Annotated in this window: 113 protein-coding genes, 3 tRNA genes and 1 riboswitch (1 of these 117 running past the window's edge); of the genes, 55 read left to right on the top strand and 61 right to left on the bottom strand. The window is 71.3% G+C overall.

Features of this window, described 5'->3' with window-relative positions; genetic code table 11:
- Both AB0H64_RS30915 and AB0H64_RS30910 read right to left on the bottom strand, forming a co-directional pair.
- Window positions 1-2,439, bottom strand: partial view of a WD40 repeat domain-containing serine/threonine-protein kinase gene (locus AB0H64_RS30915; protein ID WP_357631700.1) — the 5' portion only. Its footprint begins 873 nt before the window's first position; 2,439 of the gene's 3,312 nt are visible here — the first part of the coding sequence; the start codon lies at window positions 2,437-2,439; the stop codon falls past the left edge of the window.
- A 92-nt stretch (window positions 2,440-2,531) separates the two neighbouring features.
- Window positions 2,532-3,023, bottom strand: coding sequence for a hypothetical protein (locus AB0H64_RS30910; protein ID WP_357631697.1), 492 nt, complete (start codon window positions 3,021-3,023; stop codon window positions 2,532-2,534).
- A gap of 114 nt (window positions 3,024-3,137) precedes the next feature.
- Between AB0H64_RS30910 and AB0H64_RS30905 the strand changes: the two genes are divergently transcribed.
- A complete protein-coding gene (locus AB0H64_RS30905; RefSeq protein ID WP_357631694.1) occupies window positions 3,138-3,794 on the top strand; it encodes an HNH endonuclease family protein in 657 nt (218 codons plus the stop codon).
- Window positions 3,795-3,812: 18 nt separating this feature from the next.
- Here the strand turns inward: AB0H64_RS30905 and AB0H64_RS30900 are convergent, their stop codons facing one another.
- A complete protein-coding gene (locus AB0H64_RS30900; RefSeq protein ID WP_357631692.1) occupies window positions 3,813-4,031 on the bottom strand; it encodes a hypothetical protein in 219 nt (72 codons plus the stop codon).
- An 87-nt stretch (window positions 4,032-4,118) separates the two neighbouring features.
- On the opposite strand from AB0H64_RS30900, the gene AB0H64_RS30895 reads away from it, so the two are divergent.
- Window positions 4,119-4,192 (top strand) — tRNA-Met (locus AB0H64_RS30895).
- A gap of 7 nt (window positions 4,193-4,199) precedes the next feature.
- On the opposite strand, the gene AB0H64_RS30890 is transcribed toward AB0H64_RS30895, so the two are convergent.
- Window positions 4,200-4,868 carry a hypothetical protein gene (locus tag AB0H64_RS30890; protein ID WP_357631689.1) on the bottom strand — a complete coding sequence of 223 codons (669 nt, stop codon included), beginning with the start codon at window positions 4,866-4,868 and terminating at the stop codon, window positions 4,200-4,202.
- A gap of 329 nt (window positions 4,869-5,197) precedes the next feature.
- Window positions 5,198-5,935, bottom strand: a complete 738-nt coding sequence (locus tag AB0H64_RS30885) for a TetR/AcrR family transcriptional regulator C-terminal domain-containing protein (protein ID WP_357631687.1) — start codon at window positions 5,933-5,935, stop codon at window positions 5,198-5,200.
- Window positions 5,936-6,042: 107 nt separating this feature from the next.
- Between AB0H64_RS30885 and AB0H64_RS30880 the strand changes: the two genes are divergently transcribed.
- From AB0H64_RS30880 to AB0H64_RS30865, 4 genes are read left to right on the top strand one after another with little or no spacing between them, the layout of a single operon-like run.
- On the top strand, window positions 6,043-7,203 hold the full coding sequence (locus AB0H64_RS30880) for an NAD(P)/FAD-dependent oxidoreductase (protein WP_357631685.1): 1,161 nt from the start codon (window positions 6,043-6,045) through the stop codon (window positions 7,201-7,203).
- Window positions 7,204-7,245: 42 nt separating this feature from the next.
- Window positions 7,246-7,872: a DUF4291 domain-containing protein gene (locus AB0H64_RS30875; protein WP_357631682.1), complete on the top strand. Its 627-nt coding sequence runs from the start codon at window positions 7,246-7,248 to the stop codon at window positions 7,870-7,872.
- A gap of 35 nt (window positions 7,873-7,907) precedes the next feature.
- Window positions 7,908-8,777, top strand: coding sequence for a DUF72 domain-containing protein (locus AB0H64_RS30870; protein ID WP_357631679.1), 870 nt, complete (start codon window positions 7,908-7,910; stop codon window positions 8,775-8,777).
- A 49-nt stretch (window positions 8,778-8,826) separates the two neighbouring features.
- Window positions 8,827-10,026, top strand: a complete 1,200-nt coding sequence (locus AB0H64_RS30865; protein ID WP_357631677.1) for a cytochrome P450 — start codon at window positions 8,827-8,829, stop codon at window positions 10,024-10,026.
- Window positions 10,027-10,057: 31 nt separating this feature from the next.
- On the opposite strand, the gene AB0H64_RS30860 is transcribed toward AB0H64_RS30865, so the two are convergent.
- On the bottom strand, window positions 10,058-10,549 hold the full coding sequence (locus AB0H64_RS30860; RefSeq protein WP_357631674.1) for a hypothetical protein: 492 nt from the start codon (window positions 10,547-10,549) through the stop codon (window positions 10,058-10,060).
- A gap of 217 nt (window positions 10,550-10,766) precedes the next feature.
- Between AB0H64_RS30860 and AB0H64_RS30855 the strand changes: the two genes are divergently transcribed.
- A complete protein-coding gene (locus AB0H64_RS30855; RefSeq protein WP_357631671.1) occupies window positions 10,767-11,063 on the top strand; it encodes a hypothetical protein in 297 nt (98 codons plus the stop codon).
- Here AB0H64_RS30855 and AB0H64_RS30850 read toward each other — a convergent pair.
- Window positions 11,053-12,276, bottom strand: coding sequence for a hypothetical protein (locus AB0H64_RS30850; protein ID WP_357631668.1), 1,224 nt, complete (start codon window positions 12,274-12,276; stop codon window positions 11,053-11,055). The two genes, AB0H64_RS30855 and AB0H64_RS30850, sit on opposite strands and share 11 nt — an antisense overlap.
- A 6-nt stretch (window positions 12,277-12,282) precedes the next feature.
- Entirely contained in the window at window positions 12,283-12,606 is a 324-nt protein-coding gene (locus AB0H64_RS30845) for a hypothetical protein (protein ID WP_357631666.1), read from the bottom strand.
- Window positions 12,607-12,745: 139 nt separating this feature from the next.
- On the opposite strand from AB0H64_RS30845, the gene AB0H64_RS30840 reads away from it, so the two are divergent.
- From AB0H64_RS30840 to AB0H64_RS30820, 5 genes are all read left to right on the top strand, one after another.
- The gene (locus tag AB0H64_RS30840; RefSeq protein WP_357631663.1) at window positions 12,746-13,903 is read left to right on the top strand and encodes a sensor histidine kinase; all 1,158 of its coding nucleotides are present in this window, start codon (window positions 12,746-12,748) and stop codon (window positions 13,901-13,903) included.
- Window positions 13,894-14,535: a response regulator transcription factor gene (locus AB0H64_RS30835; RefSeq protein ID WP_357631660.1), complete on the top strand. Its 642-nt coding sequence runs from the start codon at window positions 13,894-13,896 to the stop codon at window positions 14,533-14,535. The genes AB0H64_RS30840 and AB0H64_RS30835 overlap by 10 nt, the downstream gene beginning before the upstream one ends.
- Before the next feature lie 27 nt (window positions 14,536-14,562).
- Window positions 14,563-15,369 (top strand): MBL fold metallo-hydrolase, encoded by an 807-nt coding sequence (locus AB0H64_RS30830; protein WP_357631658.1) that lies wholly within the window; start codon window positions 14,563-14,565, stop codon window positions 15,367-15,369.
- Window positions 15,370-15,447: 78 nt separating this feature from the next.
- Window positions 15,448-16,074 (top strand): PadR family transcriptional regulator, encoded by a 627-nt coding sequence (locus AB0H64_RS30825; protein ID WP_357631655.1) that lies wholly within the window; start codon window positions 15,448-15,450, stop codon window positions 16,072-16,074.
- Window positions 16,052-16,180 (top strand): hypothetical protein, encoded by a 129-nt coding sequence (locus tag AB0H64_RS30820; RefSeq protein ID WP_357631652.1) that lies wholly within the window; start codon window positions 16,052-16,054, stop codon window positions 16,178-16,180. Before AB0H64_RS30825 ends, AB0H64_RS30820 begins: the two co-directional genes overlap by 23 nt.
- A gap of 31 nt (window positions 16,181-16,211) precedes the next feature.
- On the opposite strand, the gene AB0H64_RS30815 is transcribed toward AB0H64_RS30820, so the two are convergent.
- Window positions 16,212-17,678: an ATP-binding protein gene (locus AB0H64_RS30815; RefSeq protein WP_357631650.1), complete on the bottom strand. Its 1,467-nt coding sequence runs from the start codon at window positions 17,676-17,678 to the stop codon at window positions 16,212-16,214.
- Complete coding sequence (locus AB0H64_RS30810) at window positions 17,675-18,346, bottom strand: response regulator transcription factor (protein WP_357631648.1); 672 nt, start codon at window positions 18,344-18,346, stop codon at window positions 17,675-17,677. The genes AB0H64_RS30815 and AB0H64_RS30810 overlap by 4 nt, the downstream gene beginning before the upstream one ends.
- A 136-nt stretch (window positions 18,347-18,482) precedes the next feature.
- On the opposite strand from AB0H64_RS30810, the gene AB0H64_RS30805 reads away from it, so the two are divergent.
- Window positions 18,483-19,031 (top strand): hypothetical protein, encoded by a 549-nt coding sequence (locus tag AB0H64_RS30805; protein ID WP_357631645.1) that lies wholly within the window; start codon window positions 18,483-18,485, stop codon window positions 19,029-19,031.
- Window positions 19,032-19,039: 8 nt separating this feature from the next.
- Here AB0H64_RS30805 and AB0H64_RS30800 read toward each other — a convergent pair whose 3' ends face one another.
- Both AB0H64_RS30800 and AB0H64_RS30795 read right to left on the bottom strand, forming a co-directional pair.
- The gene (locus tag AB0H64_RS30800) at window positions 19,040-20,128 is read right to left on the bottom strand and encodes a hypothetical protein (RefSeq protein WP_357631643.1); all 1,089 of its coding nucleotides are present in this window, start codon (window positions 20,126-20,128) and stop codon (window positions 19,040-19,042) included.
- Between the two features lie 106 nt (window positions 20,129-20,234).
- Window positions 20,235-20,750 (bottom strand): hypothetical protein, encoded by a 516-nt coding sequence (locus AB0H64_RS30795; protein WP_357631640.1) that lies wholly within the window; start codon window positions 20,748-20,750, stop codon window positions 20,235-20,237.
- A 184-nt stretch (window positions 20,751-20,934) separates the two neighbouring features.
- Here AB0H64_RS30795 and AB0H64_RS30790 point away from each other — a divergent pair, with 184 nt between their 5' ends.
- Both AB0H64_RS30790 and AB0H64_RS30785 read left to right on the top strand, forming a co-directional pair.
- Window positions 20,935-21,471: a peptidylprolyl isomerase gene (locus AB0H64_RS30790; protein WP_357631637.1), complete on the top strand. Its 537-nt coding sequence runs from the start codon at window positions 20,935-20,937 to the stop codon at window positions 21,469-21,471.
- 89 nt (window positions 21,472-21,560) lie between these two features.
- Window positions 21,561-22,421, top strand: coding sequence for a rhomboid family intramembrane serine protease (locus tag AB0H64_RS30785; RefSeq protein ID WP_357631635.1), 861 nt, complete (start codon window positions 21,561-21,563; stop codon window positions 22,419-22,421).
- 50 nt (window positions 22,422-22,471) lie between these two features.
- On the opposite strand, the gene AB0H64_RS30780 is transcribed toward AB0H64_RS30785, so the two are convergent.
- Window positions 22,472-22,720, bottom strand: coding sequence for a cell division protein CrgA (locus AB0H64_RS30780; RefSeq protein ID WP_310707638.1), 249 nt, complete (start codon window positions 22,718-22,720; stop codon window positions 22,472-22,474).
- Between the two features lie 172 nt (window positions 22,721-22,892).
- Here AB0H64_RS30780 and AB0H64_RS30775 point away from each other — a divergent pair, with 172 nt between their 5' ends.
- From AB0H64_RS30775 to AB0H64_RS30765, 3 genes are read left to right on the top strand one after another with little or no spacing between them, the layout of a single operon-like run.
- Window positions 22,893-23,537, top strand: a complete 645-nt coding sequence (locus AB0H64_RS30775) for a class E sortase (RefSeq protein WP_357631631.1) — start codon at window positions 22,893-22,895, stop codon at window positions 23,535-23,537.
- Between the two features lie 4 nt (window positions 23,538-23,541).
- The gene (locus tag AB0H64_RS30770; RefSeq protein ID WP_310707636.1) at window positions 23,542-23,700 is read left to right on the top strand and encodes a hypothetical protein; all 159 of its coding nucleotides are present in this window, start codon (window positions 23,542-23,544) and stop codon (window positions 23,698-23,700) included.
- Window positions 23,697-24,269 carry a gamma-glutamyl-gamma-aminobutyrate hydrolase family protein gene (locus tag AB0H64_RS30765; protein ID WP_357631629.1) on the top strand — a complete coding sequence of 191 codons (573 nt, stop codon included), beginning with the start codon at window positions 23,697-23,699 and terminating at the stop codon, window positions 24,267-24,269. Before AB0H64_RS30770 ends, AB0H64_RS30765 begins: the two co-directional genes overlap by 4 nt.
- Window positions 24,270-24,532: 263 nt before the next feature.
- Here AB0H64_RS30765 and pknB read toward each other — a convergent pair whose 3' ends face one another.
- From pknB to AB0H64_RS30730, 7 genes are all read right to left on the bottom strand, one after another.
- On the bottom strand, window positions 24,533-26,395 hold the full coding sequence (gene pknB / locus AB0H64_RS30760) for a Stk1 family PASTA domain-containing Ser/Thr kinase (protein ID WP_357631627.1): 1,863 nt from the start codon (window positions 26,393-26,395) through the stop codon (window positions 24,533-24,535).
- 83 nt (window positions 26,396-26,478) lie between these two features.
- The gene (locus tag AB0H64_RS30755) at window positions 26,479-27,918 is read right to left on the bottom strand and encodes a serine/threonine-protein kinase (RefSeq protein WP_357631625.1); all 1,440 of its coding nucleotides are present in this window, start codon (window positions 27,916-27,918) and stop codon (window positions 26,479-26,481) included.
- A gap of 21 nt (window positions 27,919-27,939) precedes the next feature.
- Window positions 27,940-29,403 carry a penicillin-binding protein 2 gene (locus AB0H64_RS30750; RefSeq protein ID WP_357631622.1) on the bottom strand — a complete coding sequence of 488 codons (1,464 nt, stop codon included), beginning with the start codon at window positions 29,401-29,403 and terminating at the stop codon, window positions 27,940-27,942.
- A complete protein-coding gene (locus AB0H64_RS30745; RefSeq protein ID WP_357631619.1) occupies window positions 29,400-30,794 on the bottom strand; it encodes an FtsW/RodA/SpoVE family cell cycle protein in 1,395 nt (464 codons plus the stop codon). Before AB0H64_RS30745 ends, AB0H64_RS30750 begins: the two co-directional genes overlap by 4 nt.
- On the bottom strand, window positions 30,795-32,129 hold the full coding sequence (locus AB0H64_RS30740; protein ID WP_357631617.1) for a Stp1/IreP family PP2C-type Ser/Thr phosphatase: 1,335 nt from the start codon (window positions 32,127-32,129) through the stop codon (window positions 30,795-30,797).
- On the bottom strand, window positions 32,126-32,596 hold the full coding sequence (locus AB0H64_RS30735) for an FHA domain-containing protein (RefSeq protein ID WP_310707629.1): 471 nt from the start codon (window positions 32,594-32,596) through the stop codon (window positions 32,126-32,128). Before AB0H64_RS30735 ends, AB0H64_RS30740 begins: the two co-directional genes overlap by 4 nt.
- A gap of 17 nt (window positions 32,597-32,613) precedes the next feature.
- Window positions 32,614-33,354: a DUF3662 and FHA domain-containing protein gene (locus tag AB0H64_RS30730; RefSeq protein WP_310707628.1), complete on the bottom strand. Its 741-nt coding sequence runs from the start codon at window positions 33,352-33,354 to the stop codon at window positions 32,614-32,616.
- A 199-nt stretch (window positions 33,355-33,553) separates the two neighbouring features.
- Between AB0H64_RS30730 and AB0H64_RS30725 the strand changes: the two genes are divergently transcribed.
- A tRNA-Leu gene (locus AB0H64_RS30725) sits at window positions 33,554-33,636 on the top strand.
- A 295-nt stretch (window positions 33,637-33,931) separates the two neighbouring features.
- Here AB0H64_RS30725 and AB0H64_RS30720 read toward each other — a convergent pair.
- Together AB0H64_RS30720 and AB0H64_RS30715 are read right to left on the bottom strand one after the other, a co-directional pair.
- Window positions 33,932-34,987: a hemolysin family protein gene (locus AB0H64_RS30720; RefSeq protein WP_357631614.1), complete on the bottom strand. Its 1,056-nt coding sequence runs from the start codon at window positions 34,985-34,987 to the stop codon at window positions 33,932-33,934.
- Window positions 34,984-36,360, bottom strand: coding sequence for a hemolysin family protein (locus AB0H64_RS30715; RefSeq protein ID WP_357631611.1), 1,377 nt, complete (start codon window positions 36,358-36,360; stop codon window positions 34,984-34,986). The genes AB0H64_RS30720 and AB0H64_RS30715 overlap by 4 nt, the downstream gene beginning before the upstream one ends.
- A gap of 238 nt (window positions 36,361-36,598) precedes the next feature.
- On the opposite strand from AB0H64_RS30715, the gene AB0H64_RS30710 reads away from it, so the two are divergent.
- Window positions 36,599-37,942, top strand: a complete 1,344-nt coding sequence (locus AB0H64_RS30710; protein ID WP_357631609.1) for an LCP family protein — start codon at window positions 36,599-36,601, stop codon at window positions 37,940-37,942.
- Window positions 37,943-37,986: 44 nt separating this feature from the next.
- On the opposite strand, the gene AB0H64_RS30705 is transcribed toward AB0H64_RS30710, so the two are convergent.
- Window positions 37,987-38,646, bottom strand: a complete 660-nt coding sequence (locus tag AB0H64_RS30705) for a GPP34 family phosphoprotein (protein WP_357631606.1) — start codon at window positions 38,644-38,646, stop codon at window positions 37,987-37,989.
- Between the two features lie 23 nt (window positions 38,647-38,669).
- On the opposite strand from AB0H64_RS30705, the gene AB0H64_RS30700 reads away from it, so the two are divergent.
- The 6 genes from AB0H64_RS30700 to AB0H64_RS30675 all read left to right on the top strand — a co-directional run bounded on the left by AB0H64_RS30700 (window position 38,670) and on the right by AB0H64_RS30675 (window position 42,831).
- Window positions 38,670-39,275 carry a transcriptional regulator gene (locus AB0H64_RS30700; RefSeq protein ID WP_357631603.1) on the top strand — a complete coding sequence of 202 codons (606 nt, stop codon included), beginning with the start codon at window positions 38,670-38,672 and terminating at the stop codon, window positions 39,273-39,275.
- A 62-nt stretch (window positions 39,276-39,337) separates the two neighbouring features.
- Window positions 39,338-40,216 carry a DNA-formamidopyrimidine glycosylase family protein gene (locus AB0H64_RS30695; RefSeq protein WP_357631600.1) on the top strand — a complete coding sequence of 293 codons (879 nt, stop codon included), beginning with the start codon at window positions 39,338-39,340 and terminating at the stop codon, window positions 40,214-40,216.
- Between the two features lie 49 nt (window positions 40,217-40,265).
- Complete coding sequence (locus AB0H64_RS30690; protein ID WP_357631598.1) at window positions 40,266-40,679, top strand: helix-turn-helix domain-containing protein; 414 nt, start codon at window positions 40,266-40,268, stop codon at window positions 40,677-40,679.
- Window positions 40,676-40,999, top strand: coding sequence for a rhodanese-like domain-containing protein (locus tag AB0H64_RS30685; RefSeq protein ID WP_310707619.1), 324 nt, complete (start codon window positions 40,676-40,678; stop codon window positions 40,997-40,999). Before AB0H64_RS30690 ends, AB0H64_RS30685 begins: the two co-directional genes overlap by 4 nt.
- A gap of 55 nt (window positions 41,000-41,054) precedes the next feature.
- A complete protein-coding gene (locus tag AB0H64_RS30680; RefSeq protein WP_357631596.1) occupies window positions 41,055-41,285 on the top strand; it encodes a hypothetical protein in 231 nt (76 codons plus the stop codon).
- A gap of 99 nt (window positions 41,286-41,384) precedes the next feature.
- A riboswitch (TPP riboswitch) is annotated at window positions 41,385-41,497 on the top strand.
- Window positions 41,488-42,831, top strand: a complete 1,344-nt coding sequence (locus AB0H64_RS30675) for a cytosine permease (RefSeq protein WP_357631593.1) — start codon at window positions 41,488-41,490, stop codon at window positions 42,829-42,831. It overlaps the preceding riboswitch by 10 nt.
- A 10-nt stretch (window positions 42,832-42,841) precedes the next feature.
- On the opposite strand, the gene AB0H64_RS30670 is transcribed toward AB0H64_RS30675, so the two are convergent.
- The gene (locus AB0H64_RS30670; RefSeq protein ID WP_357631590.1) at window positions 42,842-43,402 is read right to left on the bottom strand and encodes a methylated-DNA--[protein]-cysteine S-methyltransferase; all 561 of its coding nucleotides are present in this window, start codon (window positions 43,400-43,402) and stop codon (window positions 42,842-42,844) included.
- Window positions 43,403-43,495: 93 nt separating this feature from the next.
- On the opposite strand from AB0H64_RS30670, the gene AB0H64_RS30665 reads away from it, so the two are divergent.
- Window positions 43,496-45,364 (top strand): ATP-binding protein, encoded by a 1,869-nt coding sequence (locus AB0H64_RS30665; protein WP_357631587.1) that lies wholly within the window; start codon window positions 43,496-43,498, stop codon window positions 45,362-45,364.
- A gap of 143 nt (window positions 45,365-45,507) precedes the next feature.
- A complete protein-coding gene (locus tag AB0H64_RS30660) occupies window positions 45,508-45,951 on the top strand; it encodes an ATP-binding protein (RefSeq protein ID WP_357631584.1) in 444 nt (147 codons plus the stop codon).
- 42 nt (window positions 45,952-45,993) lie between these two features.
- Here AB0H64_RS30660 and AB0H64_RS30655 read toward each other — a convergent pair whose 3' ends face one another.
- The 3 genes from AB0H64_RS30655 to AB0H64_RS30645 are packed head-to-tail and all read right to left on the bottom strand — an operon-like array spanning window position 45,994 to window position 47,105.
- Window positions 45,994-46,641: a membrane protein insertase YidC gene (locus AB0H64_RS30655; RefSeq protein WP_357631581.1), complete on the bottom strand. Its 648-nt coding sequence runs from the start codon at window positions 46,639-46,641 to the stop codon at window positions 45,994-45,996.
- Between the two features lie 50 nt (window positions 46,642-46,691).
- Window positions 46,692-46,913: a DUF6412 domain-containing protein gene (locus AB0H64_RS30650; protein WP_357631579.1), complete on the bottom strand. Its 222-nt coding sequence runs from the start codon at window positions 46,911-46,913 to the stop codon at window positions 46,692-46,694.
- 21 nt (window positions 46,914-46,934) lie between these two features.
- Entirely contained in the window at window positions 46,935-47,105 is a 171-nt protein-coding gene (locus tag AB0H64_RS30645; RefSeq protein ID WP_357631576.1) for a hypothetical protein, read from the bottom strand.
- Window positions 47,106-47,199: 94 nt separating this feature from the next.
- On the opposite strand from AB0H64_RS30645, the gene AB0H64_RS30640 reads away from it, so the two are divergent.
- Both AB0H64_RS30640 and AB0H64_RS30635 read left to right on the top strand, forming a co-directional pair.
- Entirely contained in the window at window positions 47,200-47,898 is a 699-nt protein-coding gene (locus AB0H64_RS30640) for a response regulator transcription factor (protein ID WP_357631573.1), read from the top strand.
- Window positions 47,899-48,011: 113 nt separating this feature from the next.
- Complete coding sequence (locus AB0H64_RS30635) at window positions 48,012-49,124, top strand: HAMP domain-containing sensor histidine kinase (RefSeq protein WP_357631571.1); 1,113 nt, start codon at window positions 48,012-48,014, stop codon at window positions 49,122-49,124.
- A 62-nt stretch (window positions 49,125-49,186) separates the two neighbouring features.
- Here the strand turns inward: AB0H64_RS30635 and AB0H64_RS30630 are convergent, their stop codons facing one another.
- The gene (locus AB0H64_RS30630; protein ID WP_357631568.1) at window positions 49,187-49,702 is read right to left on the bottom strand and encodes a hypothetical protein; all 516 of its coding nucleotides are present in this window, start codon (window positions 49,700-49,702) and stop codon (window positions 49,187-49,189) included.
- 118 nt (window positions 49,703-49,820) lie between these two features.
- Between AB0H64_RS30630 and AB0H64_RS30625 the strand changes: the two genes are divergently transcribed.
- Together AB0H64_RS30625 and AB0H64_RS30620 are read left to right on the top strand one after the other, a co-directional pair.
- Window positions 49,821-50,168 carry an STAS domain-containing protein gene (locus AB0H64_RS30625; RefSeq protein WP_253770003.1) on the top strand — a complete coding sequence of 116 codons (348 nt, stop codon included), beginning with the start codon at window positions 49,821-49,823 and terminating at the stop codon, window positions 50,166-50,168.
- A 499-nt stretch (window positions 50,169-50,667) separates the two neighbouring features.
- Window positions 50,668-51,393, top strand: a complete 726-nt coding sequence (locus AB0H64_RS30620; RefSeq protein ID WP_357631564.1) for a glycosyltransferase — start codon at window positions 50,668-50,670, stop codon at window positions 51,391-51,393.
- 296 nt (window positions 51,394-51,689) lie between these two features.
- On the opposite strand, the gene AB0H64_RS30615 is transcribed toward AB0H64_RS30620, so the two are convergent.
- Window positions 51,690-51,962 (bottom strand): hypothetical protein, encoded by a 273-nt coding sequence (locus AB0H64_RS30615; protein WP_357631561.1) that lies wholly within the window; start codon window positions 51,960-51,962, stop codon window positions 51,690-51,692.
- On the opposite strand from AB0H64_RS30615, the gene mptB reads away from it, so the two are divergent.
- The gene (gene mptB, locus AB0H64_RS30610) at window positions 51,922-53,964 is read left to right on the top strand and encodes a polyprenol phosphomannose-dependent alpha 1,6 mannosyltransferase MptB (RefSeq protein ID WP_357631557.1); all 2,043 of its coding nucleotides are present in this window, start codon (window positions 51,922-51,924) and stop codon (window positions 53,962-53,964) included. The two genes, AB0H64_RS30615 and mptB, sit on opposite strands and share 41 nt — an antisense overlap.
- On the opposite strand, the gene AB0H64_RS30605 is transcribed toward mptB, so the two are convergent.
- Window positions 53,846-56,512, bottom strand: coding sequence for a hypothetical protein (locus AB0H64_RS30605; protein ID WP_357631554.1), 2,667 nt, complete (start codon window positions 56,510-56,512; stop codon window positions 53,846-53,848). The two genes, mptB and AB0H64_RS30605, sit on opposite strands and share 119 nt — an antisense overlap.
- 263 nt (window positions 56,513-56,775) lie before the next feature.
- Here AB0H64_RS30605 and AB0H64_RS30600 point away from each other — a divergent pair, with 263 nt between their 5' ends.
- The 4 genes from AB0H64_RS30600 to serS all read left to right on the top strand — a co-directional run bounded on the left by AB0H64_RS30600 (window position 56,776) and on the right by serS (window position 60,703).
- Window positions 56,776-58,014, top strand: coding sequence for a glycosyltransferase 87 family protein (locus tag AB0H64_RS30600; RefSeq protein ID WP_357631551.1), 1,239 nt, complete (start codon window positions 56,776-56,778; stop codon window positions 58,012-58,014).
- A gap of 1 nt (window position 58,015) precedes the next feature.
- Window positions 58,016-58,444, top strand: a complete 429-nt coding sequence (locus tag AB0H64_RS30595) for a DUF4446 family protein (RefSeq protein ID WP_357631548.1) — start codon at window positions 58,016-58,018, stop codon at window positions 58,442-58,444.
- Between the two features lie 2 nt (window positions 58,445-58,446).
- Window positions 58,447-59,370, top strand: coding sequence for a prephenate dehydratase (gene pheA / locus AB0H64_RS30590; protein WP_357631545.1), 924 nt, complete (start codon window positions 58,447-58,449; stop codon window positions 59,368-59,370).
- A gap of 67 nt (window positions 59,371-59,437) precedes the next feature.
- Window positions 59,438-60,703 carry a serine--tRNA ligase gene (serS, locus tag AB0H64_RS30585; protein WP_357631542.1) on the top strand — a complete coding sequence of 422 codons (1,266 nt, stop codon included), beginning with the start codon at window positions 59,438-59,440 and terminating at the stop codon, window positions 60,701-60,703.
- A 182-nt stretch (window positions 60,704-60,885) separates the two neighbouring features.
- Here serS and AB0H64_RS30580 read toward each other — a convergent pair whose 3' ends face one another.
- Entirely contained in the window at window positions 60,886-61,089 is a 204-nt protein-coding gene (locus AB0H64_RS30580; protein WP_043619750.1) for a cold-shock protein, read from the bottom strand.
- A gap of 224 nt (window positions 61,090-61,313) precedes the next feature.
- Between AB0H64_RS30580 and AB0H64_RS30575 the strand changes: the two genes are divergently transcribed.
- The gene (locus AB0H64_RS30575) at window positions 61,314-62,141 is read left to right on the top strand and encodes an HAD family hydrolase (protein ID WP_357631540.1); all 828 of its coding nucleotides are present in this window, start codon (window positions 61,314-61,316) and stop codon (window positions 62,139-62,141) included.
- A gap of 40 nt (window positions 62,142-62,181) precedes the next feature.
- On the opposite strand, the gene AB0H64_RS30570 is transcribed toward AB0H64_RS30575, so the two are convergent.
- Both AB0H64_RS30570 and AB0H64_RS30565 read right to left on the bottom strand, forming a co-directional pair.
- On the bottom strand, window positions 62,182-62,694 hold the full coding sequence (locus AB0H64_RS30570; RefSeq protein ID WP_357631537.1) for a bacterial proteasome activator family protein: 513 nt from the start codon (window positions 62,692-62,694) through the stop codon (window positions 62,182-62,184).
- 5 nt (window positions 62,695-62,699) lie between these two features.
- Window positions 62,700-63,656 carry an NAD(P)H-quinone oxidoreductase gene (locus AB0H64_RS30565; RefSeq protein WP_357631535.1) on the bottom strand — a complete coding sequence of 319 codons (957 nt, stop codon included), beginning with the start codon at window positions 63,654-63,656 and terminating at the stop codon, window positions 62,700-62,702.
- Between the two features lie 113 nt (window positions 63,657-63,769).
- Here AB0H64_RS30565 and AB0H64_RS30560 point away from each other — a divergent pair, with 113 nt between their 5' ends.
- Window positions 63,770-66,154 carry an AAA family ATPase gene (locus tag AB0H64_RS30560; RefSeq protein ID WP_357631532.1) on the top strand — a complete coding sequence of 795 codons (2,385 nt, stop codon included), beginning with the start codon at window positions 63,770-63,772 and terminating at the stop codon, window positions 66,152-66,154.
- Window positions 66,155-66,201: 47 nt separating this feature from the next.
- Here the strand turns inward: AB0H64_RS30560 and AB0H64_RS30555 are convergent.
- Together AB0H64_RS30555 and AB0H64_RS30550 are read right to left on the bottom strand one after the other, a co-directional pair.
- A tRNA-Ser gene (locus AB0H64_RS30555) sits at window positions 66,202-66,288 on the bottom strand.
- Between the two features lie 58 nt (window positions 66,289-66,346).
- Complete coding sequence (locus AB0H64_RS30550) at window positions 66,347-67,192, bottom strand: NUDIX domain-containing protein (protein WP_357631529.1); 846 nt, start codon at window positions 67,190-67,192, stop codon at window positions 66,347-66,349.
- A 208-nt stretch (window positions 67,193-67,400) separates the two neighbouring features.
- On the opposite strand from AB0H64_RS30550, the gene AB0H64_RS30545 reads away from it, so the two are divergent.
- From AB0H64_RS30545 to AB0H64_RS30530, 4 genes are read left to right on the top strand one after another with little or no spacing between them, the layout of a single operon-like run.
- Entirely contained in the window at window positions 67,401-68,870 is a 1,470-nt protein-coding gene (locus AB0H64_RS30545; RefSeq protein ID WP_357631526.1) for a glycoside hydrolase 43 family protein, read from the top strand.
- Window positions 68,871-68,929: 59 nt separating this feature from the next.
- Window positions 68,930-69,448, top strand: coding sequence for a SigE family RNA polymerase sigma factor (locus AB0H64_RS30540; RefSeq protein ID WP_357631523.1), 519 nt, complete (start codon window positions 68,930-68,932; stop codon window positions 69,446-69,448).
- Window positions 69,445-70,563 carry a hypothetical protein gene (locus AB0H64_RS30535; RefSeq protein WP_357631520.1) on the top strand — a complete coding sequence of 373 codons (1,119 nt, stop codon included), beginning with the start codon at window positions 69,445-69,447 and terminating at the stop codon, window positions 70,561-70,563. Before AB0H64_RS30540 ends, AB0H64_RS30535 begins: the two co-directional genes overlap by 4 nt.
- Before the next feature lie 11 nt (window positions 70,564-70,574).
- Window positions 70,575-70,985 (top strand): hypothetical protein, encoded by a 411-nt coding sequence (locus AB0H64_RS30530; RefSeq protein WP_357631518.1) that lies wholly within the window; start codon window positions 70,575-70,577, stop codon window positions 70,983-70,985.
- Here the strand turns inward: AB0H64_RS30530 and AB0H64_RS30525 are convergent.
- Genes AB0H64_RS30525 through AB0H64_RS30510 form a run of 4 tightly spaced genes read right to left on the bottom strand, consistent with a single transcriptional unit; the run spans window position 70,966 to window position 74,414 of the window.
- Window positions 70,966-71,745: a M15 family metallopeptidase gene (locus AB0H64_RS30525; RefSeq protein ID WP_357631516.1), complete on the bottom strand. Its 780-nt coding sequence runs from the start codon at window positions 71,743-71,745 to the stop codon at window positions 70,966-70,968. The genes AB0H64_RS30530 and AB0H64_RS30525 overlap by 20 nt on opposite strands.
- 34 nt (window positions 71,746-71,779) lie before the next feature.
- Complete coding sequence (locus AB0H64_RS30520) at window positions 71,780-72,028, bottom strand: hypothetical protein (RefSeq protein WP_357631513.1); 249 nt, start codon at window positions 72,026-72,028, stop codon at window positions 71,780-71,782.
- Entirely contained in the window at window positions 72,025-72,540 is a 516-nt protein-coding gene (locus AB0H64_RS30515; RefSeq protein WP_357631511.1) for a hypothetical protein, read from the bottom strand. Before AB0H64_RS30515 ends, AB0H64_RS30520 begins: the two co-directional genes overlap by 4 nt.
- Window positions 72,537-74,414 (bottom strand): MDR family MFS transporter, encoded by a 1,878-nt coding sequence (locus AB0H64_RS30510; protein ID WP_357631509.1) that lies wholly within the window; start codon window positions 74,412-74,414, stop codon window positions 72,537-72,539. The genes AB0H64_RS30515 and AB0H64_RS30510 overlap by 4 nt, the downstream gene beginning before the upstream one ends.
- Before the next feature lie 126 nt (window positions 74,415-74,540).
- Between AB0H64_RS30510 and AB0H64_RS30505 the strand changes: the two genes are divergently transcribed.
- Complete coding sequence (locus AB0H64_RS30505) at window positions 74,541-75,155, top strand: TetR family transcriptional regulator (protein WP_357631507.1); 615 nt, start codon at window positions 74,541-74,543, stop codon at window positions 75,153-75,155.
- On the opposite strand, the gene AB0H64_RS30500 is transcribed toward AB0H64_RS30505, so the two are convergent.
- Window positions 75,152-75,514: a cupin domain-containing protein gene (locus AB0H64_RS30500; RefSeq protein WP_357631504.1), complete on the bottom strand. Its 363-nt coding sequence runs from the start codon at window positions 75,512-75,514 to the stop codon at window positions 75,152-75,154. The two genes, AB0H64_RS30505 and AB0H64_RS30500, sit on opposite strands and share 4 nt — an antisense overlap.
- 233 nt (window positions 75,515-75,747) lie before the next feature.
- On the opposite strand from AB0H64_RS30500, the gene AB0H64_RS30495 reads away from it, so the two are divergent.
- From AB0H64_RS30495 to AB0H64_RS30485, 3 genes are all read left to right on the top strand, one after another.
- Window positions 75,748-76,245: a hypothetical protein gene (locus AB0H64_RS30495; protein ID WP_357631501.1), complete on the top strand. Its 498-nt coding sequence runs from the start codon at window positions 75,748-75,750 to the stop codon at window positions 76,243-76,245.
- Window positions 76,246-76,422: 177 nt separating this feature from the next.
- Window positions 76,423-76,800 carry a hypothetical protein gene (locus tag AB0H64_RS30490; RefSeq protein ID WP_357631499.1) on the top strand — a complete coding sequence of 126 codons (378 nt, stop codon included), beginning with the start codon at window positions 76,423-76,425 and terminating at the stop codon, window positions 76,798-76,800.
- On the top strand, window positions 76,797-77,816 hold the full coding sequence (locus AB0H64_RS30485) for a hypothetical protein (protein WP_357631497.1): 1,020 nt from the start codon (window positions 76,797-76,799) through the stop codon (window positions 77,814-77,816). The genes AB0H64_RS30490 and AB0H64_RS30485 overlap by 4 nt, the downstream gene beginning before the upstream one ends.
- Window positions 77,817-77,844: 28 nt before the next feature.
- Here AB0H64_RS30485 and AB0H64_RS30480 read toward each other — a convergent pair whose 3' ends face one another.
- Window positions 77,845-79,431, bottom strand: a complete 1,587-nt coding sequence (locus AB0H64_RS30480; RefSeq protein ID WP_357631494.1) for a serine/threonine-protein kinase — start codon at window positions 79,429-79,431, stop codon at window positions 77,845-77,847.
- Between the two features lie 102 nt (window positions 79,432-79,533).
- On the opposite strand from AB0H64_RS30480, the gene AB0H64_RS30475 reads away from it, so the two are divergent.
- Entirely contained in the window at window positions 79,534-80,127 is a 594-nt protein-coding gene (locus tag AB0H64_RS30475) for a hypothetical protein (RefSeq protein WP_357631492.1), read from the top strand.
- Window positions 80,128-80,136: 9 nt separating this feature from the next.
- Window positions 80,137-81,051: a hypothetical protein gene (locus AB0H64_RS30470; RefSeq protein WP_357631488.1), complete on the top strand. Its 915-nt coding sequence runs from the start codon at window positions 80,137-80,139 to the stop codon at window positions 81,049-81,051.
- A gap of 62 nt (window positions 81,052-81,113) precedes the next feature.
- On the opposite strand, the gene AB0H64_RS30465 is transcribed toward AB0H64_RS30470, so the two are convergent.
- From AB0H64_RS30465 to AB0H64_RS30440, 6 genes are all read right to left on the bottom strand, one after another.
- Window positions 81,114-82,127, bottom strand: a complete 1,014-nt coding sequence (locus tag AB0H64_RS30465; RefSeq protein WP_357631485.1) for an NAD(P)-dependent alcohol dehydrogenase — start codon at window positions 82,125-82,127, stop codon at window positions 81,114-81,116.
- Between the two features lie 106 nt (window positions 82,128-82,233).
- Window positions 82,234-83,406, bottom strand: coding sequence for an FAD-dependent monooxygenase (locus AB0H64_RS30460; protein WP_357631482.1), 1,173 nt, complete (start codon window positions 83,404-83,406; stop codon window positions 82,234-82,236).
- A gap of 61 nt (window positions 83,407-83,467) precedes the next feature.
- Window positions 83,468-86,560 (bottom strand): BTAD domain-containing putative transcriptional regulator, encoded by a 3,093-nt coding sequence (locus tag AB0H64_RS30455; protein ID WP_357631479.1) that lies wholly within the window; start codon window positions 86,558-86,560, stop codon window positions 83,468-83,470.
- A gap of 69 nt (window positions 86,561-86,629) precedes the next feature.
- Entirely contained in the window at window positions 86,630-87,565 is a 936-nt protein-coding gene (locus tag AB0H64_RS30450; RefSeq protein ID WP_357631476.1) for an alpha/beta hydrolase, read from the bottom strand.
- Between the two features lie 61 nt (window positions 87,566-87,626).
- Complete coding sequence (locus tag AB0H64_RS30445) at window positions 87,627-88,073, bottom strand: sigma-70 family RNA polymerase sigma factor (RefSeq protein ID WP_357631473.1); 447 nt, start codon at window positions 88,071-88,073, stop codon at window positions 87,627-87,629.
- A 38-nt stretch (window positions 88,074-88,111) separates the two neighbouring features.
- Window positions 88,112-88,576, bottom strand: coding sequence for a hypothetical protein (locus tag AB0H64_RS30440; protein ID WP_357631470.1), 465 nt, complete (start codon window positions 88,574-88,576; stop codon window positions 88,112-88,114).
- 72 nt (window positions 88,577-88,648) lie between these two features.
- Between AB0H64_RS30440 and AB0H64_RS30435 the strand changes: the two genes are divergently transcribed.
- Window positions 88,649-89,080 carry a hypothetical protein gene (locus AB0H64_RS30435; RefSeq protein WP_357631468.1) on the top strand — a complete coding sequence of 144 codons (432 nt, stop codon included), beginning with the start codon at window positions 88,649-88,651 and terminating at the stop codon, window positions 89,078-89,080.
- Here AB0H64_RS30435 and AB0H64_RS30430 read toward each other — a convergent pair.
- Window positions 89,068-90,927, bottom strand: coding sequence for an asparagine synthase-related protein (locus AB0H64_RS30430; protein WP_357631465.1), 1,860 nt, complete (start codon window positions 90,925-90,927; stop codon window positions 89,068-89,070). The genes AB0H64_RS30435 and AB0H64_RS30430 overlap by 13 nt on opposite strands.
- 237 nt (window positions 90,928-91,164) lie before the next feature.
- Window positions 91,165-91,833, bottom strand: coding sequence for a macro domain-containing protein (locus AB0H64_RS30425; RefSeq protein WP_357631462.1), 669 nt, complete (start codon window positions 91,831-91,833; stop codon window positions 91,165-91,167).
- A gap of 169 nt (window positions 91,834-92,002) precedes the next feature.
- Between AB0H64_RS30425 and AB0H64_RS30420 the strand changes: the two genes are divergently transcribed.
- Window positions 92,003-93,628, top strand: a complete 1,626-nt coding sequence (locus AB0H64_RS30420; protein WP_357631459.1) for an ADP-ribosyltransferase domain-containing protein — start codon at window positions 92,003-92,005, stop codon at window positions 93,626-93,628.
- Between the two features lie 40 nt (window positions 93,629-93,668).
- On the opposite strand, the gene AB0H64_RS30415 is transcribed toward AB0H64_RS30420, so the two are convergent.
- Both AB0H64_RS30415 and AB0H64_RS30410 read right to left on the bottom strand, forming a co-directional pair.
- On the bottom strand, window positions 93,669-94,604 hold the full coding sequence (locus tag AB0H64_RS30415; protein WP_357631456.1) for an alpha/beta fold hydrolase: 936 nt from the start codon (window positions 94,602-94,604) through the stop codon (window positions 93,669-93,671).
- 66 nt (window positions 94,605-94,670) lie between these two features.
- The gene (locus AB0H64_RS30410) at window positions 94,671-95,315 is read right to left on the bottom strand and encodes a hypothetical protein (RefSeq protein ID WP_357631453.1); all 645 of its coding nucleotides are present in this window, start codon (window positions 95,313-95,315) and stop codon (window positions 94,671-94,673) included.
- Window positions 95,316-95,584: 269 nt separating this feature from the next.
- On the opposite strand from AB0H64_RS30410, the gene AB0H64_RS30405 reads away from it, so the two are divergent.
- Window positions 95,585-96,223 carry a hypothetical protein gene (locus AB0H64_RS30405; protein WP_357631450.1) on the top strand — a complete coding sequence of 213 codons (639 nt, stop codon included), beginning with the start codon at window positions 95,585-95,587 and terminating at the stop codon, window positions 96,221-96,223.
- A gap of 120 nt (window positions 96,224-96,343) precedes the next feature.
- Here AB0H64_RS30405 and AB0H64_RS30400 read toward each other — a convergent pair whose 3' ends face one another.
- The 6 genes from AB0H64_RS30400 to AB0H64_RS30375 form a co-directional block, all read right to left on the bottom strand.
- Entirely contained in the window at window positions 96,344-96,952 is a 609-nt protein-coding gene (locus AB0H64_RS30400) for a hypothetical protein (RefSeq protein WP_357631448.1), read from the bottom strand.
- 87 nt (window positions 96,953-97,039) lie between these two features.
- Window positions 97,040-97,519 carry an AAA family ATPase gene (locus AB0H64_RS30395; RefSeq protein ID WP_357631445.1) on the bottom strand — a complete coding sequence of 160 codons (480 nt, stop codon included), beginning with the start codon at window positions 97,517-97,519 and terminating at the stop codon, window positions 97,040-97,042.
- Between the two features lie 88 nt (window positions 97,520-97,607).
- Window positions 97,608-98,552, bottom strand: coding sequence for an aminoglycoside phosphotransferase family protein (locus AB0H64_RS30390; RefSeq protein WP_357631442.1), 945 nt, complete (start codon window positions 98,550-98,552; stop codon window positions 97,608-97,610).
- 22 nt (window positions 98,553-98,574) lie between these two features.
- A complete protein-coding gene (locus tag AB0H64_RS30385) occupies window positions 98,575-98,745 on the bottom strand; it encodes a hypothetical protein (protein WP_357631439.1) in 171 nt (56 codons plus the stop codon).
- Window positions 98,746-99,120: 375 nt separating this feature from the next.
- Window positions 99,121-99,414, bottom strand: a complete 294-nt coding sequence (locus AB0H64_RS30380; RefSeq protein ID WP_357631436.1) for a hypothetical protein — start codon at window positions 99,412-99,414, stop codon at window positions 99,121-99,123.
- 12 nt (window positions 99,415-99,426) lie between these two features.
- Window positions 99,427-100,014, bottom strand: coding sequence for a TetR/AcrR family transcriptional regulator (locus tag AB0H64_RS30375; RefSeq protein WP_357631434.1), 588 nt, complete (start codon window positions 100,012-100,014; stop codon window positions 99,427-99,429).
- A gap of 807 nt (window positions 100,015-100,821) precedes the next feature.
- On the opposite strand from AB0H64_RS30375, the gene AB0H64_RS30370 reads away from it, so the two are divergent.
- Together AB0H64_RS30370 and AB0H64_RS30365 are read left to right on the top strand one after the other, a co-directional pair.
- Window positions 100,822-101,271 carry a tyrosine-type recombinase/integrase gene (locus AB0H64_RS30370; RefSeq protein WP_357631432.1) on the top strand — a complete coding sequence of 150 codons (450 nt, stop codon included), beginning with the start codon at window positions 100,822-100,824 and terminating at the stop codon, window positions 101,269-101,271.
- Between the two features lie 934 nt (window positions 101,272-102,205).
- Window positions 102,206-103,351 (top strand): hypothetical protein, encoded by a 1,146-nt coding sequence (locus tag AB0H64_RS30365; protein ID WP_357631430.1) that lies wholly within the window; start codon window positions 102,206-102,208, stop codon window positions 103,349-103,351.
- A gap of 413 nt (window positions 103,352-103,764) precedes the next feature.
- On the opposite strand, the gene AB0H64_RS30360 is transcribed toward AB0H64_RS30365, so the two are convergent.
- The 4 genes from AB0H64_RS30360 to AB0H64_RS30345 form a co-directional block, all read right to left on the bottom strand.
- A complete protein-coding gene (locus AB0H64_RS30360; protein WP_357631427.1) occupies window positions 103,765-103,953 on the bottom strand; it encodes a hypothetical protein in 189 nt (62 codons plus the stop codon).
- 616 nt (window positions 103,954-104,569) lie between these two features.
- Window positions 104,570-105,463 carry a recombinase family protein gene (locus tag AB0H64_RS30355; protein ID WP_357631425.1) on the bottom strand — a complete coding sequence of 298 codons (894 nt, stop codon included), beginning with the start codon at window positions 105,461-105,463 and terminating at the stop codon, window positions 104,570-104,572.
- Between the two features lie 244 nt (window positions 105,464-105,707).
- Window positions 105,708-106,841 carry a winged helix DNA-binding domain-containing protein gene (locus tag AB0H64_RS30350; protein ID WP_357631422.1) on the bottom strand — a complete coding sequence of 378 codons (1,134 nt, stop codon included), beginning with the start codon at window positions 106,839-106,841 and terminating at the stop codon, window positions 105,708-105,710.
- 77 nt (window positions 106,842-106,918) lie between these two features.
- Entirely contained in the window at window positions 106,919-108,049 is a 1,131-nt protein-coding gene (locus AB0H64_RS30345; RefSeq protein ID WP_357631418.1) for an epoxide hydrolase family protein, read from the bottom strand.
- A gap of 62 nt (window positions 108,050-108,111) precedes the next feature.
- On the opposite strand from AB0H64_RS30345, the gene AB0H64_RS30340 reads away from it, so the two are divergent.
- Complete coding sequence (locus tag AB0H64_RS30340; protein ID WP_357631416.1) at window positions 108,112-109,098, top strand: YafY family protein; 987 nt, start codon at window positions 108,112-108,114, stop codon at window positions 109,096-109,098.
- The last annotated feature ends 386 nt before the right edge of the window (window positions 109,099-109,484 follow it).

The raw sequence follows: 109,484 nt of genomic DNA, 5'->3' as shown, positions 1-109,484 counted from the left end.
GAGCGTGACCGGCCGGTCCTCGGCGAGGACGGCGGCGACGTGGCCGTCCGGGCTCAGCACCGTGTCCGTGCCGCGCTCTCCCACGGAGGACACCGGCTCCACGGGACGCAGGTCGAGTGCCAGGAGGCTGTCTTCGGCGAGCACCCACAGCGTGTGCCCGTCCTTGTCGGCGCGCACGTCCACCACGTCGCTGTCGGCCTTGTACTCCAGCACCTGCCGCCGGTCGGCCACCCGCCAGGCGAGCACCGTCCTGCCGGTGAAACCCGCCACGTGGCTGCCGTCGGGGCTGAAACGCAGCGCCGGCCGCGTCGTGATCGGCTGCCACTCTCCCTCCGCCCGCCGTTTCCCGCTCGCCACGTCGTACAGGCGAAGGGCGCCCTCCTTGTCGGCGCAGGCCCGCGTCGTGCCGTCCGGGCTGACCGCGCAGCCTTGTGCCGCCTGCTCGGAGCGCCGGTTCCGTACGACGTCCCAGAGATGGACGGTCTTCCGTCCGCTGAAGGAGTACACCAGGGTCGACTCCTGCTCGGTGAAGGAGAACGTGCCGATCCCGAGATACAGCTCGGGGTCACGCATCTCCTGGATCCGGCGTCCCGTCCGGGTGTCCCACACGGTCACGCTCTGGTCGGTGACCACCGCCAGCAACCTGCCGGTACGGTTCAGCGACGCGCTGTAGACCGTCACCTGCCGGAACTCCTGGGACGCCCAGCCGCCGATCCGCCTTCCGGTACGCGGATCGAGGAGGCGCACCCCGGACGGCCCGACCAGGGCCACGGCACCGCCGCCGCTCCCGATCGCCCGCGTCTCCTGAGGATCGGCCCAGGAGTCGTCGAACACCGCGACCTCCCGCTGCCACCTGGCCAGCGCCAGGCTGCCCCGCGTGTCGACGTCGTCGTGCAGCCGCCAGGCCGCCACGCTGAGCAGCATCGCCGCCACGGGGTCGGCGGACCGCATGCCGTTCGCCTCCAGCGCCACCCGCCGCGCCGTGGCCTCGTCACGTTGCCGCGCCGTCTCCTGGCCCTGCCGTACGGCCAGGCCGCCCGCCACCAGCGACACCACGAGCAGCGCCGCCAGCGCCGCGATGGTGAGCGCTCTGCGGCGTCCGCGCCTCCTCGTCAGCTCAGTGGCCGCCCGCAGGTAGTCGCGCTCGAGCGGGGTCAGCGTCACGTGGCGGCGGCCGGTCGCCGCCCAGGTGAGCGCCTGCTCCAACTGCGTGCCCTGCGGCAGGTCGGCGTCCTTCCTGCCGTGCTCGTCCCACCGCCTCGCCGCCGTGCTGATCCTCGTCAGTACGGCCAGCCCGTCCCGCTCCGCGTCTACCCAGAGCCGCAGCCTCGGCCAGGCCCGCAGGAGCGCCGGACGCGACAGCGCCACCGCCCCGTCCCGCTCGGCCACCACGTAGGAGAAGACTCGCAGGATCCGCGCGACGGCCGCCGCCTCCTGCTCCGTGCGCCCGTCGAACAGCTCGCCGAGCGCAGCCCACCGGCCGGTCTCCTGCCCGTCCTCCGTCACCGCGACGAGCCTGAGGAACACCGTCGCCGCGAGCTCGCGCTCCTCGGGCCCGAGTGTGCCGTAGGCGTCCTCGGCCAGCGTCCCCAGCGCAGGGTCCCCCTCGTGCGGTACGTGCAGGCCGCCGGCGGCGCGGCTGCCCTGCCGCAGAAGCCCGCGCGTGTCCGAGCCGTCGCCGCTGACCAGGGCGAGCAGCAGGTCACGGGCGGCAGGCCGCGCCGCGGGGTCCTTGTCCAGGGCCGCCTCGACCAGCGGGCGCAGCCGCGGCGGCATCGCCGTCAGGTCGGGATGCGAGGAGAGCACCCGGTGCAGCACGCTGCCCAGATTGTCGGCCCTGAACGGATCCTGCCCCGTGGCGGCGAACACCATGATCGCGCCCCACGCGAACACGTCGCCAGCCGTGCCCGCCCGCTGCCCGGTGAAGACCTCGGGCGCCATGTACGTGGGCGTCCCCGCCACCCCGCCGGTCGTCGACATGTCGATCAGACTGGCGACACCGAAGTCGATGACCCGTGGCCCGTCCGGTCCGAGCAGCACATTGTCCGGTTTCAGGTCACGGTGCACCACGCCCGCCTCGTGGATGGCGGTCAGCGCGGTGACGATCGCGGTGGCCAGGCGGTACAGGTCGTCGCCCGCGAAGATCTTCCCCGCGGAGCGCAGGCTGGGCCCGGGGACGTACTCGGAGACGATGTACGGCTTGTCGCCGGCCAGCTCGACGTCCAGCACGCGGGCCGTGCAGAACGAGGCGACACGCTGAGCCGCGGTCGCCTCGCGCTCCAGCCGGTCCCGGTCGGCGGCGTGCAGCACCTTCAGCGCGACCCGTCCGCCGTCCTCCCGATATGCGTCGTAGACCACGCCTTGGCCGCCGGCACCCAGCCGCCCGGCCAGCCAGTAGTCACCGATCCGCTGCGGATCCGAGCCGGTCAAGGGCTTCACGGACGGGTTAGACGCATCGCTTTCCGCCGAAGTTGCCCGTTCCGACCGTTGCCGCTTCGGTTGTGCGATCTGTCACCGACGAAGGCAGGCCGTCAGCACAGGAGGCCGCCGTTCTCCGGGGTCTCGCCGGAGGAGGCGGAGATGTCGATGCCGTATCCCGGGACACCGTCCATGCTGTGCCCTCCCAGCGAGAGGAAGGCCGTGGTCTCGCCGATCCGCTTGGTGTAGCAGACGTCCTGGGAGGACTCGTCACCGACGACGGGCCGCCATCCGTCCGTCCTGGCTGCGGTGTCGTAGAAGGAGGTGTACTCCTCGCGGGTCCCCGGGAACTCGTAGGACCTGCCCGCGTACGGGAACGGGTCGTCCGCGAAGCACCCGGCGTGGCGGTCCCGGACGACGGCGCCGTCCGGATGAGTGGTGAGGATCTTCTGCGCGGCCAGCACCGGGACGATGCCTGCCTCCGTGGCGCCGCACCCCGGACCGGTGGACGTCCCCAAGGTCGTGTACGCGAGCCCGCCCAGGAGAAGGGCCGTTCCGGCCGCTCCGGCGACGATTCTCCCGAACCGGGAGCGGCGGACCCTCATGTCCGGAGCCTATCCGGAACGATCAAGAAGTGCGTGGGCGGGAGACGCTCACCTCACTCTTTCGTGCGTCGAGTATCGCTGCCGCAGGCAACGGATCCCTGGTATGGGTGGAACATGATCTACTTGCGCCGGGCAGTCCAAGTCGCCGTACTCACCCTCGTGGCCCTGCCGATCGCCGCCGTCATCGCCACCCCGCCGGCGGCAGCCACCCCGCGTAAGCGATCGCAGGCCGAGGCCGGTGCGCTGGCCCGCGGCATGCTGGCCCACCTGAAGGTCGCCCGGCCGTTATCCCTCCGTGGCTACAGCCACCGGCGGTTCCAGCCGCGCTGGACCCACCACAGGGGCAGGTGCGACGTGCGTGAGGTGGTCCTGGCGCGCGACGGTCGCCGGGTGCGCAAGAACGCGGCCTGCCACCCGGTCAGGGGCGTCTGGTACAGCCCGTACGACGGGAAGCGGCTGAAGAGCGAGCGGCAGGTCGACGTCGACCACGTCGTGCCGCTCGCGTACGCCTGGCGCTCCGGGGCCCGCAGGTGGAGCGAGGCGCGGCGGCGGGCCTTCGCCAACGACCTCATCCGGCCGGAGCTCGTCACGGTCAGCCACTCGGCCAACATCGCCAAGGGCGGGCAGGGGCCGCAGAGCTGGCGGCCGCAGCGTCGCGCCTACTGGTGCCGCTACGCGACCTCGTGGATCACCGTGAAGCACCACTACCGGCTGTTCGTGACCCGGAGCGAGAAGGTGGCCCTGCTCAACATGCTCCGCACCTGCCGCTGACCCCGCGAACAGGCGCGGTCAGGCGGGCTCGCTGAGGCGGTTGCCGTAGTGGGCGAGCATGGTGGTCTGGGACGTCTCAGGAGCCAGGCGGCCGAGCAGCGGTGGGATGCGCCAGTTCGCGGGGTTGCGCCTGGCCAGCCGGGACACCAGGGAGATGCGCGGGTAGCGGGCCTGCTCGTAGGCCCGTAGCCGTACCGCCGGATCGTCGCCGCCCTTGGCGAGCTCGCGCCCGAGCACCCACGCGTCCTAAGGAGCTACGGGAGCCCACCTCCTAAAACGGGTGGCTTTCGGAGGTTCGTTGCTGGGACAGTTGATCTCGCCAGCGCCTGCATAGCTCAGTCGGCGAGAGCGCCGCACTCATAATGCGGAGGTCCCAGGTTCGAGTCCTGGTGCAGGTACCGCCACTCACGACGGCCCGGAACTCCTATGGCCTTCGTCTGGATCCGCCGGCTCCACGACCGGTGCGATCTGCAGTGGTGTCGTGCCCCCGCCGGCGATCTCGCGCCCTTGACTCAGCGTGTGGTCAAGCTGCCTGGCCAGGAGCGGGAGGGTCGCCGGAGGCAGATACGCGTCAGCGCCGGCGTCGAGCAGTCGCCGGACCGGGCCGTAGTACTGAACTCCGAGTTCGTGGTCCTCGATCTCGGTGACGATGACGCGAGCTTTCGGGAACATCGATCGGAGCCCTCCGATCAACTGCGGGCTGCCTGGAGGGACCAGCAGCACATCGGTCGTCGCGGGAGCCGCATGCATGTCGAGCACTACGTAGTCCGCTCCGAGCTGGGTGGACAGCGCGACCCGAGCCGCGGTCGACAGCTCCATCGCGGTGGCCACGACCGTCACGCTCTCGTGGTCGACCGGTGCTTGCTTGTCGGCCTTGTCCGGCGCGTCGCGATCGACGATGGCGCCTTGGACCACGTCAATGGTGCTGGAGATCGTCGCGATCGACGCGCCGTCACGCGTGAGGACCAGGCTCTCGCCAGGCTCGAGGGCGTCGATGAGGGCCACGACGTCTTCGGGAAGGCGGGTCACGTCGACTCGCTGCGTGGAGCGTGGGGCACGTTTGCGGATCATCATGCCCGGGACACGCTCACGGCTGCGAGGGCATGCTGCTCCGGCGCCCAGCGAGAGGCCCATCCACGGTGACATGGCCGCCTGCCCCGAAGGTCCCGCTCAACCGGATGGTCACATGATCCCCTTCTGCTGCTGAGATCTTGTTGGATGCCGCCGCACGACCGTTGGTTCGAGACCGCGCCGGAGTTCCCTCGTCGTCTATGCCCACGTCCATGGGCGGCGACCGGCACGGGTCAGGGCGTCCTCCAAGCGGTGCTCAGCGTCGTCGCCGTCCCTGAGCGAGCATCCCCCGGCTCTCCGGAGCCGGGGGCATCCGCGTTCCACGGGGGACCTCAGCGGCGGAGGCGGGCGGCGATGCCGTCCAGGACGCACGCGAGGCCGGCGTCGAAGGTCGCGTCCGCGTCGATGTGGGTGGCGTCGTGGACCCAGCGGGCCAGCGTGGGGTAGCGGCCGGTGGCCAGCATCCGGGTGAGGTACGGCCCGGAGGCGACCTGCCACTGCCGCTCGTCCAGGCCCGTGTCCCGCTCGGCGCGCAGCTCGGCGACGTGGGTCCTGATCGCTCCGAACAGGTAGACGCGCACCGTCTCGACGGCGTGCGCCACCGTGTCGATGTGGTCGAAGCCGGGCGCGCCGTCCACGGCGGCCAATGACGCCTCCAGGTGGGCCAGCGCGTTGGGGCCGAGGCGCGGCCGTCCGCCGAGCAGGTCGGCGAACCAATCGTGCCGCAGGGCTGTCCGCCTCATGCCGTGGGCGAGGGACCGCAGGGCGCCGCGCCAGTCGTCGCCGGTGCGGGCGGGCCGTGGCATCTCGCCGTACACGGCGTCCACCATGAGGTCCAGCAGCTCGTCCTTGTTGGACAGGTAGCCGTACAGCCGCATCGGGCCCGCGTCGAGCGCGGCGGCGACCTTGCGCAGCGACACCGCCTCCAGCCCGTCGGCGTCGGCCAGCGCGATCGCGGCCCGCACGATCCCGTCCCTGCTCAGGGGGGTCGGGACGGGCCTGGTCGGCGGCTCGGGCCGCTCCCACACCAGCGTCGGCTCGCCCTCCCCGGCCTCTCGTCGCGCCGCCATCGCGCTTCCTCCCTTGCGCAGGCCTGTCCGTACGTGGTTAGGATACAGCACATCGATCGATACAGTGTATCGACGACATACGGCGTATCGCAGAGAGGAAATGACCCATGGGCGACCACCAGCGCATCGCCGTCATCGGAGCGGGTCCCGGCGGACTCACCCTGGCCCGCGTCCTGCGCGTCCACGGCATCGACGCCGTCGTGTACGAGCGCGAGCCGTCACGTGCCGCCCGCGGCCAGGGCGGCATGCTCGACCTGCACACGGAGAGCGGCCAACGGGCCATGCGGGAGGCCGGCCTGGAGGCGGAGTTCCGGGCCATCGCCCGCCGCGAGGGGCAGGACATGCGGCTGCTCGACCACACCGGCACCCTGCTCCTCCAGGAGGACACCCCCGACGACGCCCCGCTCGCCCGTCCCGAGGTCGACCGCGCCGACCTGCGCGACGTCCTGCTCGACTCGCTCCCGGAGCACGCCGTCGTGTGGGGACGCGCGTTCCGGCACGCCACCCCCCTGCCGGGGGGCGGCCACACCCTCCACTTCGCCGACGGCACCAGCGCCACCTGTGACCTGCTCGTGGGCGCGGACGGCGCCGGCTCCCGGGTACGGCCGCTGCTGACCGACGCCCAGCCGTTCCACACCGGCGTGAACACGGTGGAGCTGGGCATCCCCGACATCGATCGCACCCACCCCGAGCTCGCCGCCATGGTCGGACGCGGCACCTACTGGGCCATCGGCCCGGACAAGTCCCTGTCTGCCCAGCGCAACGGCGACGGCCGCGTCCGTGTCTACCTCTCCCTGTGCACGCCCGCCGACTGGCTGGCCACCTGCGGAATCCCCTTCGACGACCCCGCGCGCACCCGCGCCGCCCTGGAGGAGCTGCTCGCCGGCTGGGCGCCGCAGCACCTCGCCCTCATCCGGGCCTGCGACGACACCGTCATCCCGCGTCCGATGACCATGCTGCCCATCGGCCTGACCTGGCCCACCACCCCCGGTGTCACGCTCGTCGGCGACGCGGCCCACCTGATGCGGTCGGCCGGCGAGGGCGCGAACATGGCCATGCTCGACGCGACCCTGCTCGCCCTGGCCCTGGCCGCCGACCCGGACGACCAGGCCGCCGCCGTCGCCCGCTACGAGAAGGAGATGTTCGAGCGCACCGCCGCCGCCGCACGGGAGGGCCAGAGGATCATGGAGATGATGTGGTCGCCGGACGGCGTCCAGCGCATACTCCGCTTCTTCCAGGGCCACAAAGAGGTCCCCGCGGACGCGTAATCCGGTTGCCGGGCAGGTGGGCGGTTCTGCACCATCACCAGGATGAACGTCCCGTACCGGCAGATCCGTGCCGCCTTCACCGACGAGTCCATCACCGTCTACCAGGCCTACGACCCCGCCATCGCCGATCCGGCCGTCGCCGCGCAGCGCTTCGTGCCCCCGTTCAAGCGCGAGCGGATGACCTGGATCAAGCCGTCCTTCCTGTGGATGATGTACCGCTGCGGCTGGGCCGCCAAGCCCGGCCAGACGAGGGTCCTCGCCGTCGACATCACGCGGGAGGGGTTCGCGTGGGCGCTGGAGCACGCCTGCCTGAGCCATCCCGAAGGCCACTCCGGCGGCCGTCCCGGCGGTGAGGCCGACGCGGCGGAGTGGAAGGCCCGGCTGCGCGCCAGCCCGGTCCGGATCCAGTGGGACCCCGAACGCGACCCGCACCACAACGCCCTGCCGTACCGGTCGATCCAGGTCGGCCTGTCCGGCGAGGCGGTCACCCGCTACGTCGACGAGTGGACCCTCGCGATCACCGACGTGACCGGCCGCGTTCACGACCTGCGGCGGGCCCTGCGCGACGGCCGGGACATCACAGACCTGCTGCCCGCGGAGCGCCCGTACCCCCTCCCCGCGGACCTCGCCCGCTCCATCGGCGCCACCCTCCAGACCGGCGTCGCCTGACATCCCCGCAGCCGCGGGCGGGTAGCGTCGTGGTCATGCGGCTTCATGTGGGATGCGCCATGTGGACTCACGCGCCGTGGCAGGGACGCTTCCTGCCGCACCCCCTGCCCCCCACCGAGCGCCTGCGGGCCTACGCCACCTGGTGCGACGCGGTGGAGGGCAACACCACCTTCTACGCCACGCCCGCGAGGAGCACGGTGGAGTCGTGGGCGGCGCAGACCGATCCCGGCTTCCGGTTCGTGGTCAAGTTGCCCAAGCCGATCACCCACGAGCGCCGCCTCACCGGCGCCGGCGAGGAGCTGCGGGCCTTCCTGGACGCGATCGAGCCGCTCGGGCCCCGCGCGCACGCCCTGTGGGTCCAGTTGCCCGGCTCGTTCGGCCCGAACGACCTCGGCACGCTCGCCGCGTTCCTCCAGCGGCTCCCCGAGGAGCACCGGTACGCCGTCGAGGTGCGGCACCGCGCGTTCTTCGAGGACGTACGGGCCGCCCGCGCGCTGGAGTCGGTGCTCGGCCGCATCGGCGCCGAGTGGATACCGTTCGACACCGTCGCGTTCTTCGACAGCCCGCCCACCAGCGACGCCGAGCGTGAGGCCTGGACGAGGAAGCCGCGCGTGCCCCGCCGCGCCACGGCCCTCACCGACCGTCCGATCGTCCGCTACCTCGGCCGGGACGACATCACCCGCACGGTCGAGGGCTGGCGGCCGTGGGTGGGCACGGTCGTGGAGTGGCTGCGTGAGGGCCGCTCGCCGACGGTCTTCGTCCACACCCCGGACAACGCCGAGGCGCTGTCCCTGGCCCGCCGCTTCCACGACGAGGTCCGCGCCCTGGTGCCCGAGCTGGAGCCGCTGCCCGAGCCCATGTCACCGTCCGACACCACCGGGACCGAGCCGCTGACTCTCTTCTGAGACCCCGCGATGTCACGATGGGTACGTGGACCCCGACGCCTTAGCGCGCTTGCAGCGTTTGCACCGGTTCTACCGGGACCCGTACCCCGTGTACGCCGAGGCCCGCCGTACGCCCGGCCTGACGTTCGTGCCCGACCTGGACGCCTGGCTGGTCAGCAGGCGTGAGGACGTCCGGGAGGTGCTGAGCAGGCCCGGACAGTTCTCGTCGTCGGGCGCGCTGCGGCCCGACGTCGTGCCCGGCGGGCGCGCCGTGTCGGAGATGGCCCAGGGGTACGGCGGGGCGCGGGCGGTGCTCACGGCCGACGGCGAGGCGCACCGGCGGCTGCGAAGGCCGCTCACCCGCGGCCTGTCCCCGGCGCGGGTCGCCGCCGCCCTGCCGTTCGTCACCGAACGGGCCGAGGCGCTCGTCGCCGGGTTCGCCGGCGCCGGCCGGGTGGAGTGGATGGACGCCTACGCCAGGCCGCTGCCCGCCGCCGTGATCGGCCACCTCATGGGTCTCGACCCGGCCGACACGCCGGGCGCCGTCCACGGCGGGCGCCAGGCGGAGGAGCTGGTGTTCGCCGGGCTGACGGAGGACGAGCAGGTCGAGGCGGCCAGGGACGTGGTGACCCTCCAGCGCCTCCTCGACGGCTACGCCCGCGCGCGCCGGACCGACCCGCGGGACGACCTGATCACCGAGATGGTCCGCGACCTGGCCCCCGGCTCCGGGGAGCTGACGCTCGACCAGCGCAAGGAGATCGTCTCCAACGTCCAGAACCTGCTGCTCGCCGGCCACCTCACCACCACCGCGCTGCTCGGCACGGTCGTGCTCGACCTGCTGCGCGACCGCCGCCAGTGGGAGCTGCTGTGCGAGCGGCCGGACCTCGTCCCGGCCGCCGTCGAGGAGGCGGTCAGGTTCGACGCGCCGGTCCAGGGCTTCCGCCGTACGGTCACCGAGGACGTGACGATCGGCGGGACGGAGCTGCACCGGGACGACGTGGTGTTCGTGTCGTTCGCCTCGGCGGGCCGCGACGCAGACCCGGACACCCACCCGGACACGTTCGACATCGCCCGCCCGGCCGCACGTCACCTGTCCTTCGGCCACGGCCCGCACGGCTGTCCGGGCTCCCACCTCGCCAGGGAGCAGGTCCGGATCACGCTGGAGCTCCTGGTCCGCGAGCTCCCGGGCCTGCGCCTGGCCCGCACCGACGTCACCATGGCCCCCACCCTCATCCACCGCTCCCCGGAGGCCCTTCACCTCACCTGGTGACCGGAGGACACGGCCGGGCCTGAAGAACGGGTCAGAAGAAGCGGCCGAGCCGGAACGGGCGTACCACCAGCGGCACGGTGAAGCGGCTGATCAGCCGCACCTTCCGGATGCGCGTGTGCTCGTCGATCGTGACCTTGACGCACCTGAGGTGCGCGAGGTGGTCGCCCGGGAAGGCGTAGTAGGAGATGCCGACGGAACGCCGGCCGAGCCCTCGGTCGGACAGGCCCAGCCCCACCTCGCGGTAGATCCGCCGCGAGCCCTTCAACGTGAACGCGGTGGACCCGATGAGCGCGTGGTCGGCCTTGACGGGGCAGTGGACGAAGACGCGCACGACGTCGTTCTGGCGCGGCCACGGCGGCAGTATCCGCAGGGACGTGCGTTTCTTCCAGTCGTCCGGCACGGGGCCGCGGACGGTGGCCGTGGAGACGGGCGGACGCGCGAGGGGCGGACGAGGGAGAGCGGTCGCGGTGGCCGGGCTCATCACGAGAACGGCGACGGCTCCCATTCCCGCGACGGAACGCATGGATTCCTCCCGACGGGCGTTCACGACCAGGCGATCACCTCATTATGTCGGGCGTTCGCGGTGGAAAAGCGAGCCACGCCGTACATCACTCCTGAACGGCGCCGCCGCCGAATTCCGGACCGAAATCCCGCGCCCCCGCATGGAAATCGAGCGCGTGATCAATATGTGATCGAGAAAGCGCTTGGTGGTGTTTGTAGTGTTTTAAGATCGCTGTCTTGTGAACCCGCCTGAGGACCAGCCCGAGCTGGACGTCGACGCGGCGTTCGCCCGCCTGACGGCCGGCGTGCGCCTGAAACCGCCGGGGCTGGGATGGCGGCTCCGGCTGGCCTTCGCCCCGGGCTCCCGGCTGCGGCGCCGGGTGCTGATCGTGGCGGTCTGCCTGGTCGTCCTGGCCGCGGGCGCCCTGACCCTGCAGGCCGTGGACCGCCCGGACCCGGTGCCGCCGCCACCGGACGACTCCACGCCCGTCCTGACCGCCCTGCCCGCCGTCGAGCGGGACGCGGTCAGTCGATGATGTGGTTCCATATCCTCCGTGCCGGGCTTCGCTGGGCGTCCCAGTCCTCCCGATAGTTCTCGTTGTAGCTGGTGTTCTTCAGCAAGTCGTACATCGCCTCCGCGGCGGCCCGCTCACCGATCCGGCGCTCCTCCGCCGCCGTGAGCGGAGCCCCGCCCGCCTCGGACCTCGCGGTTCTGGCGTCCGCGACGGCCTTGTCGTAGGCGGACTCGTAGGCGCCTTCGTACATGTCCGCCACGTCCCGGCCGCGGGCCCGCTCCAGCTCCTCGGAGAACCGGTACGCCTGGATGTTGCCCTGCGCCTCCTCGCGGATGGCCGCCTCGGTGTAGGCGTCGCGGCTCATCCCGGTCGGGTCGGGGGTGTGCCGGTGCCGGGCGTGGTTGACCTCGTGCACCAGCGTGGACGCCAGTTGCTCCGGGGTGTAGCCGTCGCGCAGGTAGATCTCGATGACGTTGTAGTCGCCGTCGTAGCGGCCGAGGATCGACTCGTTCTGCTCAGTGCCGCGCTGGTAGAGGATGGTCACGCCGTGCTCGCGCGCCCAGGCCAGCGCGGCGCGGCCCGACGGGGTCTCGCCGAGCACCCGCTCCACCTCGCGGCGCGCGTCGTCGTCCGTCTTCATCCACGAGGACGTCGTGCCGGCCAGATACGCCGCGACGCCGGTCAGCGTCACCGGTACGGCGCCGCTGCCCAGCAGGAGCTTCATGGCCACCCGGAGCGTTTGGGCGATCACCACGCCGATGTTCTTCCTGATCTCGGCGAGCATCGTACGGAAGGCGCGCCGGGTGACGTACACCCGCAACGTCAGCCAGAAGCCGCCGGCGGGGGTCGCGGCGACCGCCTTCGCGAACGCGACGAGCAGCATGGTCAGCATCCAGACGACCATGGCCTTCCACACGACCCTGAGGACCACCGTCAGCACCGTCCCCAGGGCCGCCAGCTCGGCCGCAGACGCGCCGTCCAGCAGCCGCTGCCGCGCTCCCTGCGCGGACTCCCACTTCTCCTTGTACGCGTCGACGTCGCGCCCCTCATTGGCCCGCAGGACCTCCTCGTGGGCGGCGTCGAGCTCGGCGGCCGCACCCCTCAGCCCGTCGGCCAGGTCCAGCAAGGCGAGCGCGCGCAGCAGGCGGTCGTCCTCGTCGGGATCAGGCCATGGCGAGTCGCCCTCGACCAGCTTGTGGACCGGCCTGAGCTGGGCCGGCAGCTCCCATCCCATGCCCGGTCAGCCTTCCGTGGCGGAGACGTGCCGGTCGCCGGTGAGGTGACGGGCCAGGTCCTCGTTGACCCGCGCGGCCCCGGCGTGGGTGCGGGCGGCCTCGCGGAGCCTGCGGGCATGCTCGCCGACCTCTCGCAGAGTCGTCTCGAAGGCCGTCGCGGCCCGCTCGGCGAAGACCGCGTACTCCGCGTCGAACTCGGCGCCGGGCTGCTCCCGGTCCACCGGCCGCGACCCGGAGACCGCGCCGACTGCCCGCCGCACGACCGGCTCCAGCCGGCCCTCCACGTCCTCCGTGTCCGCGCGTGCGGTCAGCAGAGACCGCTGGTCCACGCGCAAGATCCTGTCCATCCGCCCCCCTGAGCCGGTCCTGGTCTGCGAGAAGATCCTGCCACGTCCCGGTACGAAGGCGGGCAAAAAGGTCTACCTGGCACTACCGACTCCCGGTGCCGCGCGCGGATAGTGTCGCGGGATGCTCGTCAGGACCGCGCCGGAAGCCCTCGCCCAGCGGCCGATCCCCTTCCTGAGGTCGGCCTGGCCGTGGCGTTCGCTGGCCTACCTGCTGGCCGCGGTCGTGCCCGGCCTGCCCGTCATGGGCGTCGTGGCCGGGGTGGCGGTGACGTCCTCCCCGGCCGTCGCGGTCGCGGGCGTGGCGGTGGTCGCTCTGCTCACCCCCGTGGTCGCGCGCTACGAGCGGTGGCGGCTGCGGCTGGTGGACGACGTGCCGCTGCCCGTCACGCCCGGCGGGCCGCGCCGGGAGGCGACGCTGGGCGGGGTGACGGTGCTGGTGCTGTGGTGGATGGACGTGGTCATGGCGCTGTTCGCCACGGTCGGGGTCGTGCTGCTGATCCTGACGCCGGTCGTGCAGCCCACCGTCAGCGTCCCCGTCGGGCTCGCGGTCTCGGGCCTCGGGGTGCTCCTGGTGCCCGTCGCCGCGTACACGCTCACCGCCTGGGCCGGGGCGAGGGGCGCCATGACCCGGGCGATCCTCGCCCCGCAGGCCGCGGAGCTGAGCGAGGTGCTCCGGTCGCGGGCCCGGCTCGTGGACGCGTTCGAGACCGAGCGGCGCAGGATCGAGCGTGACCTGCATGACGGCGCCCAGCAGCGGCTGGTGGCGCTGACGATGAGCCTCGGCATCGCCCGGCTGGACCTGCCCGACGACACCCCGGCCGGACGGCTGGTGGCGCGGGCGCACGACGAGGCGAAGCAGGTGCTGGCCGAGCTGCGGGCGCTCATCCGGGACGTGCACTCCCAGGTGCTCACCGACCGGGGACTGCCCGCCGCCGTCCGCGACGTCGCCGGCCGCTCGCCCGTCCCGGTCGAGGTGGAGCTCACGCTGGAGGAACGGCTGCCCCCGGCCGTGGAGGTCACCGCGTACTACGTCGTCACGGAGGCCCTCACGAACGTCGCCCGGCACAGCGGCGCGAGCGCGGCCCGCGTCACCGGCGGCGCCGACGGCGGCACGCTGGTCGTGGAGATCCACGACGACGGCCGCGGCGGGGCCGACCCGGAGCGCGGCAGCGGCCTGACCGGCCTGGCCGACCGGCTCGCCGTCGTGAGTGGCAAGCTGTCTGTTTCCAGCCCGGCCGGCGGGCCGACCATGGTGCGAGTGGAGATCCCGTGCGCGTAGTGATAGCCGAGGACGCCGTCCTGCTCCGGGAGGGCCTGGCCGGCCTCCTCGAACGGTTCGGCCACACCGTGCTCGCCGCCGTCGGTGACGCGCCCTCCCTGATCGAGGCCGCCACCGAGCACCGGCCGGACGCCGTGGTCACCGACGTGCGCATGCCGCCCGGCTTCTCCGACGAGGGCCTGCGCGCCGCCCTGGAGCTGCGCCGGGCGCGCCCGGAGCTGGCCGTCCTCGTGCTCAGCCAGTACGTCGAGCAGACGTACGCCGCCGAGCTGCTCGACTCGGAGGGCGGTGCCGGCATCGGCTACCTGCTGAAGGACCGCGTCGGCGACGTGCGGGAGTTCGTGGACGCGCTCGACGGCGTGGCCGCCGGGGGCACGATCGTCGATCCCGAGGTGGTGCGCCAGCTCCTGCGGCGGCGCCGCGACCCGCTGCGGCGGCTCACGCCCCGCGAGCAGGAGGTGCTCGGGCTGATCGCCCAGGGCCGCTCCAACGCCTCGATCGCCCGCGAGCTGTTCGTCACGGAGGCGGCGGTGGCCAAGCACATCGCGGGCATCTTCACCAAGCTGGACCTGCCGCCGGCCGCCGACGGCCACCGCAGGGTGCTGGCGGTCCTCGCCTACCTCAGGGGCTGAGATGTTCTGGTCAGTAAGGTTTCGTCCATGAGAGAGCAATGGCGGGAGGTCGGCGACCGGGTGTACGTCCGGCGCCATCGGTCGTTCGACATGAATGTCGGGTTGGTGGTCGGCGATGGGCACTGCCTGGTGCTCGACACGCGGATGTCCCACCGCGAGGCGGCCGACCTGATCGAGGCGATCAGACGGATCACCGGCAGCCCGTGGACGGTCGTCAACAGCCACTCGCACTTCGACCACTACTTCGGCAACGCGCCGTTCGTGCCCGCCGAGATCTGGGGCCACGTGAGGTGCGCGGAGGAGATCGAGCGGTACGGGCCGGAGGAGCGCGCCAAAGTCGCCGGCCGGGTGCCGGAGGACAGGCGCGAGGAGGTGGAGGAGGTGGAGATCGTGCCGCCGGACCACACGTTCACCACCGCCGCGACGCTCGACATCGGCGGCCGGATCGTCCACCTGCGCCACTTCGGGCTCGGCCACAGCAGCAACGACATCGTCACGTACGTGCCCGACGCCGGGGTGGTGTTCGCCGGTGACCTGGTGGAGCAGGGGGCGCCCCCGGCGTTCGGCGACTCGTACCCGCTGGACTGGCCGGAGACGGCGGCCGCCATGCTGGCCGAGCTGCCCGGCGAGGTGATCGTGCCCGGTCACGGCGCGGTGGTGGACCGCGCGTTCGCCGAGGCGCAGGCGGCGGAGCTGGGGACGGTCGCCGCGCTGGCCCGGCGGGCGCACGTGGAGGGGCTGCGCGACCTGGTCAAGCAGTTCCCGTACCCCGAGGATGTCACCCGGCAGATCATCGAGCGCGCCTTCCTGCAGCTCGACGGCCACCTCGCCTGACGGGTCCGCCTCCGGCGGACCCTCGACAGCCCCGGCGGCCCCTTCTATAGTGCAAGTTGCACTATAGAAGGAGGCATCATGGCGCAGCGCCATGACCTGGCCGGGCTGACCGTGCTCGCCCTGCTGTCGGTACGTCCCAGCCACCCCTACGAGCTGCACCGCCTCATCGTGGACACGCACAAGGACTACGTGACCGGGCTGCCCAGGAGCCTGTACCACGCGGTCGAACGGCTGGCACGCGACGAGTTGATCGTCCCCGCCGCCACCGCGCGCGAGGGCCGCCGCCCCGAGCGGACCGTCTACGAGATCACCGGTGAGGGGCGGCAGGAGCTGGCCACGAGGCTGCGGCGTCTGCTGGAACGGCCCGACCCCGACCGCCGCGTCCTCGTCGCGGGGATCTCGCTGATCGGCGCGCTGCCGGTGCCCGAGGCACGGCGCGCGCTGCGCAACCGCGCCGCCGCGCTGGAGGCGGCGGTCGGCGGCCTCGACGCGCACCTGGCGGGCATGGCCGACAACGGCCTGCCGGAGGTGCTCGCGCTGGAGCTCGACTACCAGCGGGCCGTCCAGGCGGCCGAGCTGGCCTGGGTGCGGGGCGTGCTGGAGCGGCTGGAGAGCGGCGCACTCGACTGGCCGGACACGGTCAAGCGATCACTGATGGAGCGGGTATCCGAAGGAGGCGACCATGGACAAGAGGCTGATCACTGAGGTGTCGGGCGTGGTGGAGGCGCCGGTGGAGCGCGTGCGCGAGGTGCTGGCCCGGACGCTGCTGCCGGGGGACGCGCCGGGCTGCCCGGTCCACCTGTCTCCCTAGCACCGGCCCGTCCCACCAGGGCCGGCCCCGGTCACGTGCTCGCGGGGAGCGTGGCGCGGAAGCCGCCGTCGATCGCCACCAGCGTGCCGCCGTGCAGCCCCGCGATGTCACGGGCGATGGGCAGACCCAGGCCCGCGCCGCCGTCGTCCCTGGCCCGCGCCTCGTCCAGCCGGGTGAACCGGTCGAACACCGCCTCCCGGTGCTCCGGCGGGATCCCCGGCCCGTCGTCGAGCACCTCCAGCACCGCCACGCCGTCACCCGGCCGTACCCGGACCGTCACCGCCGTCTCGGCGTGCCGGCGCGCGTTGTCGAGCAGGTTCGTCACCAGCCGGGCGAGGTGGCCGCGCGAGCCGCGCACCACCACGTCCGGCTCGATGTCCACCACGACCCGCGGCTCCTTCTCCGGCCCGCGGCGCACCGACTCCTCGAACGCCACCTGCCCGAGGTCGAGCGAGGTGGTCCGCACCGGCTCACCGGCGTCCAGCCTGGCCAGCATGAGCAGGTCGCCGGCCAGCGCCTGGAGGCGCTCGACGTCCGCCAGCGCCTCACGCGTCAGCTCGCTGGGCGGGGCCAGCTCCAGCCGCGCCCGCAGCGTGGCGATGGGGCTGCGCAGCTCGTGCGCGGCGTCGGCGACGAACCGCTGGTGCGTCCCGACGGCCGTCTCCAGCCGGTCGAGCGTGCCGTTGACGGTCGTCGCCAGCGCCGCGATCTCGTCGCCCGAGCGCGGCACGGGAACGCGCTGGTGCAGGTCCCGGGCGGTGATGTCGGCCATCTTGGCGCGGATCGCGGCGACCGGCTTCAGCGCCCGGGTCACCGAGATCCACGTCATCGCCGCCACCACCCCCAGCAGTGCCGGAACACCGGGCAGCAGCGCGCCGTCGAGCGCCTGCAACGCCTCCTCGGCGCCGGCACGGGAGGCCCTGGCCAGCACCGTGGAGGTCCCGTCAACCGTGGCCACCTTCAGGGCCGCCACGGCGTACTGACCCGGCTGGGCCCACTGCGTGACGGCCACAGGCTCACCGGAGCCGCCGATGACCAGGACGTCCGGGTCACCCATCGGCCGAACCGCCTCGACCCCCTCCCCGGCCCCCTCACTGGGCTGCACGCCGGGCTTCACGTCGACCTCCACGCCGGGCTCCGCGTCGAGCGGGGCCGCGATCCCGACCTTCGTCGGCTCGGCCCGGACGGCCTTCACCCCGTTGATGAGCCGCGGCGCCGCCGCCACCGCCCGCCGCGCCGCCTCGGCGTCCGTGCTGGCCTCCAGACTGCCGCGCAACGTCACGACGAGTACGGCCGCGGCGACGCCCAGGGCGAGCGCCACCACCAGCGTCGCCGCCGCCGTGGCCCGCAGCCGTACCGACGACAGCCCGGCCGACAGACCCTCGGGCAGCCTCTTCCGCAGCCGGGTCACCAGCCCGGAGACCAGCCCGGCGACCTGCCGGGCCGGCAGCGCGGTCCGCAGCCGGTCCCGAGGGGTCCGCGTCAGGTCCGCGCTCATGTCGCCTCCAACCGGTAACCGGCGCCCCGCACCGTGATCAGCGACGACCGGCCGAACGGCTGGTCGATCTTGCGGCGCAGCGCGCTGACGTAGACCTCGACGATGTTCGGGTCGCCGTCGTAGGAGAAGTCCCACGCCTGCGCGAGCAGCTCGCTCTTGGAGACCACCTCGCCCGCCCGCCGCGCCAGCCCGTGCAGCACGGCGAACTCCTTCGGCGTCAGCGCGATCTCCACCTCGCCCCTGCGGCAGCGCAGCCCCGCCGGGTCGAGCACCAGGTCGCCGACCGTGATCGACACCGGCCGCTCCCTGCCGCCCCGCCGCACCAGGGCCCGCAGCCGCGCCAGCAGCACCACGTACGAGAACGGCTTGGACAGGTAGTCGTCGGCGCCGGTGTCGAGGGCCTCGGCCTCGTCGTAGACGCCGTCCTTGGCCGTGAGCATCATGATCGGCGTCCAGTTCCCGGCCTCGCGCAGCCGGGCGCAGACGGTGTAGCCGTTCATCCGGGGCAGCATCACGTCCAGGACGATCACGTCATAGGGGTTCTCGGTGGCCATCCACAGCCCGTCGCGGCCGTCGTGGGCCACGTCGACCGCGAAGCCCTCGCCCGACAACCCGTCCCGCACGAGACCGGCCAGCCGCCGCTCGTCCTCCACCAGTAAGACCCGCACGCCGATCAGAGTGCCGCACGGAGCCTAAAGCCAACCTGAAGATCATTTCGGCTGCGTTCAGGCTCGCTTCAGGTACGGCGGGCCAGTCTCGGACCGTCAGGTCGTGCCGAGCACCTTCCATGAAAGGAAGATGTCCATGTTGAAGAGACGTGTCGGGATCCTGGGCGCGGTGGGCGTCCTCGCCCTGTCGATCCTGAGCGGGTCGGCGCTCGCCGACGAGACCCCGTCGCCCTCGCCCGAGGGTGCGATCGTCTGCAGGACCAGCGACGGCGGGACCCTGAGCTTCGCCAAGGGCGTCAAGGCCGTCAAGGCCGTGAAGCTCGAGGACGGCAAGGTCCTGGTCTCCGAGGCCGAGCCGGGCGAGCCGGTCAAGCTCGCCCGGGTGAAGCCCACGGAGAGGGCCGGGGCGGAGAGGGTGACCGAAGCCCTCCCCGAGGGCGCGCCGCAGCTCCGCGTCAGGAAGGCCGAGCCCGGAGAGGAGGCGGAGATCCTGGGCCTCAAGGCGGGCGCCGTCCAGGAGGGCGCCGTCAAGGAGGACGAGCTCAAGAAGGGCGAGCTCAAGAGGAGCGAGCCCGAGGTGGTTGAGGCCGTGCCCGCCCTCCCGGCTGAGGGCCCCGACGGCGCGCCGCCCAAGGACGACAAGGGCGTCGCCTTCACGGTGGTCTGCGAGGCCGCGAAGGAGTAGCCGGTCGCTCAGGGGGTGAACGACGGGTGCGGGCCCAGCGCCCAGTACTCGAACAGCCCGTGTCCCACCAGGCCGTCGTACTCGAACCGGCCCACGGCGTCGACCAGGCCCCACATCCGGGCCGCGTCGGCCGGCAGCGTGTAGGTCACCCCCTGCACGACCGGCCCGGCGCCCTGGTACATGCCGTGCCGCCAGTCCGGTTCGAGGCCGTACCCGGTGCCGACCATGAGGTGGACCGGCAGGATCGGCGTGCAGCGCACGTCGAACGGCTTCCCTCCGGGCGGCGCGAAGGTGATCGTGGCCTCGACCACGTCGCGGGTGCCGGGCGCGTAGACGGGACGGTACTCGGGCCGGCCGAGGTACTCCTCCTCGCGGCCGTCCGACCACACCCGGGTGGCCTCCTCCAGCACCCGGCGCCCGCGCTCGTCCTCCTGGACGATGCAGAGGATGGCGTGGTCGTCGAACATCATCGGCGCGTACAGCCAGTAGAACGTCCCGGCGTTCTTGGCCTGGACGCCGGGCGGCTCGGGCTCGCCGACAGGCCGGATGCCCCAGGACCGGTCCCGGGTGCCCTGCCAGCGGTCGGGCGTGACCGGGATCTCCTCGGAGCCCACGCGGATGTGGCCGGTCCACCTCCCGGTCTGCGCGAGCCGTACCGAGTCGAACATGACCCGTTCCTGCCAGCGCAGGAAGTGCCGGGGCTCCAGTGTCGCCGGGATCGTCCCCTCCCAGGCGAGGTCGAAGGACAGGCCATGCTCGTTCGGCTCCAGCACGACGCGGAGCCGTTTGAGCCCTTCGAGGACCTCGACCCGGAACGGGCCGATCCCGGTGTCCATCCGGTCGGCGCCCAGCTCGCGGGAGGCGCGCACGACACGGTGCAGGTCGCGGCCGGCGTCACGGTGCCGCACGCAGGCGAACGCGTCGGTGACGCCCAGGTTGGGGTACTGGCCGAGGCCGATGATCAGCATCAGCTCGTCCGTGCCGGCGTGGCAGTTGAAGTAGTAGCGGTCGTAGAAGTTGCGGTCGGACGTGGTCACGTGCCGCATGACCTGGGCGGCCTGGTGGACGGGGTAGTCGTCGAGCGGTGACAGGCTCATGCCGCCGGTTCTAACAAGCGCTTGGTGAGCCGTCAACGCCGCTTCGCCGGTGCCGTGAAACGCGAAAGTGCGCCCCCTTGAGGTGGGGGCGCACTTTCGCGCTGGTTCACTGCATCTTGTGCGCTGCCTCGTCCGTCGTCTCGGTGACGGTGGACGCGGCGTTCTCCGTGGATTGGACGGTCTTGTCCGCCTTCTCGCTCACCCAACGCGACGCGTCGGACGCGGAGTCCTTCATCTGATCCGTCCACTGCTGCGCGTTACGGCGATAGGCCATGTAGCCCATCGCGCCCACGGCGACACCAGTGATCAGAATCATGATCGGCCAACGCCGCGATCTGGCGGGCGTCGGGTCGATCTTGCCGGCCGCCGCGGTCAGCATCGAGCTGACCTTGGGAGCGAACTCGTCCTCCACCCGATGAGCGGCGTCCTCCAGCCTCGGTGCCGCCCAGTAACGGGCGTCCTCGATGCGCTGGGCGGTGGCGAGCCTGGCCTGGTCGGCCATGATTCTGGCCTGATCGGCCATCACCTTGGCCTGGTCGGCCATCGGTGCAACACGCTGACCGGTCTCGACGGCCCGGGCCTTCATGCGGCCCATCCACGTGGCGGGAACCTCTATGACCACGCGGCGTCTTCTTAGTGTCAGGGACACGACAACCTCCCCTGTCGTTGGGGCCCCGAGCCTGACCTTCCCGGTAGAAGGCGGCTCAATCATGACGAGCCGTGGGAGGATGGCCCGGAGGCCTAACGGCCATAGCCAACAAAACACCACAGAACTAACCCTGTGCATAGAGGGGGGCAGCTGTCTCGTGGCTGAGAAGCTGATCGCAAACCTGCAGACCAATCACGGCGCCGTCAAGGTCGAACTCTTCCCGAACCAGGCGCCCAAGACCGTACGGAACTTCGTGGAGCTCGCCGAGGGCAGCCGCGAGTGGACCCACCCGGGCACCGGCGAGAAGAGCACCGGAAAGTACTACGACGGCACGATCTTCCACCGGGTGATCTCCGGCTTCATGATCCAGGGCGGTGACCCGCTCGGTCAGGGCGTCGGCGGCCCTGGCTACGAGTTCGACGACGAGATCCACCCGGACCTCTACTTCAACCGTCCCTACCTGCTGGCCATGGCCAACGCGGGCGTCCGCTTCGGCAAGGGCACCAACGGCTCGCAGTTCTTCATCACGGTCGTCCCGACGCCGCACCTCAACGGCCGGCACACCATCTTCGGCGAGGTCGTCGAGGGCCAGGACGTCGTCGACTCGATCGCCAAGACCCGCACGGGCCGCAACGACCGCCCGGTCGAGGACGTCGTGCTGGAGTCGGTGACGATCGAGCGCGTCCAGGGCTGAGCCTCACGGCTGGGTCCCGGGCCGGGACCGGGGGCCGAGGGGCGGCGTCGGCGCACGCGGCAGGGCCGGCGAGGCCGTAGGCTGCGGGCATGACCAGCCAGCCGCCCCTGCCCCCGGAGCAGCCCGCGGAGGCCGTGCCGACCTGCTACCGGCACCCCCAGCGGGAGACCTGGGTTCGCTGCCAACGCTGCGAACGCCCGATCTGCCCCGACTGCATGCGCGACGCCGCCGTGGGCTTCCAGTGCCCCGAATGCGTGGCCGAGGGCAGCAAGGGCATGCGCCAGGCGAGGTCCACGTTCGGCGGCGCGGTCGTCCGCACGCCGTACGTGACCTGGGCGCTCCTGGCGATCAACGTCGTGGTCTTCGGCATCCAGCAGCTCCCGAACGACCCGCTCGGCCTGCGGCTGGCCATGTGGCCCAACGGGGTGGCCCACCTCGGTGAGTACCACCGGCTGATCACCGCCGCGTTCGTCCACAGCGGGATCTTCCACATCCTGTTCAACTGCTGGGCGCTCTACATCATCGGCCCCAACCTGGAGCGCGCCTTCGGCCACACCCGCTACCTGGCCCTGTACCTGCTCAGCGCGCTCGGCGGCTCGGTGCTCGGCTACTGGATCGACCCGCTCAACCAGCCCACGGTCGGGGCCTCAGGGGCCATCTTCGGCCTGTTCGGCGCGGTGTTCGTGGTCGGCCGCAGGCTCAACCTGGACGTGCGCGGCATCGCACTGATCATCGGGCTCAACCTGGTGCTGACCTTCGTGATGTCCGGCATCAGCTGGACCGGCCACATCGGCGGACTGATCACCGGCTCGGCCCTCGCCGCCGCGATGGCCTACGCCCCCCGGAGCAACCGGGCCCTGTGGCAGGCGCTGGCGCTCGCGGGGGCGCTGGTCGTACTCGTGGCACTCGTCGCCGTACGGACCACTGCCATTCTCGGCACCGTGGGGTGAACGGCCGGTGACCCGGTGTCCCCAGGGTGTGGAAAAGACTGTGGAAAGATCTAACGCCAGCGGGTGGAGAGCACCACACCGAAGATGATGAAAACGAACCCGATCAGCAGGTTCCAGGCCTCGAGGTCCTTGATCAGGGGCGCCTGCTGCGGGGCCACGTAGTACGTGGCGATCCACAGGATGCCGATGATCCACGACGCCACCATCGTCGGCGCCAGCCAGCGAGGGCTGACCTTGACCTGCTGGGACTTCTGCGGCGGCGTGTAGACCGCCTTCTTGCGAGCCTTCGACTTGGGCACTGGATGACTCCTGCTGAGGGCCTGGGCTTCCGGATCGTCCACAGGCTCTTCGTTTAGCGTAGTTGAGACAGCGTAGCCGAGAGCGGCGAGCTTGGGACCGGCCCAGGATAGTCGCCACGCGCACGACATGGCGATCCCTCACGAATCGTAGCGGCGCGCCTACGCTGTGGGGGTGAGGGCCACGCTAAGGGCCGTGGGGGAGCTGTGCGTCACCGCGGGCCTCGTACTCCTGCTGTTCTGCGCCTACCTGCTCTGGGGCACGGGCGCCTACACCGACCGTGAGCAGCCGCTGCTGGAGCAGGAGCTGGCCCGCGAGCAGTCGGGCGGCGAGCAGCAGGGCGACGACGGCCGCCCGAAGCGGCTCAAGAAGATCAAGCTCGGTCACGCGGTGGCCCTGCTGCGCATGCCCAGGCTGGGCAACGACTACAAGTACGCGGTGATCGAGGGGGTGACGGTCGAGGACCTGCGCAAAGGCCCCGGCCACTACCCCGGCACCGCCCTGCCGGGCCAGAAGGGCAACTTCGTCGTCTCCGGCCACCGCACCACCTACGGCGCGCCGTTCAACCAGATCGACGAGCTGAAACGCGGCGACGAGATCGTCGTGGACGCCCGTGAGGCCCGCTACACCTACCGGGTGACCTACCACGAGGTCGTGCTGCCCACCGAGCTGGACGTCATCGCCCCGGTGCCCGGCAAGCCCGAGCGCAAGCCGTCCAAGGCGTTCATCACACTCACCACCTGCCACCCCGAGTACTCCGCCGCGCAGCGCTACATCGTGCACGGGGTGCTCGACCGCGTCGAGCTCAGGAAGGACTGATCACGTGTACGGCTGGATCTGGCGCAGGCTCCCCGGCCCCACGGCCGTCAAGGCACTGCTGGCCGCCGTGCTGGCCGGCATCGCGGTGGCCGTACTGTGGTACCGGGTGTTCCCGCTGCTCGAACCCCTGATGACGCTGGACGAGGTGACCGTTACGCAATGACCCGTGTGCTGGTGGTGGACAACCACGACAGCTTCGTCCACACCATCGTCCAGTACCTGCGGGAGCTGGGCGCCGCGTGTGACGTGCGCCCGCGCGACGAGGTGGCCGTGACCGACGCCGCCGGCTTCGACGGCGTCCTCATCAGCCCCGGTCCCGGCACTCCCGAGGCGGCGGGCGTCAGCGTGCCCCTGGTGCGCCGGGCCGCCGAGGAGGGCCGGCCGCTGCTCGGCGTCTGCCTCGGCCACCAGGCCATCGCCCACGCCTACGGCGCCACCGTCTCCCGCGCGCCGGAGATCGTCCACGGTCGCACCAGCGCGATCGCCCACGACGGCCGGGGCGTGTTCGCGTCGCTGCCCTCGCCGGTGCGGATGACCCGCTACCACTCGCTGGCCGTGCGCCCCGAGACGGTGCCCGACGAGCTCCAGGTGACCGCCCGCACCGGCGACGGCGTCATCATGGGCCTGCGCCACCGCGAGGCCCCGATCGAGGGCGTCCAGTTCCATCCCGAGTCGGTGCTGTCCGAGCACGGCCACCGGCTGCTCGCGAACTGGCTGAGCGCGATCGGCTAGCGTGACCGTGTAACGCGCGGCCCCGCCGCCACGACTCACAGATGAGCGTCCCCGCCGTTGCCCCCGAGCGGCGGGGGCGCTCTTTTGCTTCGCCCGCCTGCCGGGCACTCAGAGGCGCGTCCCCTCGACGCGCCCACCCACAGGCCGCTCCTGGCGGCTCTCAGGCGCCCGCAGGCCCGCCCGAAGCCGCCAGAAGCGGAGAAGCCGCCTCCCAGCCGGGAGGCGGCTCCTCAAGCGCTCTCAGCGTCACCCGCTCCGGTACGTCATCCGAAGCCGTCGTCGCCGGTCGGATCCTCGATCGTCGTCTGCTCGTCCGTCGGCTCCTCGGTGGGCAGCGTCGGATCGGGCTCCTGCGTGAACGTGGGCTGATCCGTGGGCACCGACTGGTCGGGCCCCTTGGAGACCACGATGGTGATGGTCGTGTTCGGCGACAGCTTGGCGTCGGGGCCGGGGTTCTGCGTGATGACCGTGTTCTCGGGCTGCTCGCTGAACTGCTTGTCGATCCTGACCTTGAAACCGGCCGACTCGAGCGCCGCCTTGGCCTCGTCGGCCGTCATGCCGGTGACGTTCGGAGGCGAGATCAGCTCCTTGGGCACGTACAGCGTGACGCTGCCGCCTTCCTCGACCTCTTCGCCCGCGGCGGGGTCGGTGGAGATGACCGTGCCCTGCTTCCTGGTGGACGACTTGGTCTTGATCGTGGCGGTCAGGCCGGCGTCCTTGAGGATCTGGCCGGCTTCCTCCCTGGTGAGCCCGATGAGCCCGTCGGGCACCTTCACCTTCTTCTTGCCCTTGGAGACGACGACCTTGACCGTCTCGCCCTTCTCGATCTCGGTGCCCGCCGCCGGATCGGTCTTGATGACCGTCTTCGGGTCGTAATCGTCGTTGAACTCGCGGACGACCTGGGGCTTCAGCCCGAGACCGTTCAGCTCGGCGACCGCGGCCTCCTCGGTCTGCGTCTCCAGCGAGGGAACCTTCAGCGCCTGAGTCTTGGGCCCGTCGTTGTTGCTGAGGAAGGCGTAGCCCACGCCGATGAACGCGCCGATGACGAGCAGCGGGACGAGGATCCACGCCGCCGTCTTCAGCGCGGTGTTGCCCCCGCCCCCGCCGCCGGCCCGCCGTCGGCCGCCGCCGCCGCCGCTCCTGCCGCCGCCACCCTCGTCGTACTCGTACGGTGGGACGGCGGTGGTGCGCTGCGTCGACGGGCCCGCGGCCTGCTGCGTCGAGGTCATCATGCGGGTCGTCGGCGCGTACGTGTTGTTCATGGCCACCGTCTGGGCGTCGACCGGCATGCCGGACATCGCCCGCTGGATGTCGGCCCGCATCTCGGTCGCGCTCTGGTAGCGATGCGCCGGGTCCTTGGCCATGGCCTTGAGCACGATCGCGTCGGCCCACTGCGGGATCTCCGGGTCGATCTGCGACGGCGGGATCGGCTCCTCGCGCACGTGCTGGTAGGCGATCGCGACGGGCGAGTCGCCGGTGAACGGCGGCTGGCCGGTCAGCAGCTCGTACAGCACGCAGCCGGTGGAGTAGATGTCGCTGCGCGCGTCGACGCGCTCACCGCGCGCCTGCTCGGGCGACAGGTACTGGGCGGTCCCTATCACCTGCGCGGTCTGCGTCATCGTCGCGGCCGAGTCGGCCATCGCGCGGGCGATGCCGAAGTCCATCACCTTGACGTCGCCCGCCCGGGTGATCATGACGTTGGCCGGCTTGATGTCGCGGTGCACGATGCCGCCGCGGTGGCTGTAGTCGAGCGCCCGCAGGATGCCGTCGACCAGCTCGACCGCCCGCTCGGGCAGCAGCCGCCGGTCGGCCCGGAGCAGGTCGCGCAGGGTGCGCCCGTCGACGTACTCCATCACGATGTAGGGCACGGGGGCGCCCTCGGAGACGTCCTCGCCGGTGTCGTAGACCGCGACGACGGCCGGGTGGTTCAGCGAAGCCGCGGACTGCGCCTCACGGCGGAAACGGGCCTGGAAGGTGTGATCGCGCGCCAGATCCGACCGGAGAGTCTTGATCGCGACAATGCGGTCCAGCCGGAGGTCTCGGGCACGATACACCTCAGCCATGCCGCCGCGCCCGACGACACCGTCGAGCTCGTAGCGACCTCCGAGTAGCCGAGGCTGAGTCATTTCCTGCACTGTCCCTTACCGTTCATCTTGGGTACCGCGGTCTGCGCGGAGCCGCCGGTGTCCATCATCGACCCCATGACGCGTCACGTCCCCTCCTTCGGCGGGTTTGTCGCCGACGGGTCAGGTGAAGCGCTCTGTGTCTGACTTGTCGGCGTCGTCGTGGGCTTTGAAGTCGGTGTGGGGGTCGGGGTACGGGTGGTCGGGGTGGGTCGGGGTGTCGGCTTCTGGGTAGGAGTCACCGACTTGTCAACGGTAGCCGACCGTGAGGGTACCGGCCGTTTGGACTTCGCCGTAATCGCGGGCGAGCGTCGCGTGCGCTTGGCCTTGGCCGTGCGGGTGTGCGTCGGCGTGGCCGAGCCGGCGCCGGACGGCTCCATGACGTCCGGCGGCCTCGTGGGCGCGTCGCGCTCGCCGAGCGTCATGGCGCCGAACCCGACCGCGGCCAGGCAGCCCGCCGCGGCGACGACGGCCAGCGCCCGCGCGCCGTTGCCCTTCCGCTGGGAGGGCCGCCGAGCCGGGCGCCGCGACACCGTGGCGGGCACGCCGCCGCCCATCAGGTCGTAGGTCGGGTCGTCGCTCTGCCCCGGCCCGCCCTGACCCAGCCCGCCCTGACCCGGCTGGGTCGGTCCCGGCCCGGTCTGCCCGGAGCCGCTCCGCTCGCGGACCCGGAAGCCGTCGGGGTCGGTGAGCATGCTGAGCTCCACGCTCGGCTCGTGCCCCACCAGCGAGTCGCGCAGCACGTACGCCCGGTCGGCCAGCTCCCGCGCGGAGCCGGGCCGGCGCGCCGGGTCCTTCGACAGCAGCGCCATGACCAGGTCGCGTACCGGTGCCGGCACGTCGACGCCGAGCGGCGGCGGCTGCTCGTTGAGGTGCTGGAGCGCGATCGCCACCTGGCTCTCGCCCCGGAACGGCGTGCGGCCCGCCAGGCACTCGTAGACGACGATGCCGAGGGAGTACAGGTCGGTGGCGGGCGTGAGCGGCAGGCCCTGCGCCTGCTCCGGGCTGACGTACTGGGCGGTGCCGAGCACGGTGCCGGTCTGCGTCACCGGCGCGGCCTCCAGCGCGCGGGCGATGCCGAAGTCGGTCACCTTGATGTGGCCGTCGGGCGTCACCAGCAGGTTGCCCGGCTTGACGTCGCGGTGCACGACCCCGGCGGCGTGGGCGGTGTGCAGCGCCTTGGCCGTCTGCTGGAGCACGTCCAGCGCCACCTCGGGGCCCAGGGCGCCGTTGCGGGTCAGGATGGCCGACAGCGGCTCGCCGTGGACCAGCTCCATCACGAGGTAGGCCAGGTCGTTCTGCTCGCCGTAGTCGAAGACCTGCGCGATGCCGGGATCGGCCAGCGCCGCGGTGATGCGCGCCTCGTTGCGGAACCGCTCGCGGAACGTGGGGTCGCTGTGGATGTGGCTGCGCAGCACCTTGACCGCCACCTCGCGGCCCAGCAGCTCGTCGCGGGCACGCCAGACCTCCCCCATACCGCCCATGGCGATGCGGGAGAGGAGGAGGTAGCGGTTACCGAGCCGCATGACCCGGCACGTTGCCGTCGATCAATTCTTCAGCACCGCCTCCATCACCTGCTTGGCGATCGGCGCGGCGGTGTGGCCGCCCGTCGCCTCGGCACCCACGTTGGCGGCGCCCGACTCGACGATGACCGCGACCGCGATCTGCGGATTGTCGGCCGGGGCGAACGAGATGAACCACGCGTGCGGGGGCTGGCCGTCGAGGGTCTCGGCGGTGCCGGTCTTGCCGGCCACCTGGACGCCCGGGATCTGCGCGAGGTTGGCGGTGCCGTTGTTCACGACGCTGACCATCATCTCGCGCAGCTTGCCCGCCGTCTCGGGGCTGACCGCCTCGCTCAGCTCGTCCCGCTGGGCGTCCTCGATCGTGTCGCCCTTGCTGTCAGTGATCTTGTTCACGAGGTACGGCTTCATGACCGTGCCGTTGTTGGCGATGCCCGCGGCGATCATGGCCATCTGCAGCGGCGTCATCCGGTTGCTGCGCTGCCCGATCGAGGCCATCGCCAGGGCCGCCTTGTCCTCTTCCTTGCCGAAGTCACTCTGGGCCACCGACATCGGCACGCCGATCTGCTCTCCCATGCCGAACTTCTCGGTCTGCTCCTTCATCTTGTCGTAGCCGAGCTCCATGCCGATGGAACCGAACGGCGTGTTGCAGGACTTCTCCAGCGCGAAGACCAGCGGGACCTTGCCGGCGCCGCAGGCGGCGCCGCCGTAGTTGGGCAGGCTGATGGTGGTGCCGGGCAGGGGCAGCCGCTGCGGCGCGTCCACGGTCGTGTCCGGCCCGCGCGAGGAGTCGTCCTCCAGGTACGCGGCGGCCGTGACCACCTTGAACGTGGAGCCGGGCGGGTAGGTCTGGTTGATGGTGCGGTTGAGCAGCGGCTGGCCCTTCTCCTTGGCCAGCTCGTCGTAGCGGGCGAACACCTTGCTCTTGTTGGTGCCGGACAGTTCGGCCGGGTCGTAGGTGGGCAGCGACACCATCGCGAGGATCGCACCGGTCTTCGGGTTGAGCGCCACCAGGGCGCCCCGCTTGCCGCTCGCGCGCAGCGCGTCGTAGGCCGCCTTCTGCGCCTTCGGGTTGATCGTCAGATCGACGTTGGCGCCCTTGGTGGGCTCGCCGGTGAACAGGTCGATGCTCCGCCGCAGCAGCAGGTCGGTGCTGGAGCCGTCGAGCAGCTTGTTCTCGGTGGACTCGATGGCATCCGCGCTCTCGGGCGAGAAGAAGCCCGTGACGTGCGCGTACAGCTTGCCGTCGGTGTACTGCCGGACGAAGCGGAACTCCTTGCTGTCGGTCTCGACCGACTGGGCGAGGATCTCCTTGCCGCCGGCCGTGATCCGCCCACGCTGCACCGCGTAGCGCGCGTAGAAGTTGCGCTTGTTGAACGCGTTCTCGGACAACCCGTCGGCGCGAACCGCCTGGAGGTAGTTCACGTTGAGCATGAGCAGCGCGAACATGGCCAGGCAGGCCACGGCGACGCGCTTCAGGGGGCTGTTCATCGCTGGAACACCTGCGTCATTCCTTCGTTCTGGATCGCCTGCGGGGGTGGCTTCCGCGCCGCGTCAGACGTGCGTACCAGGAGGGCGATGAGGATCCAGTTCGCCAGCAGGGCCGAGCCACCCTGTGACATGAACGGGGTGACCAGGCCCGTGAGCGGGATGAGGTTGGTCACGCCGCCGACGATGATGAAGACCTGCCAGGCCAGCAGGAACGACAGGCCCCCGGCCAGGAGTTTGGTGAACGGGTCGCGGGCCGCGAGCGAGGTGCGCAGGCCACGCTCGACCAGCAGCGCGTAGACCATGAGCACCGCCATCAGGCCGGTCAGGCCCAGTTCCTCGCCCGTGGCGGGGAAGATGAAGTCGGAGAAGGCCAGCGGGATGAGCTCCGGGTGGCCCTGGGCGAGCCCGGTGCCCATGATGCCGCCGTTGCTCATCGCGAACAGCCCCTGCATGAGCTGCTCGCTGCCGCCGACCGCGAAGAACAGCTTCGGGTCCTCGGGGTTGAGGAAGACCTGGAAGCGCTGCTGGACGTGGCTGAAGACCATGCCGGCGAGGATGGCGCCGCCTGCGAAGAGCAGGATGCCGATCAGCACCCAGGACGTGCGCTGGGTGGCGATGTAGAGCATGGCGATGAACGTGCCGAACAGCAGCAGCGAGGAGCCGAGGTCCTTCTGCATGACGAGCACGCCGAGGCTGATCCCCCAGATGATGAGGATCGGGCCGAGGTCACGGGCACGCGGGAGGTCGATGAAGAGCAGCCGCCGCCCGGCGAGCGCCAGCACGTCCCGCTTGGCCACCAGGTAGCCGGCGAAGAAGATGACCAGCGCGAGCTTGGCCAGCTCGGCGGGCTGGAGCTGACCGAGGCCGGGGATGCCGATCCAGATGCGGGCGCCGTTGATCTCCCGGCCGAGGAACGGGATCATCGGCGAGATCAGCAGGAACACCCCCAGAGCGCCCGCGGTGTAGGTCAGCCGCTGCAGGGCCCGGTGGTCGCGCAGGAAGATCAGCGTGAGGCTGAACAGCAGGATGCCGATGAAGGTCCACAGCAGCTGTGAGTTGGGCGAGGCCAGCTTGGCCGAGGGCAGGGTGGAGTCGGACACCGACAACCGGTAGATCATCACCAGGCCGAGACCGTTGATCAGGGTCACCAGCGGCAGGATCAGCGGGTCGGCCCACGGCGCCCACTTGGCCAGCACGAGATAGGCGGCCAGCATCAGCCCGCCCAGGCCCAGCCCGTACGTCAGCATGCCCGCCGGGACCTTGCCGTCGACGGCCAGGCCCACGTTGGCGTAGGCGAACATGACGATGCCGACGGCCAGCGCCAGCATGAGAAGCTGCGCCCCTCGGCGCTTGGCGGGCATGGGGACGGGGGAGGCGGCCATCTCGCTCATCTAGGGCTTCGTCCTCGTGGGGCTCGGAGATGCCTTCGTGGCGCTGGGGGACGCCTTGGCGCTGTCGGGGGACGGGGACGCGCTCGCGTCGGTTGCGGCCTTGTCCTTCGACCCGGTCTGGTCGTCGGCGAACCTCAGGCCGTTGATCTTTTTCAGGCCCTCGTCGACGCTGGCGACTTCGATGCCGTCCGCGATCAGCGCCTGGTCGGGGGCGGAGAGCCGGGACACGGGCTTTCCGGTGTACTTGGCCACCGAGAAGAACTGGATCGGGCCCACTTCCTGCTGGATGCCCTGGAAAACGACCACTTCGCCGCCCCTTGCTCCGACGAAGAACTGGTCCTGGGTCCACTGCCAGCCGAAGTAGCCGCCGACACCGGCGACCACCGCCCCGACGCCGAGCACGGAGACCAGCACGGGCCACACGCGACGACGGCCGCCCGACCGCCGGGTCGCCTGCGCGCCCGGCTCGTCGAACTCGTCGTCAGTGATCACCGGCTGGGGCGCGGTCACCGCGCTCGATCGCCCCGGGGAGGTCTCCTGCGGGCCGGGTCTCAGCCGGTCCATGCCGGCCGCGCCCACGACCGCGGCCTCGCCGGGCGCCTGCTGGTCGTCGGCGACCTCCAGCACGTCGGCCAGCACGCAGGTGATGTTGTCGGGCCCGCCGCCCCTGTTGGCCAGGTCGATGAGCTGCCGGACGACCTCTTCGGGGTCGTCGATGTTGGTCAGCGTGGCGTGCAGCGTCTCCGCGCTCACCACACCCGACAGCCCGTCGGAGCACAGCAGGTAGCGGTCGCCGAGCTGGGCCTCACGCAGCGTGAGGTCGGGATCGACCTCGCCGCTCCCGTCGAGTGCCCGCAGCAGGATCGAGCGCTGCGGGTGCGTCGCCGCCTCCTCGGGGGTGATGCGCCCGTCGTCGACCAGCTGCTGCACCAGCGTGTGGTCGTGGGTGATCTGGTAGAGCTCCCCGCGTCTGAGCAGGTAGGCGCGCGAGTCGCCGACGTGCACCAGGGCCACCTGGGTGCCGTGCCAGAGCATGGCGGTGAGCGTGGTGCCCATGCCCTTCAGGCTCGGGTCCCGCCCCACCATCTCGTGCAGTCTGCGGTTGGCGTCGCGTACTGCTGCCTCGATGGCGTTGAGCAGGTCACCGCCCTGCTGGGCCTCCTCCAGGGAGGCCATTGCGGCGATGGCGACGGAGCTCGCCACCTCGCCGTGTGCGTGCCCGCCCATGCCGTCGGCGACGGCCAGCAGGCGGCCGCTCGCGTACGCCGAGTCCTCGTTCCCTTCGCGGAGGAGGCCGACGTCCGAGCGGGCGGCGTAGCGGAGTGCGATGGTCATTTGCGCAATTCAATGACTGTCTTGCCGACGCGGATCGGAACACCGAGCGGCACCGGGGTCGGGCGGGTGACTTTTGAGCGGTCGAGGTACGTGCCGTTGGTCGAACCAAGATCTTCCACGATCCACTGACCGTCCTGAGGGAAGAGCCGGGCATGCCGGCTGGATGCGTAGTCGTCGGTGACTACCAGCGTGGCGTCGTTCGCCCGGCCGATGGTGATGGGCGTCTCCGTGAGGTTAATGGTGGTGCCCTGCAAGGGGCCACCGGTCACGACTAGCTGGCGTGGCTCGCCCTTCTTGCTCTTCGGCTTGGCCACCGGTTTGGCGGGTTTCGCGGTCTTACGCGGACCCGAGGGAGCCGTACGTGATCCGAACAAGTCAGTCCGGATCACGCCGACTGCGGCAATGACGAAAAACCACAGCACCGCCAGGAAGGCGAGCCGGATCAGCAGCAGCGTGAGCTCGGACATGGACCGTTTGTCTACCCTTAATCGCGCCGGAACACCAGAGTCGTGCGCCCCAACGTCACTCGCGTGCCGTTCTGGAGCTCGACTCTGCGTACCGGCTGGCCGTTGACGAAAGTGCCGTTGGTCGAACCCAGGTCGACCAGGAAGACCTGGGGACCCTCCACGCGGAGCTCCGCGTGGTGGCGTGAGACGCCGGGATCGACCAGGCGGAGATCGCAGTCGGTGCCCCTGCCGAGCAGGGTCACCGGAGTGGTGAGCTCGTAGGAGCGGTCACCCTGCGGGTCGTCCTGGGTGGAGACGAGCAGCCGGGGCCGCCCGCCGAACGCGTTGGGCCGGGAAGGGGGCAGGTCGCTGGCCGGCTGGCGGATCTCGTCCTGCTCCACCGTCGCGCCGCGGATGACGCCCGACCTGATGCGGAACAGACCCACAGCCAGGTCCGCCGCCGTCTCGAACCGCACCCGGACCGGTCCCACGAAGGAGTAGCCCTGCTCCTTGGCGTACTCCCTGGCGAGGTTGGCCAGCTCGTGGCTGATGCTGTCGGCGTAGACCTCAAGCCGCTCGCTGTCGGTCGTGGACAGCTCCACCACGAAGTCGTTGGGCACGAGTGTGCGACCCTGTGCGACGATCGCCGCACGCTCGTCCATCTCCCGCTGAACCGCGCTGGCGACCTCGACCGGCTGAAGGTCAGATTTGAACGCCCGCGCAAAGGCCCCCTCAACCAAGCCTTCGAGCCTTCGCTCGAAGCGCTGAAGGACTCCCACCGGGTACCTCCCTTCCTCCGTGCATATGATCGCGGCCTCCAGGCGCTCGCGCGCCCGGCTCCGCTCGTCCCACGTCACGGCGGTCCAGGCGCTTGGTCAGCCGTCGCGCCCAGCTCATCCGCTCCCGTGTCTTATGCGATCGTATCCGGGTTCAGTACCAGCGGCTGTTCCGTGCTACTGTTTCTCCGCACCCAACAAAGGGCGGGTGGCGGAACGGCAGACGCGCACGGTTCAGGTCCGTGTGTCCGCAAGGACGTGAGGGTTCAAATCCCTCCTCGCCCACTCAGGTTCGCCGATGAAATCGGCAGACCCACACTGACGAAGACAGGCCCCGGTTCGCAAGAGCCGGGGCTTTTTCTTTCCCAGGAACCTGACAGGTCGCGGCTGGCGCTCCCCCGGCGATGAGTGTGGGGCGGGCCGCTTGCAGATCGCCTTCGGACTGCTTTCGCCGGGTTCAGGGTGAGATTTCGCTCACAGCAGAGCATGGGCGCTCGGGTGAGGCGCGCGCCGGAGCCTGTCCCCGGAGCCCGTCCCCGGAGCGCGCGGCCGGCCCGTGTCCGGACCGGCCGCGGCGTTCTCAGCCGACGGCCATGGCGGGCGCGGCGGCTGCCGCGGGGGCGGCCAGGCCGGCGCGGGTGTCCAGCAGCTCCCCGATCAGGTCGGTGAGCGTCACCATGCCGATGACCTCGCCGCCCTGGTCCGTGACCAGCGCCAGGTGCGCGCGGGCGTCCTGGAGCGCCGTCACGGCCTCAGGGACCTGTGTGACGCACGCCAGCCGCGGCACGAGCCGCGCCAGCCCTTCGGCCGTGGCGTGGGGCTGCAGCAGCGCCTCACGCGCGTGCAGGACGCCCCTGATGTCGCCGGGCACGCCCACCAGCAGCCGCAGGTGGCCGCTGTCGCGCGCGGCCCGCCTGATGGCCTCCGCGCCGGCCTCCGGCGGCACCGTCACGGCGCGGCCGATGGGCACCATGAGCCGCTCGATGCCCTCGGCCTGGAGCCGCAGCGCCCGGGTGAGCAGGTCGTGCTCCTCCCGGTCGAGCAGCCCCATCCGGCCGGACTCGCCCACCAGCATGGCGAGCTGCCGTGGGGTGCGGGTCGTCGCCAGCTCGTCGCGGGGCCGCACGCCGAAGGCGCGCAGGATCAGGTTCGTCAGGCCGTTCAGCGTCGACAGCAGCGGGCGCGTCACGGTCACGAACGCGCGGAAGGGCAGCGTCAGCAGCATGGCGGCCCGCTCCGGCGCGGTCAGCGCCCACGACTTGGGCGCCATCTCGCCGATCACCATGTGCAGGAACGTGACCAGCGCCAGCGCGATGGTCAGCGCGATCGGCATCCGCAGCGACTCGGGCACGCCGAGAGCCGCGAAGACCGGCTCCAGGAAGTGCTCGATCGCGGGCTCGGTGACCTGGCCGAGGCCGAGCGTGCAGAGCGTGATGCCGAGCTGCGCTCCGGCCAGCATCATCGACAGCTGGCGGCCGCCGCCCACCGCCGACCTGGCGGCGAAGCGGACCAGCCGGTTGCCGCCGCTCGCCGCCTCCTCCAGGCGGTGGCGCCGCGCGGAGACGAAGGCGAACTCCGCGGCCACGAAGACCGCGTTCAGCGCCAGCAGCACGAGGCTGAGCAGGATCATCGTCATCGGGCGGCCTCCGTCTGCAGCACCGGCGACAGGCGCACCAGTCCGGGCACCCGGCGGTCGAGCGCGACGACGGTGAGCTCGGCGAGCCGCTCCCGGCCGTCGTCCTCGGCGAACAGGTCGGGCTCGGCCGTGAGGGGCACGACCACCTGGTCGCCCGCCTCCGCCATGCGGCCCAGCCTGGCCAGGATGAGACCGGCGAGGGTGTCGTAGTCGTCGCTCTCCGGCAGGGCCACGCCGGTGGCCCGCTCGACCTCGTCGAGCCGCAGGCTGCCGGGCACGTCCCAGCCGCCGTCCGGGCGACGCACGGCGCCGGCCGGCTCGGGGTCGTTCTCGTCGACCAGCTCGCCGACCAGCTCCTCGGCCAGATCCTCGATGGTGATGACGCCGGCCAGGCCGCCGTACTCGTCGATGACGCAGACGATGTCGTCCTTGCCGGCCCGCATCTGCTCGATCACGGCCGGCAGCGGCAGCGAGTCGGGCACCAGGCGGGCCGGTCTGGTGATGTCGCCGACCGTCCCGCCCCCTGCCGTGCCGTCCGCCCCGACGTCGAGGCCGGAGGCCAGCAGCTCGCGCACGCCCGTCACGCCGGCCACGTCGCCGTCGGCGCCCAGCACCGGGTAGCGGGAGTGGCCGCGGTCGCGCATGACCTGGACGAGGTCGGAGAGCGGCTGTGAGTCGCGCAGCGCGACCACCCGCGGGCGCGGCACCATGATCTCCTCGGCGATGCGGTCCCCGAACTCCAGGGCCCGCTCCAGCAGCTCCGACAGCCGCGGCGGCAGCTCCCCGGCCTGCGTCGACTCGGCGATGATCCGCGACAGCTCCTCGGGCGTCGCGCCGTGCTCCACCTCCTCGACCGGCTCGATGCCGACGCGCCGCAGCACGCCGGTGGCCGCCGAGTCGAACAGGCGGACCACCGGGCCGACCACGGTGAGGTAGGTCAGCGTCGACCCGGCCAGGAACTTGGCCACCGGCTCCGGCCGGGCGATGCCGAGGTTCTTGGGCGCGAGCTCGCCGAGGACCATCTGCACGATGGTCGCGACGACCACGCCGGCCGCCACCGAGAGCCCGGTGACGGCCGCGTCGGGCAGACCGGAGCCGTCCAGCCAGGGCCGTACGATCGTGGCGATCGCCGGCTCGGCCAGGAAGCCGACCAGCAGCGCCGTCACCGTGATGCCGAGCTGGGCGCCGGAGAGCATGAAGGAGAGGCGGGAGGTCACCTGGAGTGCCTTGTCCGCGGCCTTGTCACCGGCCGCGGCCTGCTCGCGCAGGGCGGACCGGTCGGCCGCCACGAAGGCGAACTCCTGGGCGACGAAGTATCCGGTCGCCGCGGTGAGAAGGAGGAGGGCCAGCAGGCCCAGATAGGCGCTCACCATGGTGAGCTCTCAGAGGAACCCGTGCACCCGCACGGGCTGCTACTCCAAGGGTCCGGAGCGGACACGATCTTCCCTTCGATAGAGGTCGTCCATAACCGTAACGATCCGGCTCTCCACTATGTTTCCAGCGTGACTCTCCGCTGGTTCCGCGTACTTTTCCATGGGAAAAACCGGGCGGGGAGTCTTCACTGGCGTGGGTACGACGTAGCGTTTACGGCAGCCGAAGGAAGTAGGGGACGTGTCTGAGGACGACCGGACGCGGGCCATGCGCTCGCCGGGCGACGGCCGCCCACTGCCTTCCAAGAACGACGGGCCTTCCAGGAACGACGCGCCTGCCAGGAACGACGGGGGCCTCCTGTCCGGAGGCGCGCCCGCCCACCAGCGGCCCTCCGCGCCGGGGCCGGAGTCGGCGCCCACACACATGCTCCCCAACGCCTCCGGGCCCGCCTCGCCCTCCGGCGACGCCGGTGACGCCCCCCGTGCGGCCTCCCGCGTGTACGGCAGGCAGCGCTCGGGCAACGCGCCCGTCAGACCGCTCGGGCGGCGGGACGAACCCCCTGGCCCCGGCGGTCCCTCGGGACCGTCCGGACCGTCCGGCCCCTCGCGGTCGCGTTCGCCGAGGCGGCTGCCGTCGTGGCCCACCATCGCGAAGATCGTGGCGGCCGTGGTGGCCGTGCTGCTGGTCGCCGCCGTGGGGCTGTTCTTCTGGATCGACTCGCGGCTGGCCGGCATCGACGGCGTCCTCGACGACTACGAGGGCCGCCCGGCCGACACCCCGGGCACCAACTGGCTGCTCGTCGGCTCCGACAGCCGCAAGGGCCTGTCGGCGGCGCAGCGCCGCAAGCTCGCCACCGGCCGCGCGGCCGGGCAGCGCACCGACTCGATGATGCTGCTGCACATCCCCGAGGGCAGCGACAAGCCGACGCTGGTCAGCCTGCCCCGCGACTCGGCCGTCACCATCCCCGGCAGGGGCCGCAACAAGCTCAACGCCGCCTACGCGTTCGGCGGCCCGAAGCTGCTGGCCCAGACTGTCGAGACCGTCACCGGCGTGCGAGTCGACCATTACATGGAGATCGGCTTCGCCGGGTTCGTGGGCATCGTCGACGCGATCGGCGGTGTCGAGATCGACGTACGGGCCGCCGTGAACGACCCCAAGGCCGGGCTCAAGCTGAAGAAGGGCAAGCAGGTGCTCAGCGGCAGCCAGGCTCTCGGCTACGTGCGCACCCGCAAGGGCGGCGCGCTGCCCGACTTCGAGCGGACCAAGCGGCAGCGGCAGTTCCTCGGCGCGGTGGTCAAGAAGGCCGCCGGGCCCGGTGTCCTGCTCAACCCCTTCACCTCGATCCCGCTGGCCATGAGCGCCACGGACGCGGTCACGGTCGACTCCTCCACGGGCGCGCTCGACATGCTCTCGCTGGGGCTGGCGATGGGCGACAGCCCGGTCACGACCGTGGTGCCGTTCGGCGGCAACGAGATCGCGGGCGGCGGCTCGGCGATCAAGTGGGACCGGACCCGCGCGCTGGCGCTGTTCGACGCGCTCAAGAACGACAGGCCGGTCCCGCAGGAGATCCTCGACGCCGGCTGACCGGCCCGCCCCGGCCCGGCCCCGCGAGGGCGGGGCCGGGGCGCTCAGCCGGTGGCGGCGCTGGTCGAGGCCGCGACGGCGGCAGACGTGACCGCGACCGTCATGGCCGCGTTGATCGCCGCGATGGTCTTGGCCACGGCGTCGGCCGCCCACGCCCCCTCGGCGATCTCCTTGACGCGCTCCTTGCTCGCCCCCGGGAACGCCTTGCGGTCGATCTTGGCGGCGTGCAGGAGCGCGATGAGCACCGCGGTGCGCGCGTCGGGGTCGGCGCCGCCCAGCGCGCTCGCGACCCGCTCCCTGACGTCCGCCTCGACGGAGCCGTCGGCCTCCGGCCAGCGCGTCGTCGGGAAGATCCCCAGGACCTTGCCGCGCTGCTCGGTCAGCACGCCGGTCTCGGCGAGCCGGGTCAGCAGCCGCGGGCGGGGCTTGCCGGACATGAGCTTCTGCACCCACCAGACGGGCTTGCGCTCCCTGCCCTCCGCCGCGATGCGGGCCAGTGCTCCGTCCAGCTCCGCGTCGCCGAGCGGAGTGGGGTCCTTGACGGTCACTGTCTTGTCCGACAGCTCGATCCGGCCGTTGACGGCCAGCTCGGCCAGGAGGGCGCCGCCCAGCGCGGGGTCGAGCTGGGTCGAGCTGACGAGCTGCTTGCCCTCGTCCTCGCTGTGGGCGAGCAGGAGGAGTTCCTCGGCGATCGTCACAGTCATGTCCCTGACACTAACGTGCGCTCATGTCCATCTCCGAGAAGTTGCACGCCGCCGGCCGCCCGCTGCTCGACGCCCAGCTCGCGCACCCCACCGTCGCCGGGATAGCCCGCGGCGACCTGCCCGAGGCGGTGTTCCGGTCCTGGCTCGAGCAGGACTACCTGTTCCTGCTCGACTACGTGCGGGTCTTCGCCCGGCTGGCCTGGCAGGCGCCGGACGGCCACCTGGGGGATCTGGTGGACCTGGCGCACGCCACCTTCCATGACGAGCTGAGCCTGCACCGAACCATGTCGGCCGGGTTCGGCGCCGACCTGGAGGGGGCCGTGAAGGGGCCGGCGTGCGCGGCGTACACGGCCTTCCTGCTGGAGTCGGCGGCCACGTACGCCGACGGGCTGGCGGCGCTGTACCCGTGCATGTGGGGATATTCGACGCTGGGCCGGATCCTGGCGCAGGACCCGCCGGCCGAGCCGCGCTACCGGGCGTGGGTGGACACCTACGCCGACCCGGGGTTCGCCGCGCTGGCCGCCCGGATCGCCGGGATGATCGACGAGGCGGCTCCCGACCCGGCGCGGGCGGAGCGGCTGTTCCGCGAGGGCATGGCCCATGAGCTGGCCTTCTGGGACGTTCCCTGACGCGTGGAGCGGCGTCCGCGAGCGTCCGGGACGCTGTCGGTGCGTGACCGTACTCTGGTGGCATGCCGGAACTTCCCGAAGTCGAGTCCCTGGCCGGATTCCTGCGTGAGCGGGCGGTCGGCCGGACCGTGCTGGCCGTCGACGTGGTGGCGATCCAGGCGCTCAAGACGTTCGACCCGCCGGTGAGCGCGCTGGGCGGGCTGAGCGTCACCGGCGTGTCGCGGCACGGCAAGTTCCTCGACCTCGACTGCGACGGGCTCCACCTGGTCATCCACCTGGCCCGGGCCGGCTGGCTGCGCTGGCGCGACGACCTGTCGGGCGCCAAGCCCGTCCGTCCCGGCAAGGGCCCGCTCGCGGCGAGGGTGCGGTTCGCGCCCGACGACGAGGGCCTGGCGCCGGGGTTCGAGCTGACCGAGGCCGGCACGCAGAAGCGCCTGGCCATCTACGTCACGAGGGACCCGGCCGAGGTGCCCGGCGTGGCCTCGCTGGGCCCGGACCCGCTGGCGGAGTCGTTCACGGTCGAGACGCTGAAGCAGATCGTGGGCGGCAACCGCACGCAGATCAAGGGCCTGCTGCGCGACCAGAAGGTCATCGCGGGCATCGGCAACGCCTACTCCGACGAGGTGCTCCACGCGGCCCGGATGTCCCCGTTCAAGATCGCTTCCTCGCTGACCGACGCGCAGATCGCGGACCTGCACGAGGCCATCGTCACGACGCTGCGCGAGGCCATGGAGCGGGCCCACGGGCTGGCCGCCAAGGACCTCAAGGCGGAGAAGAAGTCCGGCCTGCGCGTCCACAACCGCGCCGGCCAGCCGTGCGACGTCTGCGGCGACACCATCCGCGAGGTCTCCTTCGCCGACTCCTCGCTCCAGTACTGCCCGACCTGCCAGACCGGCGGCAAGCCGCTCGCCGACCGGCGCCTGTCGCGCCTGCTCAAGTAGGGTCGGTTATCTCTTGTAACCGCGATGTGCCTGCGACAGCATGGAAGCCATGGACGACCACGCCTCCTGTGACATCACCGACGACTACGACGTCCGGCAGTGGGACACCCGCGAGGACTGCGAGGTCCGGCAGATCCTGGACCGCGTCGCCGACAAGTGGTCGCTGCTCGTCATCGCCCTGCTCGACAGCCGGAGCCTGCGCTTCAGCGAGCTGCGCCGCGAGATCGACGGGGTCAGCCAGCGCATGCTCAGCGTGACCCTGCGCCACCTGGAGCGCGACGGCCTGGTGACCAGGACCGTCCATCCCGTCGTGCCGCCCCGCGTCGACTACGCGCTCACGCCGCTCGGCCGCACCCTGCACGAGACGATCAAGTCGCTGGTCACCTGGACCGAGTCGCACCAGCGGGAGATCGCCGAGGCCCGTGCGGCCTACGACCGGGGGCGCGAGATGATGGACGCATGACGGTTCCCGAGGTAGAGGCACGTGACGTACCCGACGACGCTTTCCTGCTGGACGTGCGCGAGCGTGAGGAGTGGGTGGCGGGCCACGCTCCCGAGGCCGTGCACATCCCGATGAGCGAGATCCAGGGGCGGGTCGACGAGGTCCCCGCCGGCGGCAAGGTCTACGTCGTCTGCCGGGTCGGCGGCCGGTCCTACCAGGTGGCGGCGTGGCTGAACCACCTGGGGCGCGAGGCGGTCAACGTCGGCGGCGGCATGCAGTCGTGGGAGGGCGCGAGCCGTCCGATGGTCAGCGAGACCGGTCAGCCGCCGTTCGTGGCCTGAGAGCCGGGCCGGAAATTCGGTTGTCCGCGTGGGCGGGTGCTGCTGGGCTGTGCCGGTGAATCGTGACGAGGTGCTGACGGCCTACGAGCGTCAGGTGCGGATCGGGCAGGGCGAGCGGGACGGCCGCGTGGTGCGCGAGGCCGGCGAGGACCGCTGGAACGGGGTTTTCTGGTCCGATCTCGACGAGGCCACGGCCGTCGACGCCTCCAGCGAGAGCCGCCCGATCCTGCTGCGGCTCGGCTTCGAGCCGCTCGGCACCACGACCCCGTACGCGTACACCCCCTGACAGGACCGGGTGTGGCCGTCCGGCGGCGCATGAGGCATCATGAGGGCGCACGCCAGGACATTTCCGGCTGAGACCGGGGTGCCAGGGCTGTGCGACAACTACAGATCCCGCGGGAGCTCGGGGCCACCGGGCTGAGAGGGCAGCTGCCGCTGCTGCCGACCGCATGAACCTGTCCGGGTAATGCCGGCGTAGGGAGTGTGTGATGACGCATGCCGTCAACGAAGTCCCGCTGACCCTCGACGAGACCCCGCCGAAGACACTCGGCGTGCTGGACCAGGGCGCGCTCTGGGCCAACCTCGGGGTGAGCCTGCTGGGCTTCTCCGGCGCGCTCTTCCTGCTCGACCCGCTGGGCGGCGCCCCGCTGACCGTCGCCGCGGCCCTCACCGCCGCCGTCGTGGGCAGCCTCCTCGGCACCGCCATGGTCGGCCTGGCCGCCATCCCGGGCACCCGGACGGGACGGCCCGCGATGGTGTTGCTCCGGGGGCTGTTCGGGGCGCGGCTGTCGTACGTGCCGACGGTGCTCAACATCATCCAGATGGTCGGCTGGGGCGCCTTCGAGCTCTGGGTGATCTCCATGGGCGCGAGCGCGATCTTCGGTCCGGCGGTGCCGTACGCGGTCTGGGTGGTCGTCGCCGGGGTCCTCACCACCTCGCTGTCGATCTGGCCGCTCGGCTCGGTGCGGCTGCTGCGCCGGTACGTCACGGTCGCCGTGGTCATCGCGCTGGCCTGGTTCGCCGTGGACTTCCTCGGCCAGGCCCAGCCGCAGGCCGGCGGCTCGTGGCAGGCGTTCGCGCCGGCCGTCGACTACGTGATCGCGCTGTCGGTCTCGTGGGTGCCGATGGCGGCCGACTTCGCCCGGCACTCCAGGTCGAGCGCCGCCGCGTTCACCGGCGTCGTCGGCGGCTACACGCTGGCCCAGGTGGCCTGCCTGGGGCTCGGCGTGTACGCGGTGGCCATCGCCGGGGCGGCCGCGGTCCAGGCGGACGGCACCGCGGTGTTCGGGACGTTCGTCGCGGCGCCGCTCGGCGCGCTGTTCTTCGCGGTGCTCGTCCTGCGCGAGACCGACCAGTCGTTCGCGAACGTCTACTCGACCACCCTCTCGCTGCAGAACCTCATGCCCCGCGTCGACCGCCGCGTCTTCAGTGTCTCGATCGGCGTGGTCACCACCGCAGTGGCGCTGGTGGTGGACGTGAACTCCTACGGGGCGTTCCTCGGCATCATCGGCGCGGTGTTCGTGCCGATGTTCGCGGTCCTCGCCGTGGACTACTTCGTGCTCGGCGGTTCCGCCCGGTGGAACACCGACGAGGACGCGCCGTCCCGCTGGTCCATGCTGGTGCCCTGGGTGCTCGGCTTCGCCGCGTACTGGCTGACCACCTCGACGCCGACCGTCGGTGCCTGGGACGGGTTCTGGGCCGAGGTGCGCGAGGAGATCGGCTTCACCCGCCAGCCGTGGATGAACGGCGCGCTCGGCGCGGCGCTCGTGGCCGCGCTGGTCACGCTCGCCCTCGGCCTGGCCCGGCGCCGGGCCCTCGCCGACCGCGCCTGACAGCTCGTGATCAGGAGCGGGACTCGACGGTGAGGAGGTGGCGCTTGGCGTTCACGCCTCCGGCGTAGTCGCCGAGCGCGCCGTCGCCGGGCACGATCCGGTGGCACGGCACGATGACGCACACCGGGTTGGCCATCAGCGCGTTGCCGACCGCCCGCAGCGCGCGTGGCCGGCCGATGCGCTCGCCGATCTCACCGAGCGTCGCCGTCGTGCCGTACGGGATCGCCATGGTCTTCTGCAGCACCGTGCGCGCGAACGACGTGGCGATGGCCAGGTCGACCGGCGTGGTGAAGGCCCGCAGCCGCCCCGAGAAGTACGCGTCCAGCTCCCGGCGCACCGGGTCCAGCCGGCCGGGGTCGGGGCCGATGAACGAGCCCACGTGCCGCGTCACCCGCTCGTACACCGCGTGCTCGTCCTCGAAGCTGCACGCCACGACCCCCTTGCCGGACACCGCCAGCACCAGCCGCCCCACGGCGCCGTCATAGGTGCCGAACGCGACGTCGGGCGGGGTCTCCCCGCGGTAGGTGGCGGAGGTCACCCGTAGCAGGGCATCGAGATCACCGCTCGACATCCGCTCACCCTCTTCTCACCTGGTAGGTCGTGATCGGCAGCGTATCGGACGGATCGGCCGACGGCGGCCCCGCAGCGCGGGCACTATGGAGGTGTGGGTGACGAGTGGGCCGGCAGTGACGACGAGATCGCTCGCGCGGTGCTCGCCGGCTCGCCCAACGCGCTGATCGCGCTCGACCGGGACCAGACCGTGCTGGTGTGGACCCCGGCCGCCGAGCGGCTCTTCGGCTGGACCGCCGAGGAGATGCTGGGCCGCAGGGCGCCGATCGTGCCGGGGGAGCTGACGGCTGAGCACAACGCGGTGCTCGAACGCGCGCGTACCGGCGACCAGGTGACGCTGCGCACCAAGCGGTTACGCCGCGACGGAAGCGTGCTCGATGTGACGGTCGACATCGGGCCGATGGTGATGGGCAGTTCGGTGGTGGGATACGTGTGCGTCCACCACCGCGCGGCGGCCGAGGAGGCGGCGAGCGAGCGCATGGCGCGCCGGGTCCGGCTGGTGCGCCGGCTGACCGACGTGGTCGGCGACATCAACGCCGAGCTGGAGCTGCCCGCCGTCCTCGACCGGATCGCCGGCAGCCTGACCGAGCTGACGGGCGCCGACGCGGGCGGGTTCGTGCTCATCGAGGGCGAACGGCTGCGCGTGGTCAGCGCCCACCGGCTGCCCGAGACGCTCAAGGGCGCCACGGCCGGGCTGCGCACCAGCCTGGTGGGCAAGCTGCTGCGCACCGGCAAGACCGTCCTGCTGGAGTCCCACGGGCTCGACGAGCTGCTGTGGGCGGAGCTGACCGGCCTGCACACGATCGCGCTCGGGCTGGCCGCCGTGGGCGGGCGGCCGTACGGCGCGCTGTACGCGCTGTACGCCCAGCGCAAGCCCGGCCACCTGGAGCTGGAGCTGCTGGAGCTGCTGGCCGGGCACGCCGGCATCGCGGTGGGCAACGCCATGGCCTACCAGGAGGCGGTGCGGCAGCGGGCCCACGAGCAGGCGGTGTTCGACGCCAGCGCCGACGGCATCGCCGTGCTCGACGGGGCCGGCCGCGTCATCCGGTGGAACCCCGCGGCGGCCGAGCTCACCGGGCTGCCCGTCGACGCCGTGCGGGGCGGCCCGCCGCCGTTCCCGCTGCCCAGCCCGGGGGAGAAGCTGACGTTCCAGCTCGACACGGGCCGCTGGCTCGACGTCGTGAGCGCGCGCGTGGAGGAGACCGGCGAGATGGTGGTCGACTTCCGCGACGTGACGCGCGCCAAGGAGCTGGAGGAGGCCAAGGACCTGTTCCTGGCGACGACCAGCCACGAGCTGCGCACCCCCATCACGATCGTGCGGGGCTTCGCCAGCACCCTCGACGCCCGCTGGGACAAGCTGAGCGACCCCGAGCGCCGCTCCGCCGTCCACACGATCGCCGAACGGGCCAGGTCGCTGGGAACGCTCATGGACCACCTGCTGCTCGGCTCGCGGGCCGGCGCCGACGAGCTCAAGGTACGGGTGGAGGCATTCGACCTGGCTGAGCGGATTAATGCGGCAACGCTAGGATTGCCCGAGTTGTCCGACACGCATCGGGTCGAGGTGGAGATTCCCGGCGGCCTGCCGTGGGTGAAGGGCGACGCGCTGGCCACCGACATCGTGCTCGGCCAGTTGCTGGAGAACGCCTTCAAGTACTCACCGAAGGGCGGGTTGATCAGGGTCGAGGCATGGCCGGAGGACGACAGGGTGGTCGTGGTCGTCGACGACGAGGGCGTCGGCATCGCCGCGTCCGACCGGGAACGGATCTTCGAGAGGTTCGTCCAGGTCGACAGCGGTGACCGGCGGAGGTTCGGCGGCGTGGGGCTCGGGCTCTACATCGTGCGCAGCCTCGCGAGGGCCCAGGGCGGCGACGTGAGCGCCCATGCGCGACCGGGAGGAGGCACCCGGATGCGGATGGTGCTCAATGCGGCTTCTCCTATCCGAACCGACACACCGGTGTGGTAACGAGGTGGTCACGGTTGAGCTGACCTATCGTCCGATGTGGACAAGCTGTGATCGAGATCCGGTTTCTGGGATTGAGTAACGGGGCATTTCGGTCGTACCGGGGAGTGTTCCCGCGGGGGGCACATGAAGACGGGGAGGTGGGTGTGTCAAGCGTGGTGTTGCTGCCGTACGCGCCGTCCAGCGTCGCTGTTGCCCGCCAGCGTCTGAGCACTGACCTGCAGGATTGCGGCGTCTTCTCCGCCGCGATCGACGATGCGGTGCTCGTGGTGAGTGAGCTGCTCAGCAACGCGCTGCGGCACGCGCATCCGCTGCCGTCGGGCATGGTCAAGGTCACCTGGCTGCGCAACGACGATCACATCGAGGTCGCGGTGAGCGACGGAGGCGCGGCGACCGAGCCGCGCGCGGGCCGTCCCACGCTGTCCTCCCTCGGCGGCCGGGGGCTCGGCATCGTCGAGTACGTCGCCGAGAGCTGGGGCGTGCGCCACGACGGCGACACCACCACGGTCTGGGCCGTCCTGCCCGCCCCCAACTCCAACGGCAACGGCACCATGAAAGGCCAGGTCGCAGCCCTGCGAGAGGCCGGCTGAGCCGGCCTCTCGGTTTTTGTCCGGGCGCTCGCCCGGCCCCTGTCAGGCGCACCGGCGCGTGAGCACCGTCCGCTCACCGTACGTCCATGCGGTGGACACGAGCAGGTACAGGGCGGCGGCGAGCGGCATCACCAGCGCCGCCAGGACCGAGCCGAACGGCATCAGCGGCATGATTCTCCGCATCAGCGCCGGCTGCTCCTCGGGGAGTGTGGCCCTGATCCGGTGCGCCTGGAGCCACGCCACCAGCGTGACCAGGGCGATCACCAAGATGAAGACCGAAAAGGGCCAACTGATCAGTCCGTAATTGGTGACAATTCCGGCAACCTGCTGGCCCAGCGGAGCGCCCAGAAGGTCATGACCGGCCAAGGCGGTCGGATGCGTGGCCACCCGGTACATCAGCCACATGAACGGCAGTTGCGCCATCCCGGGCAAGATTCCGGCCAGCGGCGAGCTGCCCTCCTTCGCGTACAGCGTGGACAGCTCCTTGCTGAGCCGCTCCGGGTTGCGCTCGAACCGCTTGCGCAGGGCCCGTACCTTCGGAGCCAGACGCTCGGTGACGCGCGCCGCACGCGCCTGCCGGACGCTCAGCGGGAGCAGCAGCAGCCGTACGGCCATCGTGAACAGCACGATCGCGACGGCCGCGTGGCCTCCGGACATGCCGACGATCAGCGTGACAAGAGAATCGATCATGAGCCCTTCCTCGACGTACAGGTGACGAGGGCTCGACGAGACGAGCCCCGCTAGACGGAAGCGGGGCTGGGTGAGGGCGCTCTCGGGCGCGGCCGGCCGGCGGCGCCGGGATCACGCTGACGCTGGAACGCCGTCCGCCGGGCGTACACCAGCGGGAAGCTCGGCGCCCGGCCGCCCACGACGGGCAGCAGTCTGGCGGCCCAGCTCACCAGGAGCAGGACCGCCACCATGGTGACGCCGGCCAGCCACGGGTCCAGCAGGAACAGGGTCACGTCAGAGGTCCGGGACCGGGACTACCGCGACGACGTCTTGCCGACCAGCGTGACGGCGACGAAGACGAGCAGAGCCACCACCCCGATGATCAGCGCGACCTTCAGGAGGCCCACCACCATGGGCAGGACGAAGTTGAACAGCACGAAGAGCCCCAGCAGGGCCCCCAGCACGAGCATGACGACTCGACTCATGAGCACACCGTACGTCCTCCGACCAAGATCCGCGAAGCTTACGGACTGATGACGTGGGTGTCTCCCCAGGGGCGCGGGGTCGTACGGTGAAGACGTGAGCACGCGCATCCTGGTGGTCGACGACGACCCCACGGTGGCCGAGGTGGTGGCGCGGTACCTGGAGCGCGACGGCCACGAGGTGGAGTGTGTGGGCGACGGCGCCGAGGCGCTGCGGCGCGCCCTCGCCCGGCCGCCCGACCTGATGGTCCTGGACCTCATGCTGCCCAAGGTGGACGGCCTCCAGGTGTGCCGCAAGCTCCGCGAGCGCTGGCCGGTCCCCGTGATCATGCTGACCGCGCTGGGCGAGGAGATCGACCGGGTCGTCGGGCTGGAGACGGGCGCCGACGACTACGTCACCAAGCCGTTCAGCCCGCGCGAGCTGGCGCTGCGGGTCCAGTCGGTGCTGCGGCGGGCTCGCGGCGCTTCCGTGCCGGGCGGCACGGGGGTCCTGCGCGACGCCGACCTGGTGGTGGACGTGGGGGCGCACGAGGTACGGCTGGGCGGGGCCGAGGTGATGCTGACGGCGCGGGAGTTCGACCTGCTGGCGTACCTCATGCGCAACCCCCGTCAGGCGTTCAGCCGGTCGGCGCTGCTGGACCAGGTGTGGGGGTGGTCGTTCGGCGACTCGTCCACCGTGACGGTGCATGTGCGGCGGCTGCGGGAGAAGATCGAGCCAGATCCGACGGATCCGCGAAGGATCGTGACGGTGTGGGGGGTCGGGTACCGGTTCGAGCCTCTGGAGACCACGGGATGAGCCCGGCGCCTCCGCTCTTGACCGGCCTCCCGACGGCTCCTGTGGCCTGCCTCCCGGGCGGTCCTGAGGCTCGGCTTCTCGGCGATCCTGCGGCTCGGCTTCTCGGCGGTCCTGTGGCCGCCGGGGCCGCGGCGATGGGCGAGCTGGGGATGATCGTCGCGGTCACGGCCGGGCTGGGGCTGCTGGTGGCGCTCGTCGGGGTGTGGGCCATGTGGGCGCTGCGCCGCCGCTCCATCGGCGTGATGCTGGCCGTGGTCATGGTCGTCTCCATCGCGGCCACCCTGGCCGGCGTCGTGGCGATCACCCTGAAGATGATCATCGAGGGCCAGGTCAAGGACATCGTGCTCAGCGTCGTCGCGGTGGGCGGCCTCGTGGGGCTCGGGGTGGCGTACGTGCTGGCCAGGCGGGTCGTGGGCGAGAGCCGGCGGCTGGTCGCCGCCGTGCGCGAGCCGCCGTTCACCGCCCCGGCCGGCCTGCCCGCCGAGCTCCAGACGATCGCCAACACGCTGGAGGAGGCGTACGCCCGCGAGCGCGCCCTCGAAGGCGCCCGGCGCGAGCTCGTGGCCTGGGTCAGCCACGACCTGCGCACACCGCTCGCCGGCATGCGTGCCATGGCCGAGGCGCTGGAGGACGGCGTGGTGACCGACAAGGCGACGGTCGAGCGCTACCACCGGCAGATCAAGCTGGAGGTGGAGCGCCTGTCGGCGATGGTGGACGACCTGTTCGAGCTGTCACGCATCCACTCGGGGGCGCTGCGGCTGTCCCGGGCCCGGATCGGTCTGGCCGATCTGGTGGCCGACACGCTCGCCGGGGCGGAGCCGCTGGCCAGAGCGAAGGGCGTGAGGCTGAGCGCCGAGGCCGCCGAGGCGGTGCCCGTGGAGGCCGACGCGGGAGCGCTGGGGCGGGCGCTCGGCAACCTCGTCGTGAACGCCATCCGGCACACCCCCTCGGACCGCTCCGTGGTGCTGCGGGCCGAGGTGGACTCGGGCATGGCGTGCCTGTCGGTGCGGGACTGCTGTGGGGGCATACCGGACGCGGACCTGCCAAGGGTGTTCGACGTCGCCTTCCGCGGCGAGACCGCCCGTACCCCCACCCGGGAGGGGGGTGGGGCCGGGCTCGGACTGGCCATCGCCCAGGGGATCGTCGAGGCGCACGACGGGATGATCGGCGTGGTCAACGACGGCCCGGGCTGCCGCTTCGAGATCCGCCTCCCGCTGGTGCGCTGAGGCGCGCGTCAGCCCGCCGCGCCTCATCACGCCGCGCCGTGCACTCACTGTCCGTCGTCGCCTTATGCGCGCTCGGGAAGGGTGTCGCCGTCGAGAGCCCCGCCGAACGTTTCCGACATCGCGCGAAATGTCGGGCACGGCCAGCGCCACATGCAGCTCCGGCAGCGCAGGATCGGATTGGCCGAGTCGCTGGTGATGCCGCCGGCGTCCCTGGGCTGATGCAGGTCGAGCAGCCGCAGCGTCAACTCGGTGAAGGCCAGCACATCCCGGCGGGCGCCCGCAAGGAACTCCAGGTCCTCGATCGCCAGCCGGGTACGTACAGGGACGAATCCCTCGTGGTTGACCAGACCACGCAGACGCCCGACTTCGTCGTTCCAGGGGGCGGCCTTCTCGGTGCGGATGAGGATGGTCTCCAGGTGCTCGCGGAGCCGTTGACGCTGAGGATCTTCGGGTTCTTCGCTGTTCATCAGATAGTCGGGCCCGTGGGTCGCGCCCAGCCCCTCCTTCTCGATGCGGCGATCAGAGTGGTTACCGGATGCGGGTGCCGGGCCGCCCCCTTCCGGCCGTGCCGGTGTCACACCGTCAAGCTTCGCGTACTCTGCGTTCCTGTGAAGCCCAAACGGAGGACAAAAACCTGCGGTTCGCCTCTCGGCGTGACAACGTGACCGGAAGGCTTCGCGCCGCTAGCCTGCCCCTGTGGAGCTCAAGGTCTCGACTCGATCACATGCCGGCCAGGCGCTCGTCGCCATCACCGGCGAAATCGACCTCTATACGGCACCCCACCTGCAGTCGGAGTTCACCCGCCTGCTGCAGGACGGGCCCAGCCGCGTGGTCATCGACATGTCCGGCGTGGATTTCTGCGACTCCACGGGGATGAACGTCCTGCTCTCGGCGCTCAAACGCATGAAGGAGCGGGGCGGCGCCCTCGACGTGGCCGCGCCTCGTCCCGCCGTACGGAAGATCCTGCAGGTCACGGGGCTCGACTCGGTCTTCACCGTGTACGACGCGGTGCCGCAGGAATTCCTGATCACCGAGGGGTCGTGAGATCGCCCTTGACCCGCCCGTACCCGATCCCCTCGCCCACCACGGATCTCGCACCGGCCGCGGACCCCGCGCCGGCCGCGGACCCTTCGTCCGCCAGGGATCTCACAGTCACCGGGGATCCAGCGATCATGCCGTACGCGACACGGACCCCGGCGATCGCCGCGGGCCAAACCCGCACGCCCGGCCCGCGCCGGACGGCTGTGGCGGGGACTTTCATGCCGGGCCCGCGCCGGACGGCTGCGGCAGGGACTCACGTGCCGGGCCCGCCCCGGATGGCTGTGGCGTGCGTGGCAGGGACTCACGTGCCGGGCTCGCGCCGGATGGCTGTGGCGGGCGTGGCAGGGACCCTCGCGTCTGGTGCGGCCCGGCCTTTCGCGTTCGCGTCCGGAGCAGGTGCGATGTCCCCTGCCCACGCACGCCCGCTCTCCGCACCCGGAGCGGATCCACACCGCGGACGGCCGACGACCGGCCCCGCCCCCACCTCTGTGGGTGAGGCGAAGTGAGCGGCGACACGGCGGTCATCATCCCCGCCAAGGACGAAGCGAGACGCATAGGCGCCACCGTCACCGCCTCCCTGGCCCTGCCGGGGGTGGACCTGGTCGTGGTCGTCGACGACGGGTCGTCCGACCAGACCGGCAAGGCGGCGCGTGCGGCGGGGGCCCGAGTCGTACGCCACAGCCGCAACCGCGGCAAGGCCGCCGCCATGGAGACAGGCGCGGAAGCCGTACGCCTGCTCGACGGCGACACCCCGCGCCACTTACTGTTCCTGGACGCCGACCTCGGCGAGACCGCCCGCGCGGCGGCCGCCCTGATCACCCCGATCCGCGAGGGCACGGCCGGCATGTCCATCGCGGTCTTCGCCACGCGCGTCAAGCTCGGCGGCCACGGCATGGTCGTCCGGCTGTCGCGTGACGGCATCCGCCGCGCCACCGGGTTCACGGCCGCCCAGCCCCTCAATGGCCAGCGCTGCCTCACCCGCGACGCCTTCGAGGCGGCCAGGCCACTGGCCCACGGGTTCGGGGTGGAGACGGGGCTCACCATCGACCTGCTGCGCAAGGGGTTCCGCGTGGCGGAGGTCGAGGTGGAGATGAGCCACCGCGCGACGGGCACGGACTGGCGCGCCCAGCTTCACCGCGCCCGTCAACTCCGCGACGTGGCACTCGCCCTGGCGACTCGCGAGCCCCTAATCGCCCAAAACCTCAACAAACTCCGCCCCAACCGCTGACCGGCTCCACGCAAACCCGGTCGATCCCTCTCACCACCCTCCACACCGCGCAGATTCCCCCACAAATCACCTTTCGGCCGCCCCGTGTACCGTCGCCTCCTCCCGAACACTCAGACGGCCCGGAGCCGGCCCGGCAACCCATCCGACACCCACCCGTTATGGGCAGAACGTCCAGGCTCCCGCGCGGTCCTCCGATCGCCTGTCTGCGCGGACCCACCGCGAATGGTGCGGCCCATCGCGAACGGGCCGGCGCTGCCCGAAGACCGGAACCGACCTTCCCGAACAGGCGATGGCGCTCAGGCTGAGTCCGGGCCCGACCGAAACTCAACCTGCCATCCGTCCGAAACCAGATCCGGGCCTTTCCTGCCACTCCTCCGGCACAATCCCACCCCTTCATCCACCAGAAACGCGAAGTTATCCACAGCCTGGGGATAGACGACCTGGGTGCTCGGCCCGGTGTGCTGGAATTTGCGGGTGACTTCGGAGAACGAGAGCGGAAAGCCGAGCCACCGGCTTCCGAGGGCTGCCATGATCGCGATCGTCGCGTCGATCCTGCTGACGATCGCCATCGGCGTCCTCGGCCCGTCCGCCATGGTGCCGGTCCTCGGCGGCCCGGCCTGGCTACCGCCGTTCTCCCTGGACGCCCGGCCCGATCCCCATCTCGTGATCGCCATGGCCGTGGCCGCCGTCCTCCTCGGCGGCCTGGGCCTCCTCGCGGGCCTGACCGCCGCCCGCCGAGTCGCCTCCCGCCCGAAGGACCACCCAACCCGGCCGCCCTCCACCCCCCGAAACGCCGCAGATCACCCAAGGCCCCACCGCAGCACCGTGAGCCACCTCGCCTCAGACCACAGCACGGTGGGACGCATCACCTCAGACCACGGCACGCTCGACCACAATCCGCCCGCTGACCACACCTCACCGCTCCACCAGCCACCCAAGAGCACCACCCCGGAGCCTTCCGGCCCACCACGAACCACCACACCCCGCACCGGCCCACAACCAGCAACACCGCGCCAACCGCCCGAACACCCGCAGAAGCGCCCCCTCCGGCGAGACGATCACGGCCTGCCGACCGCCCGGCTTCTCGTCCTCATCGGTTGCGTCGCCGCCGGTTTGCTCGCCTTCCTGCCACCCTCCGGCTCCGGCGATCATCTCAACTACGCCGCGTACGGCCGCATGGTGGTTCTCGGCGTCGACCCGTACACCCATGGCGCGGTCGATCTCCCCGCCGACCCCATCGCCAAGGCGGTGGAGGAGCCGTGGCGTGAGGAGCCCAGCGTCTACGGTCCGGTCGCGACGGGCGCGCAGGCGTTGGCGAGCTGGGTCGGTGGAGACTCGCTCAAGCTGACGATGTTCGTCCTGGCCCTGCTCAATTCCGCCGCGTTCATCGTGACAGGGCTCCTGATCGACCGTTTCACCCGGCACGACCCCGCCAGACGGCTACGGGCAGCCCTCCTGTGGACGGCCAACCCGCTCCTGCTGTACCAGCTCGTCGCCGGCATGCATCTGGACACGCTGGCCATCGCCTGCATGATGGCGGCCCTCCTGGCGCGCGGTCGTCCGCTCGGATCAGGGCTGCTGCTCGGCCTCGGGGTGGCGATCAAGGTCAACGCGGGGCTGGTCGCCCTGGGCCCCGCGTGGGAGCTGCGGCGCCGCCCGGGACGACTGGCGCTGATGGCCGGGGCGGCACTGGCCGTGGTGGTCGCCGGGTACGCCATCGTGGGCACGGACGCCATCAGCCCCGTGACCCGCACCAGCAAGGCGATCTCACACGCCTCGTACTGGAAGCTCGTCCAGGGCTGGCTGCAGACGCTGGTGGGCGAGGGGAGCGCCTACCGAGGCGAGATCCAGATCGGCTCCCTCCTCGTTCTGACCCTCATCGCCTGGTCCCTTTTCCGCCTGTCTCCCCACCTGACCCCGCCCGGAACGCCGACCGCCGGGACGCCGAGTTCCGGGGCAGCGACCGCCGGGACACCGAGCGCCGGGGCAGCGACCGCCGGAACGCCGAGCGCCGGAACGCCGAGCGCCGGAACGCCGAGCGCCGGAACGCCGAGCGCCGGAACGCCGAGCGCCGGAACGCCGAGCTCCGGGACACCGAGCGCCGGAACGCCGAGCTCCGGGACACCGAGTTCCGGGGGATCAAGTAATGGAGCTCCAGGCGCTGGAGCTTCAAGCGCCGGGGCGCCGCCCACGGGAGTGCTGAGCAACGGAATACCCAACACCACCGGGCTGCCGGCCGAGGTGGTGGCCGCCGTGCTGGTCGCTGCGTACGTGTTCGCGACGCCGTACATCCTGCCCTGGTACGACGGGATGGCGTTCGCCCTGGTCGCGCTGGTGGCGGCCACGGCCGTCGACGGTTTCCTCGTCGTGCATCTGCTGGTGCTGTCCCTGGCCTACCTGCCGGCGCGGGTGATCAGCCTGCCGGCCGACCTCGACTGGCTCAGGGCCGTGGTCAGGCCCCAGGTGGTTCCGTGGATGCTGCTGGCCCTGACGGCGGCGCTGGTGTGGTGGGCCTGGAGATCCGCAGGGCCCGTACGGAAGCCGCGAGCGACAGCGGCACCGCCATCGTGAGCGCCATGGCAGGGATGGCGATCCCCGAGTCGTTGATGAGAAACCCGATGAACGCGCACGTCAACGCCCCGAACAGACCGGCGCGGAGGGTCGGCGCGAGTGCGTACGCCTGGCCGAGCGCCGACGCGCCCCAGCGCGACGGGCGGTCCAGCACCAGGAACAGGAAGGCGAGCGCCACCACGGAGAGCAGCGTCAGTGACCAGTTCCCGACGGTGACGCCGATCATGGCGCCGAACTTCCTGCCGACCACGGTCCATGCCTGGCCATCGATGATCTGCTGGACGAAGTTGCCCAGATGGGTTCGCTGCGTCGCAGGCCGTAGCCAGTCGAAGACCGCGATGGCTCCGATCAGCGCGGCGCCCCCGAGCGCCACCAGCAGCAGCTTGACGATGGAGACCCGGCGGCCGGAGAGCATGATGAGGAAGACCGCCAGCCCGATCACGAAGGCAGGCACGCCTCCGAAGTCGGCGCCCCATGCGGGCCAGCCGTCCGCGAAGACCGCCAGGCCGCCGTACGCGGCGCAGACCAGCAGCGTCACGATTCGCGGCGCGCCCCTGCCCAGCAGCCACTGTGCGACCCCGGCGAGCCCGAGGATGGTCCCGGTCGCGTAGACGGCGAAGGCGATGTTGCTGAACCCGTAGAACCGGCCGCCGGTGACGGGCTCGTAGCCGGTGACGGCGTTCACCTGCAGCGTGGAGCCGGTCATCACGTCCGCGAGCAGCGCCACCGACGTGACGGCTGCGACGACGGTGAGCGGCCTGAGCACGTGCCCCCGCCACGGCCCGGCGAACGCCATCCCGCTGATCAACAGGGCGATGCCGAGGATGGTCACGATCAGGGCCGCCATCGGCGTGGGCAGGCTCCACCAGGGCACAAGCTGCGCCAGGAACGTGGAGACGGCGATGGCCCCACTGAGCACCGCCACAACCTGCACGGTGGTCAACAGCCGCGACTCCTCTGCGATGTCCATCCTGGAGGCCCCACCAGGATCCCCACCGGTCGTCGCAGCTTCCGAAGGTACGTCGGCCGCTGCCGCCCCCGCCGGGACCTCCGCCGCTGGTGTGGTCTCCGTGTGCAGCTCGGCCTTCTGCGCAGTACCGGCGGCCTCATGCGACACCGCTGGGATGGCCTGGAGGGGTGTGGGGAGGCTCGGTGAGGAATCCGTTCCGTTGGGGTGCTGGGTGGTGTCGGTGGTGCTGGCCTGGCCTCGGGTGCCGGGGGACTTGCGGCGACGGCGGAGGGCGAGGGCGGCGAAGGCGTAGAAGGCCAGTTGCACGGAGACGAACACCGCGAAGAACGGGCCGCGCACCTCGCGGAGTACCTGGCTGGCCAGGTCGGCGTCCGCCAGCTCCGCGACCGTCTCGGCCGGTGTGGCCGGGGCGGGGCCGTCGTTCTGCCAGGCGCGGCCGACGGCCTGACGCGGAGGTTCGAGCCCGAGTGTCGCGATCGCCGTGGCCGTCAGGTCGGTGATCGTGACCAGGGCGTCCTGACGTGTGGAGGTGGCGGTGAGGTGACCATGACGGTACTGCTCCCCGCCGGAAGGCTGGTCCCCGCCGGAAGGCTGGTCCCCGCCGGAAGGCTGGTCCCCGCCGGGAGGCTGATCCCCGCGGGAAGGCTCCTTCCTGCCGGGAGGCTGGTTCGTGGAGGGTGGGGTTGCGGTTGGCTGGTTGGTGGGGGCTGGTTGGTCGGTCGGGGCCGGGCCGGTGGCGAGGGCGACGTGGAGGTGGGCGTTCGGGGTGACGTCGGAGATGCCCGCCACCAGGATCGTCGTGTCGGACGGCAGTCGGGCCAGGAGGGCGCCGATGCGCCGGTCGGCGTCCGCGACGGCTGCCCGCCTCGTGGCTGTCGGCATGGGCGACGGCACGCCGTACTCGTCGAGGGGCTGGCGGGACCACGCTTCCGCCAGGGTGGAGACGTCCTGGACGATCAGGTGGTAGGAGGAGAGGCCCGGCAGGGCTTCCGGGGTGTCGGCGTATGTGGGGATATTTCCGGCCTTGTTGGCGGCGGCGAGGGCCGCTCCCGGACCGATGGCCGCGACCCGGCCACCTCCGTCGGTCACCAGCTGGCCGAGCGTGCCGAGCTGCGCGTCGTAGCCCGTCTCCGCCTGGCGAGCGACCAGCGCCGCCCAGCCGGGGACGGTGGCGCCGTCGCCGTTCCGCTGCGGCGTGGGCAGGGCGGGACAGCCGCGGTCGGCCGTTCCGGCTCGCTGGCCCGCCGAGACGGTCAGCCACCCTGCGAGGGGACACGTGACGCCACGGTCCGGGGGCGGGACGGCGCGCGTGGACATGGACGCCGAGCCTGCTCGTCCGACGAGTTTCCACAGGTTGGGGGTTCGGGAAGCGTCGAGGTCGCTCCACTCCAGACCGGGGACGCCGATGAGGGCCACCCTGCCGGTCAGTCGGTCGGCCCGGCCGGTCCGGGTGTAGCCGGTGGGGGTGTGGGCGATGGGCTGGAGGGCGCCGTCCTGCGTGCCGAGGGCGGAGTGGAGAGGCGCGGCCGTGGCCGGTGAGGGTGCGCTGCTGGTCGCGGAGGCAGCGATGGTGTTCACGGAGGCATCGCTGGTGCTTGCGGCTGCGGGGGCGGTCGTGGCCAGAGCGGTCAGGACGGCGCTCGCGACCAGAGCGAGTACCCGGTTCAACGGCCGACGAGCGAGCCGCCGCCGGCGGTCAGGCACGGAGGGCGACTGGTGGGGCGGGGGAGGGCTGAGGGGCCCGCGGGGGGGTGAGGGCGCGCTGAAGGTGGCGTGCGGCATGTACGGGACCCCCGGTGTCTGACCCTCGATCGGCAACAGCCACGGTAACGTGCCACACCGTGACAGGTGGCGAGACGCCGGTGCTCCGGCGGCGGTGGTGGGCGTGGGCCCTGGCGGCGGTCGTCGTGGTGTGGGCCGTGGCTCCCCTGGTGCTGCACTGGCTGACGAACCCCGACGACCAGCGCCTCGTCGACCTCGATGTTTACCGTACCGGCGGACAGATGCTCCTGGACGGCCGCGCCGTGTACGACTTCTCCACCCCCGCCCCCCAGTTGCTCCCGTTCACCTATCCGCCCGTCGCGGCGATGCTGGCCGTGGCGCTGGCCGAGATGTCGTGGGGGACGGCCCAGTGGGTGTGGACGGCCGGGATCTTCGCAGCGCTGGCCGTGACCGTGGCGTACTCCTTCCGCAAGGTGCTTCTCGGGCGGCTCGGGAAGTACGGCCCGTGGGTGTTCGCGTTCCTGATGGTGGCGTGCACGTATGTGATGCCGATCCGCGACCAGGTCCGGTTCGGGCAGGTGGACATCATGCTGGTGGCGCTGTGCCTGGCCGACTGCGTGGCGCGGCGGCCGTGGTGGCCGCGGGGGTTCCTGATCGGGGTGGCGACCGCGGTCAAGCTCACCCCCGGCGTCTTCCTGGTGTACCTGCTGGTCACGCGGCAGTGGCGGACGCTGTTCATGGCGTCGTTCGTGACGGGGCTCCTCACGTTGCTGCCGTTCGCGGTGATCCCCCGGGACGCGGCCGGCTTCTGGTTCTCGGCGCTGCTCGACCCCGAACGTCTCGGCTCGAACGCCGGCACCACCAACCAGTCCGTCCGCGGCATGCTGATCCGCCTGTATCTGAACGACACGCTGACGTGGGTCCTGTGGGTGGCGGTCGTGGCCGTGGTCGCCTGGTACGGGTTCCGCGCCGCCCGTGACGCGTATCGGGCGGACGACCACGTCACCGCAGTCGCGCTGGTGGGGCTGATGGCGGTGCTGCTGTCGCCCGTCGCGTGGATCCACCACCTGGCCTGGGTGGTCGTGGTGCTGGGCGCGCTCGTGGGCGACGGCCGCGATCCGGTACGGCTGCGCGTGGCGGCCGGGGTGTGGCTGTACTACGTGCTGCCGATCCCCTGGTGGGGCGTGTCGCTGAAGGCGGCCGAGATCCCGGTGCTGAGCCCCGTACTGGGGAAGATCGTACAGAACGGGTACGGGCTGGGCGCGCTGGCCCTGGTCTGGCTGCTGGCGGCCTGGCTGCCGAAGCGGAGGGCGGCCGAGCCCTCGCCAGGCGCCTTGGCCGCCCATTACCCTCGGTAGCGTGCTGATTGCCGTGGGGATGTGCGCCGCCGCCGCGACGGGCGGCGTGGTCATGGGCTACCTGGCTCTCCGGCGGGCCCGGGAGGAGATCGAGGACTGCCGCCGCATGCTCGTACGGCAGGCGTCGGCCGCCCGAGGGGACCTGATGGCCATCCGCGACGTGGCCGTGTGCCGGTACGACGCCCTGGAGAAGATGGCGGGCGAGCTGTCGTTCTCGGTCGCGATGATCAACGGTCTGGGCGACGGCATCGTGCTGACCTCCATCAACGGCTGCTCCGAGACCCGCACGTACGTGCGCCGCGTGGTGGGCGGCAGGGGCGAGCAGCCGCTGTCGCCGGAGGAGGAGCAGGCGGTGCGGGCGGCCAGGCTCGGGCTGGGATCAGTCGCGGCGAAGCCGCGCGCACCTCGACAAGCTGCGGATACTCTGTAGCCATGCCCAGACTCGCCTATCTCGGGCCCGAGGGAACCTTCACCGAGGAAGCCCTGCGGCTCCTGGATCCCGGCGCCGAGCGTCTGCCCTGCCCGACCGTGAGCGCCGCGCTGGCCGCCGCGCGCGGCGGCGAGGCCGACGGCGCCGTCGTGCCGCTGGAGAACTCCGTCGAGGGCGCGATCACCACGACGCTGGACGAGTTCGCCTGGGGCGAGCCTCTCCTGATCAACGCCGAGTTGCTGCTGCCGGTGCGCTTCTCGCTGCTGGCCCAGCCCGGCACGGAGATGCCGCGCGTCAAGCGCGTCTACACCCATCCCGCCGCCATCACCCAGTGCCGCGCGTTCCTCTCCCGGGAGCTGCCCGACGCGATGGTGGTGGCGGCGCCCTCGACGGCCGCCGCGGCCCAGGAGGTGTCGCTGCCCAGCTCGCCGTACGACGCGGCGATCGCGGCGCGCATCGCGGGCGAGCACTACGGCCTGGTGGAGCTGGCCGGCGACATCGGCGACCGCACCGACACGGTGACGAGGTTCGTCAAGGTGGCCCGTCCCGGCGGTCCGCTGCCCGGGCCGACCGGGTCCGACCGCACCACGCTCGTCGTCTTCCTCGCCGACGACCACCCTGGCGCGCTGCTGGAGATGCTGACCGAGTTCTCCGTGCGCGGCGTCAACCTGACCCGCATCGAGTCGCGGCCCACCGGCGACGGCATCGGACGCTACTTCTTCCACTTCGACTTCGAGGGCCATGTCGCCGACGCCCGGGTCGGCGAGGCCATCTCGGGGCTCCACCGGATCTGCGACGAGGTGCGCTTCCTCGGCAGCTATCCGCGGGCCGACGGCGTCGTGCCCCGGATCAAGCGGGGCACGGCCGACGAGGAGTTCGCCGAGGCGGGCGGCTGGCTGGCCCGGATCCGCTCCGGCGAGGTCTGACGCGCCGCGGGGGCGACGTCCGGGAATCGAGGGGCGAGGAGAGGTCCCGCGCCGGTAGCCTTTCCTTGTGATTGACCTGCGTACCCTTCGTGAGGACCCCGACCGGCTCCGGGCGTCGCAGCGTGCCCGCGGTGAGGACGACGCCGTCGTCGACACGCTGCTCGACCTCGATGAGCGCCGACGCTCCGCGCTGACCGGCTTCGAGTCGCTGCGCGCCGAGCAGAAGAGTCTCGGCAAGTCGGTGTCGAAGGCGCAGGGCGAGGAGAAGGCCGCGCTGCTGACCCGGGCCAAGGAGCTGGCGGGCGCGGTCAAGGCCGCCGAGTCGGAGGCCGAGAGGCTGGGCGGCGAGCTCGACGAGCTCATGCAGACAGTGCCCAACCTCGTCGAGGAGGGCGCGCCGCACGGCGGCGAGGACGACTACGTCGTGCTGGAGACCCACGGCGAGCCGCGCCGGTTCGACTTCGAGCCGAAGGACCACCTGGAGATCGGGGAGCTGCTCGACGCGATCGACATGGAGCGGGGCGCCAAGGTGTCCGGCTCGCGGTTCTTCTTCCTCAAGGGCGTCGGCGCCCGGCTCCAGCTCGGCCTGCTCAACATGGCGATGCAGCAGGCCATCGCCGGCGGCTTCACGCCCATGATCACTCCGGTGCTGGTCAAGCCGGAGACCATGCAGGGCACCGGCTTCCACGTGGCCCACGACAAGGAGATCTACCGCCTTCCCGAGGACGACCTCTACCTGGTCGGCACCTCCGAGGTGGCGCTGGCGGGCTACCACGCCCAGGAGATCCTCGGCGCGGACGAGCTGCCGCTGCGCTACGCGGGCTGGTCGTCCTGCTTCCGCCGCGAGGCCGGCTCGTACGGCAAGGACACGCGGGGCATCATCCGCGTCCACCAGTTCGACAAGGTGGAGATGTTCTCCTACGTACGGCCGGAGGAGGCGCACGAGGAGCACCAGCGGCTGCTGGCCTGGGAGAAGGAGATGCTCGAGGCGGTGGAGGTGCCCTACCGGGTCATCGACACGGCGGCGGGCGACCTCGGCATGTCGGCGGCGCGCAAGTTCGACTGCGAGGCGTGGATTCCCACCCAGGGCCGCTACCGGGAGCTGACTTCGACCTCCAACTGCACGGAGTTCCAGGCCCGCCGGCTGGGGGTGCGCTTCCGCGACAAGGACGGCAAGCCGCAGCACGTGGCCACGCTCAACGGCACCCTGGCCACCACGCGCTGGATCGTCGCCATCCTGGAGAACCACCAGCAGGCCGACGGCTCGGTCGTGGTGCCGGAGGCGCTGCGCCCGTACGTGGGCCTGGAGGTCCTTGAGCCCGCCAAGAAGTAGGCAGGTCCTGGAGCGCCCGAGAAGGAGGCCGTACGCGGCCTTGAGAGGGCCCGGAGACCCCTTTGGGGGGTCGCCGGGCCCTTGTGCTTCTCAGGGGTCGTACAAGGCGCGTACGGACCTCTGGAACGCGAAAGGCCGGAAGCCCGCTGGACGCGGACCCCGGCCTGACTCGCTGCTACAGGTCAGATGGCACGGACCTGGGAGGCCTGCGGCCCCTTCTGTCCCTGCGTGATCTCGAACTCGACCCGCTGGCCGTCTTCAAGGCTGCGGTAGCCGTTGCCGACGATCTCAGAGAAGTGCACGAACACGTCCGGCGCACCGCCGTCCGGGGCGATGAAGCCGAAGCCCTTCTCGGCGTTGAACCACTTGACGGTTCCCTGAGCCATAAAAGCTCTCCCTCAGGATGTGAATCTATGGGACCCGCACCTCGCGAGTCCCGGTGTGTCGTACAGCAAGCACCCCGGGGTGGCTCAGACAAAGTCATGCTGGTTTTCACTACGGGATCAGCTAATACAACGCCACCACATCTAACACCATTCTGGCGCGTTGGTGTTCCCGTCCCTGGGAAGATTTCTGGCCGGCGGCATCACCCGGCAAACTGGAACGTGTTATGCAGAGTCTCCCCGCGCCGCGTCTCGTGGCCACTGACCTCGACGGCACCGCCCTGCGCGCTGACGGAACCGTCTCTCCCCGGACGGCTGCGGCCTTCGCGAGGGTCGAGGAGGCGGGCGCCATGCTGGTGTTCGTCACCGGCCGGCCGCCCCGATGGATGAGCGGAGTGGCGGGTGCGCTCCGTCACCGGGGGCTGGCAATCTGTGCGAACGGCGCCCTGATCTACGACCTGCATACAGAACGCATAGTCGAATCTCACCTGATCCAGGTCGATGTCCTGGAACAAGTCGTCGCTCAGCTAAGAGCGAACGTGCCCGAACTCGCATTTTCGGTCGAGTATGAGGGGGGATTTGCGCATGAGTCCGAATTTCCGCTCGGCGGGTGGGACAGCAAGGCCGTCGCCGGACTGCGCGTCGGCATCCGCACGCTGACCTCGCAGCCCTGTGCCAAGCTGCTGGCCCTGCACCCGCACATGGACCCCGACACGCTCCATGAGACCGTCCACGGGCTCGTGGGGCACCTGGTGACCGCCACGCACTCCAGCGGCCGCAGCCTCATCGAGATGAGCGCCCACGGTGTGACCAAGGCCACGGCGCTGGCCGTGCTGGCGGAGCGGCACGAGATCAAGCCCTCGGAGGTCGTGGCGTTCGGCGACATGCCGAACGACCTGCCCATGCTGAGCTGGGCAGGCACCTCGTACGCCGTCGCCAACGCCCATCCCGCCGTCCTGGCCGCGGTCGACCACGTGACTGCGGCCAACGACGACCACGGTGTGGCCCGCGTGCTCGAGGAGCTCTACGGGCCGCCCTCCCGCGACAACAGGTAGTGGCCCGCGTGCTCGACGCTCAACGGGCCGCCTCCCGCGACTACAGGTAGGGGCCGGAGCCGCCCGGCGGGCGGTGGTCCTCGCCGTGCGGCACGCCGGGCAGCGCCCTGCGCATCTGCTCCAACTGGGCCCGAGCCGCCATCTGCTGCGCGAACAGCGTGGTCTGGATCCCGTGGAACAGCCCCTCCAGCCAGCCGACGAGCTGCGCGTGGGCGATGCGGAGCTCCGCGTCGCTCGGCGGCGTGCCGTTGTCGTCGGTGAACGGCAGGGAAAGCCGCTCCAGCTCGTCCACCAGCTCGGGCGCCAGGCCGTCCTCAAGCTCCTTGATCGAGGACTGATGGATCTCCTTCAGCCGCTTGCGGCTGGCGTCGTCCAGCGGCGCCGCGCGGACCTCCTCCAGGAGCTGCCTGATCATGCTGCCGATGCGCATGACCTTGGCGGGCTGCTCGACCAGGTTGGTGACCGAGCGCTCCTCTTCCCCAGTGTCGCTCTGCCCCTGGTAGTCGGGCCCGACCACCACGATGCGAGAGGTGTTGTTGTCCTCAGCACTCATAGGTTTCACCGTACTAGCAGGATCTTGCCGATGTGCTCCCCGGAATCCAGCATGCGGTGTGCCTCGGCCGCGTCGCTCATCGGCACCCGCGCGTGCACCACGGGACGCACCGCCCCGGCGGCGACCAGCGGCCAGACGTTGTCCACGACGCTGCGCACGATGACGCCCTTCTCCTCGGCGGGGCGGGAGCGCAGCGTGGTGGCGTGGACGGCCGCCCGCTTGGTGAGGAGGAGCCCGAGGTCGATCTCGGCCTTGGCGCCGCCCTGGAGGGCGATGATCACCAGACGTCCTCCGGTGTTGAGCGCCCGGAGGTTGCCGGCCAGGTAGCGGGCGCCGATGATGTCGAGGATCACGTCGGCCCGCACGATGTCGGAGAAGTCCTGCTCGCGGTAGTTGACGGTCTCGTCGGCGCCCAGCTCCCGCAGCCGCGCCAGCTTGGCGTCGGTGCCGGCGGTGGTCGCCACCCGCGAGCCGAGCGCCTTGGCGAGCTGGACGGCGAACGTCCCGATCCCGCTGGCCCCGCCGTGGACCAGCAGCGTCTCGCCCTTGCGCAGCCGCGCCAGCATGAACACGTTGGACCACACCGTGCAGGCCACCTCCGGCAGCGCCGCCGCCTCCTCCAGGGACAGGCCCTCGGGCACCGGCATCACTTGCTCCCACGGCACGGCCACGCGCTCGGCGTAGCCGCCGCCGGCCAGCAGCGCGCACACCCGGTCACCGATCTCGAACCCCGGCACGCCCGCGCCGACCTCCGCCACCACGCCGGAGACCTCCAGGCCCGGGTACGGCGGGGCGCCCGGCGGCGGGTCGTAGAAACCGTTTCGCTGGAGCACGTCCGCTCTGTTGACCCCCGCGGCGGTCACCTCGATGACGACCTGGCCCTGCTCGGGACGCGGATCAGGCACCTCGCGCCACTCCAGGACCTCTGGGCCGCCCGGCCGGGCGATCTCGATGGCTCGCATGTCACCACCGTAACCGGGCAAAGAAGTTCGGGGTTGGCTGCGACCATGGGAACACATGGCGTTAATCTTCAGAATATTTGCTGCCCCTTTACACCCAGCCGAGGGGGACCACGGTGGCGAGACACGACCGCGAGGAATCGCTCGAGGAGCAGCTTGCCTGGCTCGACGCGATCAAGGAGTCGGAGGAGGCGTCCGTACCGGCCGGCTCCACCGGCTCCGCCGACGAGCCGTCCGCTTCGCCGTACCCTCAGGACCCCTGGCGGTCGGTGACGCCGCCGGACGTACCGCCGCAGCCGCTGTTCCGGGCCGCCGCCGGGTCGCTGTACAGCTCGAACCCGGACGCGGTGGACTCCGGCGCCGTGGAGGACGAGGCGGGGCGCGAGGATGACGCCTCGACGCAGTGGCTCCAGCCGCCGTCGCCCTTCGACCAGCCCTCCTCGTTCGACCAGCAGCCCGCGCCGGCTCAGCAGCCCGCGCCCGCTCAGCCGTCCTCGTTCGACCAGCCGTCATACGACCAGCCGTCTTACGACCAGCCGGGGCGGACGGGCGCGTTCGGTGAGCCGTCGGCGTTCGAGACGCCCGCGGCGCCGTTCGACACGCGGCCGGGGGACGAACAGGACGAGCCGGCGGCGGCCGGGGCCGGGAGGCCGGACGACGCGTTCCTGGAGCCGCTCAAGCCGCTGCCCCGGACCGACGACGGCGAGACGTACCCCTCGCTGCCCCAGCTGCGGCCGGTGCGGGACGGCGACGACCCGGCGGCCACGGCGGGACGCGCGGCCGACGAGCGCACGGCCTGGTCGGAGCCGCTGGAGTGGCCGCTCCCGCCCGAGCGCTTCAACGCCTTCGACTCACAGCCCTCGGAGGTGCGGGAAGACCCGGGCTCCCCGGACACGACCTCGCCCGACGTACGGCCACCCGTCGTGTGGCCGTCCGAGACGCCGCAGTCCGACACGCCACGGTCCGAGGCGCCGCAGTCCGGGGACGCGCGCGCCGCCGAGACCGCGCCCGATGAGGACGAGACCCGGCCCGAGGACACCCGCACCGGTGACGCCCGCACCGGCCACGCGGGCTCCGGCGGAGCGACGGACCGGTCCGAGGACGCCGAGCCCCTCTTCAGGGACGCCGTGGCGCACGACGACCAGCAGGCCGCCGCACCGGCCGAGGGCAGGTCACTCACCCACCCGCCCGCGTTCGGCGCCCAGGAAGCCCTCCAGGCCACGCCGGACCCCCGCCCGGCGGACCGGCGCACGCCAGACCCCCGCCCGCACGACGCAAGCCCGCACGACGCGGGCCGGCGTACGCCCGACCAGCGCACGTACGACACGGTCCCGCACCCCCTGGCCGGTGGCGCCCACGGCAGGGGGCTGGACCGTCCGGAGCCGCCGGAGTTCCCCGAGCCGCCCGTACGGCAGCCCACGGCGCATGCCCAGCCACCCGCACCCCAGGCGCCGGAGGCCGAGCCGCCGGTGCGCAGGCCGCGTCGCCCCGCGCCCATCCCCGTCTTCACCGCCTCCCCGCGCCCGCCCGTCACCGGCAAACCGACCGCCGAGAGCCTCGACCCCGAGACGCTGCTCCGCGGTCGCCGCAACGCCCCCTCCAAGGGCTGGCGGCGCCTGGTGTACAAGGCGTCGGGCGGCTGGATCAAGCCGGGCGAGCCGCCGGAGGTGCGCCGCCGTCGCGCGCTGCTGTCCAGGGCGCGCACCCCGGTCGCCACGGGTCACCACCGCGTGGCCGTGCTCAGCCTGAAGGGCGGCGTCGGCAAGACCACGACCACGGTCGGCCTCGGCGCGACGCTCGCCCAGACGCGCGGCGACCGCGTCATCGCCGTGGACGCCAACCCCGACCGCGGCACGCTGTCCGACAAGCTGGTGCTGGAGACCTCGGCGACGGTCCGCGACCTGCTCAACGAGCGTGACCAGGTCAAGAGGTACGTGGACATCAGGGCCTTCACCTCGCAGGCGCCGTCGCGGCTGGAGGTGCTGGCCTCCGACCGGGACCCGTCGGTGTCGGAGGCGTTCAGCGGCGCGGACTACCAGTCCGTCTCGCAGGTGCTGGAGAACTTCTACTCCATCTGCATCACCGACTGCGGCACCGGCCTGCTGCACTCCGCCATGGGCGGCGTGCTCGGCCTGGCCGACCAGATCGTGCTGGTCAGCTCGCCGTCGGTGGACGGCGCGCGGGCCGCGTCGGCCACGCTCGACTGGCTGGAGGCGCACCACTACGGCGATTTGGTACGGGACGCCACCGTGGTGCTGTGCAGCGTCCGGCCGCGGACGAAGTCGGCCGTCGACCTCAACAAGCTGGAGGCCCACTTCGCCGCCCGCTGCCGCGCGGTGATCCGGGTGCCGTACGACCCGCATCTGGAGGAGGGCGCGGAGATCGACCTGGAGCGGTTGCAGGAGAGCACGCGCGACGCCTTCCTGCAGCTCGCGGCGTACGTGGGCGACGGCTTCGCGGGGATGCGGGAGTCAGCGGCGGCCCCTGGGGCGCGGAACTAGCGGCTCCGGGGCGCGGGACTGAGGCCGCCCCGGGAGCCGGAGTCGAGCGGAGGGTGTGGGATTCGAACCCACGAGGCCATCGCTGACCTGGCCGCTTTCAAGGCGGCTGCACTCGTCCACTATGCGAACCCTCCAGTGCGCACACCAACCTTAGCGGCTGCCGTGGCGCCGGGGTACCGGACCGGCGGGCTGCTAACCGGTGAGCTGCGACAGCAGCCACCGGGGGCCCTGGGTGGCGGCGCCGAGTTCGGTGACGCGCTCCTTCAGGCCCCGGTCGGCGGTCACCACGAGCACCCGTTCCCACGGCCGCGCCCGCCGGACGACCTCCACGACGGTGTCGTCGCCGCTGCCGGTCGCGGCCACCACCTGGACGCCCGCCACGTCCGGAACCCCGCGGGCGGCCCCCTCCACGACGGCCACGATCCGCGGGTACCACCGCTCCAGCACGGGGTGGGCCGGCGCCAGCCGTGACACCTCCTCCAGCAGCCGGGTGGCGGCGCCGAGCCGGTCGTTCCACCAGCCGTGCTCGGCCCGGGCGCCCACGATGTTCGCCACGTCGAGGACGAGCGTCTCGGGCCGCAGCTCCTGCCGCACCTCCTGCCAGGTCTCCGCGAAGCCGGGGTGCAGCCGTAGGTGGGTGATCTCGGGCAGCCGCACCCAGCGCAGCTCGACGCTCTCCCGGTTGGCCGGTACGGCGGGCAGCAGCTCGGCCGACTCGGCGATCACCGTCTCGAACGCCCATCCGCCGTGGTCGTCCAGGTACACGCCCTTGACCCGCAGCGCGTCGGCGGAGAGCGCGGCCTCCTCGCGGGCCTCGCGCAGCGCGCCGGCGACGGCGTCCTCGTGGCTGTCGAGCGCGCCTCCCGGCAGGCCCCACGTGCCGCCGTGGTGGCTCCACCACGAGCGCTTCTGCATGAGCACGTACGGCTCGCCGGCCTCGTCGTGGTGGACGGCGAGCAGCCCGGAGGCGCCGTGCAGTCCCCAGTGCCGGTGGCCTCGTCCGCACTCCGCCCAACCGTCGCCGTCACCAGCCGCCATGCGCTCGCGTCCCCCTGTCCGAGTCTCCGGGCCCCAAGGACCTCCAGCCTAGGGCCGCTCCGGCCGTGGAGAGCTGTGGAAACGGTTGCGACGCACAGCCCGGCTTCTCCGGCGACGACCTCCGGGTCGGTCACCGGTGCCAGACCCGGCCCCGGACATTGGAGGATGGTTTTCTGCAACCGGTTGCACGTAGAGTCCTGGAGACAACGTGTTCATCGACCAGGAGAGATCCACCGTGCCCCTGGACCCCGCCGACACCTACCGCAACCCCGTGCTCAACGCCGACTGGTCCGACCCCGACGTGATCCGCGTGGGCGACGACTTCTACCTGACCGCCTCCACCTTCACCAAGGTCCCGGGCCTGCCGATCCTGCACTCGCGCGACCTGGTCAACTGGACGATCATCGGGCACGCCGTGACCCGCGGCCACGACGACGTGCGTCCCGGCTGCGGCGTCTGGGCGCCCTCGCTGCGCCACCACGACGGCCGCTTCTGGATCTTCTACGGCGACCCCGACGTGGGGATCCACCAGGTCAACGCCGAGGACCCGCGGGGTCCGTGGAGCGAGCCGCACCTGGTCAAGCCGGGTCTCGGCCTCATCGACCCGTGCCCGCTGTGGGACGAGGACGGCCACGCGTACCTGGTGCACGCCTGGGCCAAGAGCCGGGCGGGGGTCAGCAACCGGCTCACCCTGCACCGCATGGCGCCCGACGCGAGCCGGGTGCTCGACGAGGGCACGATCGTCATCGACGCCGACCTGCTGCCCGGCTACCGGACGCTGGAGGGCCCCAAGCTGTACCGGCACGACGGCCACTACTGGGTCTTCGCCCCGGCCGGCGGGGTGGCGACGGGCTGGCAGTCGGTGTTCCGGTCCCGGTCGATCCTCGGGCCGTACGAGGACCGGATCGTGCTGGAGCAGGGCGGCACGGACGTCAACGGCCCGCACCAGGGCGGCTGGGTGGACACCCCGTCCGGCGAGCACTGGTTCATGCACTTCCAGGACCGCGGCCCGTACGGCCGGGTCGTGCACCTGCAGCCCATGGAGTGGCGGGACGGCTGGCCGGTCATGGGCGCGGACGGCGTCCCGGTGCCGGGCGGGCCCGTGCCCGTGCCGGGCGGGGAGCCGGCCGCCCCGGCCACGTCCGACGACTTCGCCGGGCCCGGCCTCGGCCCGCAGTGGAGCTGGCAGGCCAACCCCGACCCGTCCTGGTGGGAGCTGCGCGACGGGACGCTCCGGCTCACCTGCGTGCCGGGCCCCGCGGACCTGTGGGAACGCCCGGCGGTCCTCACCCAGCGGCTCCCCGGCGAGCCCTGCACGGTCGTCACCCGGGTCACCCTGCACGGCGAGGGCCGGGCGGGCCTGGCCGTGGTCGGCCGCACCTCCGCGTACGTGTCGGTCGAGTCGACGCAGGACGGGCCCGCCGTGGTGTGCGCGGGCTCCACGCCGGTGCCTGTGCCCGAGGGCGCGACCGTCACCCTGGGCGCGCGCGTCGGCCAGGGCGCGGTGGTCACGTTCCTGGCCGACACCGGGGACGGCCTGCGCGAGATCGGCGAGCCGTTCCACGCCACGCAGGGCCGGTGGGTGGGCGCGGTGCTCGGGCTGTTCGCCGCCTCCCACGGGGACGCCCCGGCGGGACACGCCGCCTTCGACGCCTTCACCGTCGACCTCGAAAGGTAAAGGGCCCTGCAACCTTTCGCCCCGCCGATCGCGTTGGCAACGGGCGAGAGGAGTCCCACTTGGATCGTCACGACGGCTTCCGCGAGTTCGTGCTCGCCCGCCAGCAGGCGCTCATGCGCACCGCGTACCTGCTGACGGGCGACGCCCATCTCGCCGAGGACCTGCTGCAGAGCGTCCTGATCAACGTCGTGGGGCAGTGGCACAAGCTGTCCAAGGGCGGCAACCCCGAGGCGTACACGCGCAAGGCGCTCGTCAACCAGTACATCTCCTGGCAGCGCCGGCGGCGTCTCGAACTGCCCAGCGGCGACCCGCCCGAGCGCGGCGTCTCCTACGACGACGCCGCGCTCGACCGCATGGTGCTGCGCCAGGCCCTGGCGAGGCTGACGCCCAAGCAGCGCGCGGTGATCGTGCTGCGCTTCCGCGAGGACCTCACCGAGGCGCAGACGGCCGAGGTGCTCGGCTGTGCCGTCGGCACCGTCAAGAGCCAGACCCACCACGCGCTGGCCCGCCTGCGCGAACACGCGCCCGAGCTGGCGCACCTGCTGTCCGACTCGGAGATCGCGGAGGTGGCCCCATGACACGGCTGCGCGAGGCACTGAACGGCATCGCCGACGACGCCCCTCTGGTGGACCTGGCCGACCTGGCCATCGCGGGTCACCGTCGCAGGCGCCGCACCACCACGGCGCTGGCAGCGCTCGCCACGGCCGTGGTCCTGGGCGTGACGACGGTCGTCGTGACGCTGCCGGGTCAGGGCGCGAACCAACCGGCCACGCCCCAGCGCCCGGACACGGTCCAGGACCTGCCCGCGGGCCGGGTGGGACGGCTCAGCCACGCGTACCGGACCTCCTGCGAGGTGGGCGCGGAGCGGCATCTCGACTGCGGCGCCGTCGAGTGGCGGGTCGTCACCGCCGCCGGCACCACGTACCGCGTGCCGCAGGCGCTGGCCCTGACCACGAAAGAGGACACCGCGCCGGTCGCGATCAGCAGGGACGGGCGCCTGCTCGCCTACTACAGCCGCCAGGCGCAGGCGCACGTGGTGCGCGACCTGATCACCGGCTCGGAGGCTATCTCCGCCGCCACCGTGAAGGAGGACCGGATCGGCATGGGCTCCATGCTCGTGGTCTCCGACGACGGCCGTCACCTGGCCTTCGACCCGCGCGAGGGCAGCAAGCAGCCCGGCTCGTTGATCGACACGCGCACCGGTAGGACGGTGCCGATCAACGGGAAGTACGAGCCGGTCGCCATCAAGGGAGGCGTCGCCGAGCTGGTCCGGTACATCAAGACGGACCTGTGGCTGATGCCCGTCAATGGCGGAGGCAGGCCGGTGCGCTTCGAGGGCGTGTTCATCATGTTCAGCGAGACCGCCCCTGACGGTCGCACGGTCGTCGCCTTCGACAGGGACGGCCCTCCCATGAGGGACGACCTCGTTCGGAACAGGCTGACCGTGCTCGACGCCAGGACCGGCCGGATCCTCCGCAAGGTGACCATGCGCGGCCTGCCGACGGGCAGGGGCCAGGCCGTGGGCACGGGTCCCTGGCTGAACGGCCACGAGGTCACGGTCGCCTACCAGGACAAGAGGAACATGAGCACGTACGGGGTGGACGTCGGCACGGGGAAGGCCCGGCTCCTGTCCCGCTACCCGGACCGCCGCGAGAACATGATCCTGCCCGGTTTCGCCCAGGTGATCCCCTGACAGGGGACACCATGGCCGTGACGGAGCGTCAGCTCGGTGAGCCGATCGGTGTCGGTCACGTCCGCGGCGACCTTGTCGACTCGGCGGGCGCCGCGGCCGCCACCGACCTGTGCCTGCATCTGGTCAGGCTCGACTACGGCGCGGCGGTGGCCAACGCGGCGGCGCGGCTCGCGATCGTCCCTCCTGCACGGCCAGGCGGCCAGGCGCAGTTCATCGAGACCCCGCTGCCCGCCGACCGCGGCACGTCACTCGCCCCCACCCGGGCCTGGGCGCTCGAACACCTCGATCACCCGCTCACCCTCGCGGACCTGGACTCCCTTCGCAAGCACCTGACCGGCCGGGTCGGCCTCACTCCCACGGCCTACCGTGCCGGCTTCACCAGGGTGAGGGGTCAGGCGGGTCTCAGCGGCCGTTCCCGCTGAAGTGCTGGAAGTCCTTGGTGCCCGACCACGCGCCGCCCCAGCCCCAGCCGACCGCGGCGAACGTGCGGACCACGCGGTCGCCCGGGTTGATGACGCCCTTGCCGCGCATCGGGCGATGGGCGTACTTCTTGGCGTTGGCGTGCGCCGTGCCACCCGAGGCCGTCACGTACGGGTTCTCGCGCGGATTGACGTCCACCGCCTCCCCGTAGGCGTGGTTGGACCAGTTGCTCGACCCCGTGGCGGGACGGCAGTTGAAGGCCGAGGTGTTGTCCGCGTCGATGGAGTCGAAGTCGTCGCCCTTGTAGACGTCCACGAGCCGCATCTGCCTGATCGGGTAGCGCATGGCGTACAGCTTCTTGAAGACCGTCACGATGTCGCCGGTGACGGTCTTGCGGACGACCAGCTCGCCGGTGTGGGCGCGGTCGTCCCAGCCCCAGTACGTCATCGTGACCAGGCGCAGGTCGCGGTAGGAGACGGGGCAGCCGGGCCGCCACGAGTACGGCAGGCGGTCACGCGAGATGCGGGTGACCTTGGCCGTGAACGGCGGCGGGCCGGCCTTCGTCGGTTTCGCGGAGCTCGTGGGGGACGGGGAGGAGGGGGCCGGCGTGCTGCCGGCCCCGCTCGTCTCAGGGCTGGAGACCGGGCTGGAGAACGGGGTGGAGGCGGGTGGAGGGCTCTGCGTGGACGAGGCGGCCGGGGCCTGCCCGCCGCACGAGACGGACGCGAGCACCACGAACGCCAAGGTGGCGGCACCTTTCATCTGGCCACCTTATGCGAAGCTCCGTTTCACCAGGTCAGGCCGTGTGGTCCCCCGTGTGCCCGCCGCGCCGGGCGACGGCGCGCAGCGCCGCGCCGGTGTACCCGACGAGCGTCGCGAACGACAGGCCGGCCAGCAGGCCGCCCACCCACAGGTCGTTGACCGTGGCGTCGGAGAAGCCGGCGCCGCGCGGCTGGTAGCCGACGACGAACGGGGCGGCGACCAGCCAGAGGCCGGCCAGGAACAGCAGGACGAGGGCGACGACGCCCGCCTTGGCCTTGTTCATCGGTGGTCCTCCGCTCCGACGAAGCCGTTCGGGCGGGCCGGCTCGTGCTCGTGCCTGCCCGTGTGGCCGGGGGTGAACAGGTTCGGGTGCTGGTCGCCTGCCTGGCGCGGGGCGGGGCGTTCGGTGGTGGCCAGGTCGGCGTTCAGGTCGGCGCGCAGCGCCTCGACGAGCGGGGCGAGCAGCGCGGCGAGCTCGGCCGACGACGGCTGCGGCACGCCGGAGGCGACGGGCGGCGCGGGGACGGGCTCCGGCTCCGGCTCCGGTTCGGGCCGCTGCCGTACGGTGACCAGGCCGCGCTCCACGAGCGTCTCCCGGATGGCGGAGGCGAAGAGGGCGGCGCCCGCGAGCCCGACGACGGCCACGCCGAGGCCGGTGAAGAACTCGGTCGTCGTCGCGTCGGTCCAGTCGTCGCCGGAGGGCTGCGTGCCCAGGGCGAAGGGGGCGAGCATGAGCCAGAGCCCGGCCAGGAACGCCAGGGCGGCCGCGACCGCCCCCGCGAACTTGCGGATCATCGTGTGGTCCTTCCGGAGACGAGGTCTGCGTACGTTCTGCCCGACCGTGGCGTCCCGGGGTGTGCGGACGCGGGGGACGGCGGGGCGCCAGGAGGTTGTGGCGTAGCGGCGTGGGAGATCAGGGCGCGTGAGGTGGGCCGCAGCACCGTGCGGGCGACCGAGCGGGCGCGCTCGGCCTCGGTGCGGTGGTCGTCGGCCGGCGCCATCCGGGCGACGGCGCTGAGCAGCGCCGACGATCGGCCGTTCACCAGCTCCACGCGCTGCGCCACCAGCTCGAGCAGCAGACCGGCGAGCACGAGGTCGTCCTTGCTGAGCGGCGCCGACGCCGGCTCGGCGGCGGCGGGCTGCTGGGCGGCCGGTGCCGAGGAGGCGCCGCGCAGCGGCAGCTCCTTGAGGAAGACCACGGCGACGAAGCCGAGCAGCGTGATCGGCACTCCCACGAGGAACACCGTCTCCAGCCCCCGGGTGAACGACTCCAGCACGATGCCCCTGATCGGCTCGGGCAGGTGCTGGATCTCGCTGGGGCTGCCCAGGGACATCGAGGCCCCTCCGGGGACCTTGACGTGCCGGGCGGCGAGCAGGCCGGTCATCTCGTCCTTGAGCCGGTTCAGCAGGATCGCGCCGAACGCGGCCACGCCGACGGCGCCGCCGAGCGACCGGAAGAACGAGACACCGGACGTGGTGGAGGCCATGTCGCGCGGCTCGGAGCCGTTCTGCGCGGCCAGGATGAGCATCTGCATGGACAGGCCGAGCCCGAGGCCCAGCACGGCCACGTCGATCCCGATCAGCCACTGGCTGGAGTCGACGTGCAGCCGCGACAGCAGGAACTGGCCCACGGCGACGATCAGCAGCCCGGCCACGGGGAAGATCTTCCACTTGCCGGTACGGGTGACGATGCGGCCCGAGACGACGCCGGAGACGAACAGCGAGAGGACCATGGGCAGGGTCATCAGGCCGGAGTTGGCCGGGCTGAGGCCCTTGACGATCTGGAGGTACTGCGGCAGGTAGATCATCGCGCCGAACATCGCCATGCCGACGAACAGGGAGGCGGCGCTGGTCAGCACGAACGTGCGGTTGCGGAACAGCCGGGGCGGCAGGATGGGCGTGCGGGCGGTGCGCTCGGCCAGCACGGCCAGGGCCAGCATGAGCACGCTGGTGGCGCCGAGCAGGTACGTCCACGGGGAGTTCCACTCGAACTCCTGCCCGCCGAGCGTGAGCAGCAGCATGAGGGCCGTGGCGCTGCCGGTGATCGTGGTGGCGCCCCAGATGTCGATCGTGGTGTCCCGCTTGATCCTGGGCAGCTTCAGCACCCGCTGGATCACCACGAAGGCGACCACCGCGAACGGCACCACGACGTAGAAGCACCAGCGCCAGCCGAGCCAGTCGGCGTCCACGATGAACCCGCCGAGCAGCGGCCCGGCGACCGTGGAGATGCCGAAGACGGCGCCCATGTAGCCGGAGTAGCGGCCGCGCTCGCGGGGCGACACGATGTCGCCGAGGATCACCTGCGCGAGGGCGGACAGGCCGCCGACGCCGATGCCCTGCACGGCCCGTGCCCCGATGAGCTGACCCATGTCCTGGGACAGGCCGGCCACGAGGGAGGCGGCGACGAACAGGCCGAGGGCGATCTGGAAGAGCAGCTTGCGGCCGAAGATGTCGGACAGCTTGCCCCACAGCGGCGTGGACACGGTCATCGTGAGCATGGTGGCGGAGGCGACCCAGGAGTACTGGTCCTGGCCGCCGAGCTCGCCGACGATCGTCGGCAGAGCCGTGCCGACCACCGATGTCGAGATCATCGAGGTCAGCATGGCGAGCATGAGCCCCGACATCACCTTCAGAATCTCGCGGTGGGTGTAATGCCGCGTCTGAGTCATCAGGGCGTCATGCCTCCTTTTCGGAGTGGTGCGGGTGAAGCCGAGCGAATGAGCACGAATCGCTCTAGTATACGTACGTTTACTAGCCGCGCGGCAAGTGGGGTCCCAGGCGCTAGAGTTTGCGGGGTGGACCATGTCCAGGTGGAGGCGCGGCCGAGGGATCGCGAGGCGACGCGGGGCCGCCTGCTCGCCGCCGCCCGCGCGCTGTTCGCCGAGCACGGGTACGAGCACGTCACCGTACGCATGATCGCCGCCGCGGCCGGGGCCAACCTCTCCCTGGTCGGCCGCTACTTCGGGTCGAAGGCCGGGCTGTTCCGCGAGGTCCTCGCCGGGGAGCCGACCCTCACCCACGTCCTCGACGGCGACCGGGCCGGGCTGCCCGCGCGGCTGGCCGAGTACGCCGCGCTGCGCATGCACGCCGACCCCGAGAGCCGCATCCTGCGCTCGCTCGAACGCTCGGCCGGCGACCCCGAGATCCGGCAGCTCGTCGGCGAGCGGGTGCGCACGGCCCTGGTCGAGCCGCTGGCCGCGCGCCTCGACGGGCCCGACGCGATGGCCCGCGCCCGGCTGGCGACGGCGGTGTTCCTGGGGGTGGGGGCGGTGCGCCGCAACCTCGGGCCGGAGGAGCCGACCCCGGCCGACCTCGCCCGCCTGACCGCCGCGTTCGAGGCCTGCCTGGGGGACATGACGACGCCGGGAGCCGCCGACGCGGCCCCCGGCGATCAACCTTCGGCCGGTTAGGCGTCCTTCGCCTTGGCGTACTCCGCGGCCCCGCCCGCGAAGTCGAACACGATGGCCGCCTCGTCGCCGACCACCCACGCGTCGTGTCCCGGCGGTGCGACGAAGACCTCACCGGGGCCGATCTCGGCCTCGGTGCCGTCGTCCATGCGGATGCGGAGCCTGCCCTTGGCGACGAAGCCGTTGTGATGGACCTCGCACGACTCGGTGCCGGCGATCGGCTTCACGGACGCCGACCAGCGCCACCCCGGCTCGAACGTGGCCACGCCGAAGGTCAGGCCGCTCAGGTTGCAGACCTCCAGGTGCCCCATCGGGAAGTCGCGGCGCTCGTCGGGCTTGTCGATGCTCTTGACTTCGATCATGACGTCCCCCTTCGTCACCTTTGAGTGTTTCATCACCCGTTTGGGGCTACAAGGTCGTTTCGGGGGAGGCGCGACCGGCTCAGACAATCTTCACGTTCATCTCAACGTATAGGAATGCGGGCCTCAGGGCAGGCCAAGACAGCGCTTCTAGGTTCTTCCCGAAGGCGGCTCCAGGGGGGGGTCAACCGGACTCCACGAGCCGCCGGAGATCGGGGATTCGTTCCATGCGTTCCATGCGTTCCATGCGTTTCATGAAGCCGTTCGCCGTCGGTGTCACCAGTGCCGCTCTGCTCGCCGTGCCGTTCGCGGGCGTCTCGCTCGCCGCCACGAGCCCGGCCAAGGACCCGGCCCACACCACCACGACGACCCACCCGGCCACCCGCCCCGAGGACCGGGCGGTGAGCCGGGTCAAGGACGACTCCCGGCTCTCGGTCAAGGCCGAGGTCACCCCCGGCGAGGTCGCCGCCGGCGACTCCTACCGGGTCACGATCCTCGCCGCGGGCGCCCGGCGGGACACCACGGCCACGGTGAAGAGCCCGCAGGGGGCCACGTACAAGGTGACGCTGAAGGACGGCAGGGCCGTCAAGACGCTGACCGTCCCGCGCACCACCAGGCCGGGCCGCTACCGGGTGGGCGTGACGGTCGCCGGCCGGGTGACGACGGCCGAGTTCACCGTGACGCGCGACGACGACCACGGCCGCGACCGCGGCCACCACCCGTCCGGCGAGTGACCGGGCCCCGTCCGCGGGCCGGCGGGGAGGGCCGGCCCGCGGCTCTGGGCGAACAGCCGGTGAACGCCGGATGCCGGAAAGCGTAGACGTGATCGTAACCACGGGGAGACGCGCCGGACATCTCACATGGTGAGCATGACAGCATGACGATCCCGTCCGTCCGAACAGCGGTGAGCGATGGCAGAGCCCCCTCCTGACGGGCCGTCGCGGCCGGTCCTCGACCTCGACCACGAACAGCTCAGGAAGCGGGCCGCGCCCGCCTTCGACGACGCCTCGGCGGCCGTGCGGGAGGCTGTGCGGAAGGCCGCCGACATGCTGGGGGCACTGGGCGGCTGGCCGGTGAACGAGCCGGCCGACAAGGCGTTCGTCGAGTGGTACAAGCCGAAGCGCGACGAGATGCTCCGCATGATCGAGGACTTCGCGACCGTGTACGCGGACATCGCCGACGGCATCCTGACCATGCGCCACAACGTGGCCGTCGTCGACTGGGGCCTCGCCGACGACATCAGGCTCGCGGACGTGCCGGTCTACACATGGCCGGAGGACGGGCCGTGATCCCCGTCAGGCCGATGCTGTCGCCGACGGCCCTGAACGGGGCCAGGGTCCTGTCGCCCGCCACGCTGATGACGACCCTGCTCGTGGCCTCCGCCGGGACGATGGTCGCCCTGCGCATCTACGCGGGCGTCACCGCTCCGGAGATCGACCCGGCGGAGCTGCGCAAGGCCGCCGCCGCCTTCCGCGAGCTGGCCGACGACCTGAACGGCCCCGAGCCGCCTCCCGCGAACGGCGACACCGGCGGAGTCGCCGGCATGGCCGACCGCGCCGCCGCCTCGGTGTGGAACAACAACGGCGGCGAGGGGGTGGACGCCTTCGCCCGGCTCTACATCCTGCGGATCATGGGCTTCCCGGCCGCGTTCGCCAAGGACTGCCGCGTAATCGCCGCCGGCTGCGACGCGTACGCCGACCTGGTGGAGGGCGTGCGCAAGCAGCTCGCCGAGCTGGACAAGGCCATCGTGCAGCTCCTGTGGCTGGTCTGCTTCCAGCCGTTCACGACCATGCTGTACGGCGCGGCGCAGGCGATGGCCGCCGCCCAGATGGCCCGGCTGGTGAAGCTGGCCCAGACCGCCAAGGCCGTCTTCGGGATGAACGTCGGCCGCATCCTGCAGATCTGCCTGCCGAAGTACGTGCTGACCACGCTCAACTACGCCGCCATCGACGGCACCGCCTACGCCGCCGGAGCGCTCACGCTGGACGCGACGAGCGACGCCGCCCACGGCCGGCCGACGAGGTCGGCGGGCGAGAACGCCCACGAGTTCGGGGGCATCGTCGCCGGGAACACCGGCTACGTCCTCGGCTACGACCTGGCCAAGCTGGGTCTGCCCGGTCCCGCCACGCGCGGCGGCGAGCTGGTGGCGCGGCTGTTCGGCTCGGGGTTCGGCTACACGCCGGTCAAGAGCGCCGTGGACGGCGACGGCGACATCATGACGACGCCGGAGGAGTGGGCGAGCAAGGTCGAGGGCCACGGCCTGCGGGCCCTCATCTTCCCCCCGGGCTGGAAGTTCGGTCGCTGAACCCCGCCGCCGGCCACGGCCACCCTGGTCAGCCGCCGCTCTGCGGCATCACATTGAGAATCTTGCCCTTCGTGTCCGCCACCAGGTACCCGGCGCCGTACTCGTCCACGAGGTAGTACATGATGGCCGGCTTGTTGCTCGCGAACGGCGAGGCGCCTTCGACGATCATGTACCGCATGGTCGGCTTCGCGACGCCGAGCCGCCGGTCGGCCGTGCGGCGCAGGCTCGGGAGGAAAGCCCAGTCGATCGAGCTGAGCGTGGTCGCCTTCTGGCCCGGGGTGATCGTGCCTCCGGCGGCCCGGGTCACCTGGCCGTCCCGGTAGGTGTAGCGGTCGTACACGCCCTTCCTGGTGCGTACCGGGGCATCGGCGATCGCGTAACCCTCGTACAGGACGAGCCTGAAGAAACCGGTGCCGCCCGACGCCTTCTCCAGGGCCGCGACGGCGGTGCGGACGCCGGCGGGCGTCGTCAGGTTCACCGCCTTCTCCTCCTCGGTCTCGGTGGGGTCGATGAGCTGGTCGTCATCGGTGCCGGCGCTCCCGGTGGGCGGTGTCGTACGTGAGACGGTGAGGTTGGCGTCGCCCTGCAGCCGGGGGGCGACGATCAGGCCGGCGGTGATGATGCCGCCGACGGCGGCCACGCCGGCGATCGTCACCGCCCGGCTCCAGGCGGAGCGCTTCCGCACGGGGCCCGTGGGCAGGCCCGCGTAGGGGTGCTGCGGTCCGGTCGGGAACGCGTGGCGGGGAGCCTGCGGCATGGCCGCCCCCGCGTTCGCGGGGTGGCCGGCCGCCTGCTCCGCCGCCTGGGCCAGCATCCGGTCCAGGTCGGCCACCGGCGGGCGCGCGGCCGGGTCGGGTGTCAGCAGGGCCCGCAGCACGTTCTCCAGCGGCCCCGCCCGGAGCGCCGGCGGCACCTGGGCGTTCATGACCGCCGCGAGCGTGGCGATCGGGGTGTCGCGGCGCAGCGGGTGGCGGCCCTCGACCGCCACGTACAGCAGCATGCCCAACGACCACAGGTCCGAGGCGGGATCGCCCTCGTAGCCGCGCAGCCGTTCCGGCGCGATGTACTCGGGCGAGCCCACGACGTCGCCGCTGGCCGTGAGCCCGGGGGAGTCGAGCATGGCCGCGATGCCGAAGTCGGTCAGCACCGGGCTGCCGTCGGGGCGCAGCAGGACGTTCGCCGGCTTCACGTCGCGATGGCAGATCCCCGCCTCGTGGGCGGTCCCTAACGCGGCCAGGATCCCGCGCCCCAGCCACGCCGCCTCGGCGGGCGTCATCGGGCCCTGGGCCAGCCGGTCGGCCAGCGACCGGCCGCGTACCAGCTCCATGACGATCCACGGGTGCGCCAGGGCCGGCGTGTCCACGATGTGGTGGATGGTCACCACGTTCGGATGGTCGAGCCGGGCCAGGGCGCGGGCCTCGCGCAGCACCCGTTCGCGCATCATGCGGGCCCGGCTGGAGTCGGGGTCGGGGGAGTCGGACGGCCGGACCTCCTTGAGCGCGACCTCACGTTGCAGGGCCAGGTCGTAGGCACGCCACACCGTGCCCATGCCGCCGCTGCCCAACCGTCCGACCAGCTCGAAGCGGCCGTCGATGACCGTACGCCCGGATGTCACAGCGCACAGCCTAGGGCCGACAAAGGGGATGACTCGGGTTGATCCCCTCTTATGTACCCGGCAAGATATCCGGACGCCCCTTTCCTCCAATTTCTGGATCACATGTCATACCGAAAGCTCCTCCCAGCGATCATCCTGGCGGCCGCGGTCACCACCGTCGCCGCGTCACCGGCCAGCGCCAACGGCTTCGGCTCCGGCAACGGCTGCTGCCCCTTCGCCGACAACGGCAAGCACTGGTACAACTACGCGTCCCTGGAGACCCGCACCCGCACCGCCGTGAAGGCCGCGCTGGTGAACCTGGACTCCCAGACCGACATGACCATCGCCGGCGACAGCACGCCCGACCCGAGCACCGACGTCGAGGCGTTCGACCGCTACTACGTCGACCATTGGGACCTCGACTGGGACGGCTCCAGCACGGGCTACAACCTGTTCGCGTACTCGAAGTGCGTCAAGACCATCGCCCCGGCCACCAGCGGCCAGCCGTGGCGCTGCGACCAGTACGAGATCCGCTACGACCTGCGCGACATCGACTGGATGACCGCGACCCAGCGGCAGGCCCTGGCGTGCCACGAGGTCGGGCACACGGTCGGCCTCGACCACTCCACCGAGTCGACGTCCTGCCTGAAGACCGGCGCGCACAAGATCATCAAGTACAGCGCGCACGACGTCGCCCACATCAACGGCCGCTACTAGGAGACCGGGATGCGAAACCTCAAGCTCCTCACGGCCGCCGTCGCGGCCGTCGCCTCCATCGCCGGCTGCGCGGCCCAGCAGAGCACCGCCCAGCAGAGCGCCGCCCAGCAGCAGCCCTCGCGGTCCTTCTGGTCCCAGCTCCACGCCGAGGCCGGCGGGACCGGACAGTACCTGTTCGACTCGCTCGACGACATCACGCCCGGCGCCCGGTCCTCCGGCGCGTTCCGCCCGGCCGCCGCGCTGGTGGAGGGCACGGTCGTCGGCGTCGAGCCCGGCATCGCGTACGCCTCGGACAACGACTCGCCGACGCCTCGGGTCGTGCCGTACGACAGCGCGGAGGCGGCGATCCGCTGGGCCAGCGTCGTGGTCAAGGTCGACAAGGTCCTCGCCGGCAAGCTCGGCCGCGGCTACACCGGCGGGCAGATCCGGCTGCGGGTCGAGCAGCCCACCGGCACCACGCTCGACGGCCTCCGCCAGTCGATCGGCACGGCCGGCCGCGGGCTGTTCTACGTGGACAGCGCCCTCTCCCGGGCTCGGCGCCGGGCCGCGTCGCCGCAGGCGCAGGCGTACCAGGCGTCCGTGCAGATCCCGATCGGGCAGGGCGTGTTCATCGAGGAGAAGCCGGGCGCGGCGCTGGTCGCCCCGCTCACGGACGAGAACCGTGCCGCCCAGCTCCTCGGGGACGGCGGCGAGCAGAGCGCGCAGCCCACGCCCACGTCGCCGCAGGCCACGCCCACGCCCACGGCCACGGGTGCCTCGCCCTCCGCCCAGCCCAGCTCGACGGCGGCCTCGCCGCGGTCCACGGCCACGGGCGCCACCCCGCAGCTCAGGTCCGCCGGTGACTCGCCGCTGGCCCGGCTCCGCGGCCGCGTCCAGCGCGCCGCCTGCGAGACGGGCACGGCCACGGACCGCTCCGCCTGCTGACGAGCCCGCCTGCTGACGAGCGCGGCTGCTGACGAGCGCACGGCTGAGAGCCCCGGTGGCTCTCAGCCGTGGCTGATGACGACCTTGCCGAAGCCGCCGCCCGCCTCGCAGTAGCGGTACGCCTCGTGGACGTCCTCGAACGGGAACACCCGGTCGATCACGGGACGCAGCCGGTGCGTGGCGACGGCGCGGTTGACCTGGAGGAAGTGGGCCCGGCTGCCCGTCGCCACCCCGCGCAGCACCGCGCCCGCCCCGAACAGCAGCGCCGGGTCGACCGGCCTGGCCCCCTCGGCGCCGGACAGCCGGTAGCCGACGAACGCCACCTCGCCGCCGAACGCCACCGACTTCAACGACTGCTCCAGCGGCCCCGCCGGGTCCACGACGCGGTCGGCGCCCAGCCCGCCGGTCAGCGCGCGGACCTCCTCCGACCACGACGGGTTCGCCCGGTAGTCGATCACCTCGTCGGCGCCCAGCTTCCGCAGCCGCTCCGCCTTGTCCGGGCCGGACGTCGTCACGATCACCCGGGCGCCGGCCAGCTTGGCGAACATCAGTGTGAACAGCGACACCCCGCCCGAGCCGAGCGTCAGCACGGTCTGGCCCGGCCGCGGGGCGCCGCCGGAGGTCAGCGCGTTCCACGCGGTCACGGCCGCCAGCGGCAGCGCCGCCGCCTCCTCGTACGACAGGTGCTCGGGGACGGGCACCACGCCGTCCTCGCCCAGCACCGCGTACTCGGTCAGCACGCCGTCGGTCATGGTGCCGAGCTGGGCGGCGTTCTCCATCAGGAACGGCCCGTCCAGCCAGCGCGGGAACACGGTGGCCGCCACCCGGTCGCCCGGCCTGACCCGGGTCACGCCCTCGCCGACGGCCACGACCTCGCCCGCGCCCTCGCAGCCGGGCACGACGCCTGGCGTGATCGGCAGCGGGTAGTCGTTCGCCAGCACCATCAGGTCGCGAAACCCCAGCCCGTTCGCGCCGATCCGGACCACGACCTGTCCGCGTCCGGGCGCGGGCTCGTCCCGCTCCTCGACGGTCAGCCCGGCGAGACCGCGTCCCGGCCGCAGGTGATAGCTCCTCATCGCACGTCCTTCCTCACGCTTCGGCTACGTGGGGATCGTCCGGGCGAGCCATGGCATCCGGCAATTCCCCTCAGGGAATGGCGTGGCCCCATAAGAGCGGCGCCGGTCACCTGGTCGTGCCGCTGAGCAGCGACGAGTAGTCCTTCAGGGTGATGTTCCCGGCGAAGTCGTCCGTCATCTTCATCATGAGCTTGAGCATGAAGCCCACCTTGAACGTCCAGTTGCGCATCCGGATGCGGGCGTTCGACGGGGGCGCCAGCCACGGACCGGCGTTGCCCTTCTCGGAGACCTTGGCGTACTCGCGGAAGCCCTCCTCGTAGCGCCGGAACGCCACCCGGTGGTCGCCGCCGGCCACCGCCAGCTCGCCCGCCAGCACGTACGCCCCCACCAGCGCCAGCCCCGACCCGAACCCGCCCAGCGTGTTGGCGTAGGCCGCGTCGCCCAGCAGCGCCACCCGCCCCCGGGAGTACCGGTCGATCTTCACCCGGCTGATCGAGTCGAGGTAGAAGTCGCCGGTGCGGCGCACCGCGTCCAGGACCTCGGGCGTCCGCCAGCCCATCCCGGCGTAGGCGTCGAGGACGATCCGCTTCATCGCCTCGGTGTCGTAGCGGTCGTAGTCGAGGCGCGGGGAGGAGAAGACGAAGAAGGCCGACGCCTTGGGGCCGCCGGCGGCGACCATCCTGCCCGGCTCGTTGTAGATCTGCGCCTGCGCGCCGAACCGCTCGGGCACCTCGGCCAGGGCGTAGTAGTGACCGAGGAACTCGACGTAGTCCGACTCGGGGCCGAAGGCCAGGCGCCGGACGTTCGAGTGGATGCCGTCGGCCCCGATCACCAGGTCGAACGTGCGCGGAGCGGACCGCTCGAAGGTGACGTGCACCCCGCCGGGGGTCTCGGTGAGCGAGGTGATCGAGTCGCCGAAGACGTACGCGCAGCCGGCCTCGACGCTCCTGTCGTACACCAGCCGGGCCAGGTCGCCGCGGGCGATCTCCAGCTCGCCGCCGCTGAACTCGCCGGGCAGCACCGCGAGCGCCCGGCCGCGGGTGTCGACGAAGGTCTGGTCGGTGCCGCCGGTCTGCAGGCGGCGCACGTCGTCCAGGATGCCCATGCGGCGCAGGACCGTCAGGTGGACGTCGCCCTTGAAGTCGACGGCCTGGCCGCCGGGGCGCAGGACGGGGGCCTTCTCGATGATCGTGACGCGGAAGCCGTAGCGGGCGAGCCAGTAGCCGAGGGCGGGGCCGCCGACGCTGGCACCGGAGATGAGGACGTTGGTGTTCTGCATGTCCACGACTCTCGCGGTGCGTGCTGACACCCCGGGGACAACCGGCTGACAGTACGGCCCGTCAGCCCACGAGGGCTGACAGCGCCTCCTCGCCGCTGAGCGCGGCGCCTTTGGCGAAGTGCGCGGCGAACGCGTCCGCGCCCAGCCGCCCGGTCGCCCCCGCGGCGACCCTGGCGACGTCCCGATCGCCCGTGACGGTCGTTCCGCGCAGCGCCGCACCCACTCCCAGCAGGTACGCCGCACGCTCGGCCGCGCCTTCGAGCAGCGCCAGCCCCGCGTTGCCCTCGGCGATCCCGGCCGCGTCGGCCGGCACCACCGTGCGCGCCAGCTCCAGCGCCTCGCCGTGCCTGCGCCTGGCCTCGGCGCGATCTCCCTCGACCTCGGCCAGCCGGCCGAGCGCGGTGCACGCGATCGGCCTGAAGCCCTCGGTCACGTACGCACCGGGAACGGCGGCCTCCAGCACGGCGGTGTAGCGGGCCCGCGCCTCGTCGTGCTCACCGGAGAACCGGGACAGGTCGCCCCACGCCATGTCCAGCAACGGCACCGCGCGCGACGTGCCCGTCCGGCGGGCCAGCTCGGTGGCGCGTTCGAGGTCGGCGCGGGCCGCGTCCAGGTCGCCCTCCCGCATCAGCCCCGCCGACCTGCGGCAGAGGACGTCCACCAGCTCCTCCGCCGCGCCGAGCTGCTCGTGCAGGTCGACGGCCTGACCCCAGAGCCGTCTGGCGCCCGCCCAGTCGCCGCGCCGGCTCGCGATCATCGCCAGCCATTCGAGGCCCTGCGCCGTCCCCCAGCGCTCACCTGCGGCGCGGAAGCGGGCCAGCGTCTCCTCCAGCAGGCGCTCGCTCTCGGCCACCCGGCCGCCGAGCAGCAGGATCAACGCCTCTCCCAGCGTGGACACGGCCTGGCTCCACGGGTCGGAGCCGAGCAGCCGCCCGCGCCGCCGGGTGGTCTCCGTCTCGGCCGGCCCCGCCGTCATGCCCCAGAACACGGCCAGGAACGGGTGGCGCAGCTCGCCGTCCAGTGTCTTCATGATGTCCGTGGCCCGCGCCCACTGCTCGTGGGACACGTCCGGCACGGCCTGCAGCACGCACAGGACGTACTCCTCCTCCAGCCCCGCGACGGGCTCGCCGCCGATCCGGTCGAGCAGCCGCGCCGCGGACGAGGTGATCTGCCCGCGCCGCCCGCTCAGCCACGAGTACGCCGCCAGGGCCGCGACCAGCCGCGACGCCGTCTCCGGGTCCTCCTCGACGGTGTGCCGGAGCGCGGCCCGCAGGTTGTCGTACTCCGCGGAGAGCCTGGCCAGCCAGTCGAGCTGCTCGGCCCGCCGCAGCCACGGGTCGGCCTCCCGGGCCAGGGCGAGGAACCAGGCGGCGTGCGCGTCCCGGGTCCGCCGCTGCTCTCCCGCCTCGGCCAGCCGCTCGGCGCAGAACAGGCGGATCGTGTCGAGCATCCGGTACCGTCCGCCGTCGGCCTCGACGAGCGACTTGTCGACCAGGTTGGCCAGCACGTCGCCGTCACCGCAGACGGACTCGGCCGCCTCCAGCGACGCGCCGCCCGCGAACACCGAGAACCGCCTCGCCACCTCCTGCTCCTCCGGGGTGAGCAGGCTCCAGCTCCACTCGACCACGGCGTGCAGGGTGCGGTGCCTGGCCGCCGCCGTCCGGTCGCCGCGGGAGAGCAGCTTGAAGCGGCCGTGCTCGTTCAGCCGGGCGGCGATCTCCGCCGGGGTGAACGTGCGCAGCCGCGCCGCCGCCAGCTCGATGGCCAGCGGCAGGCCGTCCAGGGTGGCGCAGATCTCGGCGCAGGCGGCCGCGACCTCCGGGCCGGCCGCGAACCCAGGCCGGACGGCGGCGGCCCGCTCGGCGAACAGCCGTACGGCCGGGTAGTCGAGGGCGTCCGCGGGGTCGGTGCCCGGCGGCGGCACGGCGAGCGGCGCGAGGGGGACCAGCATCTCGCCGGTGAGCCCGAGCGGCTCCCGGCTGGTCGCCATGACCGCGACGCCGGGGCAGGCGTCCAGCAGCCGCCGGACCAGCTCGGCGGCGGCGGCCACCACGTGCTCGCAGTTGTCCAGCACGAGCAGCAGCGACTGGTCGGCGAGAGCGGCGACGAGGCGGTCCACCGGGTCCGGACGGTCCAGCGCGGGCGCCTGCAACCCGGCCTCGCGCAGCCCGAGCGCGCCCAGCACGGCCGGGGCCACCTGCGGCCCGTCGTCGACCGACGACAGATCGGCGAACCCCGCCTCCCGCCCCGGAGCCGCCCTGTGGACGGCCTCGACGGCGAGCCGCGTCTTGCCCGTGCCGCCGGGACCGACGATGGTGACCAGCCGGGCGTCGCCGAGCGCGGCGATCCTGGCCAGCTCCTCCTCCCGGCCGATCAACCGGTTGAGCGGGGCGGGCACCCGCCGCCTGGGAACCTGCTCCCTCCGCCCCTCGCCGCGCAGGATCGCCAGGTGCAGCGCGGCCAGCTCCGAAGCCGGGTCGGTCCCCAGCTCCTCGGCCAGCAGCCGCCGTACCTCGTCGTAGACCGCCAGCGCGGCGGCCTGCTGCCCGGACGCGTGCAGCGCCCGCATGAGCTGGCCGCGCAGCCGCTCGCGCAGCGGGTGGGCCGCCACCAGCTCGCGCAGCTCGGCGACCGAGGTCCCGCCGGGCAGGGCCAGCTCGGCCTCCGCCAGGTCCTCCCTGGCCGCCAGCCGCGCCTCCTCCAGCCGCGCCGCCTGCGGCGGGGCGAACGGCGCGTCGGCCACGTCGGCCAGCGCGGGCCCGCGCCACAAAGCCAGCGCCTCCTTCAGCACCCGGGCGGCCGGCTCGTGCTGCCCCGCGGCCAGCAGCTCCCGCCCTTCCCGGGCCAGCCGCTCGAACCGGTGCGCGTCGACATCCTCCGGCTCCACCGCCAGCCGGTACCCGGCGCCGTGGAACTCCACCAGCCCGGCCGGCAGGTTCCGGCGCAGCCGGGAGACGTGGGCCTGGATGGCGTTGGCCGCCCCGGCGGGCGGGTCGTCGCCGTACTGGCCGTCGATGAGCCGCTCGACGCCGACCAGCCGCCCGGCGTCGAGCAACAGCAACGCGAGCAGTGCCCGGGGGCGCGGCCCGCCCACGGCGACCGCCTCACCGGCGGCCGTCCGCACCTCAAGCGACCCGAGGATTCCGAACTGCACGGCACCGATTCTGTCCCATCCGCCCGGCATGTTCCGACGGAGATCCGCATCGCTGCTCCTCGAACGCCGTCACATGGAGGTCAGGAAGTCCGCCATGAGCCGGTTGACCTGCTGGGTGCAGTCGGTGGTGAGGGCGTGGCCGCAACCGTCCAGCTCGTGGACCCGGGCGCCGGGCATCAGCCGGCGGAACTCGCGCGCCTGGCCGACGGGGTTGACCGTGTCCTGCCGGCCCCAGACCACCAGGGCGGGCGTGGTGGTGCGCGGCATGGCGGCGATGGTCTCGCTCCAGTCGAGGCCGCGTTCGAGCAGGTACTGGCTCTCCAGGTTGTCGTCGAGGGTGCCGGGCGCCCAGAAGGCGTCCACGTCCTCCTCCGTCACCTGGTCCTGGTGGACGTGGATGCGCTTGAGCGCTTCCAGCGAGCTCGACCTGTCCGCGTAGAACCAGTTGTTCCACAGCTCCCCGATGACGGGATATTTCATGATCTCGTAGACCCAGGTGTCGCGGGTGGCCGCGCCTGAGGGCGCCAGCAGGAGCAGGCCGGCCACTTGCCCGGGATGCCGCTGCGCGTAGGCCAGCGCCCACCCGCCGCTCCACGACAGGCCGCCCAGCGCCGGGCGCTCGATGCCCGCCGCGTCGAGGAAGGCGCCGATCGCCTCGGTCATCCCGTCCAGGTCCCAGGTGAAGCCGCGGTCCTTCAAGGTGGTGAAGCCCTGACCCGGCAGGTCCACCACGTAGACCGTGTGCTCGCGGGCCAGCTCGGGCAGTTGCCGGCGCCAGCCGTACACCCAGGAGGCCCCGGGGGACAGCAGCACCACCGGCGATCCGGTGCCTTGCTTGACGTAGTGGAACCGGGCCAGCGGCGTCTCCAGGAACTGCCCACGCTCGGCGTGGGCGGGCCGGTAGCCGCTCTGCCGCGCCGGGCGGTAGCCGTAGGCGCCGTACAGGGCCGCGCAGACGAGCAGCGTGAGAGTCGTGGCCAGGACCACGAGGGTGCGGGTTCGCATCGGTGTCCTCCGATCGGTGGATGTCCGATCGGAAGAGGGCGGCGGACCCGCCGAGGTTCCCTCACGACTGCCAGGCTCTGCGGAAGCTCAGCCGGGCCCGCGCCAGCCGGGACTTGACCGTGCCCACCGGCACCTCCAGCAGCCTGGCCGCGGTGGCCTCGTCGAGCCCTTCGACGTCACGGAGCACCAGCACGGCGCGGTGCTCGGGCGTGAGCCGTTCCAGGACGTCGCGGATGTCCACCGCATGCTCCACGTCCTGGCGCGACGGCAGGTCGCCCGGCTCCGCGGAGCCGATCCGGTTGTCGCGCCTGGCGATCCTGACGGCCTCTCTCACCGCTATCGCCCGCGCCCAGCCGTACAGCGCGTCGGGCTCCCGCAGCGCGCGCAGGTTGCGGAAGACGGCGATCAACGCCTCCTGCACCGCGTCCTGCCCGCTGTCGAGCGCGATCGGGCCGCAGATCCGGCCGAGGTACGGCGTCAGCTCGCTGAGCAGGTCGTTCATCGCCATCGTGTCTCCACGTTGAGCGGCCAGGACGAGCGCCGCGGTCATCGGGCACGCTCGGCGATCCGCGCGGCCAGCCGCGCGAGGGCCTTCTCCCCGGCCGTCCTGACGCCCAGGGGCACCAGCGCGGCACGTCCGGGCACGCGGATGCCGCCGGTCTGCGCCACCAGCGTGCCTCCCGGAACGGCGGTCGCCGCCAGGCCGACGAGCAGGAACCTGCTCTGCATCCAGCACCAGCCGGGCCGCAGGTCGACGTCGAAGCGGGCACGCATGCCGTACCTGCTGCGGGCCTCGGCCGTCAGCCGCCCGCCCCCGTCGTCCGCGACGATCCGCAGGCGCCGCATGTCGGGCTCGAAGGTGCCGAACTCCCGTTCCAGGTCGCTCACCACCTCCCAGACCAGCTCGAAGGGGGCGGGAAGCATCCGCTCGGCGACACGCGCGCCGGGGACTCCGGCGGCGAGCACGCGCAGCCGGCGCACCGGGTCCAGGTCGGCAACAGGCCAGTTCATGTTCTTCCAGAGGCGGCGCGGGGGCAGAAGGTTCCATGGAACCATCGGCAAGTTCGCCGCCTCCTGGAGGGCATGAAGATCTCACGTCCCGGCGCGTTCGCGGCCGCCGTCCTGCTTCTCGACGCACTGGCCCACCTGTTCTGGCTGGTCCGGCCCGTCGCCGACCCCCGCGCGCTGTCGCTGGCCGTCCTCGACGTCGAGGTGCCCTTCACCGCCCGGGTGCTGCTGCCGCTCGTCCTCCTGCTGAGCGTGGCGGCCGTGTCGGTGGCGGCGGCCTCCGGCGGCCGGGGCGGGTGGGCGGCCAGGGCGATCACGCTGGCCGTGGGCGCCGGTGTGCTGGTGCGCGGTGAGCTCGGCCTGGCATGGGCCTTCGGCCTCGGCACGGACACCGGAAGCGCGTTCTACCGGCTGAACCTGTTCCTCTACACCCCTGTCTGCCTGGCCACGGCGCTCGCGGTCGGCGTCGTCCTGGTGCGCGCACGCCCCGGCCGTCACGACCGGTGACGCTCGGGCGGGGAGCCCGGCACGGGAACGTGCACCGGGGGAAGGTCGGGAAGGGCGGGCGCCGAGAAGGCGTCCGTCAGCATCACCGAGACCGTGTACAGATGCCACAGGACGTCCATCCGGGACTCCGGCAGCCGCGCCACGGCGTCCTCGTCGACGACGCGCGCGAGCCCGTCGCCCTTCAGCGCTCCACCCGCGTCGAGGATGCCCGCGGTCATCAGGTCGACCAGCTCCTGCGAGGGCTTCGTCCGCCAGTTCCAGGGCTTGCCGGCCAGGGCGGGACCGCCGGCCTCGACGGCCCGGGCCCTCGGCGGCCGGAGCCGGTCCATCAGGGTGCGGCGCGACACCGCCTCGGTCGTGAACCGCCACGGCCTGCCCTCCACGGGGACGTCCCGTAACCGGGGCGCGAAGGCGCCGATCACCCCGTGGATGAGCGCCTCGGAGCGCCGCCACAGCGGATCCATGCTCAGCGCGGTCCGTACGACCAGGTTGTCGAGGAACGGCGGGACGGGGTTCTGGCCGCGCAGCAACGACGCGCGGGACGCGGCGTGCCACCGGCCCACGCGGTACGTCAGGTACAGCCGGTCCAGCACGCCCGCGCCGTCCTCCCGGCAGCGGTCCAGCCACGGGGACGCCAGGGCGCGGCCGTGCTCCCTGGCCTCCCTGGTCAGCAGGTCGGCGTTCCTGCCGAAGAGGCCGTCCACCCTGCGCCTGACGGCCTTGGCGTCCAGGTCGTCCTGGTTCTGCAGGAAGCCGCCCCGCAGGATCTCCCCGCCGTGGCCGGACATCCGGGGCGTGGGGTCGAACCGCATGCCGCCGGGGATGTTCTCGTACGCCGAGATCATGCCTTCGCAGGCGAACAGCGCGTTGTGCGTGCGAACACGGGGATGCGGGACGATCAGCTCCGTGCCGCCCTCGGAGCGTTTCGGCCGGGTGACGCGGTGCTGGACGCCGAGCACCTCCGCGACGCGCCCGGCGATCACCACATCGGGGCTGTCGTCGTATCCCGAGGTCGACGTCACGAACGGGATGTCCGCCTTGTGCAGCAGTGCGGCGAGGAGCCGGCTGTCGCGGCCTCCGGTGAGCGACAGACGTACCGGCTCGGTGGTGCTGCGCAGCGGCCGTACGGCGGCGAGCAGCGCGTCGGCGAGCTCGTCGACCTGGGCGCGCGTCGCCCGCCTGGAGACGGGGGCCGGACGCGCCTCGGGGAGCGGGGCCTCGATGACGGCACGGCTACCGGCGGTGATCCTGATCTCGGCGGCGGGCGGCAGCGCGCCGACCCCGTGGAACGGCGTCTCGTCGGACAGGAAGTACCCGGTGCGGACCATCGACTCCATCGCCGGCAGGTCCCAGACGATCTCCGGCCGGCTCGACGCCGTCTCGGCCGCCCTGGCCACCAGGTGGACGAGCAGCGCACGGCTGCCGACGACATGGACGTCCGAGGTCTCGGCGTAGAAGACGGGGCATGCCCGGGTGAGCCCCGTGGCCGCCCCCGCCTCCCCCTCGCCGGCCCGGAAGACCGAGAAGACGCCGCCGGTACTGACTGCCGCCTCCCCCAGCCGGGGAGCGGCCAGCAACCGCTCGACCTCGGCGGGCTCGGCCAGATGCCCGGTGAGGCCCGTCAGCCGGCCGCCGCCCGAGCACACGAGCGGCAGCCCGTGCCCCTCCGGCTCGTTGGACCAGGACAGCAACGCCGTGTCACCGGCGGCCGACCGCCATCCGGCCGTCCTGACGGTCGCGGCCGGCACCGGGAAGGCGCGCGTGATCGCTTCACGCGCCGCTTCGAGCGCCACGGACGGCACCGGGACACCCGCGCGCTTGGCCGCGAGCACTAGATGGACGCGCAACCCGGCCACCCCGCTCGATCCGTGTGCCCGGTGGCCGCTCCGGCAGGAGGCGGAGCCGTTCGACGGGCACGGGATCGTGGGGCGCGAGGCTCCGGTGGGGCGGTCATGCGGCGGGTGTCCCTTCGACGGCGTACACCTTTACTCCGCCGAAGCCCGCATTCGGATTCACGGACGCGGTCGTGCCGGGGTGCCGCGCCTCAGAGCGACCGGGCGGTGAGACCGCCCGGTCTCACCGCGTCAGCCGCGGGATCCGGGCGGCTCGATGCGCACCCGCTCGTCCTCGGGGTGGCTGTCGATGTCGTCGAGCTGCTCGCGAATGGTCTTCCGCAGGTCGTCGTAGTCCTGGAAGGAGTAGTCGTTGAACAGGGTGTAGCCCGTCCACATCAGGTTGGCGCACACCCTCGCCGGCACCCGGCCCGTCGCCGCGCCCATGCCGACCAGCGCCACCGACCCGATGCTGCCCGGCTCCTTCTCGTTCTGCATGTGGACGGCCTGGAACGCGGCGGCGCACGCCAGAGCCACGTTCAGCGTCTCACTCACGTCCTGCGACGACTGGACCATGGTCGGCGTCGAGATGAGGAACTTGGGGTTGACCGCCCCGGACGGCACGCAGACGGCACTTCCGACCGGCAGCGACCCCGCGAACCGGTCGCGGATCGCCCGCTGGACGCGGAGCTGGATTCCCGCCCCGAGGTACTGCTTGATGACCGCGTCGACGCCGCCGTCCATCCGCCCGCGGGAGTTCGTCGGGCTGACCCAGGCGTCGACGTGCTGGTCGAGGATCGAACCCTGGACGATCTCGACCTCAGGGGTGTCGGCGAACGCCGACCGCCACGTCCGCACCACCTCAGTGTTGACGTCTGCCAGCACTACTTTGAGCGGTGGCTGCACGCGCTCGACGGTCATGGCTCACTCCGGTCGCGGGGGAGGGATGTCTCCGGCACCTGCGAAGATATCGCGCCTCGGGGGCGAACGAGATCTTGGACCTCACATACGGGGTCCTCACGCGGCACAATTCCCCCCACCTCGACCACCTCGTGCCGTCGCCGGCACGCCCGCCCAGCCAGGAGTCCCCATGCGCGACACCGACGCCCCCACCCCGCCTGCCCCGCCCGGCCCGGATGACCCGCTGGCCCTCGCCGAGCTGTTCAAGGGCGGCGGCGAGCCGTGGCTGCCGCTCCTGAAGCCGGTCATCGAGGCGCGGCCGGCCGCGGCCACGTTCATCGGCCCGGGCCGGAGCCCGAACGTCGTACCCGTCCGGGAGCTGACCTTCCAGGCGCTCAAGCCCAACCCGCCGCACAAGTGGAAGGTCGTCGTCTTCGGCCAGAACCCGTACCCGCGGGCCGAGAGCGCCACCGGCATCGCGATGTTCGACAACACTTTCCACGACTGGGCCGACAGCCAGTTCGGCAAGGTCATCACCATCCGCTGCATCATCAAGGCGGCGGCGATGTGGAAGCACGGCATCCCCAAGAAGACGCCGATCGCCGCCATCCGTGCCCTCCTGAAGGAGCACGACACCGTTCAGCCGCCCGAGTGGTTCCAGGCGATGCTCACGCAGGGCGTGCTGCTGCTGAACGCCGCGCTCACCGCCAGCGGCGACGGGGCGATGGGCACCGACCAGCACACCGCGTTCTGGCGACCGGTCGTCGAGAAGCTCGTCGAGGAGATCCTCAAGGCCAAGCAGAGCGCCGACGAGGAGGACAGGGGCGTGGTGTTCGCGTGGTGGGGAGTCCACGCCCGCAGCCTGAAGGAGGTCGTCCTCCGGCTCCAGCAGAAGTACCCCGAGGTGGACGTCCGGCACATCGACCACCCCAACCCCGCGGCACAGGGCGACATCTTCTGCGACGGGGACCACTTCGCCGCGGTGAACACGGCGCTCAGGGAGCTCGGGACCGGCGAGATCGACTGGCTGCCCAGCAAGGGCTGGAACAGGCTCACGGCGCGGCCCGGCGGGGCGGACGCGGACACGGCCGACCGGATGGGGGCGTTCATCGCCTCCACGATGGAGCTGCACAAGCTCTACCTGGAACGGCTCGCCGGGGTCAAGGACGAGGGGCTGGTACTGCCCGCGATCACCGGCGTGTTCGACACCCCGCTCATGGACTTCCGCGAGGCCATCACCCCGGCGGCCGAGCTGCTGCCGGGCCTCGACTGGCACGTGGAGCAGTCGCACCGGTTCGGTGAGAAGCAGGCGGAGGGAGCGGCCGCCGGCCTGTCCGCCGACGAGGTCGCGGCCCTGTACCTCTACACCTGCGAGTCGGCGTTCTACCGGCAGATCAACGCGACCCTGCGCAACCCGGACCGCACCCAGGTCGTCCCCTACCTGCCGTATCTCCGGCTGCTGTTCTCGGCCGTGTCCCGTCTGCCCGCCCGCAAGGAGCCGCTGTGGCGCGGGGTGTCGCTCGACCTGCGGGCGCAGTACCCGCTCGGCCGGACCGTGACGTGGTGGGGCGTGTCCTCGTGCACGTCGAAGCTGAGCGTGGCCCAGGCGTTCCTCGGCCGCCGCGGCAAGCGGACGCTGTTCGAGGTGCTTCCCGCGCGGGCCGTGGGCATCCGCAGCTTCTCCGCCTTCACCGGCGAGGAGGAGTTCATCCTCGCCCCCGGCACGCAGCTCAAGGTGACCGAGGTGAAGGCCGAGCGCGGCGGTCTCTGCACGGTGAAGCTGGCCGAGCTGCCGGAGCAGGGCCTGGTGGCGTGACAGCGAGGCGGACGGCTCGTCTCCTTCACGTCCGTCCGCCTCAGTGCCGCGCGGGGACGGTGCCCGGCTCCGTGGGCGTGTGATCGAGCAGGTGCCTGCGCAGGAAGGACAGCTCGACGTCCACGGCCCGCTCGTGCATCTCCATGAACGGCGCGTAGTGCCTGCCGGGCATGCGGACCAGCTCTGCGCGGGGTGCTCGCCGTGCCGCCTCGACGGCGGGTCCGGGGGGAGCGGTCTGATCCTGGTCGCAGGTGAGGACGAGCAGCGGGCACCGTACGCGGGGCGTGTCGCGGCCGGGCTGGTAGAACGCGAGACGGAGCGCGGAGCGGGCCGCGACCCGCTGTTGCCAGTGCGCGTGCCTGTTCTCCGGATCGAGCGCCTTGGGGCCGTCCCCGACGTCCGGTGTCGTGAGCATCGCGACGGCGCCCGGCTCGCCGGCGAGCGGCACCAGCAAGGGCGGGCGGCCGACGAGCGCGCCGAGGGCGTCGGCGATGCCCCGGCCGGTGAAGCGCAGCATCCCGAAGGGCTTCTGGAAGCTCGACACGCTGCGGGTGGCGGCCGGGCCGCCGACGTTCGGCGTCTGGGCGATCACCGCGGCGAGCCGCGGGTTGCGCGCCGCGACGCGGATGACGTGACCGCCGGATGCGGAGAAGGCCCAGAGGGCGAGCCTGGCCGGATCGACCTCCGGCAGGGTCGCGGCGAACGCGATCGCGGCATCCCAGTCGGCCAGCTGGCTCCTGACGGGGAGGACGAGACGCGAGCGGCCCCCGCTCTCGCCGAGACCGCGGTAGTCGAAGGCGAGGACGCTGAAACCGGCCTCCTGGAATCGCTGCGCGAACAGGTCGGTGGCCGGCTCCTTGGGCACCGCGAAACCCCCGGCCATGATCACGCAGGCGCCGTTGGTCCCCGGATAGTGCCAGGCGGCGCACTCGGTGTCGCCGCTGGCGAAGCGCACCTTGGCACGCTTCGCGGGCATGTGTTCCATGCAGAAAGTGAACCACGTGGTTCGCATGGTGTCCATGCTCGATGCCGCCCAGGCGGGCTACTCGCCGGCGGCCTCCTCGCGTTCCAGTGCCCGGACCAGGGCCGCGAACCCCGCGGCGATCCCCTCGGAGTCCCCGCTGGTCCGCCACTCCACCAGGAACCCTCGAAGCGCCCCCAGGACCATCTCGGCGACCTCGAACTTGCGCCGGTCCGACCAGTCCGCCGGACAGAGCGACACCAGCGACGGCAGATAGAGCCGCGACGCCTCCCGTCCGAGCCACGCGTAGCGGCCGGGGTCGTACATCGCCAGGCCGATGGCCTGGTCGAGCACCCGCAGGCCGGGATCGTCCCCGCCGATCATGGGCCACATGGCGCGCACCCGATCCGCCAGCGTCCGGCCTCCTACGGTGGCGGCGGCCATCGCGTTGACGGTCCGCTTCTCGCGCAGCCCGAGTATCGCCTGCTTGAGCAGGTCGTCGGCGCCGTCGAAGTGGTAGAGCAGCACCTTGTGCGTGGTGCCGGCCGCCCGCGCGGCACGCCGGAGCGAGAAGTCCACGAGCCCGTTGACCGCGATGTCGTCAGTGATCCGATCGAGCAGTTCCCGACGCCTGGCCTCACCACGCGGCGACCCTGCCGATCGCCGGTAGCCTGCCCGTCCCGATGAGCCGTCGTCGGCGGAGGTGTTCATAGCGAAAGCTTCCACGATCGGAGACCCTCATGCGCGAACCAGCGACGGCGGCGCCGCGCCAATATCGGATCGCCTGCCCGTTCGGACCGCGCGATCCCGGCACGCAGGGGCCCATTTTTTCTCGAACTGAATCTACCTCGTGCCGGGTTATGCGATCGTACGCCCCGGGTATTTCTAACCCCGGCCGGAATGGCCGGGAATTCATGAGCATGTCACCTCCCTTTTCGGCATGGTCCGACTCCTGGAGTTCCTCCTCATCATCGAACCATCCGAAAGGACCGGTCATGGAAAATCTGATGCAGCGTCGCGGCGAAGTGCTGGCGCGGGTGCACGAACTCCGTGGATCGAAGGCCAAGCCGCAGGACAACGGGGAGAAGCTCGATCGGGAGCTGGCCGACCTCTACCCGACGCTTCCGACCAAATGGCTGACCTCCTCGCTGTTCGCCACCGGTACGGCCTTCGTCGGCTTTCTGTACAACACCGGGTTCAGCTCCTACGTGTCCGCGGACGGCGACGACAAGTGGCTCTTCGCGGCCAAGAGCACCACGGACGGGGCCGTCCGCTGGACGCTGTACAAGGACTCCGTCGGCAACCTCGTGATCAATGCGACGCTCGGCGGAGCCACCTTCTTCTTCAACTGGCGGAACACGACGGGGGCCTGCAAACTGTACGACAGTTACGACAAGATGACCGCACAGACCTGGGTGAAGAGCGGCGTCTTCGACGGTGACACGTTCCAGATCCAGAATTCCGACAACAAGGAGCTCATCGGAGCCTGGTCCAACACCGACAACGAGCTGTACAACAGAACGAACATCGTGCGCCGCGAGTTCGGGTTCGAGTTCTTGGACAAGGACTCGTTCTCCGCGGACGACAAGCTCATCTACAGCGCGTACATGAAAGAGAACGGCAGCATTCACTGACGTGATCCGCAGCTTGCGGACGGCCTTCAAGGCCTCTGGTCGCGACATGTGGTGGGCGTGTTACCGAACCGGCCATCACATGACGCCCCGGAGACAGCCGGGACCGCCGTGCGCCGGCCCTCAGAAATGGCCCACATGTGTCTCCCCGAACGGATCCCAATCGACGGCGACGAGCCCGCCGTATTTCCTGGCCAGCCTGCGGCGCAGGTCCTGGTCGAAGGTGTTCGTTTCGAGGACGACCCTGTTGAGCTCCGGGCGGATTCCCATGGCGGACACCCCAGGCTCGTCGAGGGGCCAGGGTCCCTCCTCTTCCATCAGTGCCCTCAGCGCGGCGTGGCTGTTCTCCGCCGGCCGTACCTCGGGCACGATCCGGTACGGGACGCCTCGCCCGTCGGACCAGCTCACTCCCGAGATCGGTGGAGCCGCCAGCTCGCGCCCGCGGGGGGTGACGTAGGGCGCGACGAGCCGGTACGGCTCGTGCAGGATGTACGGCGGCGCGAGATCATGGGGATGGGCCTCGGCCCGGAGCTGCGCGGTCTCCTGCGCGCGCTGAAACGCTCCGATGCCGTCGTACGACCTGAGCAGCGCGGGGGACACGGGCTGGTAGTAGACCTCCACCGCGTCGTCCGTCGAAGACTGGACGATCACCCGCCACTCGCCCGGCAAGAACTCGGGCGCCGCTGTGATGGCGTAGAGAACGACCAGCATGAAGATCAGCTTCAGCCGCATGCGCGACGAGTGTAATGCCTCCTTCGCACCATGATCAGTTACACGGTGCGTCGAAGGAAGGACGCTCGGGGGTTCGTGAACCACTGATCAACGCAACGGTTTCGCCAGTTCCTCAAGCTGCTGGACGACCCTGTCGATCGGCGCAGAGGCGTCGATCTCGACAGTGGAGGTAGCCCTGAGCAGTGGCTCCACGTCGGCCAGGTCACGCAGGATGGCCTCACGTTCCTCAGGGCGCTTGCCGAACGGGTTGTCGGTTCGGGCAGCGATGCGGGCGAGTATGACGTCGGCGGGAGCGCTGAGCAGGACGACATGGTCGAATCGAGAGTAGAACCGACCCTGATTGGATTTGCAGCCGGCCACGAACAGGGCTCCCTCGCGGTGATCGGCGAGCAGGTCGCTGATGGCTTGCTCCCGCCACACCCAGTCGGTGGATCCGTCCGGCAGGGTCACCCAGTGGCTCCACCGGTCGGTGTCGGTGTCGACGGCGCCATGCCCCCGGGCCGCCAGCATCTCCAGCGCCGTGGACTTGCCGGTTCCCGACATCCCGGTGACCAAGATCCTCGCCATCGGCCGAGACTACTGAACGGCCCGTGCCTCCCGCGTTGGGGGACGCGGAACCGGCCGCCGGACGCCGGCGTGGAAGAAGTAGCCGTAGTCACGACACCTGGGCGCTGAACACGATGTTGCGGCGCAACTGTTCGGCGCACCATCGGAAGTGCCCGTCGTTGTCGGCCATACCGAAGAGATCGTAAGTGGTGAGGGCGTACACCGCCTGGTAGACGGCGAGGGTGGCGGGTGCGTAGCCAAGTTCTTGTGCGAAGAACCGGGTGAGTTCCGCGGTGTGCTCCTCAGCGTGCGGACCGTACATGTCCCAGATGGCTGCGGTGACGGCCGCCTCGAATGCCGGGTCGCCTGCGGTCGTGTAGAAGCCGAAATCGAGTACGGCGACGGGTCGGCCGGCGGCGTCGGTGTGGATGCTGGGCGGGACGAGATCGCCGTGGATCGCTGTGACTGGAGCGTCAGGCAGCGACTGCAGTGCGTTCAGCGTGCGTTCCACCCCCGCGCTGAAGTTCGGCACCTGCCCGGCCAGCGCAGCGCCGTGCCGGGCCGCTGCTCGAACCACGAGCGCCGCGAGCGCGTTCTGGAAGCGGTCGTGATTCTGCCACAGCGGACGGTCGTCGCCCTGGACGGTCAGCTGGCGCATCCCGTCTGTACCCGGCACCGAGGCGAGACCACGCAGGACGGCAAGCAGCGCGTTCCTGTGGTGGACGGGCAGCTCGCGCTCGTAGTCCTCGTGCGCGGAATCGCCACGCATGGGGACGCCGGGCAGCTCACGCTCATACGTCACCACGATGCCCTCGTGCTCCTGGACCTCGAAGATCTCCGGGGTGGCGAAGGGCAGTCGGTGTCGTGCGATGTCCGCGTACACCTGGCGGGTGAGCTCGGTCGGCGGTCGACCGGCCCACACCTTGGCGACCTGGCCGTCGCCCAGCCTGTAGACGACGCCCTCGACACCCGCACCGATTCGGCGGGCCCCCGGATGTCCGTGGCCGGCGAAGTATCTGCACCACGGATCAGCGTCTGGTGCCGCTTCGGCCATCGGTGAGATCCCCATCTGCGCATCAGATCAGCAGCCGTACCGGCCGACCAGGCGTTTTCGGGTAGTCCCCAACAGCACCGATCTGTCGGTCCACACCCGCGACCAGCTCGACGCCGTCGCCGCCGAGCTGAACGCCCGGCCTCGCCTTCAGGTAGCGGCCACGCGCGAGCCTCTCTGCATGGGCCAGGGCCACGGGTACCGATGGAGTATCCGTGGCCCTGGTCTGCTTCCCCTTCGGGCGGGCCGACAGCAGACGGGATGAACGGCCAGGCGGATGAGGGTGTGGTTGGACAGCCGAATCGAGGCACGGTGATCGGAGTGGCAGCACGGCTGCGACGATCCACACGCCTATGGAGAGAAGTGGCACTTGCACGGCGGGCAGTTGTGGCGGAATCCCATCGCACGGGGCTGTCGCAGTAGCCCACCATCCCCTTCTCCTCCCCGTCTTCCCTTGTAGTTCCCGCTCCCAGGACGAGGCCGCCGCGCCGACCCCTGCAAGCCCACCTGTCCCAATCTGCGACGGGAACCCGTCGCATGGAGCGCTTCGCGGGGCACAGCATCTGGGCGCTCACTGCGATGCCTCCTTGCGTCCGAAGGCGCCCGGACCCGCATGGAACAGACCGATGAGCAAGACGCCCACACAGATGGAGGCAAAGGACAGCACGGGGTATCGGTCGATATGCGCCCGCCACAACAGCAGGCCGCCGACGACGAGGCCGGCCCATCCTGCCACGAGGTTGGGGATGGGCCCATTGCCCAGGGCGCACGGATAGCGCCTTCTGGTGATGCCGCGGATGAAATGAGGCAGTCCATTGCCGGCGACGAGGCTGCCAAGGAAGCTGAGAACAATCGTCTGCCACATTGCGTGAGGTCCTTATCGTCGGCCGAGTTGATGGCTGAGCATGGGAAGCAGCACCGCGTCTACGAGCGTGTGCAGGAACAGGTCGTCGAGGGGTTCACCGGTGACGAGGAGACGAGACAGCAGCGCTGCCGAGCTGATCTCGGCGAGGAGTGCGTGGTCCATCGTTGCGGGGATCTCGCCTCGCTCGACGGCCCGGGCCATGACGGCCGCGAACACATCGCGTTTGTGGTCGAGGACGTGTCGGCGTACGGTGTGCGCGAGATCGGGGTCGCGGCGCATCGCGACGAGCAGTCCAAGAATGAGCGCGCTGTCTTGACCGGAGAGGCTGGCACGCAGGCCCAGCAGAACCGCCACCAGGTCGTCACGCAGGCTTGCCGTGTCGGGTGGAGCGGTCACCGGTGTTCCCGCATACCTCCGTATGGCCGTCGCCACCAGGTCGGCCTTGCCCGGCCACCGCCGATAGATCGTGGCCTTGCTGGCGCGGGCCCGTTCCGCGATGGCCTCGATAGTCAACTGGTCATAGCCGACTTCGCTCAGCAGACTCATGGCTGCGAGCAGGATGGCTTCTTCTCTGATCTCACCCCGTCGGCGCGCTGGCATGGCTGATCCTCATCGAAACGGTGCCGTTCACATTCGAGAAGTGTACGCAAGCGTTTCGTTCTGCGGAAGTGCCCTGCGTGAACCAGTCACGAGATCGGCGGCCACCGCGACTGTCGGCCGGATCGGCGGCAATGACTTCGTCCAGAGATGGGCAGCGACACCTGGCTCATCCGCTGCAGTCCGCCGGTTCAGAGGTCAAGGTCGGCGATCAACCACCTTGCTCGGTGAGCCAGGGTGAGGAATGAACCCTGGATCGTCGATCGTCCCCAAGCACGTACGGTGGCCGGCCACGCCGTGGCGATCGTAAGGGCGGTATCTGTGCGGCGGCGCGGCAACCTTGGTCGGAGCGTTCCGTCGGTACGGCGGTGCTGCGTGCGGCGGCCGGACCGGGGTCCCGCCGCCGGCCGGGACCGGCCCCCAGGCCGCACGCCCGGACGGCGGGCGGACGGAGGGCCGGAAGTACGGCGGCTCTCCCGGGGCCTGAAGGTGGCGGTCCGACGCGACAAGGTCACACGGAACGTGGCCACCCTCGTGGAGGCGCCCACAGCCGCGGAAACCGAGATCGAGCCACTGACGCGCGAGGAGGCTCGCCGCATTCTCGACGTGGCCAGGACCAAGAGGAACGGCACCCGCTGGGTCGGTGGCGCTGGCGCTTGGTATCCGCCAGGGCGAAGCTCTTGGGCTCCGCTGGGCGTACATCGACATGGACACCGGCGAGATCCGCGCCTGGTTCCAGGTTCAGCGCCAAGAGTGGCGGCACGGCTGCGAGGACCCGCACGCCTGCGGTGAGAAGTGGCACCGCCGGCCATGCCACACAAGAAATGCAAGATCCACGGCCACCGGCCGACCTGCAAGCCGAACTGCGTCAAGCCCGGCCACGTCTGCTACAAGCGGCCCTGCCTGAAGGACTGCACCGGCCACGCGGACAGGACGTCGAGCGCGAGAAGGCGGGGGAGCGCTGGCAGCACCACGACTTGGTGTTCGCCACCAAGCACGGCACTCCCATCGAACGAACCGAGGACCGGAAGCACTGGAAGGCCATCCTCAAGCCGGGCCGGCGTCCGAGACGTCCGCGTTCACGACGCCCGCCACACCGCCGCGACACTTCTCATCGAGCAGGGTGTGAACATCCGAGTCGTCCAGCAGGTCCTCGGCCACACGAGGGTCACGACCACCGAGCGCTACACCCACGTATCCACACCGCTGATGCGCGACGCGGGGGAGCGCCTGGCCTCCGCGCTCTGGGGAAATCCGTAGCCGTTGCAACTAGCACTGCAACTATGACCCCCGAAAAGATCGAAGGCCCTCTCCCCGTTACCGGGGCGAGGGCCTTCTACCTGCGGAGGATCGGGGATTTGAACCCCGGATGGTGTTGCCACCAAACCGCATTAGCAGCTCGGAGGACGATCGTCCCAGGGCGTTCAACCTGGACCGACACGACTGGACGATCATCTTGGGACGCGGTGGTACGGCGCGGAACTGCAACCCAAACTGCAACCCGTAAGCGATCTCCAGTCGGCGCGGGAAGCTGGTAGCAGACCAACTGGACACGGTTTTACAGCTCGTGACCGTTGCGACCCCCGCATAAAGCTTTGACCTGCGGCAGATTCTCCTCCGCACCCTCCAGCAGGCAAGATCATTGCACGTATGTTGGTGGACCAGCGACAACAGCCCGCTCAGAGCGGCATTCGGCTGCACCCCGAAAAGCAGAAGAGGCCCCGTAGGGCCTCTGAGCTGACCGGTTCCGTCCAGGTGCCGCGGTCGTTGACGACCGCCCGCCCGCCGGCTGCGGTGGATATGGCTGCCAGGGCGATGCATCCGGCAAGGTCCACCGGGGTCTGGGTCTCCGGCCAGGGCGCGCACGAAGTCGGCCAGTCAGGCGGGGAAGGCGTGGGCGGGAAACGCCGGTAGGGCCGCGCGCGTCCCCAGCGCTATCGGCGTTTCCCATGTGCTGGCATGCCGCCACGCTCCGCAGGCGGCAGCCACCGGCTCGGCAGGGCCGCCGAGGGTGCTTCGACGCCGTCTTCCCGCAGACGGGATGGCCAGAAGGTGTCTCATGCCCGGCTCCCACAGGTCCAGGACGTGAACCCTTCTCCAAACGGAGGACGGTATGTCGACTCTCATCTGCATCGCCGATTGGTACTAGCATGTTGATCGTTTTGCCACGCCCTTCGCGCGAAAGTGACGCAGCATGGCCCGCGAACCTGTCCCTTCCCAACTATGGTCCGGCTGGTCCGGGGAACCGAAGCTGTCCCGCTCGTGGCCGTCCGTCCACGACATCGATGTCGACCGCACGAAGCTGAAGAGGATCGGCCTGGAGATGCAGGACGACGCCGGCATGACCCTGAAGCAGGGCGAGGCCCTGCACGGCCAAGACGTCCGCGGTGGCTGGAAGCTGCCTGTCGTCCTCCCAGAGCAGTTCGATGGGCTGCGGAACCTGGTCAACTGGGAGCCCGGGGACTCCACGATGAACCACGGGGTCTTCCGTAACACCGCGAACTTCTTGAAGTGGGATTCTTTGGTGCGGCTGGACAACAACCTCATGGGCTTGGGGGAAACCATCAGGGACACAGCCATCGTCCTCTACCGCAACTACTCCAACATCGGCTCCCTCGCCTTGGCCAGCGGTGTCAACTACGACAGAGCGGAAGGGCTCTTCGACTCGTACAGCTCGGCGACGGATTGGCTCACCAACCGGCAGGACGACGGGCATGCGACCTTGTGGACAAAGGAACCCTGGGTCGAGGAGGACGTCTCGCAGCACGACGCGCCGGCTGTCAAGTTCTACCTGGACAGTGGCGACTGGAACGCGATGAGCCGGCGGGGCACGCTCTGCTCCGACCTCGCCAGACTGTTCGTCGACTTCCAGCAGACCGTCGAGGACCGCGCCCGGCAGTTCTCGGACGCCTGGCCGGGACGGACGTCGCAGTACGCGCACGCGTACCTGCGTGTGATGCATGCGGACGCGCGTGTCCTCGCCTACGCCTGCGGAGCCACCGGCCAGGCATTGTCCTGGCTCTCCGGCAGGTTAACGCAGTACCAGGCGGAGTTCGAGAGCACCGTCAAGCTCGGCGACATGGAGATCGACGACGACCTGCCCAACTGGATGTGGCCCTCGGGGGGCGGGGCCCACGACCGGGCCCGCGACTACCTCCGCGAGGTGAACCTGTCTATCGCCGCCGCGCACGAGATGCTCCCGGACGGGCTGGACCGCGGGTCTGGTGGAGGCATCGATGCCAGCCCGGCAGTGAGCTGGTACCAGGACGGGAGACTCCAGGACGGCTACTGGAGGGAGCTGGAGACGGAGCTACGCTCGATCAGCCCTCTCCCTTCATAGGCGACATGCATTCGCTCGTGCGACTCCGGCTTGTTCTCGCTGGTCGGTCGCCCTCGCGCTCGGCAGGCGGACGTGAGCATCCGAGTCTCTGCCACCGCGACTCCTGCCATCGAAAGACCACGTTGCTGCTCCACGCTACTGTACGGAGATCACAAAGGCCCTCCGGGATCTCCCCGAAGGGCCTCTGAGCTGCGAGCCGACGAGGGAAGTGAACCCCCGACCTTCTGTTTACGAGGTCCCCAAACGATCTTCTCTGGCGTTCGTATGCGTTCGCCACCTCAGTGGACGGCACTCTCGCCGTCCAGTCCCGTTCGCCACAGTTCATGATCGTCCACTCGGGTGGCTCCCAAGGTGGCTCCCACTGGATTGGCAGTCGCTTTCCCTGTGATCAGCCCGCTCACCTGTGCCCCTGGCTACCACTCGCCAAGAGACTTCACGTCCCATGAGAGCCGGATTGTGGGCTTGGTCTGGAGCACAACCGGCTCCTTGCAGTCCTCTCGGAACCACAGCTTCAGCCCTTCGTAGCCGGACCGCTCGCGCTCAACCGAAAGTCTCCCGAGGCGCCGCAGCCGCTTGATGTACGTGATCTCCTCGCCGTCCACGTAGAGGCTGATATGCGCCTCACTCGCCGTGGGATCGATGGAGAAGAGGACCGATATCGCGCTTCGGGTAGTTGACACGAGTGGAGGCCGACTGGCCCTCGACGGTCGGCGTGTGGGAGCGCAGAACGCCGGCGAATCGGGCGGCGCGTTCCTGCATCACGGTGACGGCCTGGTCGAGCAGGTCAGCGCACTCTTCCGGCGTGGCCGCGTACCGGTCGCCGAACAGTCCGCGCCCGTACGACAGTCACCAGCACACTCGGGACTGCAAGTCGGACTGCAAGAAGCGCGCCCATACCTGCTACCGGCGTCCGTGCCAGAAGGACTGCACTGGCCACGCGGACAAGTGCCCGAAACGGTCCCGCGGCGGCCTGATCTTCGGCAACGCAAGGGCAAGAGCAAGCTCACGCTCCAGTGCCCGCCGGCACTCCTGGCGCTCCTCAAAGCGCACAGGAAGATCCAGACCGCCGAACGCCGGGGTCCCAGTAGCAATGAAGAAATTTTCAACGAAGTAGCGTCTGACCTGCGATAACACGGGAGTCTCCGATTGGTGTCTCGGTTTGATCACCGTGTTGGATCATGACCACGGGCAGTTCGCGGCTCGGGTACCGGTCAGGGACTACGGCTGTTGCTTCGCATCGTCGGCTCCGGCGCCCAGCTCGGCAATGCTGGTGTCGTGGTCGCGGAGCATGCGCATGACGGTGGCCGGGGAGGGGTGCCGGCCCCTCTTGGCGCCCTGGGTGATGACCAGGCGGGAGGCGATCTCGCGGAGGCTGAGGTCTTGGTCGCGCAGATGCAGTGCCATGGACAGCATGGCCTCATCGGTGACGGCGGCGCCGCCGATGGCCTTGCCGTTCTTGCGGGCGGACTCGTGGCCTTCCAGGGTGCGGTCGCGGATGTATTCGCGTTCCATCCCCGACAGGGCCGCGAGCACGGTGAACACCACGCCGGACGGATCGTGGCTGCCTTGCAGCTCGCCGGTGAGGAACTCCAGGCCGACGTCGCAGGCGCGCAGCTGTTCGGCGAGCTCGGCCAGGGCCAGGCCGCGGCCGAGCCGCTTGTGCTCGTGGACGACCAGGGTGACCGCGACGCCGGAGGCGCGCATCTCTCGCGCCAGGGTGACGGCCCGCTCGAGTTCGGGGCGCCGCGTGGCGCGGGTGGAGATCTTCTCGGAGAAGATCCGGGTGACCCCGGCGGCCTGGAGGGAGTCGAGCTGGGTCTGCAGAGACTGGCGCACCGTCGAGGCGCGGGCGTATCCGATCTTGGCGTGCCCGGACGTCCGGGTGCCGGCGGCGGGGCGGGGTAGTTCCACCCATGCGGTCCCGGGTTTGCGCAGCGCCGGGGTCGGCACGTTGAGCACCTTGGCCAGGGACGGCACGAGCCGGAACCGGGCAGTGTGGTACTGGGCGGCCACCTTGCCCCGGCCGGTGCGGCACGGCGATCCGGCCGGGGCTGCGCAGGAGGACATCGGGCAGTCGAAGGCTTCCACGCGGGAAAAGTCGTCATCGTTCACGCCGCGATCGTTTCATGGATGCGTTTCAAAGCTCCAGGAATTTGAAACGACTCATGGAACAAGATCAGGGCGGGAGCGCCCTGGACGACCGGACGCCGGGCCGCTGTTTCATAGGTGAACGCTTATGAAACACCTCTATGGTTTGAGGGCCAGCCACCGAACCCCTTGCGATGTGACCTGAACGCGGCGGAGCAAGAGCCATGGCATTGAGGGGCAAGCTGCGCGCCAGCGAGGACTCCTCCGGCTACCGGCTGCTGGGATCGCTGTGGTCTCGGTGACCTGGGGCGGTGAAGCGGATCTCGTGTGACGCTTTGGGGGCGAGCAGGTCCAGCAGGCCGCCGCCCTCGACGGTCAACGCGTCGCGGTCGAGCGCGGACAGCGGTGCGAACGGGTGCACGGTCAGTGTGGCTGCCCCGTGCGCTGTGGTGAATGTCCAGGTCGCTGCGGTGAAGCCGTCGAGGAGTACCAGTCGGGGAACGGGTCCGTGCGGAGGGAAGTTCTGCCGGCGGAGGCCGTCGGTGATCACTCTGGAGCGGTCGTGGTGTGACAGCAGCAGGTTGTCGAAGTCGTACAGGAACCGGGCGGGCGCGTTGACCTGTGGATCAGGCCGGGGCGCGTCGGGCAGGTCGAACAGTTCCGCGCCGTTCTCGTCGCGGAACGTGACCAGGCGGGGCCGGAGCCGGTCGAGCACCTCCGCCAGCCGGGTCAGACCGCACCAGGTCTGCACGTCACGGACGGTCGCCGGGCCGAACGCGGCCAGGTAGCGCAGGACCATTCCGTCGATCGGCTGGTCGGTGCGCAGGGGCGCGCCCACCCACGACTCGAGCGGCGCGTGGACGGGCCGGCCGCTCGCGCCCCACACGCCGCGTGGCGGGGTCTGTACGACCGGCAGGAGGTTGCGCACCGCGTAGGCGAGGCTCGCCGGGTTGCGGTCCGGCCACCGCTGGGCCAGCAGCCGGCCGAGCTCGCCCGGGGTGCGGGGCCGCTCGTCGAGCAGCTCCCGGCTTGCGGCCATCACCTGGCCGGTGTCCAGCCCGCGCATCGCCCGGCCATGGGTGTGGTTGGCGAACAGGTCGCGGTCCAGTACCGGCTGTAGGAGCGGACGCAGCGTGAGCGCGTCGGCCGTGCTGACGAGGTGGATGGTCGAGCGCATGAGGGCGATCCGCACCGCCTGCCGCTGGGTGAGCAGCGCCGAGACCTCCTCGGGCCGGCACGCGGTGAGCCGGCTCCACAGCCCCACGTACCAGGTGTGCGGGGTCTGCGCCTGCAGGCCCACCAGGTGCTCGATGGCTTGCAGCGGGGTGAGGTCGGCGCGGCGCAGGAGCAGTTGCCGGTCGAGGGTGGCGCGGTTGAGGGCGCGGCGGGTCAGGATCTGCATGACGGTACTCCTGGAAGTTCAATTCAGGGGTGCGCGCGGCAGGGTGCCCGCCGCGCGTACCACCCGGTCGGCACGGTTCAGCGCAGTTGACGGAAGAAGCCGCGGATGTCGTCGACCAGCAGGTCCGGCGCGTCGTGCGCGGCGAAGTGGCTGCCCGTGTCGTAGACGTTCCAGGACAGGATGTTCTTGTGGTCGCGTTCGGCGAACGGGCGGATCGACTGGAAGTCCCAGGCGAAGTTCGCCAGCCCGAGCGGCACGGTGGTGGGTTCGGTGGGCTTGTCGGTGGTGTGGAAGTCCTCGTAGTAGAGGCGCGCGGAGGACGCGGCGGTGTTGGTGAGCCAGTAGATCATGGTGTTGGTCAGCACGTAGTCCGGGTCGAGGTTGGGGCCGAGCAGTTGCGCGTTCCAGCCCAGCTGTCCCACCGGCGAGTCGGCCAGCGCGTGTGCGAGGGTCTGCGGCGCGGTGGACTGCAGCTTGTCGTACGCGCCGCCGTTGTCCAGCCACCACTGCAGGAACTGGACCTTCTTCTGGTCCTCTTCGGACAGGCCGGCCAGCTCGGCCGGGTCGCCGGAGGGGAAGGAGAAGACCTGGGTGACGTGCACGCCGATGACGTGATCGGGATCGTGTCGGCCCACTTCGGGGGAGATGAGCGAGCCGCCGTCGTTGCCGTGCGCGCCGTAGCGCGCGTAGCCGAGGCGGCGCATCAGCTCGGCCCACGCCTTCGCGATCCGGTAGCGGTTCCAGCCCCGATCGGTGGTGGGGCCGGAGAAGCCGAAACCGGGCACCGAGGGGATCACCAGATGGAAGGCGTCGGCCGGGTCGCCGCCGTGCGCTCGGGGGTCGCTCAGCGGGCCGAGCACATCGAGGTACTCGACGATGGTGGTCGGCCAGCCGTGCGTGAGCAGCAGCGGTGTGGCGTCCGGCTCGGGCGAGCGGATGTGCAGGAAGTGCACGTTCTGCCCGTCGATGGTGGTGGTGAACTGCGGGTGGGAGTTGAGTTTCGCCTCCCAGGCGCGCCAGTCGTAGCTGTCGCGCCATCGCTGGACGAGGTTCTGCAGGTAGTGCAGCGGCACGCCGTAGTCGTTGCCGGCGTCGGGCAGTTCGTCGGCCCAGCGGACCTGGGCCAGGCGCTCGGTCAAATCGTCCAGGTCGGCCTGCGGGATGTCGATACGGAAATCACGGATCTCGGCCGTGTCGATCTCGGTCATGTCATCGACTCTGCCGGACCATTAGGACGACATCGTTCCTAATGGTCCGGCATGCTTGACGAATGTTGGAAACCTCCGCCCGCCTCCTGCGGTTGCTCTCCCTCCTGCAGACCCCACGCGAGTGGACCGGCGCCGAACTCGCCGACCGCCTCGGGGTGAGCGGACGGACCGTGCGGACCGACGTGGAGCGCCTGCGCACCCTCGGCTACCCGGTACTGGCCACCCGCGGTTCCGCCGGCGGCTACCGTCTCGGTGCCGGTGCCGCGCTGCCGCCATTGCTGCTCGACGACGAGGAGGCGGTCGCCGTCACCGTCGGCCTGCGGACCGCCACCAGCGGCGCCATCGCGGGGATCGAGGAGGCGTCCTTGCGGGCGCTGGCCAAGCTGGAGCAGGTGCTGCCGTCGCGGCTGCGGCGCCGGGTCAACACTCTGCAGACCTACACGGTGCCGGTGCCCCGCGACGACGCCGGCCCCCGCGTTGACCCGTCGATCCTGACCACGTTGAGCGCGGTCTGCCGCGACCGGGAACGGCTCCGCTTCGACTACCACGACCACGCCGGCGCGGCCACTGTGCGCACCGCCGAGCCGTACCGGCTCGTCAACTGGGGCCGCCGCTGGTACCTGCTGGCCTGGGACGTCGAACGGAGCGACTGGCGCACCTTCCGCGTCGACCGGATCCGGCCCCGCACCCCGACCGGCCCCCGCTTCACCCCGCGCGACCTGCCCGACGTCGACGTCGCCGCTTACGTCTCCCGCCGGGCATCCGCCGCCGCCTGGCGCTACCGGGCGCAGGTCACCGTGCACGCACCGGCCGAGGTCATCGCTGATCGCATCGGCCCGGCGGCCGGCACGGTCGAACGCCTCGACGAACGCACCTGCGTCCTGCACACCGGCGCGGACACCGTCGAGACCCTCGCCGTCCATCTGGGCCTGCTCGGCGCAGACTTCGACGTCACCGGACCGCCGGAACTCCTCACGCACCTGCACCGTCTCGCCCACCGATACATCCGCACGATCACCTCGTCTGCACCAGGTGATCGGATCGGGTGAACGCCCGCCGCAGCATGACTACAACACCGCCGGCTCCGGAAGCCATCGGGCAACCGGCCACGAGTTGACGGGGGGCGGCCGGTCGCCGGAGCAGGCAAGAGCCGCTTGCCGCCGAATGGTGGGGCAGCCCCGTCCGGTCACGCAGTTGGTCACAGTCCTCACGGGGGGAGGACCGCGACCAGCAATGACGCGGCTGACCTAGCTGTACTGAACGCAGACGTTTGGTTGATGGCGTTCAGCCCTGTGCATTACGATACGGGACGTGACGTATCGAAATGGTGTCGAGGGGGAGGCGCGCGGCCGTCCTCGTGATGCGGCTCTGGACCAGCGGATCACTGCTGTCGTACTGGAGGTGCTGGCGGAGTCCGGTTACGAGGGAGTGTCCT

Origin of the sequence: Nonomuraea sp. NPDC050733 (assembly GCF_040654215.1) — a bacterium.
GTDB lineage: Bacteria > Actinomycetota > Actinomycetes > Streptosporangiales > Streptosporangiaceae > Nonomuraea.
The sequence above is the reverse complement of the archived record's forward strand: the minus strand, read 5'-3'. Positions and strand labels throughout refer to the sequence as shown.

Excerpts from the sequence above, each read along its gene's own strand:
- AB0H64_RS30910 (WP_357631697.1), bottom strand. The coding sequence starts at position 3,023 with ATGAGGGTCCGCCGCTCCCGGTTCGGGAGAATCGTCGCCGGAGCGGCC.
- AB0H64_RS30905 (WP_357631694.1), top strand. The coding sequence starts at position 3,138 with ATGATCTACTTGCGCCGGGCAGTCCAAGTCGCCGTACTCACCCTCGTG.
- AB0H64_RS30890 (WP_357631689.1), bottom strand. The coding sequence starts at position 4,868 with ATGATGATCCGCAAACGTGCCCCACGCTCCACGCAGCGAGTCGACGTG.
- AB0H64_RS30885 (WP_357631687.1), bottom strand. The coding sequence starts at position 5,935 with ATGGCGGCGCGACGAGAGGCCGGGGAGGGCGAGCCGACGCTGGTGTGG.
- AB0H64_RS30880 (WP_357631685.1), top strand. The coding sequence starts at position 6,043 with ATGGGCGACCACCAGCGCATCGCCGTCATCGGAGCGGGTCCCGGCGGA.
- AB0H64_RS30875 (WP_357631682.1), top strand. The coding sequence starts at position 7,246 with ATGAACGTCCCGTACCGGCAGATCCGTGCCGCCTTCACCGACGAGTCC.
- AB0H64_RS30870 (WP_357631679.1), top strand. The coding sequence starts at position 7,908 with ATGCGGCTTCATGTGGGATGCGCCATGTGGACTCACGCGCCGTGGCAG.
- AB0H64_RS30860 (WP_357631674.1), bottom strand. The coding sequence starts at position 10,549 with ATGCGTTCCGTCGCGGGAATGGGAGCCGTCGCCGTTCTCGTGATGAGC.
- AB0H64_RS30850 (WP_357631668.1), bottom strand. The coding sequence starts at position 12,276 with ATGGGATGGGAGCTGCCGGCCCAGCTCAGGCCGGTCCACAAGCTGGTC.
- AB0H64_RS30840 (WP_357631663.1), top strand. The coding sequence starts at position 12,746 with ATGCTCGTCAGGACCGCGCCGGAAGCCCTCGCCCAGCGGCCGATCCCC.
- AB0H64_RS30830 (WP_357631658.1), top strand. The coding sequence starts at position 14,563 with ATGAGAGAGCAATGGCGGGAGGTCGGCGACCGGGTGTACGTCCGGCGC.
- AB0H64_RS30825 (WP_357631655.1), top strand. The coding sequence starts at position 15,448 with ATGGCGCAGCGCCATGACCTGGCCGGGCTGACCGTGCTCGCCCTGCTG.
- AB0H64_RS30820 (WP_357631652.1), top strand. The coding sequence starts at position 16,052 with ATGGACAAGAGGCTGATCACTGAGGTGTCGGGCGTGGTGGAGGCGCCG.
- AB0H64_RS30815 (WP_357631650.1), bottom strand. The coding sequence starts at position 17,678 with ATGAGCGCGGACCTGACGCGGACCCCTCGGGACCGGCTGCGGACCGCG.
- AB0H64_RS30805 (WP_357631645.1), top strand. The coding sequence starts at position 18,483 with ATGTTGAAGAGACGTGTCGGGATCCTGGGCGCGGTGGGCGTCCTCGCC.
- AB0H64_RS30800 (WP_357631643.1), bottom strand. The coding sequence starts at position 20,128 with ATGAGCCTGTCACCGCTCGACGACTACCCCGTCCACCAGGCCGCCCAG.
- AB0H64_RS30785 (WP_357631635.1), top strand. The coding sequence starts at position 21,561 with ATGACCAGCCAGCCGCCCCTGCCCCCGGAGCAGCCCGCGGAGGCCGTG.
- AB0H64_RS30765 (WP_357631629.1), top strand. The coding sequence starts at position 23,697 with ATGACCCGTGTGCTGGTGGTGGACAACCACGACAGCTTCGTCCACACC.
- pknB (WP_357631627.1), bottom strand. The coding sequence starts at position 26,395 with ATGACTCAGCCTCGGCTACTCGGAGGTCGCTACGAGCTCGACGGTGTC.
- AB0H64_RS30755 (WP_357631625.1), bottom strand. The coding sequence starts at position 27,918 with ATGCGGCTCGGTAACCGCTACCTCCTCCTCTCCCGCATCGCCATGGGC.
- AB0H64_RS30750 (WP_357631622.1), bottom strand. The coding sequence starts at position 29,403 with ATGAACAGCCCCCTGAAGCGCGTCGCCGTGGCCTGCCTGGCCATGTTC.
- AB0H64_RS30745 (WP_357631619.1), bottom strand. The coding sequence starts at position 30,794 with ATGAGCGAGATGGCCGCCTCCCCCGTCCCCATGCCCGCCAAGCGCCGA.
- AB0H64_RS30740 (WP_357631617.1), bottom strand. The coding sequence starts at position 32,129 with ATGACCATCGCACTCCGCTACGCCGCCCGCTCGGACGTCGGCCTCCTC.
- AB0H64_RS30735 (WP_310707629.1), bottom strand. The coding sequence starts at position 32,596 with ATGTCCGAGCTCACGCTGCTGCTGATCCGGCTCGCCTTCCTGGCGGTG.
- AB0H64_RS30720 (WP_357631614.1), bottom strand. The coding sequence starts at position 34,987 with ATGACGATGATCCTGCTCAGCCTCGTGCTGCTGGCGCTGAACGCGGTC.
- AB0H64_RS30715 (WP_357631611.1), bottom strand. The coding sequence starts at position 36,360 with ATGGTGAGCGCCTATCTGGGCCTGCTGGCCCTCCTCCTTCTCACCGCG.
- AB0H64_RS30705 (WP_357631606.1), bottom strand. The coding sequence starts at position 38,646 with ATGACTGTGACGATCGCCGAGGAACTCCTCCTGCTCGCCCACAGCGAG.
- AB0H64_RS30700 (WP_357631603.1), top strand. The coding sequence starts at position 38,670 with ATGTCCATCTCCGAGAAGTTGCACGCCGCCGGCCGCCCGCTGCTCGAC.
- AB0H64_RS30695 (WP_357631600.1), top strand. The coding sequence starts at position 39,338 with ATGCCGGAACTTCCCGAAGTCGAGTCCCTGGCCGGATTCCTGCGTGAG.
- AB0H64_RS30690 (WP_357631598.1), top strand. The coding sequence starts at position 40,266 with ATGGACGACCACGCCTCCTGTGACATCACCGACGACTACGACGTCCGG.
- AB0H64_RS30685 (WP_310707619.1), top strand. The coding sequence starts at position 40,676 with ATGACGGTTCCCGAGGTAGAGGCACGTGACGTACCCGACGACGCTTTC.
- AB0H64_RS30675 (WP_357631593.1), top strand. The coding sequence starts at position 41,488 with ATGACGCATGCCGTCAACGAAGTCCCGCTGACCCTCGACGAGACCCCG.
- AB0H64_RS30670 (WP_357631590.1), bottom strand. The coding sequence starts at position 43,402 with ATGTCGAGCGGTGATCTCGATGCCCTGCTACGGGTGACCTCCGCCACC.
- AB0H64_RS30655 (WP_357631581.1), bottom strand. The coding sequence starts at position 46,641 with ATGATCGATTCTCTTGTCACGCTGATCGTCGGCATGTCCGGAGGCCAC.
- AB0H64_RS30645 (WP_357631576.1), bottom strand. The coding sequence starts at position 47,105 with ATGAGTCGAGTCGTCATGCTCGTGCTGGGGGCCCTGCTGGGGCTCTTC.
- mptB (WP_357631557.1), top strand. The coding sequence starts at position 51,922 with ATGATCGCGATCGTCGCGTCGATCCTGCTGACGATCGCCATCGGCGTC.
- AB0H64_RS30615 (WP_357631561.1), bottom strand. The coding sequence starts at position 51,962 with ATGGCGATCGTCAGCAGGATCGACGCGACGATCGCGATCATGGCAGCC.
- pheA (WP_357631545.1), top strand. The coding sequence starts at position 58,447 with ATGCCCAGACTCGCCTATCTCGGGCCCGAGGGAACCTTCACCGAGGAA.
- AB0H64_RS30580 (WP_043619750.1), bottom strand. The coding sequence starts at position 61,089 with ATGGCTCAGGGAACCGTCAAGTGGTTCAACGCCGAGAAGGGCTTCGGC.
- AB0H64_RS30575 (WP_357631540.1), top strand. The coding sequence starts at position 61,314 with ATGCAGAGTCTCCCCGCGCCGCGTCTCGTGGCCACTGACCTCGACGGC.
- AB0H64_RS30570 (WP_357631537.1), bottom strand. The coding sequence starts at position 62,694 with ATGAGTGCTGAGGACAACAACACCTCTCGCATCGTGGTGGTCGGGCCC.
- AB0H64_RS30565 (WP_357631535.1), bottom strand. The coding sequence starts at position 63,656 with ATGCGAGCCATCGAGATCGCCCGGCCGGGCGGCCCAGAGGTCCTGGAG.
- AB0H64_RS30550 (WP_357631529.1), bottom strand. The coding sequence starts at position 67,192 with ATGGCGGCTGGTGACGGCGACGGTTGGGCGGAGTGCGGACGAGGCCAC.
- AB0H64_RS30535 (WP_357631520.1), top strand. The coding sequence starts at position 69,445 with ATGACACGGCTGCGCGAGGCACTGAACGGCATCGCCGACGACGCCCCT.
- AB0H64_RS30530 (WP_357631518.1), top strand. The coding sequence starts at position 70,575 with ATGGCCGTGACGGAGCGTCAGCTCGGTGAGCCGATCGGTGTCGGTCAC.
- AB0H64_RS30525 (WP_357631516.1), bottom strand. The coding sequence starts at position 71,745 with ATGAAAGGTGCCGCCACCTTGGCGTTCGTGGTGCTCGCGTCCGTCTCG.
- AB0H64_RS30520 (WP_357631513.1), bottom strand. The coding sequence starts at position 72,028 with ATGAACAAGGCCAAGGCGGGCGTCGTCGCCCTCGTCCTGCTGTTCCTG.
- AB0H64_RS30515 (WP_357631511.1), bottom strand. The coding sequence starts at position 72,540 with ATGATCCGCAAGTTCGCGGGGGCGGTCGCGGCCGCCCTGGCGTTCCTG.
- AB0H64_RS30510 (WP_357631509.1), bottom strand. The coding sequence starts at position 74,414 with ATGACTCAGACGCGGCATTACACCCACCGCGAGATTCTGAAGGTGATG.
- AB0H64_RS30500 (WP_357631504.1), bottom strand. The coding sequence starts at position 75,514 with ATGATCGAAGTCAAGAGCATCGACAAGCCCGACGAGCGCCGCGACTTC.
- AB0H64_RS30495 (WP_357631501.1), top strand. The coding sequence starts at position 75,748 with ATGCGTTCCATGCGTTTCATGAAGCCGTTCGCCGTCGGTGTCACCAGT.
- AB0H64_RS30490 (WP_357631499.1), top strand. The coding sequence starts at position 76,423 with ATGGCAGAGCCCCCTCCTGACGGGCCGTCGCGGCCGGTCCTCGACCTC.
- AB0H64_RS30475 (WP_357631492.1), top strand. The coding sequence starts at position 79,534 with ATGTCATACCGAAAGCTCCTCCCAGCGATCATCCTGGCGGCCGCGGTC.
- AB0H64_RS30470 (WP_357631488.1), top strand. The coding sequence starts at position 80,137 with ATGCGAAACCTCAAGCTCCTCACGGCCGCCGTCGCGGCCGTCGCCTCC.
- AB0H64_RS30465 (WP_357631485.1), bottom strand. The coding sequence starts at position 82,127 with ATGAGGAGCTATCACCTGCGGCCGGGACGCGGTCTCGCCGGGCTGACC.
- AB0H64_RS30460 (WP_357631482.1), bottom strand. The coding sequence starts at position 83,406 with ATGCAGAACACCAACGTCCTCATCTCCGGTGCCAGCGTCGGCGGCCCC.
- AB0H64_RS30450 (WP_357631476.1), bottom strand. The coding sequence starts at position 87,565 with ATGCGAACCCGCACCCTCGTGGTCCTGGCCACGACTCTCACGCTGCTC.
- AB0H64_RS30445 (WP_357631473.1), bottom strand. The coding sequence starts at position 88,073 with ATGGCGATGAACGACCTGCTCAGCGAGCTGACGCCGTACCTCGGCCGG.
- AB0H64_RS30440 (WP_357631470.1), bottom strand. The coding sequence starts at position 88,576 with ATGAACTGGCCTGTTGCCGACCTGGACCCGGTGCGCCGGCTGCGCGTG.
- AB0H64_RS30435 (WP_357631468.1), top strand. The coding sequence starts at position 88,649 with ATGAAGATCTCACGTCCCGGCGCGTTCGCGGCCGCCGTCCTGCTTCTC.
- AB0H64_RS30425 (WP_357631462.1), bottom strand. The coding sequence starts at position 91,833 with ATGACCGTCGAGCGCGTGCAGCCACCGCTCAAAGTAGTGCTGGCAGAC.
- AB0H64_RS30420 (WP_357631459.1), top strand. The coding sequence starts at position 92,003 with ATGCGCGACACCGACGCCCCCACCCCGCCTGCCCCGCCCGGCCCGGAT.
- AB0H64_RS30415 (WP_357631456.1), bottom strand. The coding sequence starts at position 94,604 with ATGCCCGCGAAGCGTGCCAAGGTGCGCTTCGCCAGCGGCGACACCGAG.
- AB0H64_RS30405 (WP_357631450.1), top strand. The coding sequence starts at position 95,585 with ATGGAAAATCTGATGCAGCGTCGCGGCGAAGTGCTGGCGCGGGTGCAC.
- AB0H64_RS30400 (WP_357631448.1), bottom strand. The coding sequence starts at position 96,952 with ATGCGGCTGAAGCTGATCTTCATGCTGGTCGTTCTCTACGCCATCACA.
- AB0H64_RS30395 (WP_357631445.1), bottom strand. The coding sequence starts at position 97,519 with ATGGCGAGGATCTTGGTCACCGGGATGTCGGGAACCGGCAAGTCCACG.
- AB0H64_RS30390 (WP_357631442.1), bottom strand. The coding sequence starts at position 98,552 with ATGGCCGAAGCGGCACCAGACGCTGATCCGTGGTGCAGATACTTCGCC.
- AB0H64_RS30380 (WP_357631436.1), bottom strand. The coding sequence starts at position 99,414 with ATGTGGCAGACGATTGTTCTCAGCTTCCTTGGCAGCCTCGTCGCCGGC.
- AB0H64_RS30375 (WP_357631434.1), bottom strand. The coding sequence starts at position 100,014 with ATGCCAGCGCGCCGACGGGGTGAGATCAGAGAAGAAGCCATCCTGCTC.
- AB0H64_RS30370 (WP_357631432.1), top strand. The coding sequence starts at position 100,822 with ATGCCACACAAGAAATGCAAGATCCACGGCCACCGGCCGACCTGCAAG.
- AB0H64_RS30365 (WP_357631430.1), top strand. The coding sequence starts at position 102,206 with ATGGCCCGCGAACCTGTCCCTTCCCAACTATGGTCCGGCTGGTCCGGG.
- AB0H64_RS30350 (WP_357631422.1), bottom strand. The coding sequence starts at position 106,841 with ATGCAGATCCTGACCCGCCGCGCCCTCAACCGCGCCACCCTCGACCGG.
- AB0H64_RS30345 (WP_357631418.1), bottom strand. The coding sequence starts at position 108,049 with ATGACCGAGATCGACACGGCCGAGATCCGTGATTTCCGTATCGACATC.
- AB0H64_RS30340 (WP_357631416.1), top strand. The coding sequence starts at position 108,112 with ATGTTGGAAACCTCCGCCCGCCTCCTGCGGTTGCTCTCCCTCCTGCAG.